Origin of the sequence: Thermococcus sp. 4557 (assembly GCF_000221185.1) — an archaeon.
Taxonomy (GTDB): domain Archaea; phylum Methanobacteriota_B; class Thermococci; order Thermococcales; family Thermococcaceae; genus Thermococcus.
Window position 1 is genome coordinate 1558880 of sequence record NC_015865.1, and the last position, 109533, is coordinate 1668412.

At 57.2% G+C, this 109533-nt stretch carries 114 protein-coding genes, 5 tRNA genes, 2 rRNA genes and 2 pseudogenes (2 of these 123 only partly in view); 54 read left to right on the top strand and 69 right to left on the bottom strand.

Translation table 11 applies throughout. The features are described 5' to 3' along the window. On the bottom strand, positions 1-1753 hold the 5' portion of the coding sequence (locus GQS_RS08210) for a S16 family serine protease (RefSeq protein ID WP_014013221.1). 185 nt of this gene lie to the left of the window's left edge; only the first 1753 of its 1938 coding nucleotides appear in the window; it begins with the start codon at positions 1751-1753; the stop codon falls past the left edge of the window. 121 nt (positions 1754-1874) lie between these two features. On the opposite strand from GQS_RS08210, the gene GQS_RS08215 reads away from it, so the two are divergent. The 3 genes and pseudogenes from GQS_RS08215 (at position 1875) to GQS_RS08225 (ending at position 4179) form a co-directional block, all read left to right on the top strand. Then, entirely contained in the window at positions 1875-2426 is a 552-nt protein-coding gene (locus GQS_RS08215; protein ID WP_014013222.1) for a universal stress protein, read from the top strand. 13 nt (positions 2427-2439) lie between these two features. Then, a pseudogene (locus GQS_RS08220) lies at positions 2440-3725 on the top strand (SLC13 family permease). A 4-nt stretch (positions 3726-3729) separates the two neighbouring features. Continuing rightward, positions 3730-4179 (top strand): universal stress protein, encoded by a 450-nt coding sequence (locus GQS_RS08225; RefSeq protein WP_014013223.1) that lies wholly within the window; start codon positions 3730-3732, stop codon positions 4177-4179. On the opposite strand, the gene GQS_RS08230 is transcribed toward GQS_RS08225, so the two are convergent. Together GQS_RS08230 and GQS_RS08235 are read right to left on the bottom strand one after the other, a co-directional pair. After that, on the bottom strand, positions 4176-4430 hold the full coding sequence (locus GQS_RS08230) for a hypothetical protein (protein ID WP_014013224.1): 255 nt from the start codon (positions 4428-4430) through the stop codon (positions 4176-4178). The genes GQS_RS08225 and GQS_RS08230 overlap by 4 nt on opposite strands. Beyond that, positions 4427-4936: a metalloregulator ArsR/SmtB family transcription factor gene (locus tag GQS_RS08235; protein WP_014013225.1), complete on the bottom strand. Its 510-nt coding sequence runs from the start codon at positions 4934-4936 to the stop codon at positions 4427-4429. The genes GQS_RS08230 and GQS_RS08235 overlap by 4 nt, the downstream gene beginning before the upstream one ends. Before the next feature lie 94 nt (positions 4937-5030). Here GQS_RS08235 and GQS_RS08240 point away from each other — a divergent pair, with 94 nt between their 5' ends. The 5 genes from GQS_RS08240 (at position 5031) to GQS_RS08260 (ending at position 11237) form a co-directional block, all read left to right on the top strand. After that, positions 5031-6392, top strand: coding sequence for a TldD/PmbA family protein (locus tag GQS_RS08240; protein ID WP_014013226.1), 1362 nt, complete (start codon positions 5031-5033; stop codon positions 6390-6392). Between the two features lie 71 nt (positions 6393-6463). Then, positions 6464-6961, top strand: coding sequence for a ferritin family protein (locus GQS_RS08245; protein ID WP_083818284.1), 498 nt, complete (start codon positions 6464-6466; stop codon positions 6959-6961). 45 nt (positions 6962-7006) lie between these two features. Next, the gene (locus GQS_RS08250) at positions 7007-8296 is read left to right on the top strand and encodes a TldD/PmbA family protein (protein WP_014013228.1); all 1290 of its coding nucleotides are present in this window, start codon (positions 7007-7009) and stop codon (positions 8294-8296) included. A 64-nt stretch (positions 8297-8360) separates the two neighbouring features. Further along, entirely contained in the window at positions 8361-9023 is a 663-nt protein-coding gene (locus tag GQS_RS08255; RefSeq protein WP_014013229.1) for a DUF257 family protein, read from the top strand. Between the two features lie 45 nt (positions 9024-9068). Then, positions 9069-11237, top strand: a complete 2169-nt coding sequence (locus tag GQS_RS08260; protein WP_014013230.1) for an alpha-amylase family glycosyl hydrolase — start codon at positions 9069-9071, stop codon at positions 11235-11237. Here GQS_RS08260 and GQS_RS08265 read toward each other — a convergent pair. The 6 genes from GQS_RS08265 to GQS_RS08290 are packed head-to-tail and all read right to left on the bottom strand — an operon-like array spanning position 11234 to position 19108. After that, entirely contained in the window at positions 11234-11812 is a 579-nt protein-coding gene (locus tag GQS_RS08265) for a PH domain-containing protein (RefSeq protein ID WP_014013231.1), read from the bottom strand. The two genes, GQS_RS08260 and GQS_RS08265, sit on opposite strands and share 4 nt — an antisense overlap. A gap of 5 nt (positions 11813-11817) precedes the next feature. Beyond that, positions 11818-12684, bottom strand: coding sequence for a hypothetical protein (locus GQS_RS08270; RefSeq protein WP_014013232.1), 867 nt, complete (start codon positions 12682-12684; stop codon positions 11818-11820). After that, positions 12681-13934: a DUF58 domain-containing protein gene (locus GQS_RS08275; protein WP_014013233.1), complete on the bottom strand. Its 1254-nt coding sequence runs from the start codon at positions 13932-13934 to the stop codon at positions 12681-12683. Before GQS_RS08275 ends, GQS_RS08270 begins: the two co-directional genes overlap by 4 nt. After that, positions 13931-14905 carry a MoxR family ATPase gene (locus GQS_RS08280; RefSeq protein ID WP_014013234.1) on the bottom strand — a complete coding sequence of 325 codons (975 nt, stop codon included), beginning with the start codon at positions 14903-14905 and terminating at the stop codon, positions 13931-13933. Before GQS_RS08280 ends, GQS_RS08275 begins: the two co-directional genes overlap by 4 nt. After that, positions 14902-15903 carry a hypothetical protein gene (locus GQS_RS08285; RefSeq protein WP_238515742.1) on the bottom strand — a complete coding sequence of 334 codons (1002 nt, stop codon included), beginning with the start codon at positions 15901-15903 and terminating at the stop codon, positions 14902-14904. Before GQS_RS08285 ends, GQS_RS08280 begins: the two co-directional genes overlap by 4 nt. Beyond that, positions 15887-19108, bottom strand: a complete 3222-nt coding sequence (locus tag GQS_RS08290) for a transglutaminase domain-containing protein (RefSeq protein ID WP_014013236.1) — start codon at positions 19106-19108, stop codon at positions 15887-15889. The genes GQS_RS08285 and GQS_RS08290 overlap by 17 nt, the downstream gene beginning before the upstream one ends. Before the next feature lie 114 nt (positions 19109-19222). On the opposite strand from GQS_RS08290, the gene GQS_RS08295 reads away from it, so the two are divergent. The 9 genes from GQS_RS08295 (at position 19223) to glmM (ending at position 25604) form a co-directional block, all read left to right on the top strand. Next, the gene (locus tag GQS_RS08295; RefSeq protein WP_014013237.1) at positions 19223-20008 is read left to right on the top strand and encodes a BtpA/SgcQ family protein; all 786 of its coding nucleotides are present in this window, start codon (positions 19223-19225) and stop codon (positions 20006-20008) included. 130 nt (positions 20009-20138) lie between these two features. After that, positions 20139-20264: a hypothetical protein gene (locus tag GQS_RS11125; RefSeq protein ID WP_014013238.1), complete on the top strand. Its 126-nt coding sequence runs from the start codon at positions 20139-20141 to the stop codon at positions 20262-20264. 5 nt (positions 20265-20269) lie between these two features. Continuing rightward, positions 20270-20797 (top strand): hypothetical protein, encoded by a 528-nt coding sequence (locus GQS_RS08300; protein ID WP_014013239.1) that lies wholly within the window; start codon positions 20270-20272, stop codon positions 20795-20797. Between the two features lie 13 nt (positions 20798-20810). Beyond that, complete coding sequence (locus tag GQS_RS08305) at positions 20811-22508, top strand: CGP-CTERM sorting domain-containing protein (RefSeq protein WP_048056557.1); 1698 nt, start codon at positions 20811-20813, stop codon at positions 22506-22508. Positions 22509-22512: 4 nt separating this feature from the next. Beyond that, positions 22513-22653, top strand: coding sequence for a hypothetical protein (locus GQS_RS11075; RefSeq protein WP_014013241.1), 141 nt, complete (start codon positions 22513-22515; stop codon positions 22651-22653). Beyond that, positions 22623-22784 (top strand): hypothetical protein, encoded by a 162-nt coding sequence (locus tag GQS_RS11080; RefSeq protein WP_238515744.1) that lies wholly within the window; start codon positions 22623-22625, stop codon positions 22782-22784. Before GQS_RS11075 ends, GQS_RS11080 begins: the two co-directional genes overlap by 31 nt. 9 nt (positions 22785-22793) lie before the next feature. Continuing rightward, positions 22794-23504, top strand: a complete 711-nt coding sequence (locus GQS_RS08315) for a hypothetical protein (protein ID WP_014013242.1) — start codon at positions 22794-22796, stop codon at positions 23502-23504. 241 nt (positions 23505-23745) lie between these two features. Then, on the top strand, positions 23746-24195 hold the full coding sequence (locus GQS_RS08320; protein ID WP_014013243.1) for a hypothetical protein: 450 nt from the start codon (positions 23746-23748) through the stop codon (positions 24193-24195). 59 nt (positions 24196-24254) lie between these two features. Next, positions 24255-25604 (top strand): phosphoglucosamine mutase, encoded by a 1350-nt coding sequence (glmM, locus tag GQS_RS08325; RefSeq protein WP_014013244.1) that lies wholly within the window; start codon positions 24255-24257, stop codon positions 25602-25604. On the opposite strand, the gene GQS_RS08330 is transcribed toward glmM, so the two are convergent. Genes GQS_RS08330 through GQS_RS08355 form a run of 6 tightly spaced genes read right to left on the bottom strand, consistent with a single transcriptional unit; the run spans position 25605 to position 28822 of the window. Next, a complete protein-coding gene (locus tag GQS_RS08330) occupies positions 25605-26171 on the bottom strand; it encodes a metal-dependent hydrolase (protein ID WP_014013245.1) in 567 nt (188 codons plus the stop codon). Positions 26172-26177: 6 nt separating this feature from the next. After that, the gene (locus tag GQS_RS08335) at positions 26178-26765 is read right to left on the bottom strand and encodes a hypothetical protein (protein WP_014013246.1); all 588 of its coding nucleotides are present in this window, start codon (positions 26763-26765) and stop codon (positions 26178-26180) included. Between the two features lie 2 nt (positions 26766-26767). Further along, positions 26768-27229, bottom strand: a complete 462-nt coding sequence (locus GQS_RS08340) for a type II toxin-antitoxin system VapC family toxin (protein ID WP_014013247.1) — start codon at positions 27227-27229, stop codon at positions 26768-26770. Next, positions 27216-27413 (bottom strand): antitoxin family protein, encoded by a 198-nt coding sequence (locus GQS_RS08345; protein WP_014013248.1) that lies wholly within the window; start codon positions 27411-27413, stop codon positions 27216-27218. Before GQS_RS08345 ends, GQS_RS08340 begins: the two co-directional genes overlap by 14 nt. Before the next feature lie 33 nt (positions 27414-27446). Next, a complete protein-coding gene (locus GQS_RS08350; protein ID WP_014013249.1) occupies positions 27447-28025 on the bottom strand; it encodes an AAA family ATPase in 579 nt (192 codons plus the stop codon). Beyond that, positions 28022-28822 carry a hypothetical protein gene (locus GQS_RS08355; RefSeq protein WP_014013250.1) on the bottom strand — a complete coding sequence of 267 codons (801 nt, stop codon included), beginning with the start codon at positions 28820-28822 and terminating at the stop codon, positions 28022-28024. The genes GQS_RS08350 and GQS_RS08355 overlap by 4 nt, the downstream gene beginning before the upstream one ends. A gap of 108 nt (positions 28823-28930) precedes the next feature. Here GQS_RS08355 and GQS_RS08360 point away from each other — a divergent pair, with 108 nt between their 5' ends. Continuing rightward, a complete protein-coding gene (locus GQS_RS08360; protein WP_369782830.1) occupies positions 28931-29527 on the top strand; it encodes a hypothetical protein in 597 nt (198 codons plus the stop codon). Between the two features lie 21 nt (positions 29528-29548). Here the strand turns inward: GQS_RS08360 and pyrI are convergent, their stop codons facing one another. Continuing rightward, the gene (gene pyrI / locus GQS_RS08365; RefSeq protein ID WP_014013252.1) at positions 29549-30004 is read right to left on the bottom strand and encodes an aspartate carbamoyltransferase regulatory subunit; all 456 of its coding nucleotides are present in this window, start codon (positions 30002-30004) and stop codon (positions 29549-29551) included. Next, positions 30005-30940 carry an aspartate carbamoyltransferase gene (gene pyrB, locus GQS_RS08370; RefSeq protein WP_014013253.1) on the bottom strand — a complete coding sequence of 312 codons (936 nt, stop codon included), beginning with the start codon at positions 30938-30940 and terminating at the stop codon, positions 30005-30007. Positions 30941-31059: 119 nt separating this feature from the next. Here pyrB and GQS_RS08375 point away from each other — a divergent pair, with 119 nt between their 5' ends. From GQS_RS08375 to GQS_RS08385, 3 genes are read left to right on the top strand one after another with little or no spacing between them, the layout of a single operon-like run. Beyond that, entirely contained in the window at positions 31060-31950 is an 891-nt protein-coding gene (locus tag GQS_RS08375; protein WP_014013254.1) for a thiamine-phosphate synthase family protein, read from the top strand. Next, positions 31947-32276: a VanZ family protein gene (locus GQS_RS08380; protein WP_048056558.1), complete on the top strand. Its 330-nt coding sequence runs from the start codon at positions 31947-31949 to the stop codon at positions 32274-32276. Before GQS_RS08375 ends, GQS_RS08380 begins: the two co-directional genes overlap by 4 nt. Next, the gene (locus GQS_RS08385) at positions 32227-32640 is read left to right on the top strand and encodes a secondary thiamine-phosphate synthase enzyme YjbQ (protein ID WP_014013255.1); all 414 of its coding nucleotides are present in this window, start codon (positions 32227-32229) and stop codon (positions 32638-32640) included. The genes GQS_RS08380 and GQS_RS08385 overlap by 50 nt, the downstream gene beginning before the upstream one ends. A 113-nt stretch (positions 32641-32753) precedes the next feature. Here the strand turns inward: GQS_RS08385 and GQS_RS08390 are convergent, their stop codons facing one another. From GQS_RS08390 to GQS_RS08405, 4 genes are all read right to left on the bottom strand, one after another. Continuing rightward, positions 32754-33122, bottom strand: coding sequence for a hypothetical protein (locus GQS_RS08390; protein WP_014013256.1), 369 nt, complete (start codon positions 33120-33122; stop codon positions 32754-32756). A 232-nt stretch (positions 33123-33354) separates the two neighbouring features. Then, the gene (locus GQS_RS08395; protein WP_014013257.1) at positions 33355-33852 is read right to left on the bottom strand and encodes a hypothetical protein; all 498 of its coding nucleotides are present in this window, start codon (positions 33850-33852) and stop codon (positions 33355-33357) included. A 78-nt stretch (positions 33853-33930) separates the two neighbouring features. Beyond that, positions 33931-34179 (bottom strand): PLDc N-terminal domain-containing protein, encoded by a 249-nt coding sequence (locus GQS_RS08400; protein ID WP_014013258.1) that lies wholly within the window; start codon positions 34177-34179, stop codon positions 33931-33933. Positions 34180-34259: 80 nt separating this feature from the next. Further along, positions 34260-35429: an aldo/keto reductase gene (locus GQS_RS08405; RefSeq protein WP_014013259.1), complete on the bottom strand. Its 1170-nt coding sequence runs from the start codon at positions 35427-35429 to the stop codon at positions 34260-34262. Between the two features lie 318 nt (positions 35430-35747). Between GQS_RS08405 and GQS_RS08410 the strand changes: the two genes are divergently transcribed. Further along, complete coding sequence (locus GQS_RS08410; RefSeq protein WP_014013260.1) at positions 35748-36365, top strand: MBL fold metallo-hydrolase; 618 nt, start codon at positions 35748-35750, stop codon at positions 36363-36365. Positions 36366-36413: 48 nt separating this feature from the next. Here the strand turns inward: GQS_RS08410 and GQS_RS08415 are convergent, their stop codons facing one another. Both GQS_RS08415 and GQS_RS08420 read right to left on the bottom strand, forming a co-directional pair. After that, positions 36414-37757 carry a cyclic 2,3-diphosphoglycerate synthase gene (locus tag GQS_RS08415; protein WP_014013261.1) on the bottom strand — a complete coding sequence of 448 codons (1344 nt, stop codon included), beginning with the start codon at positions 37755-37757 and terminating at the stop codon, positions 36414-36416. A 190-nt stretch (positions 37758-37947) separates the two neighbouring features. Further along, a complete protein-coding gene (locus tag GQS_RS08420; RefSeq protein WP_014013262.1) occupies positions 37948-38385 on the bottom strand; it encodes an aminoacyl-tRNA deacylase in 438 nt (145 codons plus the stop codon). Between the two features lie 65 nt (positions 38386-38450). On the opposite strand from GQS_RS08420, the gene GQS_RS08425 reads away from it, so the two are divergent. Beyond that, positions 38451-38906 carry an alanyl-tRNA editing protein gene (locus tag GQS_RS08425; protein ID WP_014013263.1) on the top strand — a complete coding sequence of 152 codons (456 nt, stop codon included), beginning with the start codon at positions 38451-38453 and terminating at the stop codon, positions 38904-38906. 2 nt (positions 38907-38908) lie between these two features. Here the strand turns inward: GQS_RS08425 and GQS_RS08430 are convergent, their stop codons facing one another. The 8 genes from GQS_RS08430 to GQS_RS08465 are packed head-to-tail and all read right to left on the bottom strand — an operon-like array spanning position 38909 to position 45078. Beyond that, entirely contained in the window at positions 38909-39337 is a 429-nt protein-coding gene (locus tag GQS_RS08430; protein WP_014013264.1) for a type II toxin-antitoxin system VapC family toxin, read from the bottom strand. Beyond that, positions 39322-39582: a hypothetical protein gene (locus GQS_RS08435; RefSeq protein ID WP_048056559.1), complete on the bottom strand. Its 261-nt coding sequence runs from the start codon at positions 39580-39582 to the stop codon at positions 39322-39324. Before GQS_RS08435 ends, GQS_RS08430 begins: the two co-directional genes overlap by 16 nt. A 42-nt stretch (positions 39583-39624) precedes the next feature. Beyond that, positions 39625-40413 carry an extradiol dioxygenase gene (locus tag GQS_RS08440; RefSeq protein WP_014013266.1) on the bottom strand — a complete coding sequence of 263 codons (789 nt, stop codon included), beginning with the start codon at positions 40411-40413 and terminating at the stop codon, positions 39625-39627. A gap of 4 nt (positions 40414-40417) precedes the next feature. Next, positions 40418-41548: a threonine synthase gene (gene thrC, locus GQS_RS08445; protein ID WP_014013267.1), complete on the bottom strand. Its 1131-nt coding sequence runs from the start codon at positions 41546-41548 to the stop codon at positions 40418-40420. A gap of 1 nt (position 41549) precedes the next feature. After that, on the bottom strand, positions 41550-42641 hold the full coding sequence (locus GQS_RS08450; protein WP_014013268.1) for a DUF4157 domain-containing protein: 1092 nt from the start codon (positions 42639-42641) through the stop codon (positions 41550-41552). 54 nt (positions 42642-42695) lie between these two features. Continuing rightward, on the bottom strand, positions 42696-43298 hold the full coding sequence (psmB, locus tag GQS_RS08455) for an archaeal proteasome endopeptidase complex subunit beta (RefSeq protein WP_014013269.1): 603 nt from the start codon (positions 43296-43298) through the stop codon (positions 42696-42698). Between the two features lie 35 nt (positions 43299-43333). Further along, complete coding sequence (locus GQS_RS08460; RefSeq protein ID WP_048056659.1) at positions 43334-44062, bottom strand: ABC transporter ATP-binding protein; 729 nt, start codon at positions 44060-44062, stop codon at positions 43334-43336. A gap of 2 nt (positions 44063-44064) precedes the next feature. After that, entirely contained in the window at positions 44065-45078 is a 1014-nt protein-coding gene (locus GQS_RS08465) for an iron ABC transporter permease (RefSeq protein ID WP_014013271.1), read from the bottom strand. Positions 45079-45171: 93 nt separating this feature from the next. Here GQS_RS08465 and GQS_RS08470 point away from each other — a divergent pair, with 93 nt between their 5' ends. From GQS_RS08470 to endA, 3 genes are all read left to right on the top strand, one after another. Beyond that, positions 45172-47118, top strand: a complete 1947-nt coding sequence (locus GQS_RS08470) for a hypothetical protein (RefSeq protein WP_083818285.1) — start codon at positions 45172-45174, stop codon at positions 47116-47118. 125 nt (positions 47119-47243) lie between these two features. Further along, positions 47244-47747, top strand: coding sequence for a ribosomal protein S18-alanine N-acetyltransferase (gene rimI, locus GQS_RS08475; RefSeq protein WP_014013273.1), 504 nt, complete (start codon positions 47244-47246; stop codon positions 47745-47747). After that, a complete protein-coding gene (endA, locus tag GQS_RS08480; protein ID WP_014013274.1) occupies positions 47744-48259 on the top strand; it encodes a tRNA-intron lyase in 516 nt (171 codons plus the stop codon). The genes rimI and endA overlap by 4 nt, the downstream gene beginning before the upstream one ends. A 6-nt stretch (positions 48260-48265) precedes the next feature. Here endA and GQS_RS10775 read toward each other — a convergent pair whose 3' ends face one another. Continuing rightward, on the bottom strand, positions 48266-49063 hold the full coding sequence (locus GQS_RS10775) for a DUF835 domain-containing protein (RefSeq protein WP_014013275.1): 798 nt from the start codon (positions 49061-49063) through the stop codon (positions 48266-48268). A 114-nt stretch (positions 49064-49177) separates the two neighbouring features. Continuing rightward, positions 49178-50365: a glycine C-acetyltransferase gene (locus tag GQS_RS08490; RefSeq protein ID WP_014013276.1), complete on the bottom strand. Its 1188-nt coding sequence runs from the start codon at positions 50363-50365 to the stop codon at positions 49178-49180. Between the two features lie 153 nt (positions 50366-50518). Here GQS_RS08490 and GQS_RS08495 point away from each other — a divergent pair, with 153 nt between their 5' ends. After that, a complete protein-coding gene (locus GQS_RS08495; RefSeq protein WP_014013277.1) occupies positions 50519-53119 on the top strand; it encodes a replication factor C small subunit in 2601 nt (866 codons plus the stop codon). A gap of 5 nt (positions 53120-53124) precedes the next feature. Next, complete coding sequence (locus tag GQS_RS08500; protein WP_014013278.1) at positions 53125-54621, top strand: replication factor C large subunit; 1497 nt, start codon at positions 53125-53127, stop codon at positions 54619-54621. A 10-nt stretch (positions 54622-54631) separates the two neighbouring features. Here GQS_RS08500 and GQS_RS10910 read toward each other — a convergent pair. The 5 genes and pseudogenes from GQS_RS10910 to moaA all read right to left on the bottom strand — a co-directional run bounded on the left by GQS_RS10910 (position 54632) and on the right by moaA (position 58148). Then, positions 54632-54966: pseudogene (locus GQS_RS10910) on the bottom strand (DUF86 domain-containing protein). Then, a complete protein-coding gene (locus GQS_RS08510; protein WP_193386146.1) occupies positions 54941-55264 on the bottom strand; it encodes a nucleotidyltransferase family protein in 324 nt (107 codons plus the stop codon). Before GQS_RS08510 ends, GQS_RS10910 begins: the two are co-directional and overlap by 26 nt. 34 nt (positions 55265-55298) lie before the next feature. Continuing rightward, the gene (locus GQS_RS08515; RefSeq protein ID WP_014013281.1) at positions 55299-56309 is read right to left on the bottom strand and encodes a class I SAM-dependent methyltransferase family protein; all 1011 of its coding nucleotides are present in this window, start codon (positions 56307-56309) and stop codon (positions 55299-55301) included. Continuing rightward, the gene (locus tag GQS_RS08520) at positions 56275-57195 is read right to left on the bottom strand and encodes a DUF835 domain-containing protein (protein WP_238515747.1); all 921 of its coding nucleotides are present in this window, start codon (positions 57193-57195) and stop codon (positions 56275-56277) included. Before GQS_RS08520 ends, GQS_RS08515 begins: the two co-directional genes overlap by 35 nt. 29 nt (positions 57196-57224) lie before the next feature. Then, positions 57225-58148 (bottom strand): GTP 3',8-cyclase MoaA, encoded by a 924-nt coding sequence (moaA, locus tag GQS_RS08525; protein ID WP_193386152.1) that lies wholly within the window; start codon positions 58146-58148, stop codon positions 57225-57227. Positions 58149-58286: 138 nt separating this feature from the next. Here moaA and GQS_RS08530 point away from each other — a divergent pair, with 138 nt between their 5' ends. Then, positions 58287-59030: a hypothetical protein gene (locus GQS_RS08530; protein WP_014013284.1), complete on the top strand. Its 744-nt coding sequence runs from the start codon at positions 58287-58289 to the stop codon at positions 59028-59030. Beyond that, a complete protein-coding gene (locus GQS_RS08535) occupies positions 58996-60411 on the top strand; it encodes a ribonuclease E/G (protein ID WP_014013285.1) in 1416 nt (471 codons plus the stop codon). Before GQS_RS08530 ends, GQS_RS08535 begins: the two co-directional genes overlap by 35 nt. Here GQS_RS08535 and GQS_RS08540 read toward each other — a convergent pair. The 4 genes from GQS_RS08540 to GQS_RS08555 form a co-directional block, all read right to left on the bottom strand. Next, positions 60408-60794, bottom strand: a complete 387-nt coding sequence (locus tag GQS_RS08540) for a PIN domain-containing protein (protein WP_014013286.1) — start codon at positions 60792-60794, stop codon at positions 60408-60410. The genes GQS_RS08535 and GQS_RS08540 overlap by 4 nt on opposite strands. Then, complete coding sequence (locus GQS_RS08545; RefSeq protein ID WP_014013287.1) at positions 60791-61015, bottom strand: AbrB/MazE/SpoVT family DNA-binding domain-containing protein; 225 nt, start codon at positions 61013-61015, stop codon at positions 60791-60793. The genes GQS_RS08540 and GQS_RS08545 overlap by 4 nt, the downstream gene beginning before the upstream one ends. 314 nt (positions 61016-61329) lie before the next feature. Next, on the bottom strand, positions 61330-62004 hold the full coding sequence (radB, locus tag GQS_RS08550; protein WP_014013288.1) for a DNA repair and recombination protein RadB: 675 nt from the start codon (positions 62002-62004) through the stop codon (positions 61330-61332). 11 nt (positions 62005-62015) lie between these two features. Next, positions 62016-62651 carry an MBL fold metallo-hydrolase gene (locus tag GQS_RS08555; RefSeq protein ID WP_014013289.1) on the bottom strand — a complete coding sequence of 212 codons (636 nt, stop codon included), beginning with the start codon at positions 62649-62651 and terminating at the stop codon, positions 62016-62018. A 196-nt stretch (positions 62652-62847) separates the two neighbouring features. Between GQS_RS08555 and GQS_RS08560 the strand changes: the two genes are divergently transcribed. The 7 genes from GQS_RS08560 to GQS_RS08590 all read left to right on the top strand — a co-directional run bounded on the left by GQS_RS08560 (position 62848) and on the right by GQS_RS08590 (position 71095). Beyond that, positions 62848-63552, top strand: coding sequence for a DUF1614 domain-containing protein (locus GQS_RS08560; protein ID WP_014013290.1), 705 nt, complete (start codon positions 62848-62850; stop codon positions 63550-63552). Positions 63553-63608: 56 nt separating this feature from the next. Then, entirely contained in the window at positions 63609-64448 is an 840-nt protein-coding gene (locus GQS_RS08565) for a ribose-phosphate diphosphokinase (RefSeq protein ID WP_014013291.1), read from the top strand. Positions 64449-65116: 668 nt separating this feature from the next. Next, positions 65117-66602, top strand: a 16S ribosomal RNA gene (locus GQS_RS08570). A gap of 53 nt (positions 66603-66655) precedes the next feature. Further along, positions 66656-66732: transfer RNA gene (locus tag GQS_RS08575), tRNA-Ala, on the top strand. Between the two features lie 120 nt (positions 66733-66852). Then, positions 66853-69882, top strand: a 23S ribosomal RNA gene (locus GQS_RS08580). Together the 16S and 23S rRNA genes with 1 tRNA gene alongside form the textbook arrangement of a ribosomal RNA operon. A 165-nt stretch (positions 69883-70047) precedes the next feature. After that, positions 70048-70524, top strand: a complete 477-nt coding sequence (locus GQS_RS08585) for a magnesium-dependent phosphatase-1 (RefSeq protein ID WP_014013292.1) — start codon at positions 70048-70050, stop codon at positions 70522-70524. Between the two features lie 4 nt (positions 70525-70528). Then, positions 70529-71095 (top strand): DUF366 family protein, encoded by a 567-nt coding sequence (locus GQS_RS08590; RefSeq protein WP_014013293.1) that lies wholly within the window; start codon positions 70529-70531, stop codon positions 71093-71095. On the opposite strand, the gene GQS_RS08595 is transcribed toward GQS_RS08590, so the two are convergent. Both GQS_RS08595 and GQS_RS08600 read right to left on the bottom strand, forming a co-directional pair. Next, on the bottom strand, positions 71089-71700 hold the full coding sequence (locus GQS_RS08595) for a membrane protein (protein ID WP_014013294.1): 612 nt from the start codon (positions 71698-71700) through the stop codon (positions 71089-71091). The genes GQS_RS08590 and GQS_RS08595 overlap by 7 nt on opposite strands. 33 nt (positions 71701-71733) lie before the next feature. Beyond that, on the bottom strand, positions 71734-72618 hold the full coding sequence (locus GQS_RS08600) for a hypothetical protein (protein WP_048056560.1): 885 nt from the start codon (positions 72616-72618) through the stop codon (positions 71734-71736). Between the two features lie 131 nt (positions 72619-72749). On the opposite strand from GQS_RS08600, the gene lysS reads away from it, so the two are divergent. Together lysS and GQS_RS08610 are read left to right on the top strand one after the other, a co-directional pair. Beyond that, complete coding sequence (gene lysS / locus GQS_RS08605; RefSeq protein WP_014013296.1) at positions 72750-74330, top strand: lysine--tRNA ligase; 1581 nt, start codon at positions 72750-72752, stop codon at positions 74328-74330. A gap of 120 nt (positions 74331-74450) precedes the next feature. Then, entirely contained in the window at positions 74451-75035 is a 585-nt protein-coding gene (locus tag GQS_RS08610; RefSeq protein ID WP_014013297.1) for an indolepyruvate oxidoreductase subunit beta, read from the top strand. Positions 75036-75044: 9 nt separating this feature from the next. On the opposite strand, the gene GQS_RS08615 is transcribed toward GQS_RS08610, so the two are convergent. Further along, complete coding sequence (locus GQS_RS08615; protein ID WP_014013298.1) at positions 75045-76211, bottom strand: MFS transporter; 1167 nt, start codon at positions 76209-76211, stop codon at positions 75045-75047. An 88-nt stretch (positions 76212-76299) separates the two neighbouring features. Between GQS_RS08615 and GQS_RS08620 the strand changes: the two genes are divergently transcribed. From GQS_RS08620 to GQS_RS08635, 4 genes are all read left to right on the top strand, one after another. Next, on the top strand, positions 76300-77214 hold the full coding sequence (locus GQS_RS08620) for a phosphate uptake regulator PhoU (protein WP_014013299.1): 915 nt from the start codon (positions 76300-76302) through the stop codon (positions 77212-77214). A 66-nt stretch (positions 77215-77280) separates the two neighbouring features. Then, positions 77281-78201 carry an isoaspartyl peptidase/L-asparaginase family protein gene (locus GQS_RS08625; RefSeq protein ID WP_014013300.1) on the top strand — a complete coding sequence of 307 codons (921 nt, stop codon included), beginning with the start codon at positions 77281-77283 and terminating at the stop codon, positions 78199-78201. A gap of 3 nt (positions 78202-78204) precedes the next feature. Next, a complete protein-coding gene (locus tag GQS_RS08630) occupies positions 78205-79380 on the top strand; it encodes an MFS transporter (RefSeq protein ID WP_048056561.1) in 1176 nt (391 codons plus the stop codon). After that, positions 79377-80324: a radical SAM protein gene (locus tag GQS_RS08635; RefSeq protein WP_014013302.1), complete on the top strand. Its 948-nt coding sequence runs from the start codon at positions 79377-79379 to the stop codon at positions 80322-80324. Before GQS_RS08630 ends, GQS_RS08635 begins: the two co-directional genes overlap by 4 nt. Here GQS_RS08635 and GQS_RS08640 read toward each other — a convergent pair. The 3 genes from GQS_RS08640 to GQS_RS08650 are packed head-to-tail and all read right to left on the bottom strand — an operon-like array spanning position 80314 to position 82328. Next, complete coding sequence (locus GQS_RS08640; RefSeq protein ID WP_014013303.1) at positions 80314-80805, bottom strand: hypothetical protein; 492 nt, start codon at positions 80803-80805, stop codon at positions 80314-80316. The genes GQS_RS08635 and GQS_RS08640 overlap by 11 nt on opposite strands. Continuing rightward, entirely contained in the window at positions 80805-81734 is a 930-nt protein-coding gene (locus GQS_RS08645) for a serine/threonine-protein kinase RIO2 (protein ID WP_014013304.1), read from the bottom strand. Before GQS_RS08645 ends, GQS_RS08640 begins: the two co-directional genes overlap by 1 nt. A gap of 42 nt (positions 81735-81776) precedes the next feature. After that, complete coding sequence (locus GQS_RS08650) at positions 81777-82328, bottom strand: hypothetical protein (protein WP_014013305.1); 552 nt, start codon at positions 82326-82328, stop codon at positions 81777-81779. Between the two features lie 84 nt (positions 82329-82412). Between GQS_RS08650 and GQS_RS08655 the strand changes: the two genes are divergently transcribed. Further along, positions 82413-83546, top strand: a complete 1134-nt coding sequence (locus tag GQS_RS08655) for an MFS transporter (RefSeq protein ID WP_014013306.1) — start codon at positions 82413-82415, stop codon at positions 83544-83546. On the opposite strand, the gene GQS_RS08660 is transcribed toward GQS_RS08655, so the two are convergent. Beyond that, positions 83533-84729, bottom strand: coding sequence for a proteasome-activating nucleotidase (locus GQS_RS08660; protein ID WP_014013307.1), 1197 nt, complete (start codon positions 84727-84729; stop codon positions 83533-83535). The genes GQS_RS08655 and GQS_RS08660 overlap by 14 nt on opposite strands. 216 nt (positions 84730-84945) lie before the next feature. Between GQS_RS08660 and cas6 the strand changes: the two genes are divergently transcribed. Beyond that, positions 84946-85695 carry a CRISPR-associated endoribonuclease Cas6 gene (gene cas6 / locus GQS_RS08665; RefSeq protein WP_014013308.1) on the top strand — a complete coding sequence of 250 codons (750 nt, stop codon included), beginning with the start codon at positions 84946-84948 and terminating at the stop codon, positions 85693-85695. On the opposite strand, the gene GQS_RS08670 is transcribed toward cas6, so the two are convergent. Beyond that, positions 85652-86560 carry a glycosyltransferase 4 family protein gene (locus GQS_RS08670; protein WP_014013309.1) on the bottom strand — a complete coding sequence of 303 codons (909 nt, stop codon included), beginning with the start codon at positions 86558-86560 and terminating at the stop codon, positions 85652-85654. The genes cas6 and GQS_RS08670 overlap by 44 nt on opposite strands. Positions 86561-86616: 56 nt before the next feature. On the opposite strand from GQS_RS08670, the gene GQS_RS08675 reads away from it, so the two are divergent. Both GQS_RS08675 and GQS_RS08680 read left to right on the top strand, forming a co-directional pair. After that, positions 86617-87939 (top strand): glycosyltransferase, encoded by a 1323-nt coding sequence (locus tag GQS_RS08675; protein ID WP_014013310.1) that lies wholly within the window; start codon positions 86617-86619, stop codon positions 87937-87939. A gap of 5 nt (positions 87940-87944) precedes the next feature. Next, positions 87945-88313, top strand: coding sequence for a DUF2304 domain-containing protein (locus GQS_RS08680; RefSeq protein ID WP_014013311.1), 369 nt, complete (start codon positions 87945-87947; stop codon positions 88311-88313). On the opposite strand, the gene GQS_RS08685 is transcribed toward GQS_RS08680, so the two are convergent. The 3 genes from GQS_RS08685 to GQS_RS08695 are packed head-to-tail and all read right to left on the bottom strand — an operon-like array spanning position 88306 to position 89999. After that, positions 88306-88839 (bottom strand): cytidine/deoxycytidylate deaminase family protein, encoded by a 534-nt coding sequence (locus tag GQS_RS08685; protein WP_014013312.1) that lies wholly within the window; start codon positions 88837-88839, stop codon positions 88306-88308. The two genes, GQS_RS08680 and GQS_RS08685, sit on opposite strands and share 8 nt — an antisense overlap. A gap of 6 nt (positions 88840-88845) precedes the next feature. Beyond that, entirely contained in the window at positions 88846-89628 is a 783-nt protein-coding gene (locus GQS_RS08690) for a M48 family metallopeptidase (protein ID WP_014013313.1), read from the bottom strand. Between the two features lie 5 nt (positions 89629-89633). Beyond that, positions 89634-89999, bottom strand: coding sequence for a BlaI/MecI/CopY family transcriptional regulator (locus tag GQS_RS08695; protein WP_014013314.1), 366 nt, complete (start codon positions 89997-89999; stop codon positions 89634-89636). A gap of 138 nt (positions 90000-90137) precedes the next feature. On the opposite strand from GQS_RS08695, the gene GQS_RS08700 reads away from it, so the two are divergent. Next, positions 90138-90215 (top strand) — tRNA-Arg (locus tag GQS_RS08700). A gap of 583 nt (positions 90216-90798) precedes the next feature. On the opposite strand, the gene GQS_RS08705 is transcribed toward GQS_RS08700, so the two are convergent. Both GQS_RS08705 and dph5 read right to left on the bottom strand, forming a co-directional pair. Further along, positions 90799-90876: transfer RNA gene (locus GQS_RS08705), tRNA-Val, on the bottom strand. Positions 90877-90918: 42 nt separating this feature from the next. Continuing rightward, positions 90919-91713 carry a diphthine synthase gene (dph5, locus tag GQS_RS08710; protein ID WP_014013315.1) on the bottom strand — a complete coding sequence of 265 codons (795 nt, stop codon included), beginning with the start codon at positions 91711-91713 and terminating at the stop codon, positions 90919-90921. A gap of 103 nt (positions 91714-91816) precedes the next feature. Between dph5 and GQS_RS08715 the strand changes: the two genes are divergently transcribed. Beyond that, positions 91817-92548 (top strand): helix-turn-helix domain-containing protein, encoded by a 732-nt coding sequence (locus tag GQS_RS08715; RefSeq protein WP_014013316.1) that lies wholly within the window; start codon positions 91817-91819, stop codon positions 92546-92548. 2 nt (positions 92549-92550) lie between these two features. Here GQS_RS08715 and GQS_RS08720 read toward each other — a convergent pair whose 3' ends face one another. Next, positions 92551-93336: a 4-phosphopantoate--beta-alanine ligase gene (locus GQS_RS08720; protein WP_014013317.1), complete on the bottom strand. Its 786-nt coding sequence runs from the start codon at positions 93334-93336 to the stop codon at positions 92551-92553. Positions 93337-93540: 204 nt separating this feature from the next. On the opposite strand from GQS_RS08720, the gene GQS_RS08725 reads away from it, so the two are divergent. Both GQS_RS08725 and gltA read left to right on the top strand, forming a co-directional pair. Next, entirely contained in the window at positions 93541-94383 is an 843-nt protein-coding gene (locus GQS_RS08725) for a sulfide/dihydroorotate dehydrogenase-like FAD/NAD-binding protein (protein WP_014013318.1), read from the top strand. Continuing rightward, positions 94384-95820 carry an NADPH-dependent glutamate synthase gene (gltA, locus tag GQS_RS08730; protein WP_014013319.1) on the top strand — a complete coding sequence of 479 codons (1437 nt, stop codon included), beginning with the start codon at positions 94384-94386 and terminating at the stop codon, positions 95818-95820. Between the two features lie 11 nt (positions 95821-95831). Here the strand turns inward: gltA and GQS_RS08735 are convergent, their stop codons facing one another. Further along, the gene (locus tag GQS_RS08735; RefSeq protein ID WP_014013320.1) at positions 95832-96296 is read right to left on the bottom strand and encodes a hypothetical protein; all 465 of its coding nucleotides are present in this window, start codon (positions 96294-96296) and stop codon (positions 95832-95834) included. 284 nt (positions 96297-96580) lie between these two features. Continuing rightward, positions 96581-97531 (bottom strand): hypothetical protein, encoded by a 951-nt coding sequence (locus GQS_RS08740; protein WP_014013321.1) that lies wholly within the window; start codon positions 97529-97531, stop codon positions 96581-96583. A 62-nt stretch (positions 97532-97593) separates the two neighbouring features. Here GQS_RS08740 and GQS_RS08745 point away from each other — a divergent pair, with 62 nt between their 5' ends. Continuing rightward, entirely contained in the window at positions 97594-98493 is a 900-nt protein-coding gene (locus tag GQS_RS08745; protein WP_014013322.1) for an MBL fold metallo-hydrolase, read from the top strand. Here the strand turns inward: GQS_RS08745 and GQS_RS08750 are convergent. Continuing rightward, positions 98485-99282 carry an SDR family NAD(P)-dependent oxidoreductase gene (locus GQS_RS08750; protein ID WP_048056562.1) on the bottom strand — a complete coding sequence of 266 codons (798 nt, stop codon included), beginning with the start codon at positions 99280-99282 and terminating at the stop codon, positions 98485-98487. The genes GQS_RS08745 and GQS_RS08750 overlap by 9 nt on opposite strands. An 86-nt stretch (positions 99283-99368) precedes the next feature. Between GQS_RS08750 and GQS_RS08755 the strand changes: the two genes are divergently transcribed. Further along, entirely contained in the window at positions 99369-100541 is a 1173-nt protein-coding gene (locus GQS_RS08755) for a nicotinate phosphoribosyltransferase (RefSeq protein ID WP_014013324.1), read from the top strand. An 86-nt stretch (positions 100542-100627) separates the two neighbouring features. On the opposite strand, the gene GQS_RS08760 is transcribed toward GQS_RS08755, so the two are convergent. From GQS_RS08760 to GQS_RS08770, 3 genes are all read right to left on the bottom strand, one after another. After that, a complete protein-coding gene (locus GQS_RS08760; protein WP_014013325.1) occupies positions 100628-100831 on the bottom strand; it encodes a ferredoxin in 204 nt (67 codons plus the stop codon). Positions 100832-100963: 132 nt separating this feature from the next. Continuing rightward, the gene (locus tag GQS_RS08765; protein WP_014013326.1) at positions 100964-101494 is read right to left on the bottom strand and encodes a metal-sulfur cluster assembly factor; all 531 of its coding nucleotides are present in this window, start codon (positions 101492-101494) and stop codon (positions 100964-100966) included. 63 nt (positions 101495-101557) lie between these two features. Then, positions 101558-102298 carry a hypothetical protein gene (locus tag GQS_RS08770; RefSeq protein ID WP_014013327.1) on the bottom strand — a complete coding sequence of 247 codons (741 nt, stop codon included), beginning with the start codon at positions 102296-102298 and terminating at the stop codon, positions 101558-101560. Positions 102299-102406: 108 nt separating this feature from the next. Between GQS_RS08770 and bpsA the strand changes: the two genes are divergently transcribed. Further along, positions 102407-103462, top strand: a complete 1056-nt coding sequence (bpsA, locus tag GQS_RS08775) for a N(4)-bis(aminopropyl)spermidine synthase (RefSeq protein WP_014013328.1) — start codon at positions 102407-102409, stop codon at positions 103460-103462. Between the two features lie 18 nt (positions 103463-103480). Here bpsA and GQS_RS08780 read toward each other — a convergent pair whose 3' ends face one another. From GQS_RS08780 to GQS_RS08810, 7 genes are all read right to left on the bottom strand, one after another. Continuing rightward, a complete protein-coding gene (locus GQS_RS08780) occupies positions 103481-105250 on the bottom strand; it encodes an LPXTG cell wall anchor domain-containing protein (protein ID WP_014013329.1) in 1770 nt (589 codons plus the stop codon). Positions 105251-105291: 41 nt separating this feature from the next. Then, complete coding sequence (locus tag GQS_RS08785) at positions 105292-107271, bottom strand: S8 family serine peptidase (protein ID WP_014013330.1); 1980 nt, start codon at positions 107269-107271, stop codon at positions 105292-105294. Positions 107272-107656: 385 nt separating this feature from the next. Beyond that, a tRNA-Gly gene (locus GQS_RS08790) sits at positions 107657-107734 on the bottom strand. Positions 107735-107747: 13 nt separating this feature from the next. Next, a tRNA-Phe gene (locus GQS_RS08795) sits at positions 107748-107824 on the bottom strand. An 89-nt stretch (positions 107825-107913) separates the two neighbouring features. Beyond that, positions 107914-108162: a DUF4405 domain-containing protein gene (locus GQS_RS08800; RefSeq protein ID WP_014013331.1), complete on the bottom strand. Its 249-nt coding sequence runs from the start codon at positions 108160-108162 to the stop codon at positions 107914-107916. Positions 108163-108239: 77 nt separating this feature from the next. After that, the gene (queC, locus tag GQS_RS08805) at positions 108240-108959 is read right to left on the bottom strand and encodes a 7-cyano-7-deazaguanine synthase QueC (protein ID WP_014013332.1); all 720 of its coding nucleotides are present in this window, start codon (positions 108957-108959) and stop codon (positions 108240-108242) included. A gap of 155 nt (positions 108960-109114) precedes the next feature. Next, a protein-coding gene (locus tag GQS_RS08810; protein WP_014013333.1) for a dihydroorotate dehydrogenase crosses the window boundary here: on the bottom strand, positions 109115-109533 show its end. It continues 487 nt past the right edge of the window; 419 of the gene's 906 nt are visible here — the last part of the coding sequence; its start codon lies beyond the right edge, outside the window; its stop codon occupies positions 109115-109117.

The following is a 109533-nucleotide window of genomic DNA, read 5'->3' on the forward strand; positions in this document are numbered from 1 at the left end:
GAGTCTGCTGGGATGGCGCGCTGAGGAAGAGGCCGGCGGTTTCCCTGGCGTACTGGTAGAATATCATCGCGGTCTGCATGTCGTCGATGCTTCCGTTCTCCTCGGCGCTCTTCTCGTAGCTCTCCGCGAACTCGTAGTAGGCCATCGCGAGGACGGGCGTGACACCCTGGCTCTGGGCCACCCCGATGGCCGTCTTAGCGTCGTCCTTCATGGCCTTCATTTTGTCCATCAGCACGCTCCTGTTGTCTATACCCAGCGTGTCGAGGAAGACCTGCGCCCTCACGCGCGCCTCCATCGCCGTGAACAGCGCCGCCGAGTACTTGCCGTCCTCGTAGTACTGTTCCGCCTGCTGAATGCTCCCGCTGAGGTCGCCCCCAACGGTGCCGTACATGGACTCGATGTAGGTAACGATGAGGCTGGACTCGTCTATGTAGTCCCTCGCCGTGGCCTTGACGACCTCCCTGCTTATCTCGTCGTTTCCGGCGAACCTCTCCCCGAGGTGCGCCCAGAACTCCGCGGTTTTGGCCCTCTCGTAGGCGTATGCCGCATCCCCCACGGCGTCCCAGTAGTCCCCGCTGTAGTAGTACTTCCACGCTTCCTCAAGCAGTCCCTTGGCCTCTTCCACCCTCTCCTCCGCGGCCGCCACGGCCTGGAGCATCGTGATGCCCTTTATGGTTGTTCCGGAGACTGTGCTTTCAGACGCGTTTATCTGGTTGCCTGTGGTCTTGAGGAGCCTCTGAACGTCGTCCTGGGATTTCACGTCCAGGTACCAGTCAACGTGCCGTATTATTATCCTTGCCTGGAAGTCCTTGCTGAGTGCGGTGTAGTACATGCCATCGTCGATCGCTTCCTTGGACTGACTGAGAACCGCGCTGGCCTGGTTCAGGGCCTCCATCAGCGTGGTGTACGTCGCGTAGCCCACGTCGCTGTCCTTGAGCTTCTGGAGGGTTTCCCTGTAGTATGCGGTGGTGTTGTCGTAGTCGCTCAGCGCGTCGTCTTTGAGGAATGACGTATCGACGCTGACGTAGGAGGGGGTCTCGGGCCTCGGTATCCTGCGCCCTGTGAAGTAGTAAACGGCGTCGTATATGTCCTTTATCTCGATAACAGTCAGACCCCAGCGCTCTTTTGCGTAATCCACCACGTCCACCTTCTTCGTCTGGGTGTTTATCTCCACTAGGCCTCCTATCTCCCTCTTCTGGGTTTCCTGTACGTACTGAACCCGCTGTCCCTCTGGGATGAGGAACACGGTGGCCCCGACGTCGTGGGCGGCGGACGCCTTCTCCAGTATCCCGCCGACCGGTCCGATGGTGCCGTCCGGGTTTATCATTCCCGTCATCATGACCTTTGGATTAACATTCCATCCCTCGATGGCCGCGATTATTCCGACGGTCATGGTTCCGCCGGCCGATGGGCCGCCGATGATTGGAGAATCGGCTTTTATCTGAATGAAGACGTCGTACTTGTTCATATCCACGCCGAGAACCTTGCCCGCTATCTGGGCGGCAAGCCTTGCGCTGGCCTGCATATCTACCTCCGCCAGGGGCCAGGTTTCCACGTAGACGTGTCCCGTTCCAGGCGCGACTGTTATCACGAAGTCCGTGGCCACTCCAATGAGCTCTCCGTTGGAAGTCTTTGAGACCGCCGGTGCCTTCAGAACAACCGTGTGTCCCTCTTCTGGACACTGGGCCGCTGCAAATCCTGCGAACGGCAGAATCAGCAGGACTATGAGAATTACGGTTACTGTTCGCTTCATACTCTCACCCCGCACTCACTTCTGCGAGTTTTAATAAAGGGTTTGTGGTTCATTCTTTTAATTAGAAGCCTGTAACAAAATCCTTATATATCCACCAACAACTGTCAGACGGGGGAGGAGAATGGACATATTCAGCCGGCTCATCCAGAGGAAGTTCCAAAACATCGCTGCCGACCGGTACGAGGAGATAACCCGGAGGTACCGGGAGTTTTTGCTCCTTCCTGAGGAGTTCGTGCTTCCAGAGGTTCGTTCGATTTTGATCCCCATCGACAGGTTCTCCGGCGAGATACCGGAGGGGCTCTACGACACGCTGAGCGCCTACAGCGGTGCGTCCGTGACGCTCGTTTACATCTCGGAGAAACGTACCCTGGCTCTCATTGAGCAGACCCTTGGCAAGGAGGAGGCCGAAAAGCTTAGAAATGCCAAAATGGAATTTGCCAGATCCCTGGTGCTCAAAATAGCCCCAAGACTCGAGGAGCTGGGCCTTAGGATAGAGAGGAGACAGTTCATCGGGAGCAAGAGTGACGACGTCATAAGACTTATGGAGAACGAGAACTTCGACCTCCTCGTGGTGTCCAGGAGCTACGGCTCGGAGGTCACCAAGACGTCCCCCGTGAGCCCCGTCGTTCTGAAGATAGTCCAGCATCTTGAGAGCCCGGTTATAATCTACTAGTTGGGTGGTGACCATGGAGCAGACGATCATGACAGGAATAGCCGTCGCAGTGTTCCTGATAACCTACGCCATGATAATCAGCGAGAGGGTTCACAGAACCGTTGCGGCCCTCTTCGGTGCGGCCGTCGTGCTGTTCTTGGGCATAGTGCCGTGGGAGGCGCTCCCCGAGCACCTCGATCTCGACACACTGTTGCTCCTAATCGGCATGATGATAATAGTAAACACCGCCAAGGAGAGCGGCCTCTTTGAATTTATAGCAATAAAGACCGCTAAGTTTGCCAAGGGGAGCCCCATGAAGGTTCTCCTGCTGTTCGCCGTCGTTACCGCCCTCATAAGCTCGGTTCTCGACAACGTTACAACTGTTCTGCTTCTGACGCCGATGCTTCTCTACATAACCCGTCTCATGGACATCAACCCCGTTCCGTTTCTCCTGTCGGAGGTTTTCGCCTCCAATATCGGTGGGGCTGCCACCCTCATCGGCGACCCGCCCAACATAATGATAGGCTCCGCGGCCGGGCTGAGCTTCAACGAGTTCCTCATCAACATGGGTCCGATAGCGCTCGTGGATCTGTTCGTCTCCCTTGGGATAATCTACCTTGTTTACAGGAACTCTATGAAGATCAGCGACGCCAAGAGGGATAGGATACTCTCGACCATCGGCGAGCTCGATGAGAATGAGGCCATAAGGGACTACTCCCTCTTCAAGAAGTCCGTGGCGGTCATAATCGGGGTCGTCATGCTCTTCTTCATCCACGACAGGCTCGGGATTGAGCCGGCCGTCGTTGCCCTCACCGGTGCCTCCGTTCTCCTCCTGTGGAGCAGATGGATCCCGAGGAGATACTCGAAAAGGTCGAGTGGACGGCGATATTCTTCTTCATGGGCCTTTTCATACTGGTGGGGGCACTCGTGGAGACGGGCATCATCGATCAGGTTGCCCGCTGGATACTGGGGTACATCGGCAACACAGGTGAGGCGCTGATTATAATAACCTGGTTCTCAGCAATCTCATCCGCGATAGTGGACAACATTCCCCTCACCGCGGCAATGATACCTCTCATAAAGGCGATGGGGAGTTCGATGAACATTTATCCGCTCTGGTGGGCCCTCTCCCTCGGAGCCTGCCTCGGCGGCAACGGAACCGCCATCGGTGCGAGCGCCAACGTTGTTGTTCTCGGTATCGCCGGCAGGGAGGGTGTTCGGATAACGTTTATGGACTTCCTCAAGGTTGGACTCGTTATAATGTTCGTCACCGTTGCCATAGGACTGGGGCTGATCTGGATAAGGTACATAGGGGTGTGATGTTATGCGGATACTCGTCCTCGTTGATGGTTCGAAGTGGAGCCAGAAGGCGGCGCTTCACGCCATCGCCATAGCCAAGAAGAAGAGGGGGAAGGTCATACTCTTCTCTGTCCTGGACAGGAGGGAGGCCAGGGCCATGGCCTTCAACCTTGGGATGTTCAGCGAGAACCTCTCGGAGGTTGAGAGGTTTGAGGCGGAGATATGGGAGGACATGAAGAGGAGCATCAAGAACCTGATGACGAACCTTCTGGAGTTTTGTCAGGAGGAGGGCGTGAACTGCTCCTTCAGGGTAGTTGAGGGTCCCGCCAAGGAGAAGATCCTCGAGGAGGCCAACTCCGGTAATTACAGTTTGGTCGTCATGGGTGCCTACGGCAGGAGCGGAAAAACGAGAATAGGGAGCCTTCTCGAGGAGGTCGTCGGTCTGATAAACCCCCCTGTCATGGTGGTTCGCTAGCGCCTCCAGAGCGAGAGCACCAGCAGGGTCAGAACGACAACCTCCAGGGCGCCCACCACCAGCTCCACGTCCCGCTCTATCCACGCCGCCAGTTTGGCGGTCTCTATCGTCTTTTTGATCGCGAGCAGGAGGAAGGCTATCATCAGGTACATTGCAGGGCGCAGATGGCTCTTCCTGTACGCGATGAAAGAGATTCCAGCCAGCGTCAGCGCAAGGATCAGCGCCACGATAGTGAGTAGGGTTTCCATCATTCTCCATCACCCACGCTCGTCAGCAGGTCTATCAGGTTGTCGGCCAGCTTCTCCCACAGGCTCGGCCGGTACTCCTTTATCAGCCTTGCTATCAGCTCGGGATCGTAGGAGAGGGTGTATATGACGCTCCTGCTTTCCTTCTCCGCGGTCACGACGCCGAGCTTTATCAGTTCGTTCATGTGGTAGCTCACCGTCGGCTGGCTGAGTCCGAGGCTCCTCGCCATCTCCTTCTGATTCTTCGGCCCCTCCATGAGGAGCAGCAGAATCCTCCTCCTGGTCTCAGTGGATATGGCTATGAGCAGCCTCTGCGCCTTCTCCTCAAAGCCCTTCGGGAACAGGTAGCGCCTCTTGCCCGTTTTCCTTGAGAACACCCTGCCTTCCTTCTCGAGTTTTCGGAGATGGTACTGCAGGTCGCCTATGCCTAACTCGAGCTCCCTTGCCAGCTCCCGGAATGTTATCCCCGGCTTGTCCGTGATGGTTTCGAGTATCTCGTTACGCCTCTCCATACCCAACACTTAAACACTGTGGTTCATCCATCTATACCCGTCCTTTATGACAACCCATATAAAGGAACTCCCTTTTATGTCCAGCGGTGTGCGTATGGAGGAGCTTGTGAGAAAGGCCGAGGAACTGGCGGGACGTTACGGTATATCATATTATGAGATTAGGATAACCCGTGTCACGGCCGCCCATCTCGGCATGCAGAACGGCCAGCTTGAGGAGCTTTCCCTCAACACCGAGATGGGAATAGGCGTCAGGGCGTTCAACGGTGCCTGGGGGTTCTCCAGCGCGAACGATATGAGGAGGGCGGAGGACGCTATAAAAACGGCGATGAAAATTGCGAGGCTCTCAAAGGGGAAATCGGAGATCTACCTGGGTGACCCCATGAAGGACAGGGCGGTTATCGGTGTCAAAAAGCCCTTCACCGAAGTTGACATCGGGGACAAGCTCGCCCTGGTGAAGGAGATCGATTCCCTTCTGAAAGGCGATAAAGTCTCGAGCAGGCGCGTCCACTACGGGGACGGTCTCAAGGAGACCTTCTACTTCAACTCCCTGGGAAGCGAAATAGAGACCGTGACCCCGCGCCTCCGCATCGCCCTTTCGGTCACCGCCAGGGAGAACGGCGAGATGCAGGCCTACTGGAAGAGCTTTGGAGGAACCGCTGGCTGGGAGCTTGTGGAGGGCATAGACTTCCCCCATTGGGCGGAGGTGATTAAGGAAAAAGCCGTCTCCCTACTCCACGCTCGCTCGCCACCATCGGGCGAGTTCGATGTGATAATGGACCCGGAGCTTACGGGGGTTTTCATCCACGAGGCCCTCGGCCACGCCGCCGAGGCGGACGCGGTCAAGAACGGCGACAGCATACTCGCGGGCAGGCTGGGGGAGAGGATAGCCGTTGAGGGTCTCACCGTCGTTGACGACCCGACGCTGCCCGGCAGGTTCGGCTCCTACGTGTACGACGACGAGGGGGTTAAGGCGAGGCGCGTCGAGATAATCCGGGACGGGGTGCTGGTGAACTACCTCAACGACCGTGAGACGAGCGCGCTTCTCGGCCTCGAGCCGAACGGCCACGCCCGTGCCCAGGGCTACAACTACCAGCCCCTCGTGAGGATGAGCAACACCTACGTTGAGCCCGGCGACTGGAGCTTTGAAGAGATGGTTGAGGAGGTCAAGAACGGCCTCTATATGGTCGGCGACAAGGGCGGCGAGGTTGATACGGCCGGAGGCACCTTCACCTTCGGCGCGAGGGAGGGCTACGTGATTGAGAACGGCGAGGTAAAGGAGATGGTCCGCGACGTGGCCCTGTCCGGAAGCATACTCGACGTCCTGAGAAACATCCACGCCATCGGGAACGACCTGAAGGTCGATTTTCCTGGCTACTGCGGCAAGGGGCAGTGGGTTCCGGTTGACGACGGCGGCCCGCACGTGCTCACGAGGGCGCTGGTGGGCGGGCTTCGCTGAGGGATGGTTTCTGTCTTGGATTCGTGAGATTTGAAAGCAAAGCGTATATACATCAACCTTTAATTTTATATATGGTGGTGAAAATGGTGATAGACGTTGATATTATTCAAGACGTGGAGATCCTGCTGAAGAACCTGAACGGGTACGAACTCCTCAGCTACGCGATATGCAACGAGAAGTGCGGGGCCGAGACCTACGAGTGGCTGGCCAAGCGCGTTGAGGGGATGCTTGCCGACGAGTTCCTTCAGCTGGCTGGGGAGAAGAGGAAGCACGCGGCCCAGATGTCCGAGCTGTTCGAGAGGCTCTACCCCGGTATGAAGCCCCTGGAGTTCAATGCCCCGCCTCTGGACACCCTGCCGGTGTGCACTGAGATGATGAGGGTGGGAGACGTTGAAAACGCCCTGGCGCTGGCCCTGATTTCCGAGGCGATGGGCAGGGACATCTACAGAAAGCTCCAGAGGATGGCGGGTGATGAGGAGGTTGCGACGCTCTTCGGGGAGCTGGCCGCGATAAAGGAAAATGCCTACGAGCGGCTCCTCAAGCTGTACAACGAGGTCATTGGGGAGTAGCAGAATGCCTTTTAAATTCCCCCTCGAACTCTCCCCGGTGAACCGATGATAGACGAACTTATTGGAATCCTCGAGCGCGAGAACGTGGAGTGGGAGCTCTACTGGGAGAGGGGCAGGGGAGGCTCCTTCAGGATAGAGCGCGAGAGACTTGAGCGCTCCCAGAGAAAGTTCCATTCGGGGATAGGCCTCCGCATCGGTTACAGGGGTAAACTCGGCTTCTCCTACATCACCGGGCTCGCCCACGACCGCGAAACGCTTGAAAGCTTTGTGAAAAGAACGATAAAGCTCGCGAAGATAAGCGAGGTGCCCTTTGCTGGGTTCCCCTCCGGGGAAAAGCCGCGCCCCGTCGGTGGACTCTACGACAGGCTCATCGACGAGATTCCCTTTGAAGACGCCTATGCCCTCGCGGGCGACTTTGCATCCAGTATGGCGGAGCTCAAGGGTGAGGGGGTTACCCTCTCCGGCTCGCTGGCTTTCGGCGTCAACACCTACGGCGTTGCAAACTCGAACGGTGTTTTCCTCGAGGAGCGCTCCACGGGAATGAGCGTTTCCGCATACGCGGTTAAAGAGGGTGGGAGAACAGGAACCGGCTCGTACTATCAGTCGTACCGCTCGCTTCAGCCCTTTGAGGAGCTTGAGCGGGCTATAACCCTCGCCGTAGAGGAGGCGGAGCTGAGCGGAGCCGCCGGAAAGCTCGGGGGATACTCCGGCGAGCTGGTTCTCGAGCCGGAGGCATTTGGGGCGATCCTGGGCATTCTGCTAGAGAACCTCTACGGCGACAGCGTTTACTTTGGCAGAAGCAGGTTTTCGCGGCCCGGTGAGCATGCCGCCTCTGAGGAACTTACCGTCATCGACGACCCATCGATCGAGGGCCTCCCAGGAAGCTACTCCTTCGACGGTGAGGGGACTCCCTCCAGAAGGACGGTTCTCGTTGAGGATGGCGTTCTGAAGTCCTTCCTTCTTGACCACACGTACGCCTCGTTTCTGAGCATGGAGAGCACGGGCAACGCGGTTCGGGACTTCAGAACAATGCCTCACATAGGGACGAGCAACCTGCTGGTCGAGCCGGGGAAGGAGAGCCTCCGCGACTTCGAGGGGATCGCGGTTAAAAAAGTCTTCGGCGAGCACACCGCCAACCCCGTCAGCGGCGACTTCTCGCTGACCGTTGAGCTGGGATACGTCGTGAGGAACGGGGAGCTTCGGCCCTTCAGGGACAACATGCTCGTTGGAAACGCCTTCGAGGTTCTGCGGTCGATCCTCGCAGTTGGGCGTGAAACTGTTCGCAGGGGTTCCTTCGTCTCCCCGAGGGTGCTGACGGTGGCTAGAATAGTGTGAAACAGCGGCCGCCGCGGTAACCTTTTATACTTTGCCATTGTAAAATGTATCCGGTGATGTTACAATGGGTGCTCACGCTGTGGACTCGGTTCTCTTTGGGCTCAGACCCGGTGAGACAGTCCTGATTGAGTACAGTGCGATTTCCTCCCCCGAGCTTCTCCTCTACCTCATCTGTCGCAGGTGCAGGGCCAGGGGGGCACCTATCATAATCGACGACATCTCCGATGCCTTCGTGGAGAGTCTCGTTCGCCTGGACCTCATGGGGCTGGAGCTTGAGGACCTCAAGAATGCCCCTGTCATAAAGATAGGGGGCAGCAGAGATATCGGAAGCGTCTTTGGAAGGGTGGAGGTCGATAAGTACTCCCTCGATTTCAGGTACTACGATGAGATATACGAGAAGATAGTCCCGGAGGATGTTGTCTTCAATCCTGTTCTGGGAATCCACAAGCTCTTTATCGCCCTTGATCGGCACGAGAGTATACGGCTGCTCCGCAACATCTCGACCTTCGTCGGGAAGAAGAGCCGCGTGGCGCTGTACCTCCTCAACGCGGATATGATGGAGAGGTATTTCCCGGAGCTGCTAGCTTTCTTCGAGGAAACCGCCAGCACGGTGCTCCGGTGGGATTTCGAGGGCGGCAAATACAGGCTCCGTGTTATCAAAGCCTCGAACAGCTCTATAGTTGGTTCCACGGTTTCCCTGAGCTTCAGGGATATATCAAGACCATAGTGTGAAGATTTTTAAACCTCCTTCCTTATCACTTTTGGTGATATAATGAGGGCAGCCTTAGCTGTGATTCTGATGATGCTTCTGATACTGCCCCCCGCCGGGGCCTATGCGGTGCCCGAGCGGGACGTCATCTACCAGGTGATGGTTGACCGCTTCTACGATGGGAACCAGAGCAACAACGAGCCCTTCTACGACCCGACCCACACCAGCTACCGCCTCTACTGGGGCGGCGACCTGGAAGGCCTCACCGAGAAGCTCGACTACATCCAGAGCCTCGGCGTATCAACGATATGGGTCTCCCCTCTCAACGACAACATCAACAGGATGGCGGCCGGAAGTGCACCGTACCACGGCTACTGGACGCGCGATTATAAACGCATAGATGAGCACTTTGGAACCTGGGAGGACTTCAAGAGGCTCGTGCAGGAGGCCCGAAGGAGGGGCATCTGTATAATCGTCGATTACGTTCCCAACCACTCCAACCCGGCGACGGACGGTGAGTTTGGAGCGCTCTACGACAACGGCACCTTTGTAACCGACTACTACCGGGACACCAAGAACGCGACGGTGAACCCGTACACGGGCATCAGGGAGAACGTCTACCACCACAACGGCAACATATTCACGTGGGAGGGAATTCCCCTCAAGTACGCCAACCTCTTCGGCCTGGCCGACTTCAACCAGCTCAACCCCTGGGTCGATTCATACCTCACGGAGGGCGCGCTCCTCTTCGCCGACTCAGGGGCCTGCGGCTTCAGGATCGACGCCGTTAAACACATGGAACTCGGCTGGCTTGAGAGCCTCTACCTGCGCCTCTACTCCAGAGCCCCCCTCTTCATCTACGGGGAGTACTACTCCCTCTCGCCGGAAAGGAGCGACGACCTCTACGAGCTCTACCGCTACTCCAACGTCTCGCCGGTTCTCAACATACCTATAAGGGAGGACATAGTGAGGACCTTCGGCTTCGTGGGAAGCCTCGAAACCCTCTCCAGAACGCTTGAGGGTTACTACTCTCTCTTTGTCTATCCTAACAAGCAGCTGAACTTCCTCGACAGCCACGACCTCGTCCGCTTCCTCAACGCGGCAAAGCGGGACGACGCGGTGGAGCGCTTCCACATGGCTCTGGCACTGACGATGACCCTGCCAGGGATTCCGGTGATATACTACGGCGACGAGAGCTACCTCGTGAGCAGGGACGGGAAGGGCGACCCGTACAACCGGCCGATGATGGCCTTCAACAACACCACCGAGGCGGCGGGGATAATCAGAACCCTGGCGGAGCTGAGAAAGACCAACGATGCCCTGGCCTTTGGAGACTTCAGGACCCTCTATGCCAACTACTCCGTATGGGCCTTTGAGAGAACCTTTGGAAGCCATAAGCTTCTAGTTGTCATGAACAAGGGCTCGCCCGTCAGTCTGACCCTCAACCTCAACTGGCCCGACGGAACTTACCGCGATGCCCTGGCCGGCGCTCAGATGAGCGTTTCGAATGGAAAGGCATTCCTGGAACTCCTGCACAACAGCTTCTACGTCTTCCACATCGAAGGGGAGCAGAAAGAACCCCTCATAGGCTCGGTGACCCCTTACATCGCCCAGCCCGGCCAGAGAATCCTTATAGGTGGAGCCGGCTTCGGCTCCTCAGGAAGGGTCATCATCGGCGGCGTCGATGCGAGGGTTCTCTCGTGGAATTCGACCGAGATACTCGTCGAGGTTCCCGAGGTGAAGACTGAGAATGCCTGGCTCGACGTCGTGGTCGAAACCGGGGGAAAGGCCAGCGAACCGGCAAAGCTGCGCTACTATTCGGGGAACGACCTTCCAGCGCTTATAGCCATCAACGCCACAAACCTCACCGGGAGGCTCTGGATTAAGGGTAGCCTCCCGGAGCTCGCTGAACCGAGGCCCCTGTTTAAATCCTCGACGGGCTACTACTTCACCGTTGCCCCTCTCCCCAACGGAACGGCCTTCTCTGTGGAGCTCTACACTGGTTCACCATGGGGGGAGCTTGAACCGCTCAACGTGACCCTCTACGGCTTCGTGAACTCCACGGTTGTGGTTCTGAGGGATGAGCCTCCCATCGTTGAAACCGAAACGGCTCCAGCGATGCCAACGACGACGATAGTCCACAGGCCAATTGGAGAGAATCCCCTCCCCTACGTCCTCGCCGCCCTCCTTCTGCTCGGGGCGGCCCTGATAATCTGGAAGAAAAGGGGTTAAATCTGTTCGAGAAGCTTCTTTCTCTTTTCTTCGTACTCTTCGGCGCTTATAACGCCCATGTCGTAGAGCTCCTTGAGCTTCTTCAGTTTCTCCATAGGGTCTTCCTTCTTCTCCACCGCCGGCTGGTGCTGGACGGTGGCCCCGGCCGGGGCAAAGCGGGTCACGAGCTCCTCCGGCTTCTTCAGAACCCACGTCTCGTGGGTCAGGCCCTTCTTGACCTCTATCGTCACGGGCTCGACGGCTATCGCGTTCAGAGCATCCTTTATGGCGTTTATCGTCTTCCTCGCCTGCTCCTTGTTCATCCAGCCGAGCTTGAGCCTTATGTTCTCCTCACCCTTTATGAGGAACTCGGAGGATATGACGCCCAGCTCAACGGTGACCTCCTCAAGCTTCTGATACGGTATGGCCTTTATCTCGTACCTCCCCAGGATTTTCTCGTCGAGGTAGATTATCCTCCTGTTCGTGATGATGAGCCACTTCGGCTTCTCCACACTTATCTTCTTGCGGACTGTGAACAGAACATCCTCGTTCGGTTCAAGGTGCCTCAAAACGGACTTTGGAAGGTTGTTACCCATTACTCTCACCTCCTTATTCTTCGTCCTCGGTGTATATTAACCTTCTCTTTTTCCACCCGGTAGAGCAGGAAGAGGGTCCCCTGGTCGACGCTTTCAATAAGGGGGCTCAGGACTTCTTCCCTTTCTCCCGTTCTGAGGAGGACCCTCCTTGGTCTCTCCCCCGTTTCGGCCTCCAGTCTCACGGTCTCCCACTCGAAGCCCATGGAGCGGCTCACCGGCAGGGTCAGCGTCCTTTTTGAGGTCTGGATAACCACGCTCCCGTTGAACGGGGGGGTTTCCACTGCAACGACCACCCTCCTGTGGTCCCCGCTTTCGATGGAGGAGTATGCGACGACCAGCCCCACCGTGAGGAGAATCAGCGGCAGCAGAGAGCCGGCCGCCGAGATTCCCAGGCGGCCGCCCAGCCAGAAGACCGCCAGGGAGAGAACGAACGCAGCCAGCAGGAAGAGAAGGCCGTAGAGCAGTGTCTTCTTCCCAACTTCCCCCCCGCCCAGCTCATTAAGAACGCCCTCCCACTCCTCGGCGGTCTCCACGTAGTCCGCGGTGATTCCCAGGGCGACGAGGGCGAATATCGGGAGCACCGATGAGAAGTACGGGCTGGCCAGTATTGCCTCCCCCAGGTTCCGGTAGGCTTCGGGAAATGCCACGGGCAGGAACTGCGACGCCCCGATAGCGTACGGGGCCGCGTAGAGGGTCATCGAGAGGGAGACGGCCCTGCTGGCAGAGCCGCTGGATAGAAAGACCCCCAGCAGGATAGCCGCGAGCGCGGCGGGAAGTGCGTAGCCGCTCACCCCGGCGACGCTGGAATACGCCAGCGCGGTCAGGGCCGCCGCGGGAAGAACAACCGCGAATTTTGCGAGGGTGAGGCTCATCTTATCTCCCCCAGAAGCCTGGTTACTATCCTGCCGGTTTCCTCCTCGCCGGGCAGCCAGCGGACGACGTAGGCTCCGGTTTTCTCCAGGTCCTCCATTATCGCCCTCTTCTCCATCTCCATCAGCGTCCCTGTCCCCGGGTCGAGGGTCGGATAGACCGAGATGTCTATCACCATGGGCCTCGTCCTGCCCCGCCCCATGGCCCTCACGGTGAGCAGTCCCCTCCTCGTCTCGGCCCACGTTCCCTCCAGGATGTTGGAGACGTAGACCACAAGGGGGGTGTACTGGATGAGTATCCTCCTCAGCCTCTCCACCGCGTCGTCGAGCCTTTCCTCCCCGGTTTGGACCCTCTCAAAGCTCATCATGGCTCTAACGATTTCGTGGAGCTGTCTGGGCCCTGTGGCAGGTGGAATGAACTTTCCCGCTCCCAGCAGATAGAGCCCCACGTGGTAATCCTTTCTCAGGAAGCGGTGGGCCATGGAGGCCACGAGGTTCATGGCGTGCTCGTAGGGGCTCTCGCTCTCCTTTCCTATCTTCATCGCCTCCCGGGCGTCCACAATGAAGAGCACGGTCTTCTTTCCTTCCCTCTCGAACTCGTTGACGAGCACCTCCCCCATCCTCGCCGTTGCCTTCCAGTTTATGAGCTTCATTGGATCCCCCGTCTGGTAGCTCCTTATCTCCTTGAAATCCGTTGAGATGGGCCCCCTTATGGAGTAGCTCGTCTCCGGAACGCTTATCCTGGCCTTTCTCCGGGTTTCAATCACCGATACCTCTCTCAGCACCCTGGGAACGGCCCTTATCCTCAGCTCCTCCCCGTAGAGCCCCCAGAGATAGCGGGTCCCAAGGGGACTCCTTGTGGTCACCTCGCTCCTGGGCAGGGTGTAAACGCCCCTGAGGACGGGCTTTATCCTGTACGTGTATTCAACCCGCAGTAGCCTGGGCCCCTTGAAGAACACCCCGACGCTGCTGCCCCCCGTCAGCGCCACGCTCCCAGGCAGGGGGTCCCTGACGACCACTATGCCCATGCCGCGTTCGACCGTGACGTGCACCCTGACCTCGACCTCCTCGCCGAGCCGCACCTCCCTCCGGGATATCCTTCTCACCACTGTTATGCCCTTCGGCGGTTCGATCAGCGTTCCCAGGGCCAGGATTGATAGGGGCACCGTGGCCAGGCCTATCATCCCCGGGGAGAGAAAAAGCGTCCCCAGGAGGAGTGCCCACAGGAGGTAGCCCGTCAGGTTCTTCCTCATCTTCCTTCCACCCCTTTGGGAACGGGGGTCTTTTCCAGGGCTTCCATTATGACGTCCTCGCCCCTGATGCCCTCGAAGGAGTACTCCGCCCTGATGACGACCCTGTGGGCCAGGGCATCGATGGCGAAGGCCTTGACGTCGTCCGGGAGAACGTAGTCCCTGCCCTCCAGAAGGGCGTTTGCCTTTGCCACCTTCATCAACGCGATTCCGCCCCTGGGGCTCGGGCCGGCCTCCACCCGGGAATCCGCCCGGGCGTTCCTCACGAGCTCCGAGATGTACCTCACGATGTCCCTGCTGGTGAAAATTCTCTCCTCCACGAGGTCCTGGATTCTTACGAACGTCTCCCTGTCGATCATAGGTTCCATGTCGGCGGTTGGGTCGTCCTTTCTCCAGCTCAAACGCGCTTCGAGGATCGCCATCTCATCTTCCAGGCTCTTGGGATAGCCCACGCGCAGCCTGAGGAGGAACCTGTCGAGCTGGGCCTCGGGGAGGGGGTATGTTCCCTCGAACTCTATCGGGTTCTGTGTTGCGATGACGAAGAACGGCCGCTCCAGGGGGAAGGTCTCACCCTCTATGGTCACCTGCCGCTCCTCCATCGCCTCGAGCAGAGCGGACTGGGTCTTTGGTGGAGCGCGGTTGATTTCGTCCGCCAGAAGGACGTGGGTGAAGATCGGTCCCTTTATGAGCTCGAACGTTCCAAGGTTCTGGCGCCACACCTTCGTTCCCAGTATGTCCGCGGGAAGCAGGTCCGGGGTGAACTGAACGCGGGTGTATTTCAGGCCCAGGACCCTCCCAAAGGCTTTGGCCAGGAGTGTCTTCCCCAGGCCGGGGTAGTCCTCAAAGAGGACGTTCCCGTTGACGAGAGCCGCCGCCAGGGTCTTCCTTATGACTTCCTCGTTGCCGATGTAGACGGTTGAAATTCTCTCCACAATCTCTTCAAGCTTCTTGGAGGCTTCCTCAATCTCGGTCATGGCTTCCACCCCATCAGGTCCCTCAATCCTTCAAAAACTTCCTCCACAATCCTCTTTCTCCTCTCGAGCTCGGCCCTCTCATAGCGCCGCCTTATCCAGAGCGGCATGAGGGGGGAGACCTTTTTTCCCTCGTAGTCCGCCACCTTCGAGATGAGCGCTCCGAACTCCTCCCTGTCCCCGAAGAGCCTCGCACCGTAATAGGTCACGAACGCCACCAGCGGTCCCCTCCTGCCGCGCACGACGAAATCTTCAACTGCTTTTCTAGCCTCCATCATCTCGGGACCCAGCCTCTCCAGCGTTTTTGCCTCGTGCCTCCGCCACTGCTCGAGGAGGTAGCGCTCCGGGTCATGCCCCGCCACGTGGGAGTACACCATCGATCCGGCCAGAAAGACCCCCAGGACGAGCACCAGCCACTCCCCGTAGAAGACCAGCTCCGGATGGCTCTCGCTGAGTTCCCCTCTGACGGAAACGTAAAGGCCCAAAACGCCGCCGAGGGTACCTATTCCAAGCAGGTTCCTCTCGATGACCTCCACCCAGGGGTACCTCTCGACGAGTTCTGAGGCGGCGTAGCCGAGCAGGAACGCGGCCCCGGCGTAGCTGAAGACGCTTCCGTAGGCCATCAGCTGGGGCGTTCTGGACAGACCGTAGAGTGCCAGGAAGACCCCAACCCCCCTAACGACCCTGGCCCGCTCCTCCAGATTCGGCGCGGTTAGTGCGACCCCAGCGCCGAATGAAATCAGGGCCAGCGGGATGCGCCACTCCGGGATCGGGATGAGAAGGGCCGCGGCCGAGAGGCCGAGCGGCACGAGAAGCCCGGCGAGGAGCTCCCTTCCCAGTCCCTTCGCCACCTCACGCGCCGCCATGAACAGCGCTAAAATTACCGCGGGCCCCTTGATGGCGCTGAGGGGCTCCGCCCATGGTGAAAGGGCGTAGATGAGGGCAACCGCCCCGAAGTAAATGCCTATCCTTCCCCAGTTGAGCTTAAACAATGCAGCCACCTCCAACCAGCTCGAGGAGCGAGCGGTAAAATCTGATGAACTCCCCCCGCGACACCTCGACCGTGCTGTACTTGGCCCTCTCGAAGACCTCCGTCAGGGTATCCAGGGGCTCCCAGGGGTACATCATGTCCGTCAGCGCCGCGGCTATCTCCCTGGGGGTCATTCCCTCGACGTTCAGGCCGGCCCCTCTGGCCCACGGCAGGAAGCACCTCTCGTAGTAATCGACCACGGCGTCGTCGTAGCGGGGCACTATCCTCACGGTCGCACGTTCGATGAGCTCCCCGCAGCGTGCCTCTATGGTGTGTTCCCCACCTTTCATGGTCAGGGTAAAGTCCCTGCCCCGTCCTACAAGCTTTCCATCAACGTAAAGCTCCGCCTTTCCCTCGCACTCGATGCTCAGCTCCACCGTTTCCCCCTCCCGGAATACGGGAATACCGTTGTTGAAGATAATCTTCAGAACCTTCTCCGCCCTCTTTTTCTCGGGTTCTCTTCTCACGAGACGGTATCTGACTATCAGTGCGCCGATAACCAGAGCTATGGCGATGTAGGTCCATGGGATTCCCCGTTTTCTGGATATCACTACGTGGAACCTCCCGCTCGCGGGCAGGTAGTAGGATGAGCCGTCAAAATCAACGACCACAGTTGCGTTGGTTTCCTTCTCCGGCACGGGAACCTCGAGCGTGGCTATTCCAGAGCCGTTGGTCATTACCCGCATCGCGAAGCCGTCCACGCTGACGTTGAGGTAAACCCCGCTCACCGGATTGTCGGAGGAATCAACGACCCTGAACCTCAGCGCCGCGGTTTTTTCGCCCTCCACCCTCGGCGTCAGGAGCTCTATTTCCACCGGTGAAAGAACCACCACCGTCGTTCTCCCAAGGGTTCTGGTACCGTGGCGGAATTCCACTGACCTTTCCCCCACCGTCTGGAAGGGTTCGATCGTCAGCTCAAAGCTTCCGTTGGTCACGTCTATCGGATAGGTCTTCCCCGGAAACACGTAGGCCTGCAGGGCCGCATCCTCAATTCCAGCGACCTTTCCGCCGATTCTGATGGGCTCCCCGATTTCTCCGGTTATCCTCTCCGGAACCTTCAGCTCAACCGTCGCCACCGTGACGTTCATGGCGGACGGGGAGTAATCTGGACTTCCTGGATACCTCACGGTCAGCACGTGACTCTCAATCGTGGGGAGCTGGAGAACCAGGGAGAACCTGCCGTCCGTGAGGGTGGGGGTCTCCCCGAGGGGCCTTCCATCGAGGTAGTATTCGATGCTGGCATTGGCTATTGGCCCCCCCGCCCCGCTGAGGAGGCTGCCGATGACCGTGACGTTGCCGGGCCTGGCCAGTATCAGCCCTGGCATCGAGAATCTGGCCAGTCCCCTGACTTCGACCGTGAACGTGGCCCCGGAGGGGAGGTAAGGATATCCGAGGGGAGTGAGGTAGTATACGAAGACCTGCTTCGTCCCTGGGGAGAGGTACGCCGGGATTTTAACGGGGAGCGCGAAGGTTCCGTTGGATGCGTTTGCGTAGCCTATCAGGACGTCCCTTTCCCCGTCGTTTATGAACGCAGCCACACTTCCCCGGCGCGGCCGTTCGCCCGTGGCGCTGCCCTCCACGGTTCCGTTTATAACGAAAGAATCCCCCGCGGTCACCGCTCCGGGTACCTCAGCTTTGATTTCGGTTCGCTCCACTACGAAAACCGGGAGGTGGATTTTGTATTCGTCCGCTCCCCGCGTGACGGTGAGGTTCTCGATGTGCCAGCCGTTGGGGTAGTCGTCGGGTGGGATTAGCCTGACGTACATCCGGGTCTCGTTCCGCAGGGTTTCGATGGAGAACCAGGAATCCACCAGCGGGGATTCCGTTTTGAGGCCCACCTCCCCGGTGCCGGGCACGGTGAGCTCAACGGTAAGCGCATCGTTCTTGCGCAGGTACGCCGTGACCGGGTCGGGAAGGGCGCTCACGTTTCCCGGGACAGTCACAGGGACGATCCTGGTCAGCGAGTTTCCTTCCCTATCCGTTGCCCTGACCATGACCGGATAGTAGCCTGGCTCCTCAAAGGGGCCCACCGTCAGGTTGTATATCCCCGGCTCCCCGATGAGCGCTATCCTCCCGATGGCTGGAACGTCCACGGCAACGCTCGCGTTTGCCCCGCTCGCGACCCGCTCGAACTTTATCGTAACCGTTCCTGATGAACCGGGCTCCAGGGGCATCAGAACCCCGGGTGCCTCCAGTTCGAAGGGCAGGTACACGTTCTGATCCGTGGGGTGCAGGGGGTCGAAGACCAGCCAGCCCGCATCCTTGAAGTAAACCTCCGCCCAGAAGTGCCTGTTCTTTTCGGTCACGACCTGGGTCTGGGGGACTGCATCGATGTAAACCCCCTCGACGAGCCTCGCGGGAAGGCCGTTCAGCCTGGCCAGAACCACGAAGGCGGAGGCGAAGTCGTAGGAACTCCCTGCCTTTGATTCAAACAGAAACCACGTCAGCCTGTCAGCCCCCTCGGGGGGAGTCACGTTTTCCACGTGCCTGTAGTTGCTGGCCAGGTACCTGACTATACTGAGCGCTTTCCAGTAGTCAGAGCGTGCTCCCATCGTTATGCTCTCCGCCAGGGTCACCAGCCTGGTGTCGTTGGGGGCCGAGAGATACACCGTCTGATTTCCCGCGGTGAGGTTGACCAGGTAGGGCATATCAAAGGTGTAACCCACCGCGGAGAATGAGTAGGCTGTCACGTTCAGGGAGGTTCTGAAGAGGTTGTACTCGGGAATAGCCTCTGCCCCGGCACCGTCAACGCGGGTCGTGTAGAGGGGGGTGAAGAGGTTCCCGCTGAGGGGAAGAAACGAGACAACGGTTACCCTGTCCCTCTCGGTGTGGTGGGGGACTTTTATCTCCGGGGGGGCGATGACGTTGCCCGGAATCACTGTGGCGTTTCCCGTCGTCCACCTCCCGTCGGTGTAGTCGGTGTACACGTTGAGTCGGAGGTAGTGGGTGTGGGCCGCGCCCGTTACGAGGAGAACGAAGTGATGCGAAGCCGGAGCCTCGACCGGCGGCCCGGTTTCGTTGGTCTCGTTCCCGGGCGGAAGCTTTGGGGAGAGTATCTCCTCGATGCTCTTGGTTCCGGGCGGGGCTTCGATGAGGGCTGGTCCAAGCACGACGGAGACAAGGAGGAGGGAGAGCAGTGTTAGCGTGAGAAAGGCGATGTATTTCCGCCTCACCATGATGTTCCTTACTTCAACCGCGGGTTATATAAGGCTTTGCATTAATGTATTATGTTGGACATCCCTGCCCAAAACCCTTAACTATCGGCGGGTCGTCCTTGGATTGGTGGTGTTATGGAGTTCGAAAGGAAGCCCCTCATAGGCATGGTTCACCTGAAACCCCTCCCCGGTTCCTACCTCTACGGCAGGAACCTTGACGAGGTTATCCAGGCTGCCCTACGGGACGCGAGGACGCTGGAAAAAGCGGGTTTTGATGCTATAATGGTCGAGAACTTCGGCGACGTTCCCTTCCCGAAGTACGTGGACAAGACGACCGTCGCGGCCTTCACGGCGGTCGCCAAGGCAATCCGCGACGAGGTTGACCTTCCCCTCGGGATAAACGTCCTCCGCAACGATGGAATTGCCGCCTATTCCATTGCCTACGCGGTGAAGGCGGACTTCATAAGGGTGAACGTGCTGAGCGGTGTGGCTTACACAGACCAGGGCATCATAGAGGGCATCGCCCACGAGCTTGCTAGGCTCAGAAAGCTCCTCCCGAGCAAAATAAAGGTCTTCGCGGATGTACACGTCAAGCACGCGGTTCACTTCTTCGACTTCGAGGACGCGATAAGGGACACCGTCGAGCGCGGCCTTGCCGATGCAATCGTCGTCAGTGGGAGAGCAACAGGAAAGCCCGTCGATGTGGAAAAGCTAGCCCTCGCAAAGAGAATCTCCCCTGTGCCGGTGGTGGTGGGTTCGGGCACCTCCTACGACAACCTCCCGGAGCTCTGGGAGTATGCCGATGCCTTCATAGTGGGCACGTGGATCAAGCGGGAAGGAAGGGTCGAGAACGAAGTTTCTCCGGAGCGGGCAAGGAAACTGGCCGATTTGGCGAAGGATCTTCGGTCTGAGAATCACTAGTTTGACTTTACTTTCACTCGAATTTTCTTTTCCGAAAGTCTTATTATCCAGGAATGCGTAATTTGTTACAAAGCCAGACCCTGTCCCGCTTTTCTTTTCCGCGAGATGGGTTTTGCCCGGAAGTGAGCGCATGCCCTCCGAACCCCTCACGGGCTTCAACGTTCTCGGCCCGCTCCTCGGGCTTCTCCTTCTCATTGGGACAGCCCTGCTTCTCTTCCTGCTCGTGAAGTGGCTTTGGGGACTTGTTCGGAGGTGAACGTGGTGCTTAAGGTAATGGCCATGGTCTTGGGCGTTATGCATCTACTGGCCTTTCCAGTTTCCGCTCCCCAGTTTCCGGATCGACTGCCATCTGTGACCAAAGAGAAGGCGGAATCATTCGGCCTGATATGCTTCTGGAGCGGTGAGGTGGAGGAAACCCACTCCTGCCAGTACAAGTTCAATGCGGGATCGAACTGCGCCGACCTCGGGGAAGTTTACGAGAAGAGATACTTCGACGGTACCGGATTCATTTCGATCAAGCACACCTACGCGGCCCTGGTGGATGACCACTACTACGCTTACGGCGAGGTCGGGTACCTCAAGGAAACGAACGTCTGTGACCTCGAGGGACTCGCCCCGGTTCTGCTCGACATGTGTCTGGAGGGTATACCCAACAGCACAGTGAGGGTTTCGGTGAACTCCTTGACCACCGCCCCGGAAAACTCGAATGTTTTCTCTGAAGACTCTGGGGAGCTCTCGCCCGAGGAGTTCGCGAAGGGGATAAGAGTTGTTGAAATAAGAAAATCGTGAGGAGATGTGAAAAATGAAAAAATTCCCCATCTTTGTTGCCTTTCTCCTTGTTGTGGGCCTCTTTTTGCCCCTTGCTAGCTCTTCCAGCGCCTGGGAGGTCATCTACAACGTTCAGCGGGATAAGATGGAGCTCGACGGTGTTTACAACCCCGTATCCTTCATTCCAGGAACCTCCGGGGATTACTACCTTCTCGGAAGCCACGGGGCGGGGCTGGCCGTTCTGGTGCACCTCTCGCCGATGGGTGAAGTGCTCTGGATGAAGAACTTCAGCCTCAGCCAGAAACTCCCCCTAAACCTTCCCTCCGGGCAGTTCCAAGTCATACAGGACATCGGCGTGGGGAGGGACGGTATCTACGTCGTTTTGATGACGAACGGCGTCCTCAACGTTTCGGCCCCGAGTGACTGGGTGCGGGGAGACCCGCTGTTCACGCTGGTCAAGTTCGACTTCTCGGGGAACCCGGTCTGGGCCAGGGCCTTCAAGAACTCCAACGGTGGCTATGGGGGCATCAGGCTTCAACCTACTGACGACGGGGCCATCGTGCTGGCTCCGGTTTACGCGCACATGCACCACAAGGATCCGGACGACCCCTACGATACTGACCACATAGCCCCCCGCCTCGACGTTGGGGCGATAAAGTTCGACTCCTCCGGGAACCTCGAGTGGGTCCACATCTACGGAAGGGAAGGCATCCACGAATACGTTTGGGCCGTGGGTTCCGACGGAAGTGAAGTCGTGATAGCCTTCTCCTCCGACGGAGGCCCGGACCTCGGGTTCATAGGCATAGACCCCGAGACGGGAAACCTGAGATGGGTCAGGGAGTACAAGCAGGCCATCGATGGCGGCGAGCTCTGGAAGATGGGCGGATTCAACAGCCTCTCCGGTGGAAGGCCCATGCTCTACAGTGTTCCCGACGGGTGGATCTATACCAACGGCCTCCCAGGGAAGTATGACGGGGGGGCCTCGGTCTGGATGAAGCTCGATAAAAAGGGGAACATCCTCTGGAGTGGCTTCTGGAACACTACTCTCTACAAGGGACAATCTCCTGCGAGCTTTGCCCTCGCAGACGATGGTAACTACGTTCTCTTCGACCCGCTCGTCAAGATGTCCCCCTCCGGTGAGATCCTCAGGGTCTACTACGACGTTCAGCCCCACGGCCACTACATAGCCCGCGCTGGGGACGGCTTCGCCATCTTCCTCGTCCCGGACAGGCTCCTGAAACTCGGCCCGAACATGGAGTTCGCCGGCTGCGATGTCCACCATGTTGAGGAGGGAGGAGAGCTGACCCCTTGGGTTCCCAACTTCGTGGAGCTGGGGAAGGATGATGTAAAGTTCGTGAAGGCGCCCTTCTACTCGGAGGGTGAGTTTGGGGAGGCTTTCGAGTTCGACGACCTCCCGACCGGGGAATGGTACAGGATCGGAAAGCCCAGTGTCTGGGTTTACGACCATCCAAGCGAGTACTTCCACGTTAAGGACGTCTGCAACCAGACTGGCTCGTCCGAGGCTACCGGGACCTCGACAGGCCCCGCCACGTCCTCCAACTCACCAACTGCCACGTCTGAAAGCCCCGGCTTTACGAGCTCAGGATCATCCGGCGGCTCCAGCGGCGGGGAAACGGGCACGGACGATGGGTTTTCGGTTGACGTGACCTGCGGGCCCGGGATAATTGCCCTGCTCGTGCTGCTGGTAGTTGCAATAACCAGAAGGAGGTGATGATGTGGGGCTACTCAAGAAGCTCATCGTAGGCCTCGTCCTGCTCGTGCTCATCGGTGCCATAGCGGTCTACGGCATCCAGTACTACTACTCAACGCCTACGACCGGGTTCTTGTGGGGGGAGACGAGAGCGGCAACGTCCTGACCGAGTCCGAGACGGACAGTTTAATCTACGGCTCCAGCGTGCCGTTCCAGGTGAGGGTGGACTACAAGGCCCCCGTCGGGGTTGATTCGTACGAGGTTAAAATCGAGATTTACAGACTCGTGGAAAAGTGAGGTGGAAAAATGAAAAAACTCGTCTTTGCCCTGTTTGCGGTGGCCCTCTTGGCCATCGCGGCCGGCTGTGAAAACCCGGACACGAACGTGAAAACGGAGAAGACCCTCACGATAAACGAGGTAACGGTGCACTACTCCGGCGACGTATCCCTCTCGCAGGCCAAAGCGGTCCTGAGCTTCGTGGGGGACAACTTTCAGATAAACGGGGAAACGGACGTTTACGTCTCTAAGAGCGGGGATTCCTACACGGTCAAGGTGACGACCCCCTACGCCAGTGCAAGCGACATCGACGGGAGAACGGCTTTCTACGTGAAGGTAATGGCGTCGAAAATGTCGCAGGACGTTTTTAACGGGGCAAAACTTACGCTGAAACTCCTGAACGGCGATGAAAAGGAGGTCTTCTCGGCGGAGAGCAAGTACGCCTACATCGAGTCGAACGGCATAACCGTCTGGTACTCCGGCGTTAGTGTAGATGATGCCCAGAAGGTTCTCGACTATGCGGTTTCCTTCGCCGGAAGCGGTCCGTGGGACATCTTCATCGACGGGAGCAATCCCTACAGGATAAGCGCCATGAGCTCCTTCGAGAGCGCCGACGAGATTGGAGACGCCGAAAACGCCTACAGGGGGATGGCGTCGGAACTGTCTCAAGAACTTGGTGGAAACGTGGTCATCTACGTGCTGAACCCCGAGGGGGAAGAGATAGCGTCCTTCAACAGCTGAAACCTGGGAGATCGAGAAGCTCTCTTAGGGCTCCTCTCCTTCTATTTTCATTTCCATACTGCTGAATTCCAGGATTATTGCGCTCCATCCTTTCCTCTTCCGTCTCCTGCCACGGTAGCCGAAGTAGACGCCTCCCTTGTAGTTATATACGCCCGTTGGGCGGTGGGTATATAAGTGATGGCGCCTTAGGTGATTTAGGAGGACGGTTCTTTCGCCCTTTCTGAGTCTGGAGATGGTTCCTATGGAGAATGTACTTTACATCGTGCCCAACGTGTCTTACAAGAAGGGTTTTCTGAGCTCGGCGGCGGTCAACCTCGTGATAACGAATGAGAGAGTCATAGCGGCCCACATCACGAAGGAAACGATAGCAAAGGGAAAGGAGGAGGCCAGCGGCATCACCGGCTACCTGGCTGGCGTCGCCTCCGGCTACAGCGAGAGGTACTACGAGATGGAGCCGAGCGAGATACTGGAGGAGTCGGAGGAGAACTTCGTCATCCCGATGGCTGACATCAGGGAGGTCAAGCTCAAAACCGGGGACTACGATGGCGGAAAGATGGACGAGCTGGAGATAAAGGGGCGCAAAAACATCAAGTTCAAGGCCAACCCCGGGTCAATGAGCGTGAAGAAGATCAAGGAGGCCTTCAAAGCGGCCGGCATCAAGGTGAAGGGTGGCGGCTTCTTCAACATCTGAGCGGAAAAATTATATTTCCCGCGTCCGAACACCTCCCATAATTCTCACGGGTGGTGCTCATGGGAAAGTACTTTGGAACCAGCGGCATCAGGGAGGTCGTCAACGATAAGCTGACGCCGGAGCTGGCTTTAAAGGTCGGAAGGGCCCTGGGGACCTGCCTCGGCGGCGGAACCGTCGTAGTCGGTATGGACACGAGGACGAGCGGCGAGATGCTCAAGAGCGCTTTCGTCAGCGGTTTACTATCAACCGGCGTTGACGTTGTCGACATAGGTCTGGCCCCGACTCCCCTGACCGGCTTCGCCATCAAGCTCTACGGTGCCGACGCGGGCGTTACGATTACAGCGAGCCACAATCCGCCTGAGTACAACGGTATAAAGGTCTGGCAGGCCAACGGAATGGCCTACACCCCCGACATGGAGAACAGGCTTGAGGCTATTCTGGAGTCCGGGAACTTCAAGAAGGCTCCCTGGAACGAGATTGGAAGCCTCAGAAAGGCCGACCCGCGGGAGGATTACATAAGGAAAGCCCTCGAGATGGTTCACCTGGACGGTTCCTACACCGTCGTCGTTGATTCCGGCAACGGGGCCGGCTCGATTCTGAGCCCCTACCTCCAGAGGGAGATGGGCAACCGCGTGATAAGCCTCAACTCCCACCCCAGCGGTTTCTTTGTCAGGGAGCTTGAGCCGAACGCGAAGAGTCTGTCCGCGCTGGCAAAGACTGTGAAGGTCATGAAGGCCGACGTCGGCATAGCCCACGATGGCGACGCCGACAGGATTGGGGTCGTGGACGACCAGGGGAACTTCGTCGAGTACGAGGTCATGCTCTCACTCATAGCCGGCTACATGCTCAGGAAGTTCGGGAAGGGGAAGATAGTCACGACGGTAGATGCCGGTTTCGCCCTGGACGACTACGTCAAACCCCTCGGCGGTGAGGTGATAAGGACGCGCGTTGGGGACGTTGCAGTCGCAGACGAGCTGGCCAAGCACGGCGGCGTCTTCGGAGGTGAGCCGAGCGGGACGTGGATAATGCCCGAGTGGAACCTCACCCCCGACGGCATCTTTGCCGGGGCGCTCGTCCTTGAAATGATTGACAAACTCGGCCCGCTGAGCGAGCTGGTAAAGGAAGTTCCGCGCTACGTAACCTTGAGGGCGAAGATACCCTGCCCCAACGAGAAGAAGGGGAAGGCGATGGAAATAATAGCTAAGGAAGCCCTGAAGGCTTTCGACTACAAGCGGCTGATAGACATCGACGGTGTTAGAATAGAGAACGACGACTGGTGGATTCTCTTCCGCCCGAGCGGGACGGAGCCGATAATGCGCATAACCCTGGAGGCCCACACCGAGGAGAGGGCTAAGGAGCTCATGGAGAAGGCGGAGAGGCTGGTGAGGGGGGCGATAGCCAGGGCCTGATCACTTCAGCCTCTTCAGCTTCTTCCCTATTATCGCGAAGGTCGCCATCAGGGCTATCAGCATGACCCATCCGAGGTTCTTGCTCGTTTCCTCCGGCATGACGATGTAGGCGAACAGCATCACCGTGGTGAAGGTCACCAGTATCAGAACCAGTCCCTCTCCCCTCGTTCCGGTTTTTATCTTCCCCCTCGGGTGGAAGTTTGAGAAATGGCTCCATTTGATGCCCGAAACCGTCAGCGTGTCCGCGAAGAGGTGCGAGATGTAGCCTATGAAGAAAGCTATCGCGGGCCAGTAGCTGTTGGTTATCCAGTACGCCAGCCCGCCGACGAGGGCGGTTATCAGTATTCCGGCCTCTATCGTGTGGGTAGCGCCCCTGTGCTCGACGAAGCGGGGCATGACCGTTCCGCCGGGCAGTTTGGTCGAGATATACGACTTGGGGTGGTCTATGTCGGGCATCAGGGCGCCGAGGGCGGCCATACCGATGTCCAGAAAGCTCATCGGGGCTCCAAAGAGAACCGCTATCAGGCAGAAGAGAACCCCGAAAACCACGTGCGTGTACCACATCATGTTGCATCATCTGGCTCCTGATTCAGCAAGAACCGATTTAACCCTTTCCCTGCTCCCCTCTATGTCCCCCTTGTCGAACTCGATGTACGTTCCCTCCGGAAACCTTGCCATGAGTATCTCGAAGAGTATCCCTGGCATCGCCACGAGCTTAAAGCCCTTTTCTTTTACAAGCTCCTTTGAGTGCTTGAGCCGCTCCTCCTTGCTCAGGTAGAAGAACTCCTGCATAGCAGAGTAGGGATAGCTCTCCGGGTCGCTTGAGCTCGTGTGGAAGACCCCGCAGGTCGGGGAGCCCTTAACGCCGACGAAGACGACCCTCTCGGGCCTTTCCTCGGTCAGAACCCTTCCTATGAAGTCGGCTATTACCTTCGCCCTCTCGCGCATGCCGAGCCTCTCAAAAACCTCCCTGCTCGCCGGTGCCCTCGGCCAGCCAATCAGCTCGTATTCGGGGCACGGATAAGCCAGAACCTGCCAGTCCTCGTCGAGCTCTCCAATCAGCTCGCGGAGCCTCTTGGCCGTTTCGTACTCCTTCTCCTTCGGCCCGCGGTAGACGTAGAACGGACTCAACAGGCAGGGGGCGACGATGAGGAGCTTCATGGTCATCCCTCAAAGGTTTTCAGGAATGGAACCCTCTCGAAGTCAGAATCAAACGTCAGGATCAGCTCGATTCCATGCTCCTTGCACGTTGCGGCGATGAGAGAATCGTTTGGTAAGAGTTCGTAGTCCTTTCCAATTTGAGACGCGAGTTTTATCGTGTTTTCGCTTAGGGGGATGATTTTCAAAAACCCTGCCTCGCTGAGTTCCTCCAGGGCTGTCTTGACCCTTTCATACACGAAAGTGTAGTCTTTCAAATGCTTTTTGAGGTCGTAGGCCCCTTTAAGGCCGTCCTGAATGGCGAGTGTAAACATGACCTTGTAAACTGTCTCTGAGAACACTACCGGGTTCGTGACCAGGGTATGTCCCTCATCTATGGCCTTCTTGACGAGTTCCTTCGCCCTCTGATCCCCGAGGTGCAGACCAACGAAAACCGATGAATCCACAAAGACCTCAGAGCGACTCATAATACGCCTCCTTTAGGCGCTTGTAGTCAATTTTTTCAACCTTCCTGATGACCATGGAGTCGAGGAGTTCGTCTATGCCTCTCTCGATAATCTTTATCTTCACCCTCTCATGCTCGCGCAGGTGGGGCCTTTTCAGGGGCTTTAGGATGCCGTTCTCGTACACGGCCTCTATAATCTCCTCCATGCTTCCACCCAATATTCCTTGGTGTAACTCCCTTTAAACATTCCCCGTGATCTCCTCAATTATCCTCTCGACTTTCCCCCTCAGCTCCTCGAGCGTTCCCTCGTTGGTTATCACGTAGTCGGCCAGGCCCTTCAGCTCGCTCGTGCGGTATAAGCGCTCCTCGGCGTCGTCCATGGCCTTGAAGTCGGCAAAGCTCCTTATGCCCTTGTCCTTGCTCGCCTTCCTCCTCATGAGGCGCTCGAACCTTACCTCCGGGCTCGCCTCGACGTAGATGACCTTCCCGCCGAGCCTCTTCACGGCGTTGATTTCGCCCTCCGAGCGGACGCCATCGATGACGACCTTCTTGCAGTGCCTCTTCTTGTCGACTGCGAGCCTTATGAGTATGTCCTCGCCGTAGGTCTCCTTGAGGTACTTCCCGAACTCTATCAGCCTGTCCCGCGTCGGCTCGGCCTTCTCAGGCAGCTCTGGAATCCACGAGTAGTCCGAGACGTTGTGGGTGAGCAGGTCTATCAGCGGGTCGCTGCAGGAAACCCTGCAGAATCCCCTCTCCTCGAAGAACTTTGCAACCGTCGTCTTTCCGGCGGCTATCTTTCCAACGACACCGACTATCATCTTCTCCACATCCTCCAGATTAGATTCGCCCCGTCGGTCGATTCCATAAGCCCCTCGTAGGTTAAGTCTGTAATGAACCGAATTAAGGCTTTTTTGTCGTACACCACGGGCCTCTCAAAGCCGAAGAGGTACTTCAGCTCGAAGAAGCCTATGTGCAGCAGTCGGAAGGGGTTGAGGAGGGCGGTTTCCCTCTCGAATCTCAGACCGAAGGGAAAGTCCGCCAGAACGAGCTTCGCCCCACGATCCTCCGCGAGGGCGACCAATTTTTCCGCGTCCGGGAAGAACAGTTCCTCCGGCTCTCCGTCTATCGGCTCGTACTTCAGCCTCGGAAAGGCGTACCTGATTCCAACGGCATCGTGGGGCAGGTTCAGCCCCTCGGCAAAGCCGAGCAGAGCTTTCGCGTTGAAGCTCATGAAGACGAGCGTTTTGACGTCCCCTCTGACGTCCGGCCACTTTCTTGGGGGAAACCTCTTCTCCGCCTCGATTATCGGGAGGAGGAACTCAAGCTCCGTCCTCTTGACGAGTTTTTCGGCCTCCTCGAGCTTCCTCCGCTTTATCTCCAGATCGAGGTTGGAGTAAACCGTGACCTGCCTCACGCCGAGCCTTTCGCGGAGCTTCCCGATTACGAAGCTGTTGCCGATGACGACGCTCTTGTCGGTTCTGTCGTGGGCGATTATGAAGAGCTTGTCACCCTCGGGGTCGTAGCGAACCTCGTCTATCCTGAACGGGCTCTCCGGAAAACCGTTCTCGCGCCTTATCTCCCCCACCAGCTCCGATATCTCCCCAACCGTGAACATGGCTCTTCCCTCTTACCTCAAGGGGCGGGCTTTTAAGGTTCTCGGCGGGAAATTTGTTCCAAAATACGAACAAAAATTTATAAAATGTGGAACAAACTCCCTCCGGTGATGAGGGTGAGGATGAGTTCGAGGGAGATAGCTCTAATCGGCATGATGCTGGGACTCTCGCTGCTCTTTGACGTGATGCCTATAGAGATGCCCACCGTGTGGGGGATGAAGATAGACCTCGTGGCGGTTCCGATAGTGATGGTCTACCTCCTCACTGGGTTCACCGGGGGATTAACCGCGGTTCTGCTGCTCTTTGCTGGCCTCAGCGTGGTATCCTCGGCCAGCTGGCTCGGGGCCATGATGAAGTCCCTCGCCACCCTCTCGGTCATTGTGGGCTTTGAAGCGGCCAGGAGACTCACGCGCTTTGACCTTGGCGATGGGACAAGGCAGAGGCTCCTTCTGTTTGCGGTGGTTGCCTACCTCGCTGGAATCGCGATAAGGATACCCCTCATGCTGGCCCTCAACTACTACGTTGCCCTTGAGATATGGCTCGGCCTTCCAAGGGAGCAGGTGATCCAGGCTGTCGAGAGCTGGACAGGGGTTCCTTTCTGGGTCGCCATTGGGCTCCCGAACGCCATTCAGAGCGCCATCGACGTGTTCATCGGCCTGCTAGCCACGGTCCCGGTGCTCAGAAGGGTTCCCCACCTGCTGGAATAAGGATGAAAATTGGAAAGAGGGCTAGAGGTTGCCCAGTATCTCCTCTTCTTCCATCGTCCTCTCGCAGTAGTGGCAGCGCACCTTGAGGGGCTCCCTTGAGACGACGTAGAATTTGGAGACTGTGTACTCGTGGTTGCTGACGCAGTTCGGATTGGCACAGCGGAGGATTCCGGTTATCTCATCGGGAATCTCGACCTTGAACTTCTCGGCCACCCTGTAGTCCCTCACTATGTTGACGGTAGCGGTTGGGGCGATGAGGGCTATCTTGTTGACCTCCTCCTCGCTCAGGAACTTGCCCTCTATCTTGACGATGTCCTTCCTTCCGAGCTTCCCGCTGTGGACGTTCGAGGCGAGAAGGAGAACGCCGCCGTTCGGCCTGTTGAGGCGGAGTATCTCGATGACCTTCAGCCCCTTTCCGGCCGGGATGTGGTCTATGACGGTTCCCTCTCTAATGGCGGTAACCTTGAGCTCGGCCATTCAAACTCCCTCCAGAACGCCAAGTGTGAGCCCTAAGAGGGCCATTCTCACGGGAACTCCGGAGAAGACCTGCCTGAAGTAGAGTGCGCGCTCCGTCCTATCGACCTCCGGGTGTATCTCGTCGACCCTCGGGAGCGGGTGCATTATCCTGAGGCTTTCCTTCGCCTTCTTCAGAACCGCGCAGTTCACCTGGTAGCTGCCCTTGACCTTGAGGTACTCCTGCTCGTCCGGGAAGCGCTCGCGCTGGATTCTGGTGACGTAGAGAACGTCCAGCTCCGGGATCGTTCCCTCCAGGTCAGTCGTCTCGTGGATTCTAACCCCCTTCTCGCGGAGCTCCTCTATGATGTGCTTTGGCATCCGCAGGAGCTCCGGCGAAATCAGGTAGAGTTCGACGTTGTAGAAGGCCAGAGCCTCCGCCAGGCTGTGAACGGTTCTCCCGTACTTGAGGTCGCCGAGCAGGCCTATGGTAAGGCCGTCTATCCTCCCGAAGGCGCGCTTTATCGTGTAGAGGTCGAGGAGCGTCTGTGTTGGGTGCTGGTTGCTGCCGTCGCCGGCGTTGATGACCGGTATCTCCGCCACCTCCGCGGCGAGCCTAGCGGCCCCCTCCATCGAATGGCGTATCACTATAACGTCGCTGTACTGCTCGACCGTCTTTATAGTGTCTGCCAGACTCTCGCCCTTCTTGACGCTAGTACTGGCGGCGGAGGAGAAGCCGATGACCGAGCCGCCGAGGCGGTGCATGGCGCTCTCAAAGCTCAAGCGGGTTCTCGTTGATGGCTCGAAGAAGAGCGTCGCGAGTATCTTTCCCTTTGCATAGTCGAGTGCACCCTTCTCGTTGAGCTCCGTTTCGAGTCTTTCGGCAACGTTCAAAACAAACTCAATATCCTCCTTCGAGAAGTCCCTAACGCTTATCACGTCTCGTCCTTTCCAGTCCATAAAAGCCCTTCCGATGTAAAAATCGATGGGTTTTTAAACGTTTTTTGACATAAAATTGTCGACGGTAACCCTTTAAAGCCGGGTTCAAAATTTCCATAACCTGGTTTTAGGGTGGTAGCATGAGGACGCCCAGCGTGTACGTAGCCGAGGAGCTGATACCTTTTCTGAGGGCCAAGATAGCGGAGAGGCTTTACCGCGAGGGCATGAGGCAGTCCCAGATAGCCGAGTACCTCGGCATAACGCAGGCGATGGTCAGCAAATATCTGGCCGGGAAGTATAAGGTGCCCCCCGCGGAGGTGGCCGAGAGGCTCGAAGACATGGCCAACGACGTGTCTTCCTTCATACTCTTTGGAGGGAGCAGGGAGGATGCCGTGCTTCTTGTGGCGAGACGTGTGTTCGAGCTCTTTCAAAACGGTTTCCTGTGCAGGTTCTACGCTGAATACGCAGGGGTGAGCGAGGAGGCGTGCCGTTCGCTGTTCTCCGTGGGCCCCAGCCGGGGCGAGATTCTTGAGGTTCTGAACATGGCCCTCAACGAACTTCTCAGGGATGAAAAGTTCCCCGCCCTCATCCCGGAGGTCAGGAGCAACTTCGCCTACTCCCTTCCGTCCCCGCGGAGCGTCGAAGACGTTGCAGCGATTCCGGGAAGGATAACCGCCGCCAAGGGCAAAGCCTTCGCCCTCCCGCCCGAGTTCGGGGCGAGCGGTTTTACCGCGGGCATACTCGTTAAGCTGGCCGAGGTCAGGCCCGAGATACGGAGCGTTCTCAACATCAGGTACGGGCCGGACATAGAATCCGCCCTGACTGCGGCGGGGTTCAAGGTTGGGAGGGTTAAAACCGGTGGGCTGAGCGAAGAGGAGGCCGTGAGGGCTATAGCCGACGTCTTCAGGCGCGACTCTTACGACGCGGTCGTTGACGTGGGCGGCCTTGGGGTCGAACCGCTGGTCTATATATTCGGCGAGACGCCCTTCGACGTCGTTGAGAAGCTCAAGAGGCTGGTGGGGAACCTTTGAGGCGAAGGCTTCTCCTCCTCTACGTGCTCCTCCTTCTGTTTCTGAACCTGACCCCGAGGGTTCCGTCGTCGCCCGTGGCCAACGGGGATAAACTGGCCCATTTGGTGGAATTTGCCGCTCTGGGCTTTCTTGGATGGTGCTTGTGGCCCTACCTGCTGCCCCTGCCGTTCCTCCTGGAGTTTCTCCAGCTCTTCGTCCCCGGGAGAACGTTCTCCTTCGCCGACATGGCCGCAAACCTAATAGGCTTCACCCTCGGACTCATCGCGGGGTGGTGGTATGAAGGTCGTAACGAAGGAGCTCCGCTTCTCAACAAAAGGCGAGATTGACCTCATCGACATAACCCGTGAGGTCGAGAGAATCGTTGATGAGTCTGGAATCGAGAACGGATATGTTCTGGTCTTCGTTCCCGGAGCGACGGGTGCGATAGTCACGATAGAGCACGAGTCCGGCCTTCTGGAGGACTTCAAGCGAGCGCTGAAGGAGCTTGTTCCCAAAGGCAAAGGTTACCTCCACGACAGGATAGACGACAACGCCCACAGCCACCTACGGGCAACTCTCCTCGGGGCGAGCGAATGCTTCCCCGTCGTTGACGGCAGGCTCGTGCGCGGAACCTGGCAGCAGATTTTCTTCGTCGAGCTCGACGTGAGGCCGAGGCACAGGCGCGTTATAGTGCAGGTTATGGGGGAGTGAGAACTCCCTGTTCTCACACCTTTATAAAAGCTGAGAAGTGCGAGTTCTCAGAGTTTATAAACTCCTCGTAGGGAGTCATTAAAGGAGAAATATCGGGAGGAGTGGGAGCGACCTCAGGTTTCCTTTGCCTTTTTCATGCCGATTTCGACGCCCTTGGCGATGGCTTCTTGGAGGAGCTGTTGAGTTTTAAAAAACCGGTACCTTCTATACGCGAGAATTCCAATAACCAATGCAGTAAACGCGGCAAAGCCGTCTATAATTGCCAGATAAGGACTTTCAGAAAGATAATACGCCAGCGGATTAAACAGAAAACCGAGAGCCCAGATGGTCAAGGAGCTCTTGTACATTTCTTCCGAGTCTTTTAAGGATTCTCCTAAAATACTGCCCTTTTTTCGTTGGACATCCCAAATGCCAAGAAATACCATAAACGCATAAACCAGGCCAGAGAAATAACCGACCACAGCGGCGGCTGTATCGTACATTTCCCTCCTCCCTCCGGGTATTTATAGATTTCCCTCCTCCCGGAGGGTATAATACTGTGGGGACGTAGTTGTGTCACAACTTCCCAGAAACGCCGTGAAAAGGGGGTAATAACCCGCCCAAGTTCATCGGCTCCGCCTTCGGCGGCACTCCCCGGGCAGGATAAGTTGGACGTTATCCCTAAAAGGCTTCCGGTGGTTGTCAGCGGCGGGTGTGGACGGGTATCCGCTCTGGTTACCTCACTCTCTTCAGCCTTGTACTCGCGAACACGAGCAGCTCATCGTTTACGTAGACGCTGCCGGTCATCACGGCTTCTTTATCGCTCAGGAAGTAGTAGTGAGTGGTGTTGCGCCTGCGTTCGATGGTTCCGTCCTTTCCAACTGCCTCGTAGAGTTCCACTATGTATATCTGATCTTCGGTAACGATACCCTCAAAGGAATGATTTCTGATTTCCTCGGCAGTGTTCGGGTCTTCGGCCTCTTCCCCCACCCATAACAGCCGGCTCCCATCGAGTCTCATTCGTGCAATCCCTACGTAATCGCTCTTTGTTCCGTCTGGTCTCACAAAGAAGTTCCTCTGGATTATGGTGCCCCCTGGAGTGGCTTCAACCTCGATTATCATCTTCCCGCGCTGTGTGATTCCTCCCATCTGGTTAACGTAGTTTGAAAACTCCCCTTCCCAGACACCATTGTTTTTCAAAAAAGCGTCCGTTTTGCTGACGGTTTCGTTCATTACGGCCCCTCCCTCATTCAGTGGTTCCATCTCATTTCCGGTCTATAAAGGATTTTCTGCATTGCATTTGGTCCCTGATCAGTAGACGGGCGGCTCCTCGCGGTTCTCCTCGTATTTGCCATTTCTCTTGACGAGCAGGTAGTACACCAGCGCTCCCAGTATCGTGAAGAGGAACGCCAGGACTATCCAGATGACCTTTTCAACGTCCGGCATTCTCTTCTGCTTTGTGAGGACGTCGTAGATGACCCACACAAGGGCGAGCAGCTGGAGGCTCATCAGGAGGATACCTAGTAGGTATAATGCGCCGAAGAATACCATTTCGCCCATGCAATCACCCTCATAAAAACGAGGAGAATAAATAAAAGGTTTCCTTTGGTTCAGAAAGATATGAAAATTTGAAAAAGAGGTCAAAGAGCATCTAGTGGGATTACTTTTCGCAGCTGGGCTTGGATGTCCTTTAGTTTTTCGCTAACATCTTCTTTATCCAACTCCTTCCTCAAACTGTAGAGTTCATAGAAAATTGGTAGTATCTCCTTCTCCTCGATAATGCCAAGAGAAACTGCAGTTTCAATAACATATATCAAATCAACGAAATCTCTTTGAGGTTCTTGGAGGGGTTCGATGAGAATTTGTTTTATGGATTCTTTCTGCTTCTGCCTTAGCCACTCATCTTCTCTCTTAAAAAACTCCTCCAGCTCTCTCAAATCCTCTTTGGGGATCTCCCATCCACTCGCCTCAACGTTCTCTTCTAAATGCTTTACTGTTGAAGGTCCGGTTAGGGCACATATTACCCCCTCATGGGCAAGAACCCAAGCAATGGCAACTTGTACTAGGGTCTTACCGTATTTTTCTCCCAACTCGGCAAACTTTTTGGCTATTCTCAAGCCGTGTTGAAAGCGTTCCCTCTGGAAAAGTGGGTCTAAATAGCGTATATCCTCAGGTTCAAACTGTTGGTTTTCTTTAAACTTCCCTGCGAGCAAGCCTCTTCCCGTTGTGCTGAAAGCAATGATTCCCAAATTGTATTTCCTGTAAAGTGGTAAAAGTTTTTCATACGATTCTCTTGCAACTGCACTAAACTCTGCAAGAACTGAGAAAGGCTTTCCAAGCCTGCAGTATTCCTCCGTAACATCTAAAGGCAAGTGCCCAACACCATAATGTCTAATTTTTCCCTCTTCAATAAGATCTTCCAGCGCTTCAATGGTTTCCTCTATTGGCGTAGTTGGGTCATGGAAGTGAACTTGGTAGAGGTCGATATAATCGGTCTGGAGTCTCTTGAGGCTCTCCTCACAGGCTTTTTTGATGTAGTCTTTGGAGAGGTTTGGCTTTATGCCGCTCCTAACCCCCACTTTCGTAGCTATATAAATGTCTTCACGGAAGGGTTTTACAATCTCTCCCAAAATTTCCTCAGCGTTCCCATAGGCTTCCGCAGTGTCAAAGAAGTTAATCCCAAGTTCATAGGCACGGTGAATCATTCTCTTGAACTCTTCAAGATTTTTTACTCCATAAACCCCGCTTAAAGAGTACGTACCAATCCCTATCTCGGAAATTCTCAAACCCCTATGCTTTCGATATTCCATAAATTTGCCCCCCTACCATTCGGAGTTATTTCAAGCTCTGCAAAAATGTGTTTTTATCGCTTAGATTATATTGCGCTGCATTATGCTATTGTTTCTACCTATTTTGCAAAAGGTATATAAGGGTTTGTCAAAATCACAGCTAACTCTTTGAAAATAATCATGACTCTGGGGAAGGTTTTGATATGGAGATTATAATACTTGGTTCAGGAGTGACAACGGTGTTCCAAAACCCCTGTGCACCTGTGAGAACTGCTCGAGGGCCAGAAAGTCCCCCTCATACCGGCGAACACGTTTTTCGGCGTATATCCTGAGATTAACGTGCTGATAGACCCCTCGCCCGATCTGCACTACCACCCGGAGCGCTTGAACAAAAAGATAGAGCACATTTTCATCACCCACGCCCACTTTGACCACATAGGTGGACTTCCTGAACTTCAGATTTTTAAACACATTAAGCTTTACGGGCATCCTAAAAGCCTCGAGGTAGCGAAATACCTGCAAAAGCTTTTTGTCGGGGAGAGCAGGTGGCACTGGGAGTATCTTCCACTGGAATTCAACAGGTGGTACGACTTTGGCTTTAAGGTTTACCACTTTAGAGTCGCCCATCAGCCGATAGAAGCTGAGGGGGGATTTATACTCCAAATCGAGAGCACCAAGATAGTTATCACCGGTGATACCGGCCCGGAGGTACTTAAGGATGAAAGAACTCTGGAAGAAATGAGGGGTGTTGATCTGCTCATTGCGGACATGACGCACAGGCATTCAATTTCGGGAGTTCATCTTGGGGTTGATGATGCGGTGAGGCTGGCACAGCAGGTAAACGCAAAGAAGACAGTTTTTGCCCACATCAGCCACACGAACTACGCCCACGAAGAGCTTAAAGAAAGGGTAAGGCCATATATGGTGGCTAGGGACTTCATGCACGTGCACGTTTAGAGAAATTGTGCATTAAAGTAAACGAAAGAGAGCAAGAAAGAGAGAAGCTCACTCCTTCTTGACGTGCTTCTCGACGAACTCCTTGAGGACGTCCCTGAGCTTCGGCTCGCCGATCTCCTCGAGCTCGTACCTGACCCTGACGGCCGGCTTGTTGAGCTTCATGACGCGGCGGAGGTCGATGGGGGTACCCATGATGACGACGTCGGCGTCGGCCCTGTTGATGGTCTCCTCGAGCTCCCTAATCTGCTTCTCGCCGTAGCCCATGGCCGGCAGGATGACGTCGAGGTGGCTGTACTTCTTGTAGGTGTCGATGATCGAGCCGACGGCGTAGGGCCTCGGGTCGATTATTTCCTTGGCTCCGTACTTCTTGGCGGCGATGTAACCGGCACCGTACTTCATGCCGCCGTGGGTGAGGGTCGGGCCGTCCTCGACGACGAGAACGCGCTTGCCCTTGATGAGCTCCGGCTGGTCGACGTAGAGCGGTGAGGCACCGTCGATGACGACCGCGTTCGGGTTGATCTTCTCGATGCTCTCGCGGACGGTCTGTATGTCGTCCCTGTTGGCGGTGTCAATCTTGTTGATGATTATGACATCGGCGGCGCGGAAGTTGGTCTCACCGGGGTGGTACTTGAGCTCGTGGCCCGGCCTGTGCGGGTCGGTGACGACTATCCAGAGGTCCGGAACGTAGAACGGGAAGTCGTTGTTTCCGCCGTCCCAGAGGATGATGTCGGCCTCCTTCTCGGCCTCGCGGAGGATCTTCTCGTAGTCAACGCCGGCATAAACCACCATGCCCCTGTCGATGTAGGGCTCGTACTCCTCGCGCTCCTCGATGGTGCACTCGTGCTTGTCGAGGTCCTCGTAGCTGGCGAAGCGCTGGACGATCTGCTTCCTGAGGTCGCCGTAGGGCATCGGGTGCCTGATGGCGACGACCTTGTAGCCCATCTCCTGGAGGATCTGGGCGACCTTCCTGCTGGTCTGACTCTTTCCACAGCCGGTTCTGACGGCGGTAACAGCTATGACCGGCTTGGTGGATTTGAGCATGGTGCTCTTCGGGCCGAGGAGCCAGAAGTCGGCACCAGCTGAGTGGGCCCTGCTGGCGAGGTGCATGACGTGCTCGTGCGGAACGTCGGAGTAGGCGAAGACGACGACGTCGATGTCGTGCTCCTTGATTATCTTCTCCATGTCATCCTCGCTCCAGATCGGAATCCCGTTCGGGTAGAGCTCACCGGCGAGCTCGGGCGGGTAGACCCTGCCCTCGATGTCCGGAATCTGAGTGGCGGTGAAGGCAACGACCTCGTAGTCGGGGTTGTCGCGGAAGAACACGTTGAAGTTGTGGAAGTCCCTTCCGGCGGCGCCCAAAATGAGAACCCTCTTCCTCTTCTTCTCGGCCATTTTTGACCACCTCAAAAGTTTTTAATCAGGCACTGGTGTATCGTTTTTGGCATTTATAACGGTTTTTGTTTAATGGTGCAAGCTCCTGGCGGGGATTATTCGGTGCGGCCATCAGTGAACTGAAAAACATTCAAGCACGGCTGAATAATCTCCGTTTGAATTTACCTGTGGGGTTGATAACCTGGCCCGGTTATTCCCTAACGTCCATTACCTCCGCCCGCTGGTACTCGATGATCCTTTCCGGCCTTATCCTGATGAGCCTGTCGACGGCCCCTCCCCCGCCGATGACGTGCTCGTTCTCCAGAACCCGCGGGTCGATTATCGTCCTGAGCGGCACGCCGACGGGAGGAACGCCTCCGACATCGTAGCCAGTGAGCTCCTTGACTTCCTTTGCTTTGGCGAACCTGCACTTTCCGAACCTTTTCTCCAGCTTCGGTAGGCTGACCCTCGACTCGCCGTCGACTATGACGAGAAGAGGCTCACTCTCGCTTATGATGACAAGCGACTTTATAACCTGCTTTCTGGCAACGCCCGCCTCCCTCGTGGCCTGCTCGACGGTCTTGACGGGCCTTCCGATTTCGAGAATCTCGGCCCCCAGTTCCTTCGCGATTTCCTCGATTCTTTCCATGCCAACACCCAAGCCGAGTACCGCGCAATCGTTAATAAGTCCTCCGAGAATATGGAACGATGCCTATGTCGTCGGTTGAGGTTAGAACCCACACTGCACTGCACGTGGTTAAAGGAGCTGTCGTCAAGGTTCTGGGCGAAAACGCCAAGTGGACGGCGAGCGTTTACGTGGACGGAAACCACGGAAGGCTGGCCGTCAAGTTCGACAGGAAGCCAACGCCCGAGGAGGTTGCCGAGATAGAGCGCCTCGCCAACGAGAAGGTAAAAGAGAACGCCCCGGTTCGCGTTTACGAGCTGCCCAGGGACGAGGCCGAGAAGCGCTTCGGAGAGGACATGTACGACCTCTTCCCGATTCCACCTGAGGTAAGGACCCTCAGGGTCGTCGTCATCGAGGGCTGGAACGTCAACGCCTGCAACAAGGAGCACACCGCAACGACGGGAGAAATCGGGGAGGTAAAAATCAGAAAGGTCCGCTTTAGGAGGAGCAAGGAGCTGCTTGAGATAAGCTTTGACGTCATGTAATCTCAGGGAACCATAACGAAGCCGTGAACCGCGAAGTCGCTGTCGAAGGTAAAGGCTTTTCTAATTCCAAGCCTCTCCATTATCGCGAAGGCCAGGCTGTCGAAGAGGTCTATCCCCCGCTGGTCGCGGTACTTGAAGAAAAGCTCCCAGGCCCTCTCCCAGTCCGCTTCGGTTTCCTTCTCGGTGAATATGAATCTGCTCGCCGTGTAGAGCCGGTACTGCTCCTCGGCTACGTCTTTCCCAACGTGCTTTGCGACACCGTTCAGGAACTCCATCAATGTAGGCCTGCCGATTACGAAGACCGAACCTTCGCTGACGGCGTCTCTAAAGAAGCTCAAGGCTCTCTCGTGCTCCGGGTCGTCCCTGATGAGGAGGGCTATCATGGCGCTCGTGTCCATGTAAAACAGCTCAGGTTTCAATGGCTTCGCCATTCAACCACTCCCCAGTCCTCATCGTGGCTGGTCTTCTTGCCCTTGAGCTCAACCACGCCGAAGGCCTTCCAGATAGGGTCTTTTTCCACTTCCTCTGCCGTTATCTCGGCGTTCTTCATAAGATACTCCTCTATGGCCTCTTGAAGTATCTCCTTTATGGGCTTCCCCTCCCTGAGCGACAGGGCCTTGAGCATGGAGTAAAGGCTCTCATCAATCTCGGTCTGCACATGTTTTGTAGATGACATGAAACCACCATAAACATGAAGAGAAGAGGAACATTTAAACCTTCACGTCCTCAGCCACAGCGCCCCGGCCATTCCGAAGTAGGTCGGGCAGGCGTAGGCGGTTTCCCTCACCTCCATTGGGACCCTTTTCAGAAGCCCGTGGAGGACGATGAGCTGCCAGTAGCTGTCCACCAGGGCCTTTCTCACGAGCTCTTCGGGGATTTCCATGAGCCTTTCCAGCCTGTTTTCCGAGAGGATCTCCATGACGAGCCTGTCGTACTCCTCGCTCTCCTTCACCTTTCCGTACGGTCCCTTCTCGCTGTGTCCATGTCCGTGGTCGGCGCTGGCTATGAAGGCCACCCTCTTCTCGCTCCCCTCTACGACCTCCGCGATAATCTCGCCGAAGCGAACGAGGGCTTCTCTGGACACGTTTCTGGCCGGGGTCAGGAGAACGAGCGGCTTCTTTTCGAGGAACTGCAGGGGTATGAGCTCTCCCCAGCTCAGCGGCCAGCGCGAGTAGTCCCCGCTCAGCGCTGCGAAGTTCATGTCCACCACGGGCAGGCCGGCCCTCTTCGCCGCCTCGTAGATTTTCCTCGCGAGGTCTCTCTCGGTCTCCCATTCTCCGGGAAGCTCTTTGCCCTCGAAGCCGAGCCACGAGACGAGATGCTCGGCCATGACCACGCCGAGGTGGTCGCTCATCCGGACGTTGTGCGGGCTTATGAGGATGTAGACATCAGCTCCTTTGAACTCCTCGCCGATCTTCCTGAGAACCTCTGTGAGTCTTCTCGTCTCATCGTCCTCCGGCTCCAGGACGGGGTTCCCGTGGGGCATAACCGCGGCTCCAATCAGCATGGTATCACCTCAAACAGCTTTCCAGCATCCCGAGCGGGCACTCCTCTATTTTTCCAGTTGGCGCGTCCTTCAGCGTTCTCAAGCCCGAGCCGGTGAGGATGGAGACGACTTTGGCACCGCTTGGAAGGTCGAGCCTCTCCAGCGCCGCTATGCCTGTCGCACTCGCCGGTTGGACGAAGAGGCCTTCGCCGGCGAGCTTCCTCTGAGCTTCGAGTATCTCACCGTCGGAAACGGATACACAGCTCCAGCCGAAGTCCCGCATGAGCCTTAGAACCGCGTTCCCGCTCGGCGGATACGGGTTGGCTATGGCCTTAGCTATGGTCTTGGGATTTTCAAAGCGCTTGATCTTCTCCCTGCCCTCCTTAAAAGCCCTGCATATCGGCGAACAGCCCTCCGCCTGAACCGCTATGAGGGTGGGGAGGTCATCGATGAGCCCGCTCTCGTGGAGCTCGATGAAGCCTTTGGCTATTCCCCGGAAGAGCCCGCCCGAGCTGGTTGGAATTAGAACGTAGTCCGGGCTTATCTCCTCGGCTATCTCGAAGGCTATGCCCTTGTAGCCCTCGATTCTGAAGGGGTTGTCCGAGTTCATGAAGTAGACCCCGAGCCTTTCTCCCAACTTCAGGCTCTCGAAGTAGAGTCTCCCGTAGTCGCCGTGAACCCTGATGACCTCGCTGCCGTAAACCGAAACGGCCTTCAGCTTCTCGTCGCTCGCGCTCTCGGAGACGAGGATTTTGGCCTCTAATCCAAAGCGGGAAGCGTAGGCCGAAACGCTCGCCGCCATATTTCCTGTGGAGACGGTTCCAACGGTTTTGTAGCCGGCCTTTAGGGCGTAGCTCATCGCCAGAAAAGTGCCCCTGTCCTTGAAGCTCCACGTCGGGTTTACTGTCTCGTTCTTGAGGTAGAGCTTCACTCCAAGCTCTTCGCCGAGCCTCGACTTCACAAGGGGCGTGTCTCCCTCGCCGAGGGAGAACTCCAGAGCAGGCTCCACCGGCCAGAAGTCCCAGAACCGCTCCCAGACGCTCTTTCCTATGTACGGCTCGCCCGTGAACCTTTCAAACTCGACCGGCTCGCCGCATTCACACCTCTGAACCGGTTCGTCGTAGGTCTTTCCACAGATGGGGCAGACCAGCTTCACATCAGTCCCTCCTTTCGGCGATCAGGAGAACGGAGTTCCCTTCAATCCTTATCGTGTAGTTCGCGTAAGTGTTGCCCTCCGCGAGCCTGGAGAGAGTTTCCCCAAAGGTCTTCGCGGCGTTCTCGCTTGAGAAGACGACCTTCCACTGGAGGATGTAGCCCGTCGCGTTCTGGGTTAGGAGGAGCCTGTCCCCGCGCCACGCACTCGAAACGTTCCAGGCGGTCTCGTTGTCTAGCTTCGCAACGTCCCTGAGGAGGAGGTAGACGTAGTACTCGCCGAGCCTGTCCTCCTTGAGAATCCGTGAGTTCGGCGGTGCGCCCAGGGTGACGTTGAGGGGGGTAACGTTTTCGAGGTACAGCTCCGGGTGCATGACCTGCTGCGCCGAGACCGGATAGCGGAGGTACGCCTCGTTAACGAGACTCCAGCCGCCTTTCTCGTAGAGGTACCTCACGAATCTGTCGCCGAAGACGTAGGGGAAGATGTGAAGGTCCGTGAGTGGATTGCCGCTCAGCGAGCGTATCTTATGAATCGGTATCCCGTTCCTCTCGCAGTAGAGGTCGGCGACGAGGTCTGCGTCGCCCTCGATGAGGGACTGAACAGCTATGGTGCCGTCGTAGGTGTCGGCGCCGTACTTCGCGTCGAACCACTGCTTCTGGAGCACGTGAACGCTCTCGTGGGCTATCGTCCTCCTGGCTGTGTCCTGGTCGGACATGAAGTTCTCCTGGATGATGTAGATAGTATTCCCCACCGTCGCGGCTATCCATCCCGCGCTCCGCTCCGTTTCTTTTTTGATGTACTGATAATTCGGGGGGAGGAGAAGGGTCATCTTGTAGGTCAGCTCTTCTATTTTCATCCTCTCGATGTCCGCTTTGCCGGGCTTCCATTTGGCCAGGGCCTCGCTCTTCGTGAGAACCACTATCTTCGGCCTCTCCTTGAATGTGAGGTTCCTTATCTCCTGAACCTGGTCGAGTATCCCGTTTACCTCTCCGAGAACCGCGCTTGGGCTGACGGTTAGCCTTTCAGCTGCGTAGAGCGACGATACGAGCAGGATTATCAGCCCGAGAACCGCCAGCTTTTCTGGGAGATTCCGCATGTTACCAACTCGAAAAGAGAATTAAAAAGGGCTTTGGTGCGACCGTTGAACGGTTCACTCCTTGAACTCAACGAACTCCTCCTTCATGCCGTCCTTCGTTATGACAACGACCTGAACCTTCCTGTCGCCGGTGTAAACGTCCCTCTTTCCGGCGGTTCTGACGGCCCTGACCGCGAGCTCCTTCGCCTCTTCGACGCTCATGTCCTTCTTGAAGCCATCCTCAAGGACGGCTATGGCGAAGGGGCTTCCCGAGCCGGTTGCGGTGTAGTCGTCGAAGACGAGGCCTCCCATCGCGTCGAGGTTGGCCAGGGTTGGCTCGTCAACGTAGCCGCCGATGATTATCTGGACGAGGTATGGGAACCACTTGTTCTCGTTGAGTATGTTGCTGAGCAGGTTCGCCATCGCCCTCGTGGTCATCGGCCTGTTCCAGGTGAACTGGTAGTAGCGCGCCTCGGCCTCGAGCATCCTCGCCAGGGCCTGGACGTCGCCGACGCTTCCCGCGGTGGTTATCGCTATCCTGTCTGTGATAGGGACTATCTTCCTGATGTTGAGGGTCTCGACCATGTGGTCGAGTGAAGCCTGCGTATCAGCGGCCAGAACAACGCCGTCTCTGGCCTTTATTCCCACGGTGGTGGTACCGGTCTTCTTAGTTTCCATTCTCTCACCCCTGACCCATCTTCTCACCCGACGTTTTAAACCTTTGCGAGTTCCGGCAGAACGACCCTGTGACCATCGACCTCAGCTATCCTCGCCTTCACCCCGTAGACTTCCTCAAGAACCTCAGGTTCCAGTTCTCCGGGGGCTCCCTCCCAGTATTTGCCGCCTTGGTGGAGCAGAATCAGCCTGTCCGCGTAGCGAAGGGCCAGGTTGAGGTCGTGGAGGACCGCCACAATTATCTTCTCCTCCTTGAGGCCCTTCAGCAGCTCCATCACCATGAGGGCGTGGTTTATATCCAGGTGGCTCGTCGGCTCGTCCAGGAGTATTGCCTCGCTCCCCTGCGCAAGCGCCCTGGCCACGAGGGCCAGCTGGTACTCGCCGCCGCTCAGGTTCGTAACCGGCTCCTTCCTGCGCTCCCAGAGCCCGACGCGCTTTAAAGCCGCCTCAACGTTGCCCCTTGTTGCATAGGCGCCCATCTCAACGAACTCCTCGATGGTGAAGGCGAACTCGGGGAAGGAGCTCTGCGGGACGTAGGTTATGAGCCTTGCCCTCTCCGGCGGCCTCATTAAGAGAAGGTCCCTTCCGTCGAGCCTCACACTCCCCCTCGGTCTCAGAATCCCGACCATGGCCTTCAGCAGGGTGCTCTTTCCGGCACCGTTCGGCCCGATTATCGCGAGGAGCTCACCCTTCTCCGCCGTGAACTCGACGCCCTTCAGGACCTCCCTCTCGCCGTAGGCGAAGGAAACCCTAACCTCCAGCCTCATCTTCATGAGTACAGCTCACCCCTCTTGTGCTTCATCAGGAGGTAGAGGAAGAAGGGCGCCCCCATCAGGGCGGTTATTATGCCCACCGGCAGTTCAGTCGGCTTTGCGACGGTTCTGGCGAGCAGGTCTGCAAAGACGAGGAGAACGCCCCCGAAGAGGGCGCTCGCGGGGGTCAGGCTTCTGTGGTTCGGGCCGAGGAGGAGGCGCATTATGTGAGGACTGACGAGGCCGATGAAGCCGATTATTCCCGCGGTCGAGACTGCGAAGGCCGTTAGAACCGCTATTGCTCCGATGAAGAGCTTTCTGTAGAGGTGCAGGTCGAGGCCAAGCGCTATGCTCTCCTCGCCCAGGAGGATGAGGTTCAGCTCGCGCCACTTCCATATCAGGAAGCCCGTCCCCAGGGCGGAGACGACGAACATCTCGCCAACGTCGCCCCAGCCGGCGCCGTTGAACGTTCCCATGAGCCACATCCATGTGACGTGGGCCCTCTCCCCCTGGCTTATGATGAGGTACCACGTTACCGCGTTCGCCAGAAAGCCGTACGCTATTCCCGCCAGGAGGAGGGTGTCGACCGGGACGTGGCCATCGACCCGTGAGACGGAGTAAACTATGAAGACCGAGAGCAGGGCGGAGGCGAGGGCGAGGGAGCCCATGTGGGAGGGGGCGTAGATGGCACCCAGCGCGGCCCCGATTCCGGCGCCGGCGCTAACACCGATGATGTAGGGGTCCGCCAGCGGGTTTCTGAAGAGGGCCTGACTGGCAACGCCGGCTGAGGCGAGGGAGAGCCCGACGAGATAAGCCAGGAGAACCCTCGGGAGGCGGAGCTCCCATATTATAACGAAGTACCTCGGCTTTTCGCCCAGGTTGGTCTGGGTGAAGTGGGAGAGCGTCGATTTTATTCCATAGGCTATGCTGGCGGTAACGTCGAACGGGCTTATGCCCACGGAGCCCACGTAGACCCCAAGGAACAGCACGGTTGTTGAGAGCAGTGCCAGCGCGGGGAGCCATCTCCTCATGGGGTCGGATTATTTGTCCAGGCGTTTAAAGCTTTTGGGTGCGGTGCTCGAAAGGAAAAGATAAATAGTTCGGGGTTGTAGTGTGTAGGGGTGATGGGTACGAATAAAACCGCCGCGCTTTTTACGACGCTGTTATTGCTTGTCCTGGTTTTGCCGGTCGCGTCCCCGACCGTGATAGTGACCGCTCCTCAGCCCCCAATAGTGATAGTGGGCAACCCCCCGGAGGGTTCAACGGTTGCGCCGTACACGGAGTACACCATCTATTTCCTCGTCGCCGACGACTACGGTGTCACAACGGGCCTGGGCAAGATTGAGGCGTACTACCGAATAAACGGAGGGGAGTGGACTGAGGCCTACCTGAGAACGACGGCTGAGAACACCATTACTGCGGCCCTCAGAGCCAGGTTCTATGGGGAGACCCAGAATTTCTACGTGTTCTACCGCAGGTTCACCATACCCGGGGCGGCTCCGGGAAGCAGGGTGGAGTTCAAAATAAAGGTCACCGACGTTGAGAACCACGTCTCATTTAGCCCCGTCTACACGTACTACGTCGTCAATCCAGAGGGCCCGAGGGTTCTTATAGTTGATCCCTCAGTTGAAGCCCTGGCATTCGAGCGTTCCTTTGACTGGGTCACCGCGCAGGTAAACGCATCCCGGGCATTCTATCACTACAATCTTTCGGATTTTGAGGCCGTCCTCGGACCCCTCAACAGGGGTGCGGGACAGTTCCTTGGGGAGCACCACTGGGAGTTCCTCGCGAAGGACTACAACATCAGCATCGTCTCCCCCGACGAGCTCCCCGAAGCCCTCGAGAGGTTCCAGCCGCAGGTCGTTGTACTATCAAACCTGTGGGTGCCGGACTGGGGCCTGGACAGCGGGGAGATGAACGCCCTTGAGGACTACCTCCGGTCAACCCATGCCGGTCTGATAGTCACCGCCGGAACCCTGCTGGACTCCACGAATCCCCAGCACATAGGCTCACCCGGAAATGTCAGCGTTGCCTCGATGCTCCGCATGGAGCCGCTCCAGCTTGCCGTGGCTGTCAGGGACGCACTCAACATGAGCGACGTCCCTGTGATGACGATGAACGTGAACACGGGCTACCCCATGATGCTCATGAAGCAGGGGCCCTTCGACGGCGGGCAGGTTAGTTTGAACGTCTCCACCGTCGTCGGCTGGCAGTGCCTTCTGCCCGAGACCCAGCTCGGTATTTCAAAGAGGAGCCTTGTGAAGTTCGCTAACGAGAACGGGCTGAGGCTCCGCCAGGCGGAGGGTGCTGTGGAAGGGCTGACCGGACAGAAATTCAACTTCTCGGCAGCGGCTTCCCTTCTCCTTCCGGAGGTTCTCACGAAGGTTTCGGTCTCGGACAGCGGGGTGGCGTTTGAGCACAACGGAACAGTGATGGAGCTGAGCTTTGAGAGGAAGTTCCTTGAAAGGCTGAGGCTCCTCCGTGCCGTTGGGGGGAGATACCCTGTCCTCCTGGCGCGCACCTCTGACTACAGCGGGGCCATACTGGCCAGCGATGGGGACTACCGGGCCGCATACGTCTCGTTCGAGCTTGAAGCCGGTGGTAAAGATGAGTTCAATGTCCTGAAGGAGCTCATCGACTGGAGCATCTCCTATGCCGAGCCTGAGAAGCCGGAGGTAGTGGTACTTGCCAACGATATCGACTGGAGCATAAAAGGTAAACTCCTCGCCTCTCAGCTCGAGGCGCTGGGCTTTCCTGTGAAACGGGTCACTGCTGATGAGTTCGACTCCCACAAGGACGCCGGGGTGGTGGTGATACTCGGAGGCCCGGATGCCTACGACGGTGTTGGGGCCTACGTGCGGCAGGTTCTGAGCGCGGAGGAGCAGAACGCGGTTCGGACTGGGAAGGCAGGAATGTTCATAAGGACGGGCGTTTGGAGTAGCGGACAGGTTGTCATCGTCCTCGCCGGGGATGACAGGTGGGGAACGGGAGACAAGATAACGGCCTACATGGAGGGGGTCGATTTCGACTACGCGGAGATGCTCACTGGGGTTGTTGCCTCAATTTCGTGAGTTCCCTGTTTTTGTTTATTATCTCCTTTTCTTGAAAGCTCACCCTTCGAAACGGAACGCTGGAAGGTTTTGGGGGCACCGATAGCTCCCTCAATCCTTAAAAGCTCTGGTGCGTAGAATATCATATGAGCGTCTCCATCCGTCAGTTTGGGGGAAGGATCCCACTGGCCATGGTGGCCATAAGGCCCGCCAGGCTCTTTGATATCCCCGACGTCATGAGAATAGAGCGCGAGTCCTTCAGGGAGGACTACCCGAGGGGCGTTTTCCTTGTTTTCCTGGAGAACAACCCGGACACCTTTTTGGTCGCCGAGTACAACGGAAGGGTCATCGGCTACGTCATGGGATACCTCAGACCGGACCTTGAGGGCCACATCATGAGCATAGCCGTCGATCCTGCGTACCGGGGCAACGGCATAGGCTCCGCCCTTCTCACCGAGGTCATCGAAAGGCTCATAAACAGGGGAGCCCGCTACATAGGCCTGGAGGTTCGCGTCAGCAACGAAAAGGCCATAAAGCTCTACGAGCGCTTTGGCTTCAGGCGCATCAAGCGCATAATCGGCTACTACGCCGACGGGGAGGATGCCTACTACATGCTGATGCCGGCCGACGAGTGGGGTGGAAGGAATTGAAGGAACCGATAATCTTTCAGCTCAGCGGGGACAGGGTCTTCAGCGAGAGGGAGAAGGCGATAAACCAGTTCTACAACAAGCGCTACTTTGGCGAGGTCGTGAACGGAAAGCTCTTCCTCTCGCTCATAGAGGCGGCCTACCTGATGGAGAAGGGCAAGATACGGGTCTTCGACGGCGAAAGGGAGCTTTCCTTCCAGGATTTGGTCGAACTCGGCAGGAAGAGGGACGACCAGTTCGACATAAAGCTCCTCGTCTACACCGACCTGCGCGACAGGGGCTACACCGTCAAGTCCGCCCTCAAGTTCGGCTCCCACTTCCGCGTTTACAGGCGCGGAATGGACGAGCATTCCCAGTGGCTGATATGGGTAGTCCCAGAGAACCTCCGCTTTTCCCCGAACGACATCACCGCCCGCGTTCGCGTCGCCCACGGCGTCAGGAAGAACATGGTCATGGCCGTCGTTGATGAGGACAACGACGTGGTGTACTATAAGATTGAGTGGGTGAAGTTTTGAGCCAGGCTACCTTTTTCCCGCCTTCAGCATCGGGAACTCCCTGAGAAGGAGCGCGGTGTCTTTTTCCGAGAACACGTCTTCCCCGATCGTTGCTATTATGACGGCGTTTTTAATGGTGGCGTAGTCCTTGAGCGTCGTCAGGAATTTAAAGAGCGCCGGAAACCCGATCTCCACGGACAGGTACTCCAGGCCCTCAATGAGGACAAGCTTTGGCCTGTCGTCCTGCGACATGAAGTCCACTAGTATCTGGGTGAGGTATTCCAGCCGCCTGGGGTTCACGGTGTTTTCTCCCCTCACCTTCGTGAGCCAGAGGACGGGTATTCTTTCCACCCCAAACCTCTCCCGTGCCATGTCCTCGGGATACCTGGAGACTATAAGTCCCGCCCTTCTTGTGAGGAGCTTTTTAACCACCTCGGGGTGCGGCGATGTGCAGATGTAGAGCCCGGGAGGTATATGCTCCATCTCCCCCTCTTCGAACTCAACAACCCTGCTCACCTCGTGTTTCCTGCCCATTCCCCTGACCAGCTCCGCCCATCCAACCGTGAAGGTCATCAGGCCCGCAACCACAAAGCCGTTTCCCAGCCCTCTGATCAGTGCATCGTCAGCATACCACTCGGCTTTTATTATGAGGAACGCCAGCGTGCCCATGCTCAGAAGAGCGAAGCTCGCCGTGACTGCATCGTATGTCACCCTTCTCTCGGGGTGCATGCTGAGGAAGACCGCCCTGTACCTGAGACTCGTCAGGAAGAGTGTGAGGGTTATGAGAACGAGCACCCCGCAGACCACGGGCTCGTAGCTGGTCACGGCACCCACCCAGCATCGAAACTATGTGCTTGAAATTAATATACTCACCGGTGCTGATGGCACGGGGTCTTGAGAAAATGGGTTTTAAATATGAATCAAAAAGAGTAAAAAGGTTCACTTCAGGAACCCAGTCTTCTTTCCGAGGTCCTCGAAGGCATCCAGCACGTACTGGAGGTCCTCCTTGCTGTGGGCCGCAGAGGGCTCGAGCCTTATGCGAGCAGTTCCGAGCGGGACGGTCGGGTAGACTATCGCCTGCGCGAAAATGTTGTACTCGTCGTAGAGCCTCCTTGAGAACTCCTGGGCGGTCTTCTCGTCGTAGAGCATGACCGGGGTTATCGGGTGCTTGGTGTTGCCGAGGTCGTAGCCGAGGTCCCTCAACCCGTTCTGGAGGAAGTGGGTGTTGTCCCAGAGCTTCCTGACGAGCTCGTCGCTCTTTTGGAGTATCTCGACGGAAGCTATAGCCGCGGCGACGTCGGGTGGGTTCGGGGCGCTTGAGAAGAGGAACGGCCTTCCGCGCTGGCGGAGGTAGTCGATGGCCTCCTCCGGTCCAGCCACGTAGCCGCCGATGACACCGAAGGCCTTGCTCAGCGTACCCATCTCGAAGTCAACGCGGTCGTGGAGCTTGAAGTGGTCAACTATACCCCTTCCGCTGTCTCCGAGGACACCCTCACCGTGGGCGTCGTCTATGTAGAGCATGGCATCGTACTGTTCAGCTAACTCGGCCATCTCCGGCAGCGGGGCGAGGTCACCGTCCATCGAGAAGACACCGTCGCTGACGATGATTTTCTTCTCCTTGTCCTTGTTCTCCTCGAGGCGCTTCTTGAGGTCCTCCATGTCGAGGTGCTTGTAGATGACCTTCGGGGCGCCGCTGAGGCGCATTCCGTCTATGATGCTCGCGTGGTTGAGCTCCTCGCTGATGAACACGCCGTTGTCTTTCTTGGTGAGCAGAGCACTTAGAGCGCCGAGGTTGGCGTTGTAGCCGCTCTGGAAGAGTATGGCGGCCTCTCTCTTCTTGAACTTGGCGAGCTTCTCCTCGAGCTCCACGTGAAGCTCCATGGTACCGGCGATGGTCCTAACCGCTCCGGCACCGACGCCGTAGTCGAGGATGGCCCTTATCGCGGCCTCCTTTATCTTGGGGTGTGCGGCCAGGCCGAGGTAGTTGTTCGAACACATGTTGAGAACGCGCTTTCCGTCAACGACGACCCAGGGGCCCTGGGAGCTCTCGAGCTTTCTTATAGTTACATACAAGCCCTTGTCCTTGAGCTCTTTGAGCTCTTCCTTAATCCAGTCCAGCTTTGCCATGAGAACCACCGGTCGTTTTTTGGTCATCGAGGTATAAAAGTTTTGCAGTGCCCCCTTTGGTGCAGCCGCTGAACAGGGCCCTCAGATGGGGGCACCACTCACCGGTAACCTTAATATCCCCAAGTGCCGTTTAGATTTGGGTAGGTGATAACCATGCCGGATGAAGTTCAGGAAGTTAGGATTCTTGAAAAGCCCTGGGTTGAGAAATACAGGCCCGCGAGGCTCGATGACATCGTCGGTCAGGCTCACATAGTCAAAAGGCTCAAGCACTACGCCAAAACCGGTTCGATGCCGCACCTTCTATTCGCCGGTCCGCCCGGCGTTGGGAAGTGCCTCACGGGAGACGCTAAGGTCATAATCAACGGCGAGCTGACCACCATAGGTGAACTCGTCGAGAAGCTGAGCAACGGCAGGTTCGGGCCAACCCCTGTTGGTGGCCTTAGGGTCCTCGGAGTTGATGAGGACGGAAAACTCAGGGAGTTGCCCGTTGAGTACGTTTACAAGGACAGAACCGATGAGCTCATCAGGATAAGGACGAAGCTTGGAAGGGAGCTCAAAGTCACTTCTTATCACCCGCTCCTCGTGAACAGAAGGGACGGGAGAATAGAGTGGGTCAAGGCCGAGGAGCTCAGACCCGGGGACAGGCTCGCGGTTCCACGCTTTCTCCCTGCAATTCTTGAAGAAGACCCCTTGGCCGAGTGGCTCGGCTACTTCATCGGCGACGGCCACGCCGACGCTCAGAACAACGTCATAACCTTCACTAACACTGACGAGAAGCTCAGAAAGCGCTTCATGGAGCTCACCGAAAGGCTCTTCCCAGACGCGAGAATTAAGGAGAGGATCCACAAGAACCGTGCCCCTGACGTTTACGTGAACTCAAAGGCCGCGAAGGAGCTCGTTGAGAGCCTTGGCCTCGCAGGCAGGAAGGCTGATAGGGTTTACATACCTAAGCAGGGATGGAAGGGTCTGCGCTCCTTCCTCAGGGCTTACTTCGACTGCGACGCGGGCGTTGAGCACAATGGCATAATCCTCTCAACAGCGAGCAAGGAGATGGCCGAGCAGGTCTCTTACGCGTTGGCGGGGCTTGGGGTGGTCGCCAAAGTGAGAGGCAAGGCCATCAAAGGGCGTACCTACTACTACGTTGTTATCTCAGGCTCCGAGAACATATCGCGCTTCCTCAGGGAGGTCGGCTTCTCGGTCGAGGAGAAGAGGAGGAAGGCTGAGGCGCTCGTGAAGAGGCCCAACCCCAACATAGGCTCGCTCTACGCAGACCGGGAGCTGATTTCCTACGTTAGAGACAGGCTCAAGTTGAACTTCTACGATGACAAGGTCCGGTGGAGCCCAGAGAAGGCCAAGAGGATAGCATGGGAGCTGATGAAGGAAATCTACCACCGCCTGGATGAGCTCGAAAAGCTTGAGAAGGCCCTGTCGAGGAGCGTTCTCATAGACTGGAACGAAGTCGCGAAGAGAAGGAAGGAAATCGCCGAGACCACTGGAATAAGGGCTGACCGGATTCTTGAGTACATCAGGGGCAAGAGAAGGCCGAGCTTGAGAAACTACCTCAAGATTGCAGGTGCCCTTGGAATCCAGCTGGAGGAAACGATAGAAGCCATGAGACTCTTTGCGAGGAAGTACTCAAGCTACGCCGAGATTGGAAGGCTCGTCGGAACTTGGAACTCAAGCGTTAGAATAGTTCTTGAGAGCAACACGGAGAAGATAGCGGCTCTCGAGGAGATTAGAAAGGCCGAGCTGAAGCTTTTAAGGGAGATACTCAACGACGAAAAGCTCAAGAGGGGTGTCGCTTATCTGGTATTCCTCGCCCAGAACGAGCTCCTCTGGGACGAGATAGTTGAGGTCGAGAAGCTTAAGGGCGACTTCGTAATCTACGACCTCCATGTGCCCGGTTACCACAACTTCATAGGTGGCAACCTTCCGACGGTTCTCCACAACACAACGGCCGCTCTGGCCCTTGCGAGGGAGTTATTTGGCGAAAACTGGCGTCATAACTTCTTAGAGCTGAACGCGTCGGATGAGCGCGGCATAAACGTCATCCGCGAGAAGGTCAAGGAGTTTGCAAGGACGAAGCCGATAGGCGGGGCGAGCTTCAAGATAATCTTCCTCGACGAGGCCGACGCCCTGACCCAGGACGCCCAGCAGGCCCTGAGGAGAACGATGGAGATGTTCTCCAACAACGTTCGTTTTATCCTCTCCTGCAACTACAGCAGTAAGATAATTGAGCCGATACAGTCGAGGTGTGCAATTTTCCGCTTCAGGCCCCTCAACGACGAGGACATAGCAAAGCGCATAAAATACATCGCCGAGCAGGAGGGGCTTGAGCTCACCGAGGAGGGCCTTCAGGCGATTCTCTACGTTGCCGAAGGCGACCTGAGGAGGGCCATCAACGTCCTCCAGGCGGCGGCCGCTCTGGACAAGAAGATAACCGACGAGAACGTCTTCCTCGTTGCGAGCAGAGCTCGTCCCGAAGACGTTCGCGAGATGATGACCTTAGCGTTGGAGGGCAACTTCCTGAAGGCGAGGGACAAGTTGAGGGACATACTCCTCAAGCAGGGCCTCAGCGGTGAGGACGTGCTGATTCAGATGCACAAAGAAGTGTTTAACCTGCCGATTCCCGAGGACAGGAAAGTTGCACTGGCGGACAAGATAGGGGAGTACAACTTCCGCCTCGTTGAGGGCGCCAACGAGATGATACAGCTCGAGGCTCTCCTGGCGCAGTTCACCATAATGGGCAAGTGATGGCCATGCCGAGGGAAGTGCCCTGGGTCGAGAAGTACAGGCCGAGGCGGCTGGATGAGATAGTCGGCCAGACCAAGGCCATAGATCAGGTCAAGGCCTGGATAGGGGCGTGGCTGGAGGGGAAGCCCCCAAAGAAGAAGGCCCTCATCCTCGCGGGACCGCCCGGAACCGGTAAGACGACCACCGTCTATGCCCTGGCCAGGGAGTACGGTTTCGAGGTCATAGAGCTTAACGCGAGCGACGAGAGGACGTACGAGAAGATAGAGCGCTACGTTCAGGCCGCCTACACCATGGACATCCTCGGAAAGAGGCGGAAGCTCATATTCCTAGATGAGGCAGACAACATCGAGCCGACGGGGGCGAGGGAGATAGCGAAGCTCATCGACAGGGCGAGGAACCCCATCATAATGAGCGCCAACCACTACTGGGAGGTTCCCAGGGAGATACGGAGCAGGTCGCAGATAGTGGAGTACAAGCGCCTGACCCAGCGCGACATCATCAAAGCCCTCGCCAGGATACTCCACCACGAGGGCAAGAGGGTTCCAAAGGAACTGCTCTACGACATTGCCAAGCACGCGGGCGGCGACCTTCGTGCCGCAGTGAACGATCTGCAGACCGTCGTCACGGGCGGGGTCGAGGACGCGGCCCAGGTTCTAGCCTACCGCGACACCGAGAAGAGCGTTTTCCAGGCACTGGCGCAGATTTTTGCCACGGACAACGCGAAGAAAGCCAGGATGGCAACGCTCGGCGTTGACATGTTCCCCCACGAACTCCTCCAGTGGATAGACGAGAACCTTCCCTACGTCTACTACAAGCCCGAGGACATAGCGAGGGCCTATGAGGCTCTCAGCAGGGCGGACATATACCTCGGCAGGGCGCAGAGAACCGGAAACTACGGCCTCTGGAAGTACGCCACGGACATGATGACGGCGGGGGTTGCCGTTGCGGGCGTCAAAAAGAAGGGCTTCGTGAGGATTTACCCGCCCAAGACCATAAAGCTCCTCACGGAGAGCAAGGCTGAGAGGGGACTGAGGGATTCGGTGCTCAAGAAGATAATGAGCGAGATGCATATGGCGAAGCTGGAGGCCTTGGAGACACTCAACGTCCTGAAGGCGATATTCGAGTACAATCCGGACATGGCGGCGCACTTCGTCGTCTACCTCGACCTTGACCTCAAGGAGGTCGAGTTCATAGTCGGGGACAAGGAGAAGGCCAGGACCATATGGGGCAAGAGCATGAACATCGAGAAGAGGCTCAAGGAGCGCGGTGAGCTGGAGGAGCACGTGAGGGTTGCCGCTGAGAAGGAACCCGAGGAAGAGGCTGAGCCCGCGGAAGAGGAAGAAGTCGAGGAAGAGGCCGAGGAAGAGATAAGCGAGGAGGAGCTTGAGAAGGCCGAGGAAGAGATGGAGAGCGTGGAAGAGCCGGAGGAGTCCGGGAAGATAGACAAGCCCAAGAAGAAGGGCAAGCAGGCGACGCTGTTCGACTTCCTGGGGAAGAAGTGATGTTTGTTCGTCAAATCTCTTCAGCGAGTTTCTCCATCTTTTCTTTAAGTTCAGGAAGCTTGTTCTGAACGATGTCCCAGATTAGTTCGACATCGATTCCAAAGTACTGGTGGATTAGTATGTTTCTCAGTCCGATTATCTTGCGCCATTCTATCTCTGGATGCCTCTCCCGGATTTCTTCTGGGTAGCCCGACAGGCTTCACCGATTATTTCGAGGTTCCTTACAACAGCGTCAATAACCATTCCCTTCGCCCTGAACTCTTCTAAACTCAATTCCTCTGTGTATTCCTCGATCCGGGATATCGCTTCGAGGATATCTTCAACGTACAGCCTGTAGTCCCTCAACGCTCACCGCCTCGCTCCATATGTACTTCCGGACCCTCGGCTTGAGGGCCTCGACCGTTATCAGATCAACCTCGACTCCGAGGAGGTCTTCGAGGAAGAACTTGAGCTCCATGTAGTTGTCGAAGGTTTTTCTCCCTGGTTCAAACTCCACCAGAATATCCAGATCGCTGTCTTCCCTTGCTTCTCCCCGCACATAAGAACCGAAGAGCCAGAGGTGCCTAACCCCGAACTTCCGGAGTTCTTGGGCATGGAGGTGCAGAATGCTGAGTATCTGTTCCAGTTCCATACAACTCTCCATCAAATCAAGATAATGCGATTGAAGTTATAAGGATTCACCCAATCTCCACATCCGCACAGACCTTGAAAACGTGCGGCTTGAAGTCGCTCACCTTCTTTACGCGGACCCCGCACTCCCTTCCAAGCATGGCGCACGCGTCCATTATCCTGGTTCTGAACGCCCCGATTTCGGCCTCGTGGACGAAGTCGTAGTAGTGCAGCCATTTCTCTGCCCTGTCCAGAGTTAGGGCCAGGGCATCAACGCCCCTCGGCGTGGGGCTTATCACCCTGTCGTGGGTCGGAAGTTCGGGGAGAACCTCGAAAACGTCGCCGTGAATGAACTCTATCTCTCCCTTCAGCCTCTCCCGGTTCAGCTCGATGTTCTCAAGGCCGAGCTCGTAGGCCTCCCTGTTCAGCTCCACCGCGGTGATTTTGACCCTCTTATAGCGCGCTATGACGAGCGCATACGGCAGAACGCCGGCGAATGGGATCAGAATCCTTTCTCCGTCTTGGACAAGCTGGGCCAGGCGGTAGCGCTCGCCCTTCATCCGCGGGTTGAAGAATGCCTTCGAGAGATCCACTTTTATCTGCACTCCGTTTTCTCTGTGGACGGTTTCCAGCCGTTTCTCCCCCCAGATTATCGAGTATTCCCTTATCCTGAAGGCACCTTCGTGGAAGCCCTTCTGGGCCACGACCCTGATGAAGGGGTGGACCTTTCTGAGACCCCATACGATATCGTCCACCCTGTGGGAAAGCTCCCTCGGAACCTGGATTACCGCTATGTCCCCGACGATGTCGTAGCGCCTCAGGTGCTTCAGCTCCTCCTCGCTCAGCCTCCCGGCGAGGACGCTCTCGAGGTTCTTGTAAAGCTGCCTCTCGGGCCGGAGGGGAAGTTCGAGGGGCAGGACTTCGTAGCCGAGTGAGCGAAGAAGGGGGTCTTCGATGACCGGGAGGAGAACGAACTCCCCCTCCCGCTTTGGACGCCTCTTCCCGTCGTAGAGGCCCAGCTTCTTCAGCTTCCTCTTGACTGGTTCAGCCTCGGTTTTTGTCACCCTTATCGCTGGCATTCTCGGATCCCCCGGGCATAACCTTTTCTTCCACGTCTCCCGAGTCGTTCTCGAGGAGCCTTTCGAGGTCTTCTTTCCTTACTGTTCCGAAAAATGCTTTCTCTGAGAGGGTATCCTCTATCTCTCCGAAATCCGGCCTCCTGAATTCCCTTGCAAGGATGTTGAACTTCGTGGGTCCCAGAGCCTCGGGGGAGGCCAGCACAACCACGTACGCCCCGGTTGTGAGGGCATAGTCCCTGAGTGTGAATAGGAACTTCGCTATGGTGCTGAACTCGGAGTAGAACGTCATGTATTCGATTCCATCCACATAGACAACTCCCCCGGGGTTCTCGCGCATGAACCTCACGGCCTCCTCCCTGAGGATGTACAGGCTGCTGGGACTGACTGCCTGGGGATGCTGGACGTTGCTGAGCCACAGGAACGTCTCCGGACTGAAGCCGAACTTCGAAACCCACTCCTCGTAGGGGCGTCTGCTGATGGCCATCACCGGAGCGCCCTTCAGGTGGAACGTCTTCATCATGAGCTTCGCTTCGTTCTCACTCTCCACAAGAAAGACGCTGGATTCCTTTATTCCAACTCCCTTGGGCGAGATGACACCGGGAGTCTTCCTGAGGAGCTCCCTCATTGAGAGGATCGAAATGACGATGAATGCCGTTAGCGCGACGATATCTGGAGCCCTTGGCGGTGCGCTTTCAGTGGCTGCCGCGACCATGAGTGCGATGCCCGCGAGTGCGAAGAGGCCGAATGTGACCGACAGCTCCATGGAGTATTCCCTTTTGTGGAGCTCCCCGTAACGGTGGAGAAGTCTAATCCTGATGAGAAGGTACCCGGACACACCCGCCAGCAGGAGTCCTTCCACAAAGGTCACAGCGTCGATTTCAGTCACCACTTATTCTAGGGTGTTGGGGTATTAAACTATTTCCAGTACGGCTCCCTCATGAGGACGACCTGCCGGAATATCTCCACGAGCTCCCCGTCGCTTGCGCCGTTCCTGAGGGCCGTCGCGAAGTCGATGAGGTCATTCTTTCTCAGCAGGCACGTCTTGAACTTCCCGTCCGACGTGACGCGGAGCCTCGTGCAGTTGGCGCAGAACACCGTGTTGTGCATCGCCCTGACCACCTCGACCTCCGCGACGCCGTGGTCGGTGGGGACGAAGTACTTCTTCCTTCTGTGCATCCTCCTCTCGAGGGTCTCCACGGCCATTTCCTCCAGCCGCTCCTCCACGGGCCTGAGCGGGTAGAAGTACTTCCTGAAGAACCTGGTCTCCGTCATCTCCCTCGGGGCCTCGAGCTCGATGAGCTGGAGTATCGTCCCGGTCTTCGCGGCGAACTCCACCATGTCCCATATCTCGCCGTCGTTCAGTCCCCTCATAACCGTCATGTTGAGCTTCACCGGGCTGAGGTACTTCACCGCCTCCCCTATGCCCTCGAGAACGGTGTCGAGCATATCGACGCCGGTGATTCTGCGGTAAACGTCTGGCTTCAGACTGTGGAGGGATACGTTGACGCGGTTGAGGCCCGCTTCGGCGAGCGGCTTCGCCAGCTCCTTCAGCCTGCTACCGTTCGTGGTCATGGAGAGATCGACCACGTACGGCCTTATGCGCCTCACTATCTCGAGTATATCTTTCCTGACGGTGGGCTCTCCCCCGGTAAGTTTGACCTTTCTTATTCCAAGGCGCGACGCCACCCTGACGAGCCTCTCTATCTCCGAGGGGGTCAGCTCAAGGCTCGCGTTGAAGTGCTGTCCCTCGCGGTGGCAGAAGAAGCAGCGGAAGTTGCAGTCCTGGGTGAGGGATATCCTGAGGTTGGTCGCGGGTCTGCCGAAGCGGTCGTAGAGCACCATCTGAAGCACCGCTTGGATTAGCCTTTCGGCTTAAAAAAAGATTTTGGGTAAGCACTTTCGTTTAACGCACCCGAAGGGCTTCATCGAAAACTACAAGTAGGGGGAAGGGGCAAGTTATGGCCAGGGGGTTTTCCCATGAACGTTGAGGAGATTAAGTCCCGGCTTTCCCGTCTGGAATCGCTTCATTCCGCTTTTGAGAACAAATTCCCTGCCATCTACGGCGAGAAGGACAGGGAGGCTCTTCTGGAGACCGTTAAGGCCCTTCACACCGTATCCCGGGAGAAGCTTGAGGTGGCCGCGGGCCTCTACCGTGAGATGAGCGGGGTCGGGGGCTATGCGGAGGCGCAGGCCAAGGAGCTCTACCGCAACGAGCACCAGATGAAGTTCCGGCTCGAGGAGCTTCTCTCCCTCCTCTCGAGGGACGACTACGATTCCCGCGTGAAGCTGGAGACCGCGATGGAGAGGCTCGTTCAGTTTCACAGGGTCTACGACTACGCCGTTAGAAAGGCCCTCGGCGAGCTGACCTCGGAGGTCGAAGGAATGGCGCTCCTTACCGGAGGCGAAAAGGAAAAAAAGGTACCCACGGGTATAATGGAGGAGCTCAGGAAGGTCAAGATGCTCGAGGCGGAACTCGGTACCCTTAAAAGGTTCCTCCTCAGGCTCTATACTCATCCCGGTGACGTTCACAAGGTTGAAGCCGCTTTGAGAGACTGGCACTCCAGGGGACTGCTCTGGGTTGAGGCGAGAAACGTTGAGAAGCTGAGCGGTGTCGCTGACGCCGGCGAGATACTCGAGGGTCTCACGCTCATAGGAGTGGTGGAAAAGAAGATGAGGGGTGGTGAAGGTGTCTACAGACACAGGAGTTACAGTCCGGGTTAGGGGCATATACAGCACTGCCCTCACCAAACTGTTCCTCGACAGGGGATTCGGGATTTCACAGCCGAGCAACAGGATCGTCGAGCGCTTCAACCTCGAGAAGACCTACGACGAGTTCGATGTTGACGTCTATGACAAGAAGGACCACCACGGGGTCATCCTCGTCGGGACGAAGGTTGAGGAGGTTAGGGAGGTTCTCGAGGACGAATTTATAGACGTCTTCTTCCGGAAGCTCCCCTACCAGCTGTACGGCATCTACAAGGGAATAGTCGTTCAGAGGGACGAGAGATACGTCTACGTGGACATTGGGAGCGCCATCGGTACGATACCGGTTAAGGACCTCCCCCGTGCCAAGGAGGGCGACGAACTCCTCGTCCAGGTCAAAAAGCACAACCTGCTCCCCCAGCTGAGCGTCACCCTGACGATCCCCGGTGACTACGCGGTTCTGATTCCGAAGCCCGTTGGTGCCCAGAGGCACGTCAAGATATCCCGGAAGATAAGGGACCAGAGCGAGCGCGAGAGGCTCCGCATCCTGGGTCTGAGCGTCGATTTGGGGGAGTGGGGGATACTCTGGAGAACCGCCGCCGCATACAAGGACTGGAACCTTCTCCGCGATGAGATAGTGGCGCTCTCGAAGCTGGCCGACACCCTCGCGAGGGCGGACTCCTACGCGGCCCCGTCCCTCCTGATCGAGGGGCGCAGTATTTACGAGGTCGAGTTCGGTGGAGGGGCGAAGAAGAAGCTCGACGAGATACGGAACAAGGTGGTTCCGACGGTTGAGGGCCACCACCAGCTGAAGGCCCACGACCTTGAACTCGGGTTCGCGGTGGAGATAGCGGAGGGAATACTGGCCAAGATACCTGGCCAGAGGGAGAAGGTCAGGCAGGGCTTCTGGGAGTCGATCGTTGCCAACAAGGGGCCGAGGAGGGGCTGGCTCTTCAGCCTCGAGCACAACAAACCCGACGGCCAGAGGATAAAGATAGGGCCCGGTGAAGTTCAGGAGGTCTCCCTGAACCCGCTCAGGGTCACCTTCAAGCGCCACCTCAAGCCCGGGAAGTTCTACGACGGTCTCGACCTGCCGATAGAGTTCGGTGACTACGTCATCACGGAGATAGAGGAAGGAAAGTGGTGGTTTGTGCACCGCTATTACGACCGCGACGGCAACCTGAAGGGTGAGTACTACAACATAAACACGCCGGTGGAGATGTACCCTGACAGGGCCCGCTACATCGACCTTGAGGTGGACATCGTCAGGTGGCCCGACGGCAAGAAGGAGATAATCGACAAGGAGAAGCTGGCGGAGCACTACGAGGAAGGCACGATAAGTGAGAAGCTCTACAAAGCGGTTCTCAGAATAGTGCAGGAGGTTTACGAGAGGATTTAAGGTAAGGTTTGGATGCCTAACTTTTCTGCCTCTTTTTTCAGTCTCTTATCGTATGTGGCCAGCCTTTTAAAGTCCTCCGCTGTGGCAAGGATTACCATATCGTTAAAGCGTTTCGGGTTCCGGGTTAGTTCCAGCGCGCGTTTCGTGTACTTCCCGCCGTCGCAGATTACTTTCGTCCTCTGACTGTTTAGGATTGATGAAATCACCTTCCCTATTTCCTCACCGCTATAGCCTTCCTCCCTGAAGAACCAGTAGAGTTCGTAAAGAACTATGCTGGGGACAGTCCATCTCTCCAGCCCGGCCAGCAGTTTTCTTGCTTCTCCGTTGAACTCGGAATCCCTTAGGACCGCATAGATGAAGACGTTGGTGTCTATCACCGTCATTTCCCTTCACCCTGACCCCTTCTTATGGCTTTTTCGATGTCCTCTACTGTCAACCCCTTTCCTCCCGGGAGGAGGGGAAGCTCAAGTTCGCTTTTTTTGAGCACTACCTTCCCATCCTCGACCTCAACCATCAGAACGTCCCCTACCTTAATCCCCAGCTTTTTCCTAACATCGCTTGGTATAGTAATTTGATAGTTTCTAGTTACTTTTGTAAGCCCCATAGTCTCACCAAATATAGTTGGGAGTTGGCGATAAAAAGTTTTCCAAAAACCTTTGGCAACGAGCACTTTCTATCTCTGATGATAAAATGAAGTTGGGGTTTTGAGTACTCCAAGAGCCTCAAAAAGGTTCATCTGGCGGGCGCGAATGTCGAGTATTCTTATCCCCCGGCTTTTCATGAGTTCCTCAGGAGTCTGTTCTCAGAGGAGTACAACGTCAAAATAATCCATGAACCGGGCAGAGGGACCTTTGGTGCCCCTGACTTCAAGATATTTGCTGATTGAATCGGTAATGCCCTTTAGGAGTAACATTTCAATTATTCCTCGCCGCTCAGGGCTTCTTCGATTCCCTTCTCCGTTATCCTGAAGTGGACCATGCCCCCTTCAGGCCTGAAGCGGTGCCTCTCCAGAACGGCGACCCGAAGGCCGGGGACGTTTAGTTTATCCAGCCGGAGGATATCTTTCGTCCGGTAGTTGAGCGTGTGCTCGGCAACTGGCTTCATCCTCTCCGCCCGGCTGTCGAAGTGAACCTGGTTGATGATTATTACCGGTATGTCCTTCTTCCTCGCTATCCAGAGGAGCACCTGGAGCTGCTTGCCAAGCTCCGCGCTCAGGCCCCTTCGGTTCTCCTCGACGCGGTAGTGGGCAGTTATCGAGTCAACGACGACGAGGGAGAACGTCCCATCGATGATCTTCTTCAGGCCCCCGATGGAGCGCCGCTGCTCCTTGAAATCCGAGGGAGTGAAGAGAATGAAGCGCTGAAGGGCCTCCTCTGGGTCCAGCCCCCTCGCTGTCGCCATCTGGCTCAGCCTCTCCGGGGAGAAGCCGCCCTCAGTGTCGATGTATGCAACCTTTCCGCCGCTGAGAAGGCCTATCTGAACCGCCAGCGTCGTCTTCCCCGTGGCGAAGCCCCCGTAAATCTGGGTCAGGACGCCGGGGGCGATGCCCCCGCCCAGAAGCTCGTCAAGTGATTTGACCCCCGTTGAGAGCATCCGCTTCACCGCTAAAGGGTGAGCTCTTCGTAGAGTTCGAGGGGCCTGACGAGGGTCCAGATGCGCTTCTTCTGGAGCTCATCCCTGAGCTTCTCGGGGCTTCCGGTTCCGTAGACGCCGTAGTGCATGGGTATGACGAGGCGCGGGCGCACATCCTCGACAATCTGGGCCGCCTCGCGCTCGTTGGCCGTTGAGCGGCCGCTTATCGGCACCAGGAGAACGTCCACCCTTCCGCGGAGTCTCTGGAGGACCGGTGTGGAGTACGTGTCGCCCGTGTGGAAGAGGGCCTTGTCCCCCTCTATCAGGTAGCCCAAGGGGTACTGGCTCGAGGGGTGCTCCATGTAGAAGGCGGTCACCTTAACGCCGTTCTCGAGCTCGATGGTCTGGCCGTCCTCGATCTCCCTGACCTTCGTCACGCCGTCGCTGATGGCGGTCATGTAAACCGGCTTGGGCCCTATCACGGTAGCGTCGCGGAGTCGCGAGAGGAGCTCCACCTTGCCGTAGTGGTCCACGTGTTCGTGCGTTATCAGTATGTAGTCAACCTCGCCTATCCTGTCATCGTCCACCTCGGGATACGGGTCGATGAGGAGTCTCACACCGTTGGTCTCGACCCAAAAGCACGCGTGTCCATACCAGATAATCTTCATCGGCTCTACCTCCTCAACTGGTTTGGGTAAGGTGGACTTAAAGTTTTCCCCGTCGTCCGTTTTTCGGGGTTCCTCCTGTATCCTCCGATTTCCGGAAAGCCGGCGCAGGTTTTATATACTCCGTTTCAGCCCTTTCATTGGTGGTTGCGGAAATTTCGAGCCCCTGAAGGGTGGCGGTCCATCACGGTGGTGCAGGATGAACAGACGTCGCCTCATAATCCCGCCCGTTTCACTCCCCGTGCTCCTGGTTATAGGTGCTCTTTTCGTCATCGTCTTCGCCTTCTTCTCAGGGGTCGTTATGGCCGCGTTCGAGAAGCTGGGAATTCCCCCGGACGTCGCATATGCGCTCTTCATCTTTGCACTCGTGGGAAGCTTCCTGAACATACCAATCGCGGAAGAAACGTCCTACGAGCCGGTCGTGAGGGTGAGGGAGGTTCGGTTCTTTGGAATAGCCTACCCGGTTCCGTTCTTTGACTGGGAGGAGAGGCGCATAATCATCGCCATAAACGTTGGAGGGGCCATCGTTCCCATAAGCGTGGCCGTCTACGAGATATTCAGGATGGTGTACTTCGGCAGGTGGGCCCTCCTGTTCAACACATTTATGGCGGTTCTCATAGCCTCCCTCTTCAGCCATGCCGTTGCCAGACCTGTCAGGGGCCTTGGAATAGCCATGCCCCTCTTCCTGCCACCCTTGATGGCCATGTTTCTCGGCTGGCTCCTCGGCGGGAGCAATCCGAACGCCGTTGCCTACATCAGCGGGACCCTCGGCGTCCTGATAGGTGCCGACCTGATGAACTGGAACAGGATCAAGAACCTCGGCGCACCGATGGTCAGCATAGGGGGAGCCGGTACCTTCGACGGCATCTTCCTCGCGGGCATAATTGCCGTCCTCCTGGTATGACGGTGGGTTTTTAAGGGAGGTATTGAACATCCCAGTGGCAAACAGGGGTGATGCTCATGTTCGTGATTGGAAGCGGTGCCAGGCATCTGGAGGACGAGATGAAGGCCCTCGGCGGCAGGGTTCTTGAGGTCGAGATAAAGCGGTTCCCCGACGGGGAGAAATACGTCAGGGTCCTTGGCTCCTCGGAGGAAGTTACCCTCGTTCAGTCCACGTTCAGGCCGCAGGACGAGCACCTGGTCGAGATGATTCTCCTCGCCGATGCCCTGCGCGAGAGAGGGGTCCAGAGGCTAAGGGCGGTCGTTCCGTACTTTGCCTACTCGAGACAGGACAGGGTCACGAAGGAAGGGGAGCCGGTGAGCGTGAGGGCGGTTATGAGAACCCTCGCCGTTTACTACGACGAACTCTACATCTTTGACCTCCACAACCCCGAGACCCTCAAGTTCTTCCCGGGTGAGGCGGTCAACCTCTCCCCCGCGGGGGTCATCGCCGACTACTTTGGGGAGAAGCTCGGTGAGGGCGTTGTTCTCGCCCCGGATAAGGGTGCTCTGATGCGGGCGAAGGCCGTTGCCGAGAGGCTTGGCCTTGAGTACAGCCACTTCCACAAGGTCCGCATTTCTCCGACCGAGGTTCAGATGAAGCCGGTCGACGTGGACGTTAAGGGGAAGAACGTTCTCATAGTCGATGACATCATAAGTACCGGAGGGACAATGATCAGGGCGGCGAACCTGCTCAGGGAGATGGGGGCAGAGAAGGTCTTCGTTGCGGCCACTCACGGTGTCTTCGCCGAGGGGGCTATAGAGAGGGTTAGCAAAGCCGTTGACGAGCTGGCGGTCACCAACACGATACCCACACCTGTCTCGAAGATAAGCGTTGTGCCCGAGATACTGAAGCTGTGAGGCGGGGCGATGGTCAGGGCATCTTCCCTCGCCGCCCTCTTAACATTTCTGACGTTTTTTGGAACTGGACTTCTCACGGTGGTTCCTTCCTTGTGGTTGGCGGCTTGGGTTCGTGATTCCTTCATGAATGGCTTTCGATAGTTGTGTTGTCCTGTAATTCCACCGTGGCTACGTTGGGTGGGTAGCTGAGGGGGGTCTTGGATTTGGCCATGGTGATGGGCTCAACATGGGTGCCATAGTTTTGGTGGTCTTGGGTTCCCTGCTTCTCGTCTTTTTCCTCCCTTGACCCTGCAAAAATTTTTTGCCGTTTTTATGTCTAAAATTGTGCATTTTGTCGGCGCTTTTTGACAGCTTCTTTTCTAAAAATATGCCCTGGGAGAGGTTTTGCAAAAATTTTGTATCGGTGGGGTTCACCCCTATTGGATGGAGCGCCCGAACAGGGCGCGACAAAACCCGAGCGCCAAGACGGCGGCGTCGGGGGGACAGGGTGCAAAGCACCCACGATGAACCCCGCCCTCCAGCTCGGGTCACAGCAATGTGCGCTCCCGAGGAAACGCCGAAAGGCGGACCCCTCGGGGGTAAGGCAGGCCCAACACCTCGACCAAACCCCGGACGGATATTTGGTACTTCCCCTCGAGGGAAGTCCCACCGGCCGTACTCCTTGCTCAATTCCGGTTGATCCTGCCGGAGGCCACTGCTATGGGGGTCCGACTAAGCCATGCGAGTCATGGGGCGCCTTGCGCGCACCGGCGGACGGCTCAGTAACACGTCGGTAACCTACCCTCGGGAGGGGGATAACCCCGGGAAACTGGGGCTAATCCCCCATAGGCCTGAGGTACTGGAAGGTCCTCAGGCCGAAAGGGGCTTTGCCCGCCCGAGGATGGGCCGGCGGCCGATTAGGTAGTTGGTGGGGTAACGGCCCACCAAGCCGAAGATCGGTACGGGCCATGAGAGTGGGAGCCCGGAGATGGACACTGAGACACGGGTCCAGGCCCTACGGGGCGCAGCAGGCGCGAAACCTCCGCAATGCGGGCAACCGCGACGGGGGGACCCCCAGTGCCGTGGCATCGCCACGGCTTTTCCGGAGTGTAAAGAGCTCCGGGAATAAGGGCTGGGCAAGGCCGGTGGCAGCCGCCGCGGTAATACCGGCGGCCCGAGTGGTGGCCGCTATTATTGGGCCTAAAGCGTCCGTAGCCGGGCCCGTAAGTCCCTGGCGAAATCCCACGGCTCAACCGTGGGGCTTGCTGGGGATACTGCGGGCCTTGGGACCGGGAGAGGCGGAGGGTACTCCTGGGGTAGGGGTGAAATCCTATAATCCCAGGAGGACCGCCAGTGGCGAAGGCGCTCCGCTGGAACGGGTCCGACGGTGAGGGACGAAGGCCAGGGGAGCGAACCGGATTAGATACCCGGGTAGTCCTGGCTGTAAAGGATGCGGGCTAGGTGTCGGGCGAGCTTCGAGCTCGCCCGGTGCCGAAGGGAAGCCGTTAAGCCCGCCGCCTGGGGAGTACGGCCGCAAGGCTGAAACTTAAAGGAATTGGCGGGGGAGCACTACAAGGGGTGGAGCGTGCGGTTTAATTGGATTCAACGCCGGGAACCTCACCGGGGGCGACGGCAGGATGAAGGCCAGGCTGAAGGTCTTGCCGGACACGCCGAGAGGAGGTGCATGGCCGCCGTCAGCTCGTACCGTGAGGCGTCCACTTAAGTGTGGTAACGAGCGAGACCCGCGCCCCCAGTTGCCAGTCCTCCCCGCTGGGGAGGAGGCACTCTGGGGGGACCGCCGGCGATAAGCCGGAGGAAGGAGCGGGCGACGGTAGGTCAGTATGCCCCGAAACCCCCGGGCTACACGCGCGCTACAATGAGCGGGACAATGGGATCCGACCCCGAAAGGGGAAGGTAATCCCCTAAACCCGCTCCCAGTTCGGATCGCGGGCTGCAACTCGCCCGCGTGAAGCTGGAATCCCTAGTACCCGCGTGTCATCATCGCGCGGCGAATACGTCCCTGCTCCTTGCACACACCGCCCGTCACTCCACCCGAGCGGGGTCTGGATGAGGCCTGGTCTCCCTTCGGGGAGGCCGGGTCGAGTCTGGGCTCCGTGAGGGGGGAGAAGTCGTAACAAGGTAGCCGTAGGGGAACCTACGGCTCGATCACCTCCTATCGCCGGAAAATCCGTCCGGGGGGTTTAAGAGGTGTTGGGCCTGCCATCCGTGGGCCGGTAGCTCAGCCTGGGAGAGCGTCGGCTTTGCAAGCCGAAGGCCCCGGGTTCGAATCCCGGCCGGTCCACCACGAAGAGATGCACATCCCGAGCCTGGCTCGGGGTGGAAGGGTCCGAGATCCCGAACAGGGATCACGATGAGGACCGTGCACAGGCCGATTGACCCAAAAAATGCCCAGCCCCCTGAGTAGGGGGCAGAAAACTTAAGCCGTCTGGTGGATGGCTCGGCTCGGGGCGCCGACGAAGGGCGTGGCAAGCTGCGATAAGCCCCGGCGAGGCGCAGGCAGCCGTCGAACCGGGGATGCCCGAATGGGACCTCCCGCGGCTCTTGCCGCACTCCCAGTCGGGAGGGGGAACGCGGGGAATTGAAACATCTTAGTACCCGCAGGAAAAGAAAGCAAAAGCGATGCCGTTAGTAGGGGCGACCGAAAGCGGCACAGGGCAAACTGAACCCTTCGGGGAAACCCGGAGGGGATGTGGTGTAGTAGGGCCCCCGAAAGACCCTCCCGGGTGAAGCCGAAGTCCACTGGAACGTGGCGCCGTAGAGGGTGAAAGCCCCGTAGGCGCAAGCCCGGTGGGTCTTGGGGTGTCCCTGAGTACCGTCGGTCGGATATCCGGCGGGAAGCTGGGAGGCATCGGCTCCCAACCCTAAATACGTCCCGAGACCGATAGCGAACTAGTACCGTGAGGGAAAGCTGAAAAGCACCCCTGGCAGGGGGTGAAAAGAGCCTGAAACCAGGCGGCGATAGGTGGGTGCGGCCTAGAAGGGCTGACCCTCCCCGAAGGAAACACGGGTGACCGTGGAGTACGAGGGGAGGCGACCAGGGTCGCACCGTCCGTCTTGGATCACGGGGCAGGGAGTTCATCCGAGCGGCGAGGTTAAGGGGGTCAACCCCGAAGCCGCAGGGAAACCGACAGGTCCGCAGCCCGTAAGGGTGAGGGACGGGGTGTGAAAGCGCCCGGAGTCGCTCGGATGAGACCCGAAGCCGGTCGATCTAGCCCGGGGCAGGGTGAAGTCCCTCAACAGAGGGATGGAGGCCCGCTAGGGATGCTGACGTGCAATTCGCTCCCGTGACCTCGGGCTAGGGGTGAAAGGCCAATCGAGGCCGGCGATAGCTGGTTCCCGCCGAATTATCCCTCAGGATAGCCCGGCCGGAGGTAGGTGGTGGGGTAGAGCACTGATTGGGGGTTTAGGGGGAGAAATCCCCCGGCTCCCTGTCAAACTCCGAACCCACTGCCGCCGTAGATGGCCGGAGTAGGGTGGCGGTGTAAGCCGTCAACCGAGAGGGGAACAACCCAGACCGGGGTTAAGGCCCCTAAATGCCGGCTAAGTGTTACTCCAAAGGGTGTCCCTGGCCTTAGACAGCGGGGAGGTAGGCTTAGAAGCAGCCATCCTTTAAAGAGTGCGTAACAGCTCACCCGTCGAGGTCAGGGGCCCCGAAAATGGACGGGGCTAAAGCCGGCTGCCGAGACCCCGGCGCACGGACCGATTGGTCCGTGATCGGGTAGGCGGGCGTGCCGGTGGGGTGGAAGCTGGGCCGTAAGGTCCAGTGGACCCGTCGGTATTGTGGATCCTGCCGGGAGTAGCAGCATAGCCGGGTGAGAATCCCGGCCGCCGAAGGGGCCAGGGTTCCACGGCAATGTTCGTCAGCCGTGGGTTAGTCGGTCCTAAGCGGGTCCGTAACTCGGCGCCCGCGAAAGGGAAACGGGTTTATATTCCCGTACCGCGGTGGTAGGCGCGGCAACGCAAGCCCAGAGGGTGACGCCTCGGGGTAGGCGGACCGGTCCACAAGGCCGGCTAAGCGTATAAGTCCGGGGAGTGCCGTAATGGCGAGAACCGGATGAAAGCGCGAATGGCCTCCCGTAAGGGGGGTTCCGCTGATCCCTGGGGCCCGTGAAAAGCCCTCTGGGAACGATCCACCGCGACCGTACCGAGAACCGACACCGGTGCCCCTGGGTGAGAAGCCTAAGGCGTGTCGGGGGAAACCCAGCCGAGGGAACTCGGCAAATTGGCCCCGTAACTTCGGGATAAGGGGTGCCTGCGGGTGCGTAACCCGCAGGTCGCAGTGACTAGGAGGACCCGACTGTTTAGTAAAAACACAGGTCCCAGCTAGCCCGAAAGGGTTTGTACTGGGGCCGACGCCTGCCCAGTGCCGGTATGTGAAGCCCGGGTTCAACCGGGTGAAGCACCGGTAAACGGCGGGGGTAACTATAACCCTCTTAAGGTAGCGAAATTCCTTGTCGGTTAAATGCCGACCTGCATGAATGGCGTAACGAGGTCCTCACTGTCCCCGGCTGGGGCCCGGCGAAACCACTGCCAGGCGCATATGCCTGGGACCTCCGGTGGGAAGCGAAGACCCCATGGAGCTTTACTGCAGCCTGCCGTTGCCATACGGCGGGGGGTGCGCAGCGTAGGCGGGAGGCGTCGAAGCCCGTCCTCCGGGGCGGGTGGAGCCGTCCATGAGACACCGCCCACCCTCTGCCGTATGGCTAACCCGCGGACGCGGGGACAGCGGTAGGTGGGCAGTTTGGCTGGGGCGGCACACCCTCGAAAAGGTATCGAGGGTGCCCTAAGGTCGGCTCAGGCGGGTCAGGAATCCGCCGTAGAGTGCAAGGGCAAAAGCCGGCCTGACTGGACCCGTAACAGAGGCGGGTCCAGCCGCGAAAGCGTGGCCTAGCGAACCCCTGAGCCTCCCCGGTGGGGGCCAGGGATGACAGAAAAGCTACCCTGGGGATAACAGAGTCGTCTCGGGCGAGAGCCCATATCGACCCCGAGGCTTGCTACCTCGCTGTCGGCTCTTCCCATCCTGGTCCTGCAGCAGGGGCCAAGGGTGGGGGTGTTCACCCATTAAAGGGGAACGTGAGCTGGGTTTAGACCGTCGTGAGACAGGTCGGATGCTATCTACCGGAGGTGCTGGGTGCCTGAGGGGAAGGCTCCCCCAGTACGAGAGGAACAGGGAGCCGCGGCCTCTGGTCTACCGGTTGTCCTACAGGGCACAGCCGGGCAGCTACGCCGCGTCCGATAAGGCCTGAAAGCATCTAAGGCCGAAGCGGTCCCCGAAAATAGGCACCCACTCCCAGGCGCAGGGGGTCGGGCGACCGGTCCTTTGCCTGGGACGAGGGCTCGGGAAGAAGACCCGTTTGATGGGGCGGGGATGTAAGCGGGAAGGGAAACCGACCCGTTCAGTCTGCCGCTCCCAACAGCCCGAGGTTTCTGCCTCTGAAAGGGGGGCTGGGCATTTGATAGGTCAATCGGCCTGTGCACGGTCCTCGAGCCCTTAAATCTCGTTTCTGTCTGATTGATTGTATTGCAATATTGAACTTCCAGTCATGATGCTTTTCCGCAACCGTTAAAACCCTCCAGCGGAGCATTTCTCGGTGGTGAAATGAAGCTGTTAGTCCTTGATCTTGACGGTACCCTTTGGGACCATGAGGATGCATCCCGGCTTACGCCGCCATACGATTTCCACGGTGATTATCTGGTTGATTCTACAGGAGAGGGACTCCATCTCTTCCCGGGGGTCAGAGAGTTCCTTGAATGGGCGAGTGGTAGGTTCGTTCTGAGTATAGCGAGCTGGAACGTTGAGGAGAGGGTCAGGCCGATCCTCAAGGGATTTGGTCTCTGGGACTACTTCATTTTTCCGAAAATTGAGAACCACCCTGACAAGGCGGACATGATAGCGAGAACACTCCGGGAGCTGGAGCTCTCTGGATACGATGTTGATATGGTCATCTACGTGGACGACAGGGATATACACGTCGAAGATGTTAAAACCGCCGTCTCTGCTATTCGGTTCATCCACATGTGGAGAGATGCCAAAAGTTTTGAGGAGTTGAGGGGACTTTTGGAAAGGATGGGGTGATAATATGGAACTGCTAATAGTGAAGGACAGGCGTATTGACTACGACGGCTCGGCCATTGGTAGCCACTGGGCCTACAGGAACTTTGGAATCCTCGGGAACTCGCTCGTGGTTTTCAGAGGGAAGTGCGACGTCAAAGTGGAAGAGATGATCGACATCGAGGATCTCCGCGCGAGCAAGGAAATCAAGAGCGATGACATGGTTCACTACATAATCGAGGTCTTTGACCTCGTAAACACGCTCTTCGCCTCAACGCTCCAGAAGCTGTTCATAGCCAAGCTCTGCGAGGTTTTGGGAGAATATGGCGTGAAAACCCATAGGAAGGGCGACGACATATACGTGAACGGCAAGAAGCTCAGCATCTCGATAGCCACCGTTTCGCCGGTCAGCGTCAAGATTCACATTGGAATAAACGTGGAAGCAAGGGGAATCCCAGAAGGTGTTGATGCCATCGGCCTCAGAGAACTCGGCATTACCGACGTTGAGGACTTCATGGAGAGAACCGGAAAGGCCCTCGTGGAGGAGTTCAAAAAGGTGAAGAAGGACAGCCTGAAGGTCAGGTGGGCTCAGTAGAGGAGAAAGAGAAGACTCCCCACCAGAGGAACCGCCAGGTTATCGTCGAGCCAGCCCTGGTACTCGGCCAGAGTCAGGATGACCGCCCATCCTATTTTTCCCATCGCACCCGCATCAAGCAGCAGAAACGCTATCGCCAGCGCTGTAGCAAGGTAGCCGAGGCTTCCAGTCCAGTGCTTTCTCAGCTTGACGTTGAAGCCGTGCCGCCTGAAGTAGTAGTGCCGTATTATTCCCGTAATTCCATCGCTTATTGCCATCGCGAGCAACAGGGCGGTCGCGTATTCGAGTGGGAGTATGAGTGGAATCACGGATGCCGAGAACGCGAAGAAGACCTCACCGTAGTTGTGCTCTATCTGATACCACGAGAACTCCCTCTTTTTGATATGCGGCCACAGTTGGAAGACACCAAAGATAAAGGCCGAGACGCCGAAGACATCTGCTGGAATTTTTCCGTAGTAGAACATCAGAACCGCCGGGACTATGCTGAAGTGGATTATCTTCCTGTTCACCCAGGCGTACTCCTCTCCGAGTTTTTTGGTTACACCGATAGCCAGCAGTATGAAAGCAGCAGCCACACCCGCATAGATTAGCCAGCCAGGGAGCATTTATTCCACCAAAAAAGAAGAGGGGGTTGGGGGTTAATATGAGTTGCCCCCGAAGGCCCTTCCGACGGCCTCCAGAGCCGTGATGAAATCACCTGCGTGGACGACGATGTACCAGTCATCCGTCCTCGCGAGCTCTCCCCGGGATTTTCCGACCAGCTCGCCGTAGAGCCCATGGATTTTAACCCTTGGCTCAGTCGTCGAGAGCTTGAGCGTTATCTCGACCGGCCTCCCGTTCTCCCAGACAATACCAACCTTGAGGCCCGCTTTGGTTTCATTCCTCTTTCTCAGACCGAACCTGAGGTAGCGGAGCCTTTCCTCTGGAACCCCGTTCTCTTTGGCCTTCTCCCTTAAGTACTCCTCTGCCAGAGTCAGTCCGTGGAGCCCGAGGGCGTAGCCAAAAACCGGAATCCCGAGGTCTTTTCTGCTTCTTCCCTTGTAGGCGTAGACCTCTATCCTTCCGCCGGAGCCCCTGGAGGCGGTGTAGAATCCGTTTTCGTTATCGTTCCTGAACTCGCCCAGGAAATCCACCAGTTCATCGTACGCCGAAAAGGGGAGCGAAAAGCTCGCCCACGTTCCCCACACCCTGGGAGGGACGGAGACGAAGCCCATCTCCTCGAGGTGGTACTCGGTCGGTTTTGGCCTGAGCACCAGAAAGCCCCTTTCCGTGAGCTCCATATCGAGGAACGTTCTTTCGCCGGGCAGCATGGCAAATTTGCCGTCGCTTTCAAAGTCCCCTGCCTTCAGCAGGCGGCTCCTCCTGATGCGCCTCTCCTCCCGCGAGCCCACCACCACGGGAATCGGTGTTTTTCTCCCGCTCTCTTTGTCGTAGGGTACCCTGAAACCGGCCTTGAGCAGCTCCTCCTGAATCTCCAGCGACGCCGGGAAAAACACCTGCATCCTCCGCATCTCTAACTCCATGGGGATGCCTCCGTATTACTTTTATCCGTGGTTTTACCATAAGAACTTATAAAATTTTCCCTCTTGGAGTTGTTCCCCGTGCCAAGCTTAAGCTTAAAAGCCCCTCCGCAGACCTAAGCGCGGTGGTGAGAATGGTTCATTGGGCAGACTACATGGCTGAAAAGATTATCCGGGAACGCGGCGATAGGGATGAATACGTTGTGGAGAGCGGAATAACGCCGAGCGGTTACGTTCACATAGGGAACTTTAGGGAGTTCTTCACGGCCTACATAGTGGGCCACGCCCTCAGGGACAGGGGGAAGAAGGTCAGGCACATCCACATGTGGGACGACTACGACCGCTTTAGGAAGGTGCCGAGGAACGTGCCGCCCGAGTGGAAGGAGCACCTCACGAGGCCGGTTCGTGAGGTTCCGGACCCGTGGGGCTGCCACAACAGCTACGCGGAGCACTTCATGGCCATATTCGAAGAGGAAGTGTCGAAGCTCGGCATAGAGGTGGACTTCCTCCACGCGAGCGAGCTGTACAGGTCCGGCGAGTACGCCGAGGAGATAAAGCTCGCCCTGGCCAAGCGCGATGAGATAAAGGCCATACTCGACAAATACCGCGAGAGGGCCAAGCAGCCGCCCCTTGAGGAGGGCTGGCAGCCGGTCATGGTTTACTGTCCAGAATGCAGGAAGGAGGCGGAGTTCGTTTCGTGGGACGGCGAGTGGAAGGTCTCCTACAAGTGCCCCCACTGCGGCAGGGAGGGCGAGACGGACATAAGGGAGGGCAACGTCAAGCTCCGCTGGCGCGTTGACTGGCCGATGCGCTGGGCTCACTTCAAGGTGGACTTCGAGCCGGCCGGAAAGGACCACCTGGCAGCCGGCGGCTCGTACGACACCGGCAGGGAGATAGTTGAGAAAATCTTCGGCTGGCCCTCACCCATAGACCTCATGTACGAGTTCGTCGGAATCAAGGGGCAGAAGGGCAAGATGTCCGGCAGCAAGGGCAACGTTATACTCCTCAGCGACCTCTACGAGGTGCTCGAGCCGGGAATAATCCGCTTTATATATGCGAAGGCGAGGCCGAACAAGGAGCTCAAGATAGACCTCGGCCTGGGCCTGCTCAACCTCTACGACGAGTTCGACAAGGTGGAGCGCATATACTTCGGCCTTGAGCGGGCCAAGAACCCGGAGGAGGAAGAGGAGCTGAAGAGGACGTATGAGCTCTCGATGCCGAAGGTTCCCGACAGGCTGACCGCGCAGGCGCCCTTCAGGTTCCTGGTCACGCTCGTCCAGATGCCGCACCTCGACGAGGAGGGCATAATCCGCGTTCTCCAGGAGCAGGGTCACGTTCCGGGGGAGCTCGGCGAAGATGACGTCGAGCGCATAAGGCTCCGCATACGCTTGGCTAGGAACTGGGTTGAGAAGTACGCCCCCGACAACGTGAAGTTCAGCATCCTTGAAAGGCCCCCGGGGATCGAGCTTAGGCCTGAAATCCGGGATGCCATGCTCGAGGTCGCGGGGTGGCTTGAGGCCCACGGGGGCTTCACCGTTGACGAACTCAACAACGCCATCTACGACGCCGCCAAGAAGCGCGAGATCCCGAGCAAGGAGTGGTTCAAGGCGCTCTACAACGTCTTCATCGGCAAGGACCGCGGTCCAAGGCTCGCGAGCTTCCTGGCTTCCCTGGACAGGGACTTCGTCATCAGGCGCCTCCGCCTGGAGGGCTGATTTAGTTCTTCAACTTTTTCTGCCCTTTCCCTGTGGTATTTTCGAGTCTCACTCCAGCCGGCCGAATTTTCTTGACAACAGGTTTTTATCCGCTCCCTCCAATGCATTTCGGTGGTGTCGATGGAGTTCAACCTCATAATCACCGGAGTCGGCGGCCAGGGTGGATTGACTCTTTCGAGGATCGTTGGGAACGCCGCCATGCACGAGGGCTACAACGTCAGAATAGGTGAAACCCTTGGAATGAGCCAGCGCTACGGCAGCGTTCTGAGCTACCTCCGTTTTGGCGAGGAGGTCTACTCACCCCTAATCGAGGAAGGGGAAGCAAACCTCATGCTCGCCCTTGAACCCGCCGAGGCGCTGAGGAACGCCCGCTTTCTGGGAAAGGACAGTCACGCGGTGGTCAACGCCTACCCGATCCACACGGCAACGACCCTCGTCGGAAAGGAGAAGTATCCGGGGCTGGACGAAATAGAGGCCGCCCTGGGAAGAATCTGCCCCGTGTACATGATGGACTTCCAGCGCGAGGCCGATAGGATAAACCCCAGGACCCTCGGCGTCCTGATGCTCGGCTACGCCTACGGAAAGGGCCTCGTACCCCTCAAGAAGGACTCCCTGCTTGAGGGAATAAGGCTCACCCTCCGGGAGAAGCTCTGGGAGATCAACTTCAGGGCCCTTGAGCGGGGAATCGAGCTCGCGAAGGCTTGACTTTTCTTTTCACTTGTTGTGCTTTATGAAGAAGGCGTAGAATATCGCCGTTGCTATGACGTACAGCAGAGCAGTCGCGTAGAACGGATAGCTCAGGGACATGCCGAAGAGCAGGCCGCCGACGTAGTTCCCTCCTCCGCGCATAAAGGTTGAGAAGGCCCTCCTTATTCCCGCCGCGGTGGCCTTCTCCTCGGTCGAGAAGAAGCCCATCATGAAGGAGTCGTTTATGGGCCAGACTATGTTCATGAGGATGGAGCGGACGACGTAGAGCAGTGCCGCCAGCAGAAACGTCTCTATCGAGGGGAATATCGCGAAGAGAAAGGCCGCTATGCTCTGGAAGGAAGTTATCACCTTCACCGGCCCTATCCTGTGAACCAGCTTTGGAAGGCCGAAGGAGCCGAGGCCCATCGCCAGCTGCTGGAAGAAGAATATCCCACTTATGGCTGCGAGCGTCTGTCCGAACTGGAGCTTGAAGTAGAGGCTCATGTAGGGTATCGTTATTCCTGCTCCAAAGCCTATCAGCGCGCTCGGGAGGGAGAACTTGAGTATCTTGACGACCAGCTCGCGGTTCCAGTTTATCCTCGGGTTCTTCACGGGAACGTCCCGTATCATCAACAACGCCGGAATCACGAGGGCAAACTGGAGGAGTGCCAGCGAGATGACCAGCCTGTATGCTATTCCCTCCGTCAGTCCGAGCCCCACGAAGAAGCCGGGCGCGAAGCCCGCTATGAGGACTCCCAGGGCGTTGAATATAGTTCCGAGGCCGAAGCTTATAGAGAACGCATGATGGCGCCTCTCCTCGCCGACCTCCTCGCTGAGTAGCGCCGTAAAGTTCGGCTGTCTCATCCCCATGTTCGCGCCGACCAGGAAGAAGCCGAGGGCGAGGACGTAGTCGTTTATCGCGGCCACTTGGAGGAGCCTCCCGGCCAGTCCGAGAAGTGCCGAGATGATGAGGGTTCTCCGGTAACCAAGCCGAAGGGAAACCTGGCCGGCTATCAGGAAGAATAGTCCCCCGGTGAACGTCTGTATCGAGAAGAACGTTCCCATCGCCGTCATATCGTAGCCTAAAACCGTCAGGTAGAACGGCATAATGAATATTGAGAACTGGAGGAACAGCTGACCCGCCGCGTTGGCCGCTATGAGTATCTTCGCGTCCCTGCCGTAGTCCTGGAACATGTGCTAACGTTAATCTTAGCGTTTATAAGCATATCGAACCGAAGCCTTTTATACGCCGCCGCTCGTCTATATATTGGCGGTGATATCTATGGAGTTCAGAAAAATCCAATTTACCGGCAGGAGTTCATACATAATATCCCTCCCCAAGAAGTGGGTCAGGGAGCACGGCCTCAGCCAGGGAGACGTCGTTCCGCTCTCCGTAAACCCCGACGGGAGCATAACAATATTCCCCAAGGAGCCGAAGGAGATAAGCGAGAGAAAGGTCCTTACGATATCCCGTGAGTATTCCCCCGACATGGCGGTCAGACTCGTTATCTCCGCCTACATCCAGGGCTACGACGTTCTTGAGATTCACCTGGCCGAGGAGATGCCGATATACAAGGTGAAGATGCGCAAGGTTCTCCAGAGCCTTCCCGGGGTCGAGATAATCCTCGACGAGCCCCAGAGGATGGTGGCCAAGAGTCTCCTCGACGAGGAGGAGATCAACCTGGCCGAGCTCCTCAACAGGATTCGCTCGCTCATAATGTCCATGCTCGGTGACCTTGAGCTTCTCATTCAGAACCCCGGCGAGGAGGAGATACTCAGGGACATCAACGACCTCGAGAACGAGCTGGACAGGTTCTACTTCCTCATAATCCGCGCGGTCAACAGGATCCTCACCAAGCGCGGCGTCACCGAGGAGAGCGGCATAATCCGGAGGACCTTTGACCTGCTCGGCATACTCTTCATAGTCAGGAACATCGAGCGCATCGGAGACCACATAACGCGCATCGCCGAGAACCCAGGCGAGGTGAACGTTCCGTATCTCAAGGAGAAGTTCGGCCAGATGATGGCCCAGATCGAGGAGCGCGACCTCACGAAGATCGACAGGCTGATGCTCGAGCTGAAGGGAGAGATACGCTCCATCGACTACCGCCAGTCGATAGCCCTCGAGAGCTACCGCAGAATCCTCGAGTACCTTGAGAACATCGGCGAGACGATAATCAACATGGCCCTGAGCTGAAGTTCCTATCTTTTCGTTTCCACAATTCTTTTAACCATTCGAGGACTTTTTATTACGGTGGTTCTCATGGTCGCGATAATAGTTCACGGCGGTGCCGGCACTATACGGAAGGAGGAGCGCATTCCAAAGGTCATCGAGGGCGTTATGGAGGCTGTTCTGGCCGGCTGGCGCGAACTCAAGAGGGGCTCTGCTTTGGATGCGGTCGAGGAGGCAGTCAAAGCCCTCGAGGACAACCCGCTCTTCAACGCGGGAACCGGGAGCGTCCTCACCCTCGACGGCAGGGTCGAGATGGACGCGGCGATAATGCGCGGAAGAACCCTTGAAGCCGGCGCCGTTGCCGGAATCTGGGGCGTCAAGAACCCCATAAGCGTCGCGAGGAAGGTGATGGAGAAGACCGACCACGTGCTCCTCAACGGCGAGGGTGCGGTTAAGTTCGCCAGGCTCATGGGCTTCGAGGAGTACAACCCGGTGACCGACGAGAGGCTGAAGCAGTGGGAGGAGCTGAGGAAAAAGCTGCTCGAAACCGGTGAGACGAAGCACTGGAAGAAGCTCAACGAGCTGATAAAGGAGTATCCCGAAGTCCTTAGGAGCACGGTCGGAGCGGTTGCCTTCGACGGCGAGGAGGTAGTTGCGGGAACCTCAACCGGTGGGGTGTTCCTCAAGATGTTCGGCAGGGTTGGCGACACCCCGATAATCGGTGGCGGAACCTACGCCAACGAAGTTGCGGGTGCCTCCTGCACAGGTCTCGGTGAGGTGGCGATAAAGCTCGCCCTGGCCAAGAGCGCCACCGACTTCGTCCGCCTAGGAATGGACGCCCAGGCAGCCAGCGAGGCCGCGATAAGCCTCGCCACGAAGTACTTCGGCGCCGATACGATGGGCATAATAATGGTTGATGCCAAGGGCAACGTGGGCTTCGCGAAGAATACGAAGCACATGAGCCACGCCTTCATGAGGGAGGGAATGGACGAACCCGTAGCGGGGGTTTGAGCCATCGACAGAGCGCTCCGGGACATCTGGCTCCTCAACTTCTCGACCTTCTTTTTCTTCCTGGGAATAAGCGTAGTCAACCCCATAATATCGCCCTTCGCGATAACCCTCAACGCCACGCCTTTTCTCGTTGGCCTGGTCGCGGGGGTTGCCTCCGTCGTCTCCCTGTTCTCAAAGCCCATCGGCGGCCTCATAGGGGATAGAGGTTATCGGTTCCAGGCCATGATGGCCGGCAACGCCCTTGGAATGCTGGCCGGGCTCCTCTACGTAACTTCCGCGTTCCTTGGAAACCTGTGGATATTCGCCTTCGCCAGGGCGATCCACGGCTTCTCCATGGGGATATTCTTTCCCTCGAGCCTCTCCACCGCAGTTGACCTCGCACCGGAGGGGCGCGTCGGCGAGACTCTGGGCTGGAGGGGCATGATGTTCTCCCTCGGCAACATAATCGGCCCTGCCCTCGGAGGCTATCTCTCCGACATCCTCGGCTTCGTCGGGGCATTCTCCTTCACAGTGGCGTTCTCCCTCGTTGGCCTCGCCCTCGTAGTCCCGGTCTGGCTCGATGGCAGAAAGGCCGTTGCCAGAAGGGAGGAGAGGCACGAGGACGTCAGCTACTCCGAGCTCCTCAGGAGCTATTTCGTTGCCGCGTCGCTGGCCCTGTTCTTCTTCTCCTTCTCCTACGCCGGTGTCATAACGTACCTCCCCGCGCTCTACAAGGTGCTGGGGATGCCCCAGAGCCTGTTCGGCTTCTACATGATGGTCATCGGGATATCGAGCTTCGTAATGAGGCTCGTGGGCGGCAGGAGCGCCGACAGGATGGGTCCGATTCCGGTCATACGTGCCGGCATGCTCTTCGTTATCCTCGGCTACATAGTGCTGATCCTTTACAGCCTACCTCCCTACTCATACGTCAGCGCACTCCTCATCGGCGCGGGCTTCGGCCTCTCCGTTCCCGCGATGCAGCTCATGGCCCTTGGAAACCTTCCCGCGAGGATACGGACGATGGGTTCGAGCGTCTACACGATGTTCTTCGACCTCGGGATGCTTGGGGGCCAGGTAACCCTCGGCTACGTCGCCGGCATCAGGGGTTACGCCGGGGTCTTTCCGCTGCTCCCGTTCATAGCGGCCGCATCGCTTATAATAGTCCACGCGCCCCTCATACTCGGAGGTAGGAAAAAATGAAGATTAGGGTCTCCTACGGAACAGCCATAGCCATGGGACTCGTAAGGGCCAGGATGCTCGCTAGGCCAACCGCCGCGTACCTCATGACGTACCACGACGGCCGCTGCCGCAACAACTGCGCCTTCTGTCCCCAGGCGAGGGGGAGCAGAGCAGACCTGAAGAAGCTCTCCAGGATAACCTGGCCTGCCTTCGACGTGGAGGACGTTGTTGAGGCCCTCCCTGCGGGCCGCTTCGCGAGGATATGCCTTCAGACGGTTGACTATCCCGGCCTGGTCTCCGACGTCATCGAACTCCTCGACCTTTTCCATCCGCTGGGCCTTCCAATCTCGGTCTCGATAACCCCCGTGGATAGGGAAACCCTCGAGGAGTTCAAATCGAGGGGGGTTGACTACATCGGTGTCGGCCTCGACGTGGCCAGCGAGAGGCTCTACCCTGGGATAAAGGACTCCCTCTACTCGTGGGACGAGATGTGGCGTTTCACGAGAGACGTTATCGATGTCTTCGGCGATGGAAAGGCCATCATCCACCTTATAATCGGGCTCGGAGAGACCGACAGGGAAGCCGTCGAGACCATCTGGAGGGCGTACTCGATGGGTGTCTGGGTTTCCCTCTTCGCCTTCACACCCATAAGGGGAACCCGCCTTGAGAACGCGAGGCCCCCGAGCCTCGCGAGGTACAGGAGAATCCAGGTGGCGCATTACCTCATAAAGGAGGGGCTTGTCACACCGGAGGATTTCGAGTTCGATGAGAGCGACTCCCTCATTGGCTTTGGAATCGACAGGGAAAAGCTTGCCGAACTCATTCCACCCGAGGTTTTCGCCACCCACGGCTGCCCCGGCTGCAACAGGCCGTACTACAATGAAAGACCCAAAAAAGAACCCTACAACTTCCCCGAAAGTCCCGAGAGGGACTACGTGATGCGCGTCCTTGACTCTATCCTCTGAGGAGCTCGATTATCTCGTTGAACTCCTCCAGCGAGAACCGCTCCTCGACCTTTTCTCCCCTCGCTATCCTCACGAGAGTTTGAACGAAGCGGTGGAGCTCCTCGTCGTCCTTCACCAGGCCCAGCGTAACGTCCATGTCCTCCGCTATCTCACCGAGCCGGTTCTCCTCCTTCATTATGAACAGGACGTCCCCGAGCCTCTTTATCCCGAGCCGGTAGAGGTCTTCGTTGGGCGCGCGGCCTATTCCGCGCACCGCGCACTTCACGGCTCCCCTGTAGTTGTCCTCCTGAAGGAAAATCTCCGCGAGTCTGAAGCAGGCCTCGAAGTAGAACTCCGGCTCCTCGTCCCTCGCCAGCTCCATTATCTCGTCCAGCTTCCTCTTGGCCCTCCCGAGGTCCTTGGCGTTCTCCGCCTCTATGGCCTCCCGGAAGAGCCTCATAATCCTCTCGCGCCGGTTCAGCGGTTCGTATGCTATCACCATCATCCCTCACCCCTGCTCTCGAGCCAGGCCTTCTCAAATTCCGGCCAGACGTCCTCAAACCTCTTCTCCACACGCCACCGTCTCCGGAATGCGTTCAGCACCACCCGCAGGTCCCTCTTCAGAAGTTCATAGCTCTCCGGGTGGGCGGTGGTTATGTGCTGGGCCCAGTCGATTATGAGTATCTCGCCCTCGTCGTGGGTCAGAACCACGTTGAACTCGCTCATGTCAGAGTGGACGATGCCGAAGCGGACTATCTTGAGGTACTCCTCTAGGACCCGGTCGAGTATCTCTTTCGCCTCTTCCCGCGTCAGGTCCGTGTCGCGAAGCTCCGCCAGCTCTGTTCCTTCTATGAACTCCATGACGACCACGTGCCTGTTCCATGCTACCGGCCTCGGCACCCGGGCTATCGGGCTCAGCAGGGTCAGCGCCTCGTACTCCTTCTTCGCGATGAGCCTTGAGATGTAGAGCCAGCTCGTGTGGCGCTTATCCTGGAAGACGTGGCCGTGGTAGCCTGCCCTCCGCGATGCGGTTCTTCCACCGATGCGGTTGAACTTGACGGCGACCTTTTCACCCGAAGGGGTCATTCCGATGTAAACGTCGGCGTCCTTTCCCACGCCCACATGGGCGGGGTTTATCGCCTCGATAACGCCCTTCTTTGCCAGCGCCCTTATGGCGAGGACGTCGTAGCCGTGTATAGTGAGCTGGTATCCTATGTAGCCTATGTCGCTCCTCCTGGCCACGAGCCCCCAGTCGTCAAGCTTCCCTAGCCTGAACGAGGCGGTCTCGATGTCCGTTCTCGTGAAGCGCGCGATGTCCTCCAGCGGCACCCAGCGGTGGTGCCGCATGTTCAGCTCTACCCCTCTGAGTATCCTGAAGTCGAGGTCCCGCAGGTTGGGATAGGCCTCCAGTGCCAGCAGCTTGCTCACCATCTTTCTTCCCTAAAGTCGGTTCCCGGCTGGCATTTATAAACGTTAGTTGCTCTGGGAGCAGAAGTTGTAGATGAAATGTACTCTTCCGGAGTATCTTTGTAGTCCATCTCTTAGATGAAGTTCTACACTGGCTTCAACTGGGTGGGTGAAATCACAAATTGGTGCAATTGAATATTCAAGTGTAATCGTTCCTTCTCCTAGAATGCCTAAGTCGTTGAGTTCCACCACGTTGATTGTGAGGTGGTCTTCGAACTGCTTTTCCATCCTAATGTTTTTCCATGGACCTCCCTTTGGGAAGAGGAAATATACCGTTCCATCTCCGGGACTTTTGACGATCACTTTAATAGAAGTTATCGCTGTATCTTCCGAATGGGAGATCGAGATAAGAACATGCCCGTTCATCTCTGCTATGGTGCTGACGTGAGCGATATCGTCTTCATTATAATAGAGCAATTTGGTTGTCCGATTGCCGAACTCTACCAGTTCACTTGAGTTTCCTTTAGTGGTCAGTTCTCTTGGAGCTATCAGATACAGAATCCCAATTATGACCACTGCAATGATCCCAATAGTTAGGAAGAGTTCCTTCTTTGTCATAACTACCCATAAATTACTACCTATAATTGTTCTTAAGCTTTTGGACAGACAGTTTTTTAAACGTTCAGCCGTCTATCGAAGAGCATGAGGAAGAAGCTCCTTGCCCTCGTGAGCCTCGGCTGGATATTCAACTACGCCCACAGGATGGCGATCCCTCCCCTCATCCCCATGATAAAGGCCGAGCTGGGAATAAACAACGCCGAGGCCGGGCTTCTGATGACCGCCCTTCTCCTGCCCTACGCCCTTGTCCAGGTCCCTGCCGGCTACTTCGGCGACAGAATCGGCAGAAAACGTCTCCTCACCCTCAGCATAATCGGCTACTCGCTCTCTTCGGCCCTCATAATCTTTGCCCGGGGTTACTGGGACCTCCTAGCTATCCGGGCTGTCTATGGAATCTTCTCCGGCCTGTACTACGCCCCCGCAACTGCCCTGATAAGCGAGGTCTATTGTGAGAGGAAGGGCTCCGCGCTGGGTGTCTTCATGGTCGGCCCGCCCGTCGGCAGCGGGATAGCGCCTCTGATAGTTGTCCCCATAGCGGTGAACCTCGAGTGGCGCTACGCCTTTCTGGTGCTCTCCGCGCTGAGCACGATGATCGGAATCGCACTGGTCCTTGCCGTCAGAGGCGAGGTGTCCAGACCCTCCAGGGTTACGTTCTCCATCCCGCGGAACGTTTTCCTCCTCAGTGCGGCGAACTTCATAGTCCTAGCCGCCTTCTTTGGTCTCCTCACGTTCCTCGTGTCCTTCCTGGTGAACTCGGGGGTCTCCCTTGAAACTGCGTCCCTGCTGTTCTCCCTTCTCTCGGTTATCGGAATCGCTGGCTCTCTCGTTGGAGGCGGACTGTACGACAGGATTGGAGGGCGCAGCGTGGCGGTGGTCTTCGGCCTCAACGCCCTCCTCACGCTCCTCCTGGCCGTGACGGCGTCTCCCTGGGTTATCATTCCTCTGGGCATCATATTTTACTCGGTCGGCTCCATAGTCACCGCCTACACCTCTGAAAAGGCCACCGGGGAGAACCTCGGTTCTGTCATGGGCTTCGTCAACATGGTGGGCTTCTTTGGGGCCACGGTGGGGCCTTATCTCGTCGGTCTCCTGATAGATCACTTCGGCTACGAGAAGGCTTTCCTGTCGATACCAGCTATGTACATGCTGGCGTGGACGGTCATAAAGCTGGAGGAGGGTATGGAAGGAAGAAAAGGGGGGCGGCTCAGCCGTACATGACTTCGTGCATCGCTATCTGCTGGGCGAGCCTCTGCTCCGCGCCGAAGACCTTCTCGATGGCCTTCATGAAGTCCTCCTGTGTGACGTACTCGCGCCTCGCCCTTATGGCGAACATTCCTGCCTCGGTCGCTATGGCCTTGAGGTCCGCACCGCTGGCTCCCTCCGTCATCTCCGCGATTACGCGCAGGTCGACGTCCTTGAGGTTCATCTTCCTCGTGTGCACCTTGATTATCTCCAGCCTGCCGCGGAAGTCCGGGAGCGGGACCTCTATGAGTCTGTCGAACCTGCCGGGTCTCAGCAGAGCTGGATCGAGGATGTCCGGCCTGTTTGTGGCGGCGATTATCTTGACGTTGCCCCTCGGGTCGAAGCCGTCCATCTCCGCCAGGAGCTGCATGAGGGTTCTGTTGACTTCTCTCTCGCCGCCCGTGGTTTCGTCCATTCTCTTCGCCCCTATTGCATCTATCTCGTCTATGAAGATTATGGTCGGGGCCTTCTCCTTGGCGAGCTCAAACAGCTCGTGGACGAGTCTGGCGCCCTCCCCTATAAACTTCCTCACGAGTTCGCTGCCAACGACGCGGATGAAGGTCGCGTTGGCCTCGTGGGCCAGGGCCTTGGCCATGAGGGTCTTTCCGCAGCCGGGCGGACCGTAGAGGAGAACCCCCTTCGGCGGCTCGATTCCGACCTTCTCGAAGAGCTCCGGGTGCCTGAGCGGAAGCTCTATCGCCTCCCTGAGCTCCTGAAGCTGTTTCTCCAGGCCGCCGATGTCCTTGTAACTGACGGTCGGTCTCTCGATGACCTCGAATCCGAGGACGCTCGGGTCCTTCTCGCTGGGAAGGAGCTCCACGACGGCCATCGTCCTCTGGTCTAGGGCCACCCTGGAACCCGGCTTGAGGTTCTCGCGCTCGATCCATGGCGCTATCCTGACGACAAAGCGCGGTCCGTTGAAGTTCTGGACTATCGCCCTGTCCTCGTCGAGCAGTTCGAGAAGCGTCCCCGCGAAGGCAGGGGGCTGTCTGAGCCTGGACATCTCCATTCTCAGGCGGGAAAGCTCTCTCTCCAGCCTCTCCTTGTCGGCTTCCAGGGTTCTCACCTGGAGCTCAAGCTGCCTTATGCGTCTCTTCAGATATATGACGTAATCATCGTACTCGTCCGTTGGTTTGATATCGACGTTTTCAACGCTCATAACCTTTCACCTCTCACAATTAAGGTTTCTGTAGAAGGGTCTTTTTAACTCTATCCTTCCTCAGAAGGTTGGCGGGACGATTTATATACTTTTGGTACCAAACGTGCGGATTCTCCAAACATCTCTTTGAAGTAATCTCCCGTTGGTTTAATCTGCGAAATTCTTATTAACTTTAAACGCGAAGTATAGAAAGGTTATATCAAGGGGTGGGTTGTAATGAGGGTGGAGATAAAGTTCAGGCCCGCAGAGGAGGGCACGATTCTGCCGTTTAACTACAATTATGACGTTTACACTCAGTTAGTGGCCAAAATGGCCATAGTCTCCCCTGAAATAGCCAGGGAAGCTGAAGTGAGCCATGTTGACTACTTCACGTTCTCCCGCATAATGGTGCGGAAGCGCGAGCTCATCCCTGACAGGGGCATTAGGGTTCTCTCGGACGACGTCTCGCTCTACATCTCGTCCTCCTCGAACGAGCTGATAAAGGCGGTCGTCGAGGGCTTCATAGACAGCCCCGTTCTGCAGATAGGGGACGCTACCTTCATCGCCGATGACATAAAGGTTCTCAAGGAACCCAGGATAAAGGAAAGCGCCCTGTTCTCGACGCTGAGCCCGATAATGGTCAGGACGGTTAAGCTGAGCGGCAACAGGATGAAGATATGGGACCTCTACCCCAACGAGGAGAGCTTCTTCGACAAGCTCCGCAAGGTAATGCTCATGCGCTATTCCGCCATAATGGGGGAGATGCCCGAGGAGAGGGACTTCTCAATAGACGTCGTCAAGTTCAAGCCCGTCAGGATACTCGTTAAGGATACATACTACCGCGGCTCGCTCATGATATTCCGCTACACCGGCTCCTCCGAGATTGCCCGCTTCGGCTATGAGAACGGTTTTGGGGAAAAAACAAGGTACGGCTTCGGAATGGTCAAAGTGATAGATGAAGAGCAAGAACCAGAAGCCCGAGAATGAACTCTATCCCCCAGACTATCGCGACGAGCCTCGGTTCGTTCACCCTTACCGTTCTCATTATCGTTCCCAGGAAGCTGGGGTACGGCGGTGCCCTCAGCGTCCCGTCGGGCAGTACTTCCGTTCTTCCGCGTTTTCTGACCCCGAACCTGACCCCAACGGCCTTTATCACGAAGTCCAGAAAGTGCGGGACGAGGAGTATCGCCGCGTAAAGTTCGACCTTTCCGAGTATTCCGACGAGCCCAATCAGCGCGCCCATGCTCAGCGTTCCCGTATCGCCGGGAAAGACCCTCGCGGGGTAGCGGTTCCACCACAGGAACCCCAGGGCGGCGCCGAGTCCTGCCAGCGCCAGACCCCTTGCCGGTCCGTCGGTTACCGCGGCCAGAAACCCCAGGGCCACGGCGGAGGTTCCAATCTCAAGGCCGTTGAAGCCGGCCAGCAGGTTCACCAGGTTTGCCGAGCCCGTAACGAAAAGCAGTGCGAAGACCGGGTAGAGGATTCCAAGATCGATGGTGTGGCCGAGGATGTCTATCCGCGAAGATACCCCGAAGAACGCAGTCGGAACCGCGACCAGGAGGGAGAGGACCACCTTGTGGGACTGTTTGAGCGCCGTCAGGTCGTCCACGATTCCAACTACTCCGAAGAGCAGGAATACAAGGAGGGCCCGGGCGGTTTCGGGATCGAGGGACGGTGCCAGCGCCAGGGGGATGGCAGCGAGGAGCGCCAGTCCGCCCATCTCGGCAACCTCTGGCCGGTCGAGCTTGTGTATGTCCCTTCCGATGATGCCCGCTCGCTTCAATCTCCCCGCGAGGTAAGGGGTGAGGATGAGCGTCAGGGTTAAACCTATAAGCGGAGCAGCCTCTATCATATTCAGGCACCCCTTGCTTGTAGGAACGCCCAAAAATAAACCCTTCGGTGGACGGCATGGACGTGAGGCTCGTAGTCTTCGACCTCGATGGAACGCTCGTTGGTGCTCCAAAACCCTTCACTCAACTCAAGGAGGAGCTGAAATCCCGGCTCCTGGCGGAAGGAATACCCGGGGAGACCCTCGAGGATCTCACTCCGATGTACGAGAACCTTCATAGGATAGCGGGGGAAACGGGCAGGGACTTCGGGGAGCTGTATTCTCATATGGTGGAGCTTGAAACCGAGCGCATATCGGAGAGCTTTCTCTTTGAGGGAGTCAGAGAAACCCTGGAGTTTCTCAGGGAGAGGGACATCCGGATGGCGGTGATGACCCGCAGCTCCAGGAAGGCGGCCCTCAGGGCCCTTGAGATGCACGGCATAGCGGGATATTTCAGCGTGGTGTCCACGCGGGACGATGTCCCCCCTGCGGAGCTTAAACCGAACGCCGGTCAGCTGAAACGGATAATCGAGGCCCTCGGCGTTGAGCCGACCAGAACCCTCGTAGTCGGTGACCACGGCTACGATATCCTGCCGGCGAAGGAGCTTGGGACGCTCTCGGTCATGATAACTTCCCACGAGTCCGGAAGGATGAGCTTCTCCGTCGATGTGGAGCCTGACTTTGAGGTTCCAACGATGAAGGGGTTCAGAAGTCTGGTTGAGGCCCTTCTGGACACGTATATCGTCGTCCCCGCCTACAACGAGGAGCGCATGGTTGGCACCGTTCTGGAGGACCTGCTGCGCTACTTCAGGCGCGACGAGATAATCGTTGTCAACGACGGCTCCCGCGACAGGACGGAGGAGATAGCCCGCTCAAAGGGCGTTCATGTTCTCACGCACCTGGTCAACAGGGGGCTCGGCGGTGCCCTCGGCACGGGCATCGCCTACGCGCTCAGGAAAAACGCCCGGCTGATCCTCACCTTCGATGCCGACGGTCAGCACCTCGTGAGCGACGCCCTGCGCGTCATGAAGCCCGTCGCGGAGGGTAAAGCGGACTTCGCGGTCGGCTCCCGCCTTAAGGGTGACACCAGCCAGATGCCGTTTATCAAGCGCTTCGGCAACTTCGTCCTTGACGCGATAACGGCGGTTTTTGCCGGGAAGTACGTCAGCGACAGCCAGAGCGGACTCAGGTGTTTCAGCCGCGACTGCGCGGCCAGGATAAGGATAACCTGCGACAGGTACGCCGTTTCGAGTGAAATCATCATTGAGGCAGCCAAAGGCGGGTGCAGAATAGTTGAGGTTCCTATAAAGGCGGTTTACACAGAGTACTCGATGAAAAAGGGCACCAACATATTTGAGGGCGTTAAAATCGCGCTCAATCTGCTGTTCGATAAGCTGAGGTGATGGATATGTATGCGGTCCAGTACATAGCTATAGCGGTCGTCCTCATCCTGATGGTGTACGTCCTGGGCAGGTATGGCCGCAGGGAGTTCGAGTGGGGCGACTTTCTCTTCTGGGAGGCCATACTTATCGGTCTTCTGGTGGTCTCTATATTCCCGGTTCAGATAGCCAACGAGATCAGAAAGCTCCTCGGCCTTGGGAGGGGCCTCGACGCCCTGTTCGTCATAGGAATCGGTCTCTCCTACATACTCGTCTTCAAGGTTTACCTCGCCGTGGACAAGACCGAGCGCGAGATAACCGAGCTGACGAGGAAGGTCGCCATAGAGCTTGAAGAGTTGAACAGAAGGTTGGAGGAGATTGAGAAAAAGCTCAAATGAACTCCCCAAAGAGTTCCTCCAGGAACACTTTAACGCGCTCCTTTGGCAGTTTGAACTGCCGTATCTTCACTATTCCCTTCCTCTGGGCCTCTCTCAGCAGAATCTCCGTTGCCTCGTTGGGGTACATCTCCTCGTAGACTATCTCCTTTATTCCGGCGTTTATAACCAGCTTGAAGCAGATGTCGCAGGGGAAGTGGGTGACGTAGAGCGTCGCTCCCTCGAGGCTTATGCCCTTCCTGGCCGCCATGGCTATTACGTTCTGCTCCGCGTGAACGGCCCTGTGGCAGTGCCCATCGACTATCAGGCAGCCGGCGTCGATGCAGTGGTCCATTCCGCGCGGGGCCCCGTTGTAGCCAGTTGCGAGGATGTAGCCGTCCTTGACGGCGACGGCCCCAACGCGGAGCCTCGGGCAGGTGGCACGGAGGGACACGAGCTTCGCTATAAGCATGAAGTACTCATCCTTGGTAGGCCGGATTCGCTTTATCCTGTCCGCCTTCTCCCTGTCCAGGAAGATTTCAACCGGCATGGTTCATCACTGCATGCGCTTATTGAACATGTTGTTTCCGTCAATCTCGATGATTATCCGGAATATCCTCTCATCGTAGCTGGGGTGGGTCTCGATTATTTGAACCTTCTGCTTCCTCTCGATTGACGGCTCGATGCTCGGGAGCACGCTTGATTTGATGCCGACGCGGAGGTCCTCGTAGTACTTCAGCTCCTCCAGGGCGCGCTTGAGGTTCATCGGTGTGTCGAGGAGCCTCAGGGCGGTCTCGTCCGCCTGGAACTCCCGCTCTTTGTGGAAGTTCGCGCGGGTCACCTCATAGAGGCCAAGGAGCGTCAGTGAGGCGGCGCTGATAACGGCGCTTCTTGTTAGGAGCATCAGGATCGCGGTGAACATCACCATAAGGTACCTTCCGTAGGCAAGAACCGGGAAGGTCCTTGTATCGCCGTTCTTTATGTGCCCCAGCTCGTGTGCGGCCACCGCCAGTATCTCCTCCTGATCGAGGACTTCGAACAGGCCGAGGGAGAGCACTATCGTGTTCTTGAATGAGTACGCGTTGGGGATATACTCGTCCAGTATGTATACCCTCGGCATCGGCAGGCCCGCCTTCCTGGCCATCTCTGCGATGCCGTCGTAGAGCCATGGCATCTCGCTCCGCTGTAAGGGAACGTACTCTCCCTTGATGTCGTGGGTTGAGACCCAGGCGTAGAGCGCCAGCACGGTCCCGAAGGCCACCAGCGATATTTCAAGGCCCAGCTCGGCCAGTGCTATCACTGCCAGAAGGACCTCAAGGGCCATTATGATGAACAGCATTGTCATCACTTCTTGATCTTGGACAGGTAAGCGTAGGTCGCCTCCTTGAAGTTCGTCATAAGGGCATCCAGTATGCTCTGGACGACCTTTTCCTCAAACTCCTCTCTAGTGGAGGTTATGGTGTAAACGTACCTCATTCCACCCCGTCCCTTCTCAACGCTCCTCTTGAGCAGCCCTCTCTCGCAGAGGCGGTTCATGAGTATGCTTATGGTAGAACGCCTTATGTCTGGGTGATTCTCCTTCATGTACTCGTAGACCTGGCCGGCCGTTGCCACCTTGACCTTCCACATGTGCTCCATTATCTCCGCCTCGAGCGGCGGGAGAACTGCCTTCATCCCCTCCTCGGTAAGCTTGAACTCGTGCGGCTCCATGTTACCACCATCCTTCTCTAATGTATGATAGGGTGTCGGGGCTAAAAAGTTTTTGTGCACTTGGGTATTAATGTGTACAGCGTTCCATTTTGAGAAGAATTAGATTTTTAAATCCCCGCCGGGAATAACTATGGGCATGGGCCGGTGGCTTAGCATGGATAGAGCGTCGGCCTCCGGAGCCGAAGGTCGCGGGTTCAAATCCCGCCCGGCCCGCCAGTAATACAAACTTTTGCCCTGCAAAAGTTTGATCAAAAGTGGGTGATTCTTTTTCAACATTGATTCCCTGAGAATGGGTTTTGGGTTTAAAGTCTGCTTTTGAAACTTGGATTAGCCCCATGGCTTTTTCTCGTGAGGGTTCGACTTCAACCCGCGCTCCTCCGGAGCGCTAAAAAAGCCGAACCTATCAAGGGTTACCTTTTTTGGAATGAATCCAGCCAAAATTGCAGATTTCAACTGAAAACCCCCCGTTGCCTAGCGAATTCTAAGTAAGGAATCACGAACTTTGATGAAACTTTTCGTCAGAAAAGCAAACTTTGCTCTGCAAAGTTTGACCAAAATGTTCCCTTTTTGTCAAGTTGGCTGGAGCCTAGAGCGTGTACTTTAAAATTTGCCCGTGAAGAGGGTTTAACTTTAAAACAGGCTGTTGAACAGGTTTCATTTTTATTCTGGCGTTCGAGGGACGCCTTGTGGGGAGTGAAACCTTGTGAGACTAGCAACTGAAGAGTAAACCTTGGGAAAATAAGCACTTTAGAATTGCACGCGCTCTTTCCGTCAACGCTTTCGTTAGAAAGGGTTGATGTGGTGGGCCCGCGGGGGTTCGAACCCCGGACCTCCGCCGTGTGAGGGCGGCGTCATAACCAGGCTAGACCACGGGCCCGTCCCCGGAATAATGGGTGGGGGGAGAAATATAAAGCTTTCGCTAGATTCCGTCGAGTATCTCTTTAGGGGCCCCAGCGAAGGCCACCAGGTACTCGGCCTCGACTATGTGGAGCCTGCCCGGAACGACCATCACGTGGGGCTGCCTTCCGAAGTCCTCCCCGACCATGTCCCGAACGTAGCCGGCCCTGAGCGTCGGGTTCAGAGAACCGGCCCTTGCGAGGATGACGACCAGGGTATCGGGGGTGAAGACGTTTTCCTTCTTCATCTCCTCCACCCGAAGCAGTATCTCCATCGCCTCGTTGGCCGTCATGTATCGGTTCTGGTCGGCCTTTATGTCGAGGAATAGCATCGTGTGAAGGCCTCTCTCCACGTTCTCCTTTATCACGTCGTAGTGGCTCGTCGGGAACCAGTTCTTCTCAGGATAGGCAACGGTTGCGCTCTTGCCAAACTTGTATATCTGCAGTCCGGTTATCGCTATCGCCGAGTAGATGCTCGGGGCGTGGATGACGTAGCTCTCGATTCCGAGCTCCTTGGCCCTTATCCTGAGGTCGGAGTGCGTCGTCGCCACCATCGGATCGCCGGCGGTCAGAAAAGCCACGTCCTTCTCCTTGGCTTCACTCAGCACGATGCGCTCGAAGTGGAGCTCAACCTCCTCCCTGCTGAGCCTCCGGATGGGCTTTCCGATGAGCTCCTCGACTTTGTCCAGTGTTGTTCCTGCCAGAAGGGACGTGTAGAACTCGGCAAAGACTAGGTCGCATTTTCTGGCGGTTTCAAGACCTTTGAGCGTGATGTCCTTCTCGTCGTAAAGGCCAAGCCCTATGAAGTATATCGCCATGAGCCTCACCGGGGAGCGTAGGGCGGGGAGTTTTTAAGCTTGCGGGAGAGAATGTTAGGCAATTGCCGAAAAGCTTATAACGATTGACGAACACTTTACCAACATGCTTGAAAAGGAGAAAGAAGCCCTGGCAAAGAGGATAGCGGGGGAAATAACCCTCTCCTCCGACCCCGGTAAAACCATGCGCAAATGGCGTGAGATATTCGGAATCAGCCAGACGGAGCTCGCCGAATACCTCGGTGTTTCTTCTTCGGTCATAAGCGACTACGAGGGCGGCAGGAGAAAGAGCCCCGGCGCGTCCACGATACGGAAGTTCGTCGAGGCCCTCCTTGAGATAGACGAGAAGCGCGGTGGAAACGTGATCCGCGCATTCAGCAAGACCCTCGGCAGCGAGCTTCCCACGAGCGCCATACTCGACATCAGGGAGTTCGCCCTCCCGATAACCATAAAGGACCTCGTTGGGGCCGTCAGGGGAGATGTCGTCGCCAACATGCACCTCCTCGACAGGCGCATATACGGCTACACCGTCGTCGACAGCATAAAGGCGATCCTCGAGATGAGCAGCGAGGAGTTCCTCAAGCTCTACGGCTGGACGACCGAGAGGGCGCTGATATTCACCAAGGTAACAACCGGCAGAAGCCCGATGATAGCGGTCCGCGTTCAGGGGCTCAAACCGGCCGTTGTCGTTCTCCACGGGGTCAAGAAGCTCGATGAGCTCGCCGTAAAGCTCGCCGAGCGTGAGAGGGTTCCGCTGGTGATATCGAACGTTGGAAGTGAGGCAGAGCTCATTGCCGGCCTTAGAAGGCTGGTAGAAAAGACAGATAAGGAGTTCTGAGCTCACTCCAGTGTCTTCTTCCTCCAGACCCCCCCTTCGGCCAGCCTGGTCAGCCTGCGCTCCATGTGCATGAGCACGTCGCTCAGCGTTTTTTCGTTGCTGTACTCCTCCAGAATCGCGAGGAGCTCTCCGCGGCTGTAGTCCTTCATCTCCCTCGCCAGCTCCGTCATCCTGGGATACGCGCGGACTATGTTGTCGACGATTGTTATGTCGGCCATCCTAGCGGAGCGTGAAAGCGGGTTGAGGTCAACGGTGATCACGAACTTGCCCATCCTGACGAGGGCCTCCGTTCTGTCGCCGTCCTCCAGCGGGACAACGACTACATCGGCCTTCCAGATTCCCTCCTCGTCAACCTTTCCCCTCTCATGCTCCAGGCCCGGAATGCGCTTCGTGGGATTTATCCCCAGGAGCTCCACATCGGGGTCGTGCTTCCTCAGCTCCTCCGCTATCGCCCTAACGCGCTCTTCCGTGCGGTAGAATAGGTTTATCTCGAGCTTGGCGTTCAGCGCTTTTGCCAGCTCTATCGTCTCCTTTGGAACGAGTGCCGCGACGTTGCCGTTGACCGAGATGACCGGGTGCTTCGCCAGGATCAGCTTGGCGACGGCGGCTTTTATCGCCCTCTCGGCCGGCTCTATCGTCCTCTCCCCGATGAGGTAGTCGAAGGCCTCACCGCGGCCGTGGGCTATCAGCCCGGCCTTGGCCGTCATTCCCTTCTCCATTCCCTCGATGATCTTTTCCCTGTAGTACAGGCTCCAGTAGCGCGGGTGGCTCTTCGGTATCTCCACCATCTCAATCACCGGTTACAGTTACGTGCTCATGCTAAAAAGGCTTCCCAAAGCGAAAGACCCCCACTGCCGGCTTAAAAGAAGGACGCTCCGGCCTTGTTTTGGGCGAAAAGGAGTTTTAAACCTTTGGTTTAAAAAACTGTTATAAACCTAAAGTTTAAAACCAAAGGTGAACAAAACTGTTCATATGTACGGGAGGTTTCATCCATGTACCGAATTACCGCGAAAGAAGAACTGGATGTTAGGGATTTCTTTATGGAGGTCGAGGCGCCGCACGTGGCAAGGGCCTGGAAGCCGGGTCAGTTCGTTGTTTTGCTGATACACAAGAAGGGCGAGAGAATTCCAATGTCCATCTACTACGCCAACAGGGAGACCGGAAGGATAGGAATGTTCATCAGGAGGCACGGAAAGACCACCTTTGACCTCTGGGACAACTTCGACGTTGGCGATTCCCTCTACGCGGTCGCGGGCCCGCTTGGAAAGCCCATCGAGGTCAAACACTACGGAAACGTCGTCTTTGTCTCCGACGCCGTCTGTGGACAGGCCGAGAACTACGCCACTCTCAAGGCGATGAAGGAGGTTGGAAACTACACGATCTCCATCCAGACCTTCGAGGACAGGGCCCACTCCTACCCCGAGAAGTTCCTGGCAAAGCCCGCCGCCGACGAGTACTACCTCACCACGGAGGACGGCTCGCGCGGAATCAAGGGACACTACCTCGACGTTCTGAAGGAGCTCATCGAGAAGGACAAGGTCGACATAGTCTTCGGCGGAGGAAGGCTGGGCTCGCTCAAGAAGCTCGCCGAGCTGACCAGGGAGTACGGAATCCCCACCATAGTCACTGTCAGGCAGATAATGGTGGACGGAACCGGCATGTGCGGCTCCTGCAGGATACTCTACGACGGCGAGATAAAGTTCGCCTGCCGCGATGGGCCGATGTTCGACGCCCACAAGGTGGACTGGGACGACGTCATAAGGCGTGACAGCAGGTTCGTTCGCGAGCAGGAGATAGCCAAAAAGCACTACCTCGAGTCCAGGGGGGTGGTCTGAATGGCGAAGCCAAAGCTCATCAAGGAGCGCGTTCCCACACCCGAGAGGCCCGTTGAGGAGCGCGTTAAGAGCTTCGTTGAGGTCAACCTCGGTTACGACTTCGCCTCCGCGCTGAAAGAGGCGGAGCGCTGCATACAGTGTCCGCCGGAGTACGCCCCGTGTATCAAGGGCTGTCCCGTTCACATCAACATCCCGGGATTCCTGAAGGCCCTCCGCGAGAACGCTGACAACCCGGACGAGGCCGTCAAGAACGCCCTGCGCGTTATCTGGAACGACAACACCCTGCCCGCTGTTACGGGCCGTGTTTGCCCCCAGGAGGACCAGTGTGAGGCCCCGTGCGTCATGGGCAAAGTGGGGGACCCGATAAACATCGGAAAGCTCGAGCGCTTCGTGGCCGACTACGCGCGCGAGAGGGGAATCGACCAAGAGCTTCTCAAGGAGTTCATAGCCGAGACCGACGGGAATGGCAGGGTTGCCGTCGTCGGCGCCGGACCCGCTGGCCTAACCTGCGCCCTCGAGCTGGCGAAGATGGGCTACAAGGTCACCATCTTCGAGGCCCTTCACGAGGCAGGTGGAGTGCTCATGTACGGCATCCCCGAGTTCAGGCTGCCGAAGGACATACTCAAAACCGAGCTGGAGAAGCTCGAGAAGCTCGGCGTTGAGGTGAAGACCAACTACATCGTCGGCAAGACCGTCACCGTCGAGGAGCTCCTTCAGGAGTACGATGCGGTCTTCATAGGAACGGGCGCCGGAACGCCCAAGCTGCTCAACATACCGGGAATCCTGCTCGACAGGATTTACAGCGCCAACGAGTTCCTGACGAGGGTCAACCTCATGAAGGCCTATCTGTTCCCCGAGTACGACACGCCGATAGCCGTTGGGAAGAAGGTTATCGTAATCGGTGCCGGAAACACCGCCATGGACGCGGCGCGCTCCGCGCTCAGGCTCGGCGCCGAGGTTACGATCGCCTACCGCCGCGGAAGGGAGGATATGACGGCCAGGCTGGAGGAAATAGGCCACGCCGAGGAAGAAGGCGTCAAGTTCGAGTTCTTCCTCAACCCGGTCGAGTTCATCGGCGACGAGAACGGTAAGGTCAGGGCGGTTAAGTTCGAGAAGATGCGCCCGCTCGAGGAGAGGGACAAGCGCGGAAAGAGGAAGATAGTCGGAACCGGCGAGTACGTGACCCTCGAAGCCGACACCGTCATCATAGCCATCGGCCTTGAGCCGAACAAGATACTCCTCGAGGAGAGCGGCTTTAAGGCCAACCCGGACGGAACGCTGATCGTCGACGAGAACCTGATGACCAGTATCCCGGGAGTCTTCGCCGGTGGCGACGCGATAAGGGGAGAGGCGACGGTTATTCTGGCTATGGGAGACGGAAAAAAGGCCGCGAAGGCGATAGACGAGTACATAAAGGACAAAAAGACCAACGCGTGATTCCTTTCTTTTTACCACTGCCTTTTTCTATCCCCCACGAAGAACTTCATGAAGCCGGAGAAGTCCTCACCGCGGAATGCCGCGTAGAGGCTCTGGGTTTCCTCCGGCGTCAGCCACTCGATGTGCTCCGGAATGCCCTCCTCGAGGAGGTAGAGTATCTCGTCGTCCTTTCTTGCCACGTCCAGGGTGTAGATCTTCTTTCCGTGCTTCCTGGCTATCTCGATCTCCCTGACGACCAGGGAAGTGAACTTGCCGACTATGGCTATCGCCACAAATATCTCGGCCTCTGGTATCAGGTGGTCGGTGGTTCTGAGGCCGTAGTCGGAGGGGATTACAAAGTTGTTGGAGCCGAGCTTTTCCTCGAGTATCTCAAGGATGGCCTTCTCGGTGTGGGTGTGGTAGAGTATCGTGGGCTCGCTCAGGTAGACGAGCGGGCCGTAAGTTTCCTTCTTCTTTTTCTTGAAGAATCCAAGCATGGGACCACCTCAGGTGGGGATAATGTCATCATCTTGGCATCAGGAGGGATGACACTCTTCATCGGTTCGCAACCTAAATTTACCCCGTTTAGGCCTTTTTTCGGTCAAAGGGGCATTTTCGGCGGAGTGGGCGTCATCGGTCAAAGGGGCCATATTACCCCCACTTCCCTAGAGGTGGTGGAAAAAAGAGGGTTAATAAGCTTTTGTCTAAATGTCACCAACTCCCGACCCCGCCCTGAGGGACGAGGCTTTCAAAAGAAAAAATGTCAAACGCCGAATGGGCACTATTGCCCCTCCCCTGCACAGAGGCGGCCCTCCTGCATGCATCGAATTTCATCGCCGGTGGTGTACCTCAAACTCGGAAGCTCGAAGAGATATTCAAAGGGGGAGCCGAAGTAGCCGTGCAGGGAATAAAAGTGGTCCATCTCTCCAAAGCTCTCGAACCTCCGTATCCTCGCCACGCATTCCTCCGGGGGAACGTCCCCACGCAGGGGGCAGTATCCGTCCAGCCGCACGGACTCCGACGTCCCATCCCCTGAGGTTTTCAGACCAATCGGCGGGAACCAGTCGTAGAGCTCCCATTTGCCCTCATCGGGGTAGTATACAGTCAGGAAGGCGTGTCCGGGAACCATCGTGAGGAAGTACCTCGCCCTTATCCCGTGCTCACGGTTTATCCTGGAGATTACGGCGTACGCCACGACGTGCCAGTCATCGCAGTCCCCGCAGTGGGTCACAACGTACCTCGGGTCCTTCGTGGGGCCTCCTGCGCAGTATTTTGCCTTTTCCACCATCACCTCGTAGGCCGTCCCCCTGAGATAGAGAACGTACTGATCAGAGGGAACGTGCTTCTCATCCACCCTCCCCTTGGCCTCGGCTATTACGGAGGTCACGAAATTCTGAACGGGGGTAGAGTTCAGTATCCCGGGGAGGTCCTCCCTCGGAAAGGCGGTGTAACTCCAGTACGGGTAAACGTACGAGGTGTTCTGAACCTTGGCCAGGTGATAGTCGTAGGTATGCTCCAGAAGGCTCTCAGAAACGCTCTTGTCCACCGTACCGGCCATCCCGAGGTAAACGCCGAGGACATCGTAAACGGCCTCGATAAGATTCGTCGCAAAATCGTCCCAAGGTTCCCCCACCACCGGAATCTCCCTTAACCGTCCCGTGTTGTGGCCAACGAGACTTGTCATGAGGAAGAGCACGATCAGGGGAACCGCCGCTGCACGGTACACTCCCATGGCGAATTCCGGTTACCCCAAAGGGATTTTAAGGTTTTTGCCGATGAAAAGACGGTGGTGACATGCGAATCGTCCCTCTCGCCTCCGAGAGCCTCGGTGTGAGGAGCCTGGCAGTCTTCGTTGAAGCATCCGGGATAAAAGTCCTCATAGACCCCGGCGTTGCCCTCGGGCCTAAGCGCTACGGCCTTTCCCCTGCGAAGGTCGAGATAGAGACGCTCCATAGAATGCGCCGCAAGCTTCAGGGCTACGCCCGAAGGGCGGACGTGGTCACCATCTCCCACTACCACTACGACCACCACACGCCTTTCTTTGAGGGCCTCTACGAGAGCTCCAGCGAGGAATGCGCCAGAGAAATCTACTCCGGAAAGCTCCTCCTCATAAAGCACCCGAGGGAGAACATCAACTTCAGCCAGAGGAAGCGTGCCTGGGCCTTCATGAAGAACGTCGAGCCGATAGCGGAGAGGATAGAGTTCGCGGACGGGGGGAGCTTCGACCTCGGCGGCGTTACGCTGGAGTTCTCCCCTGCAGTTCCTCACGGGAGTGATGGCTCGAAGCTCGGCTTCGTGGTCATGGTCATGATCGACGACGGCTTCCGCTTAATCCACGCCAGCGACATCCAGCTCCTCAACAGGAAGGCCGTTGAGTGGATAGTGGAGAAGAATCCGGACCTGCTCATCACGGGCGGGCCGCCGACCTACCTCGGGAGGCGCGCCGAGGGCAGCTGGGAAACGGGCATCAAGAACCTCAACGAGATAATCCGCGAAACCGGTGCCGAGATAGTACTCGACCACCACATCATCAGGGACAAACGTTATCCGGAGTTCTTCGGTGAGCTGGAGGAAACCCCAAAGACGTTCGCTGGTTATCTGAAGGTTGAAGACAGGCCCCTTGAGGCCTACAGGCGGGAGCTTCACAAAAGGGAACGCGGAGAAAGCGTCGAGCTGCCCTTCAGGTTAGGTTGAGAGGAACCCACCATCAACTGGAATTACAGCCCCGTTGACGTAGCTCGCCAGGTCGCTCGCCAGGAAGAGCATGACCCTCGCAACTTCGTCGGGCTCTCCAAAGCGGCCCATCGGGAGGCGCGCGTTGAAGTTGAACGAGATGCCTATCTTCTCCATGTCAAACTTCATTATCGCCTCCTTTTTCAGCTTTCTGACGCCCTCTGTCTCTATGCCCCCCGGGACCACCACGTTGGCCCGGATTTTCTTGCCGTAGTCCCTCGCTATCGCCCTGGTGAGGGCAACCACGCCAAGCTTGGCCGCGTCGTAGTGGGCCAGTCCCTTTGCAAAGGGTAGAAACGCCTCTATGGAGCTCACGTTGATTATGACTCCTCCCCTGTCCTTCCTCGCCCGGACGAAGTGCTGGCACATCCAGAAGACGGAGTCGAGGTTTATCGCCATGACCCTCTTGTAGAACCCCTCATCGACCTCAGTGAAGTCCTTGAACCAGTAGACGCCGGCGTTGTTCACGAGGATATCCGGCTCCCTGCCCTTCAGGGCCTCCCAGAGCGCGTCCACCTCGATCTTCTTCGAGAGGTCAAGGCGGTGAATGCCAACCTCAACGCCGAACTCCTCGGCGAGCGCCTTGGTCTCCTTCAGCCCGAACTCGTCTATATCCACGAGCTCCAAGTCTGCCCCGGCCTCGGCGAAGCGAAGCGCCGTCGCGCGGCCTATTCCCGATGCCGCGCCGGTTATCATGGCCCGCCTCCCCCTCAGGGAAATAAGTTCGGAGAGCGGTTTCGTTCCCGTCATAGTTCATAGTTTGACGTTATTCCCAATAAGGTTTGTCATTGGAAATCCTTAAATCCGATGGCGAGAACTCCTATCCGGTGAGAAAAATGAGGGATTTCTACATCGCCCACGAGGACGATATCAAAGCGGGAAAGACCACTGACGTTTACTTCATCAGGACGAAGAAGATACTCGTCGAGAAGGGCATCCACCGGAAAGTTTTCGCCGACGTGACAACGACTTCCCTTCCGAAGGGCTGGAAGTGGGGGGTTCTGGCGGGAATTGAGGAGGTTGCAAAGCTCCTTGAGGGGCTCCCCGTGAACGTCTACGCAATGCCGGAGGGAACGATATTCCACCCCTACGAGCCCGTCCTTCAGATAGAGGGCTACTACAAGGAGTTTGGAATCTACGAGACAGCTTTGCTGGGAATGCTCAGCCAGGCGACGGGAATAGCCACCGCCGCACTCAGAACGAAGATAGCGGCGGACTTCAAGCCCGTCTACTCCTTCGGCATAAGGCACATGCACCCGGCAATAGCGCCGATGATTGATCGCTCGGCCTTCATAGGCGGCTGCGACGGTGTCAGCGGCGTTCTGGGTGCGGAGATGATGGGGGAGAAGCCCGTCGGCACGATGCCCCACGCACTCATCCTCGTTGTCGGCGACCAAGTGAAGGCCTGGAAGTACTTCGACGAGGTCGTTGAGCCTGAGGTTCCGAGAACCGCTTTGGTGGATACGCTCTGCGACGAGAAGTTCGAAGCGTTGATGGCGGCTGAAGCGCTTGGCGAGAGACTTGCCGCGGTCAGGCTTGACACCCCGAGCTCGCGGAGGGGCAACTTCAGGAGGATAATCGAGGAGGTCCGCTGGGAGCTCGACCTCAGGGGTTACAAGCACGTCAAAATCCTCGCCAGCGGCGGTCTCGACGAGGAGAGCATAAGGGAGATTGTGGACGTTGCAGACGCCTTCGGCGTCGGTGGCTCCATAGCTTCGGCGAAGCCCGTTGACTTCTCGCTCGACATAGTTGAGATAGAGGGGAAGCCTATAACCAAGCGCGGCAAGCTCAGCGGAAGGAAGCAGATATACAGGTGTGAGAACGGCCACTACCACCGCGTTCCAGCGGGCAAAAAGCTCGAGCGCTGCCCTGTCTGCGGGGCGAAGGTTGAACCGCTTCTCAAACCGCTCATCGAGAACGGTGAGATAGTGGCGGAGCTGCCGAAGGCGAGGGAGATAAGGGAGTACGTCCTTGAGCAGGCAGAGAAATTCAACCTGAGCCTGGAGTGACTTCCTTTTCTTTCAAATCTTCCGGAATTTTCCTTCCAGAGAACTCCCAGAAAAGCTGTGTTCAATGAAGGGAAAAAGAAGAGGCTTCAGGCCTCCTCGACGTAAATGCAGCTGACCGGGCAGGCCTCAGCGGCCTCAACGGCGCAGTTGTAGAGGTTCTCGTCCTCGATAACCTCGACGATGACAACGCTCTTGCCCTCATCGTTCATCTCGAAGATGTCCGGGCAGAGGCTGGCACAGATGGCATCTCCGATACAAACGTCCTGGTCAACCCTAACCTTCCAAGCCATGGGAACATCACCGGACTTAGATGAACCCAGGCGAATATAAACTTTTCGTCGGCGGAACGGACGCTGAGGGACGAAAATACGTAGAAAAAGGGAGCAAGCCGCCCGTTGATGAACAAAAATTGACAGAATGGGTCAGTAGAGTCCAAGCCTCTTCTTGTACTCCGGGCTGATTCTGTCGGGCGTCCAGGGCGGGTCGAAGGTTAGCTCGATTTCGGCGTCCTTAACGCCGGGGATTTCGAGAACCTTGTCCTCAACCGCGCGAAGAATCCACATCGTGAGCGGACAGCCCGGGGTCGTCATCGTCATTTTCACGTACACGGTTTTATCCGGCCTGACATTTACCTCGTATATGAGGCCGAGGTTGACGACATCGATGCCGATTTCGGGGTCTATGACCTCCTTGAGCTTCTCAAGAACGAGCTCCTCGCTCAGCTCGGCGTTCTCTTCGGCCTTCATCTCCCTCTCGCGGTTTATCGTTATAGTGCCCACTCCTTCAAGCTTTCCGAGCTCCGCGTTGAGCCTTATCAGCACGTCGTCGATGTTAGGGGTGTCCTTCGCGAGGGTAACGGCTACGTCCCCCTTCTCGTTCACCTCAACGGATTTTACGAACTTCTCGTCAACGATCGCTTTAACGACGTTCTCAACTTCCTCTTTCGTAACCATTATTCACCACCTGGGTGAAGTTCAGGATGACAGATTTAAACCTTTTGGGTCAGAAATGAGTAACTACCTGGACAGCACGTCCAGTATCAGCGCCTCGGCCATCTCGGGGCTTATCGATCTGGCGCGGAGCTCGCGGAGAATCCTTTGAATGGCGAAGCGCTTTACGCTCGGCGCCTTTCTGAAGGTCTCCCAGAGGAGGGGACAGCCGAATTTGAGGTCGTATCTGCCCCCGATGATTTCGATTATCTCTGCCTTGTCCAGGGCTAAGAACGCGGGAAGGTTCAGGGTGACGATTTCCCTGGTTTCATAGATCGAGATGAGGCCGGAGCTGAGCAGATCGCCGCTGGCGAGGATTTTTATCCCGTTTTCCTTCGCGTACCCCTCCACGGCGGCCATCACCATCGAGTGGCACTTGCCGCAGACCGGCGCACCCTTCTCCATCTGGGCCGTGATTACCTCAAGGTATCCGGGAACCTCGACGAAGACAGCCCCCAGCCTCTCGGCCCTCTCGACGACCGCCTCACTCATCTGGGGAAGCCTGACCGTTACAGGTACTGCCTCAAAGCCCGCCCAGCGGAGTATTTTGAGCGCGGCAGTGCTGTCGGAACCGGCGGAGAAGGCGAGGGCTATTTTTACGCCTATGGGGGAGCGGTCGAATTCCTCTCCGGTTAAGCGGTACTCGATGAGAGCCCTAAGGCGGGAATAAACCCTCTCCCCGATTTTCCCTCTAACCCTCTCAAGGGCCTCCAGGTTGTACTCGAGGCGGTAGCGCTTGATGAAGTCGTCTCCCACTGGCTTTATCATCGAAGGCCACTAAACGCCCCACTTATTAAACTTGCCGCTGGGAAAACCTTAAAAGAGGCCCACCCTAACCCCGTTCACGAACAAAAAATGCTTCTGGAGGTGCTTGCGATGATGGAGATAGTTGAGAAGGTTAGGGAGAAGACGAGCATCCCCGTTTACGAGAGAACCATCGAGAACGTTCTGAGCGCCATCCAGGCGAGTGGAGACGTCTGGAGAATCGTTGACCTCAGCGAGGAGCCGCTCCCGCTCGTCGTTGCCGTTGTCACCGCACTCCACGAGCTCGGCTACGTTGCCTTCGACGGCCCGAGCGTCGTCCTCACCCAGAGCGGCAGGAAGCTGGTGGAGAAGTATGGAATCGGCGCCAGGAAGGACTACACCTGCTCCCACTGCGAGGGCAAGACGGTTGAACTGAACGCCTTCAGTGACCTCCTCGAGCAGTTCAAGGAGATAGTCAAGGACAGGCCGCAGCCCAAGCACGACTTCGACCAGGCCTACGTTACCCCCGAGACGACCGTCGCCAGGATAGCCCTCATGCACACGCGCGGGGACCTTGAGAACAAGGAGGTCTTCGTTCTCGGAGACGACGACCTGACCAGCATAGCCCTCATGCTCAGCGGCCTTCCGAAGCGCATTGCTGTCCTCGACATTGACGAGCGCCTCGTGAAGTTCATCGAGAAAACCGCCGACGAGCTCGGCTACGAGAACATCGAGATGTTCACCTTCGACCTCCGCGAGCCGCTCCCGGACTACGCGCTCCACAAGTTCGATACCTTCATCACCGACCCGCCCGAGACCGTCGAGGCCATAAGGGCCTTCGTTGGAAGGGGCATAGCGACCCTCAAGGGTCCTGGCTGCGCCGGCTACTTCGGCATAACGAGGCGCGAGAGCTCGCTCGACAAGTGGAGGGAAATTCAGAGGGTTCTCCTCAACGAGTTCGGGGTCGTCATCACCGACATCATCAGGAACTTCAACGAGTACGTCAACTGGGGCTATGAGGAAGAGACCCGCGCCTGGAAGCTCCTGCCGGTCAAGGTCAAGCCGTCATACAACTGGTACAAGAGCTACATGTTCAGGATTCAGACCCTCGAGGGCTCGAAGGGCTTCGAGGAGAGGATTACCGTCGGCGACGAGCTCTACAACGACGAAGAGGCCTCGACCACCTGAAAACGAAAAACAGGGGAGTCACTTCCTCCCCCCTCTTCTCCCCCTTCTGACGACGACCACCGCCAGGGCTATGAGGGCCACGCCGGCCGCTATGTAGAAGTAGGCCGTTCTCTCGTCCCCGGTAGCAGGCTCGACTGCCCGGAAGCCGTTGACCTCCTCGGCGGAGATGACGAGGGGGTTCTTCGACGGGTAGATTACCACGTAGCCGTCCAGGCCCGTCAGCTCGGCCCTGCCGGTGGAGTTGCCCGCGTAGGAGCCGTCTCTCACGAGGAGGAAGGTGGCGTTGGCCAGGCTGACCGCGTTCTCTCCGACTTCCGGCGAGGGGATTTCGGCGTAGAGCAGGCTCCTGAGGAAGGAAACGCCTTTCTCGTAAAGCTCTGTGTCGGTAAGTCCAGCCTCATGGAGAGCCCAGACTGCCTTTGCCGTCGAGGTTATTCCCGCTATCGAACCCTGGGTGTAGGGGAAGGCCCCGTTCTCGTACTGCCTCTCCGCGAGGACGTTCAGGGTCTTGTTGAGCTCCCGCTCCATTCCGAAGCTGCGGAAGACCAGCAGAGCGTAGGCAAAGTAGTAGGTCGGGGTGTTGTAGTAGACCGGGTTTCCCGTCTTCGGGTCTTTGGTGGAGAGCATCCACGTGAGGTTCTTCGAGAGGTAGTCGAGGGATTTGGAGTAGTCGTAGCTCATGTTGAGGGTCCTGAAGACCCAGACGACGTATTCCGTGTTGTAGAAGTCCTTCCAGACGCCGTTCTCAGAGGTGGAGAGGAGGTAGCTGACTTCGGCGGAATAGTCCTCCCCCATAAGGGCCTTAACCCTCGCGAGCTCGGCCACCTGCCAGGGGAGGAGGGCCGAGAGGTTGGAGGGCAGTTCGGGGGTTATGTTGCAGAGGAGGTAGTAGTCCGCGAGGATAACCCGCTCCCAGTCGTCCGTTGGATGAACCTTCGAGAGGTAGGGGCAGGCTGTCGGGCGGAGGTTCTCGAAGCCCCCTATCTTGGAAACGCTCAGGAGGTCGAGGACGCGGTAGTGGAGCGTTCCCCAAAATCCGAAGTGCTCCCTCTGGAGGAGTTCCTCGCGGTACTTCCCGTTGAGGGTCGCGTAGAGGGCCATCGCGAGGGCGACGGTGCTCTTAAAGTTCCCATCGAGCTCAACCCCCTCCCCCAGATAGGCCAGCGCGAAGGCCCTGTACGCTTCCAGCTCGCCGGAAACCTCCATCTTCTCAAGCTCCTCCCTCTTCCCGAGGGCCATGTAGCCGAATATCCTCTCGGTGTCGGTTTTGGGTTCGGTTCCCATCAGCCAGCCGGTTGCCCTGTCTACGGCTTCCCCCACCTGCTTTTCAAAGCCGGTGAGGTTCTCGTTGATATAGCCGTTAAGAAATTCCCTGAGCGCGATTAGCGCCAGCGCCGTGTCGGTGTAGTCCCCCCATGAACCGTCGGGGTTCTGCGTGTATATGAGCCAGTATGCCGCACTGTTCAGGGTTGAGTTGTACCTTCCCCTGGCGACCCGCTCTCCCCTCATCAGGGCCATCATTGCCATCGCGGTGTACTTTGCTTCGTGTTCCTCGCCCTGGGCAAACCCCCACGAGTCGAAGGGCGTCTTCAGCATCATCAACCATTCGCAGCCTTCCAGAACACGTGCGTAGTCCCCGTTCTCGTAGAACGCCAGAACAGAGAATGCCGTGTCGGGGACTGTGGGTTCATAAACGTAGGGCATGATTTCAGCGCTTCCAGCCTCCGCCCCGGACGCGGTTGATACGATCAGCATGAGAAGGACTCCCACCGCAAGAATGCCTCTCATTTCACCACCCCGTAAATAGGATAAAAAGAAGTTAAAAAGCTTCAGCCGTAGTAGACCTTTCCGTAGAGGGTGTACGAGGCCCAGCCGTAGGTGTTGTAGGCGTAGACGAGGAACGTCCAGTCGCCCGGAGCGGGGTTGCTGTACTCGACGTGCTCGTTGCTGTTGTAGCTCTCGGAGCGGTCAACGAGGTTGCCGTTCGGGTCGTAGAGGTAGAGGTCAAGGTCGTGGGCGCCCGTGTCGAAGACGAGGTCGCCGGTTATCTTGGTGGCACCGCTGTTGACGGTCATCTTGAAGCTGTCGCTCCTGTCGTAGTAGTCGTGGACGTAGCCGGTGAAGGTCTGCTCATCAACGGTGGGCTGGGTTCCTCCGCCCCCACCGCCGCTGGATTCGCTGAGGGAGCCGTCGCTGACGACGTCAACCTGGTAGTTGGCGCTTCCGGAGTAGCTGACGACCTTGAGCGTCCAGGTGCCGGAGGTCGGGTTGTAGTAGCCGACCTTTTCGAAGCCGTAGTAGGCGGTGTATGAGTAGTCGACCTGGTTGCCGTTGGGGTCGTAGAGGTAGAGGTCGATATCGCTTCCGCTGTTGTCCCAGTAGAGGGTCGCGGTAACGAAGGTCGCGCCGCTGATGTCGAAGGTGTGGGTGGCGCTTCCCTTGTTGGCAACGGAGCCGGTGAAGACGAGCTTGGCATAGCTGTCGTAGTTGGAGGCCTTGTACGCGTTGACCCTACCGGCACCGTAGGCGATGTCCGCTATCTCGTCCGGCTTTACTATGTCCGCCGTCTCGATGAGGGCGGTTTTAACGTGGTCTGGGGTCCAGCTCGGGTGAGCCTGAAGGAGGAGCGCCGAGATTCCAGCAACGTGGGGTGTGGCCATTGAGGTTCCCGGGGCGGCGACGTAGTAGTCTCCCACGGTAACGTCTGTGAGCTGGGTTCCGCTGGCGCGGGCGGCTATGATCCAGTTGCCCGGCGCCACGACCTCCGGCTTGAGTCTGCCGTCGGCCGTCGGGCCCCTGCTGGAGAAGTCGGTTATGACGTCGTACTTATCGACGGCGCCGACGGTTATGACCTTGCTCGCTGCCGCGGGGGAGCCAACGGTGTACTTGTCCGGGCCGCTGTTTCCGGCGGCAACGCAGACCACTATTCCGGCGTCCCAGGCGTTGTTAACCGCCTGACTGAGGGAATCGGTTCCATCGGAGCTCTGGCTTGAACCGAGGGAGAGGTTGATGACCTTTATCCCGTACTTGTCCTTGTTCTGAACGGCCCAGTCAACACCGGCTATGATATCGGAAATGCTTCCGGAACCCTCTGCGTTGAGGACCTTCACCCCAACGAGCTTTGCTCCGGGTGCCATTCCCTTGTACTTGCCGTTGCTTGCCGCACCCGTTCCCGCGGCGATACTGGAAACGTGCGTCCCGTGACCGTTGTCATCGTAGGGGCTCGAACGGCCGTTCACGTAGTCCTTCCAGCCGACCACCTTGCCCTGGAGGTCGGGATGCGAGGCGTCTATACCGGTGTCGATTACCGCGATGGTTATTCCCGAGCCGTCGTAACCAAGGTTCCAGAGGTTTGTGGCCATGACCTGCGCCGCGGACTCATCAAGGCCCTCCGTCTCAACGCTGACCTGGACCTTGTAGTCCTCCTGGATGAACCGTATTCCGGATATTCTCCCTTTCTCGAAGAAACCAGTATCGATCATTCCTGCAATTAGAAGAAGGTCCCTGACCTTCATTTTGACAGCAACCGCCGGGATAATCCTGTACGAATACTTAACCTCGGCCCCCATGGCCTTCAGCAGCCTAAGTGCCCTGTCCCTATCTGAGGGGCTGTTGAACATTATTACCGTGCTGACCTCCTGGTTCCAGTTCATTTTCTGAACTTTCTTGAACAGTCCGGGGGTCAGTAAACCGTAGTTCTTCTGCTGAACCTGCACAGGGGTCGCGGGCTTTGCCGGGGCCGCGGCTATCATTCCGGCCATCATACCAATAAGGAATACTGCAACCACAATGGCCTTCCACCCATTCATCTGTGGACACCTCTTTTCTACGATGTGTTCAATTGGTCATCCGGGTATTATACCCTTCATCAGAGCACTGATTTTAGCATTAGCATATAAATCTTTCGATTTTAAAAAGTATTATTTCGTTGTTGGCAGCTTTGTCGGTACTTTTAGTTTTTATATGTAAAACCATGATACACCGGAATGTAAGTTGAACCTGGCAGAATCTGACGATCAATGCGGAAAAGAGGGAGCCGATGATACAGCACGCACAGAGTTCCGTAAAATCGCCAATGGGTTGAAAATTTTACAAATAGTTATGTGGTATCGACCAGTAAACGGGCGCCTGTGCCTGGTACAGAATACGCGCTGCGGGCAATTCTTGAAGTTTGAAATCCCTAGAAACGGATTGTGGTGCGGTGGCCGGGATTTGAACCCGGGTCACCGGCTTGGAAGGCCGGTGTCCTAGACCAGGCTAGACTACCACCGCGCTGCTGAGAAAGTGGTGGGGCGAGGGGGATTTGAACCCCCGACACCCGGATCTTCAGTCCGGCGCTCTCCCAGGCTGAGCTACCGCCCCACGCTCAAAGATAAGAGCTTGGAGGGGATTTATAAATCTTGCGGTGGGATGACGACGCTACCCCTCATTGGGAGATTCAGTTTTAGGGCTTACTTTCTGAAAAGAACTTTCAACTCCCTTTTATACATGCCCCAGTTCAGCCCGAGGTGGACTATTATCAGCACGTTCATCAGCGGCCCTAAGACGTTTCTGATTCTAAAGAGCTGATTCTTGTTCATGCCAAGGAATGGATGGCCGGTTCTGGTGGTGTAGAGTACTCCTACCGTGACGAACAGAACGCCAAGGAATACTACCAGCAGAACCGTGGAGAGAATGGCCCGTACCTTTACGATGTTCATTTTTTCTACCTCCCTTACCCTTTAGGGGTATACGTCACTTCCATAAAAATGTTTGGAAAGAAACAAAAGAACACTGTTCAAACCTCCGGCTCAACCGCGTAAACGGTCCTGTCCTCACCGATGGCCTCGATCAGACCGCGGTGGCGCCTCACACAGCTCTCGCACTCGCCACAGTGTATCGGCTTCCCGTCCTCCGTGAAGCCCCTCGGCATGTAGCAGGAGTTGGAGTACTCGTACTTCGCGTTCAGCTCCTTCAAAAGCCGCGCTATGCCCTTCTTGTCGAGGTCTATGAGCGGAGCAACAACCTTAACCTCGGCCATAGTCCCGTATTTTAGAGCCTCGTTCATCTTCTCAACGAACTCGGGCGTGTTGTCCGGGAAGGTCGCTCCCTCCTCCGCGTTGAAGCCGACTACTATGTCCCCGCCCCCGAGGGCGTCGAGGAGCGAAGCCGCGACGCTTATAAGGACGAGGTTTCTCGCCGGAACCCAGACGCTTTTGGCTGTCTCCTGAGCGACACTCATGTCCTCAAGCTCCTCGGCGGTAACCCTCGGCGTCTCCCCGCCGACGAGCGTCGTTCCGCGGAGCTTTGAGAACTCCTCAAGGAAGTCAAGGCGGACTATCTTCAGCGGAACGCCCAGCTCCTTCGAGAAGAACTCGGCAACTTTGTTCGTGACTCTCTCCTCGTTGCTTCCGTAGTTCACGGTGAGCATGATGACCTCGTCGTAGTTTCTCTTCGCCCAGTAGAGGCAGGCCGTCGAGTCAAGCCCACCCGAGAACAACACCAGGGCGCGCTTCATTTTTCTCACCCAGCTCAAATCCAAGTTTGATGGCTTAAAGTTTTCTGGAAGTTCGATGTCACTTGTAGCCTCATTGAGAGCTTCTTCTGTGGCTTTTTCTATTTCTTCGGGACTCAAATCTCTGCCCAATGAGAATGTTTTCCACTTCTTCATGTTTACTCCTCCAGCGCTAGGCCGACTATATCCTTCACGCTCGAAAAGCCCTCATCCTCGAGGTATCTAGCTATTCCCTTGTTTATCTCCTGGAACACCTTCCACCCGCGGAGCGAGACGGCAGTACCAACCTGAAGGGCCGAGGCTCCGGCCAGGAGGAACTCCACAGCATCCTGCCAGGTGGTTATGCCGCCGATTCCAATAACCGGGATTTCAAGCGTTCTCGCGAGGTCGTACACAGCTCTTAACGCCACGGGCTTCACCCCAGGCCCCGAATAGCCGCCGACACGGTTGCTGAGGATGGGCCTCCTCGCGTATACGTCAATCGCCACAGCCTTCAGCGTGTTTATCGCCGAAACCGCATCCGCCCCAGCTTTTTCCGCCGCTACACCGAGCTTCGTTATGTCGTCTATGTTCGGGG

What these genes read in the sequence shown, in the direction of transcription:
- GQS_RS08345 (WP_014013248.1), bottom strand. Translation starts at nt 27,413, where the DNA reads ATGGAGGAGATTATAGAGGCCGTGTACGAGAACGGCATCCTAAAGCCC.
- GQS_RS08660 (WP_014013307.1), bottom strand. Translation starts at nt 84,729, where the DNA reads ATGAGCGTTGAAAACGTCGATATCAAACCAACGGACGAGTACGATGAT.
- GQS_RS08240 (WP_014013226.1), top strand. Translation starts at nt 5,031, where the DNA reads ATGGAGGAGCTTGTGAGAAAGGCCGAGGAACTGGCGGGACGTTACGGT.
- GQS_RS08780 (WP_014013329.1), bottom strand. Translation starts at nt 105,250, where the DNA reads ATGAGAGGCATTCTTGCGGTGGGAGTCCTTCTCATGCTGATCGTATCA.
- GQS_RS08635 (WP_014013302.1), top strand. Translation starts at nt 79,377, where the DNA reads ATGAAGATTAGGGTCTCCTACGGAACAGCCATAGCCATGGGACTCGTA.
- GQS_RS08595 (WP_014013294.1), bottom strand. Translation starts at nt 71,700, where the DNA reads ATGCTCCCTGGCTGGCTAATCTATGCGGGTGTGGCTGCTGCTTTCATA.
- GQS_RS08530 (WP_014013284.1), top strand. Translation starts at nt 58,287, where the DNA reads ATGAACGTTGAGGAGATTAAGTCCCGGCTTTCCCGTCTGGAATCGCTT.
- GQS_RS08390 (WP_014013256.1), bottom strand. Translation starts at nt 33,122, where the DNA reads ATGTACGATACAGCCGCCGCTGTGGTCGGTTATTTCTCTGGCCTGGTT.
- GQS_RS08565 (WP_014013291.1), top strand. Translation starts at nt 63,609, where the DNA reads ATGTTCGTGATTGGAAGCGGTGCCAGGCATCTGGAGGACGAGATGAAG.
- GQS_RS08585 (WP_014013292.1), top strand. Translation starts at nt 70,048, where the DNA reads ATGAAGCTGTTAGTCCTTGATCTTGACGGTACCCTTTGGGACCATGAG.
- GQS_RS08430 (WP_014013264.1), bottom strand. Translation starts at nt 39,337, where the DNA reads ATGGCGAAGCCATTGAAACCTGAGCTGTTTTACATGGACACGAGCGCC.
- GQS_RS08405 (WP_014013259.1), bottom strand. Translation starts at nt 35,429, where the DNA reads ATGGAATATCGAAAGCATAGGGGTTTGAGAATTTCCGAGATAGGGATT.
- GQS_RS08650 (WP_014013305.1), bottom strand. Translation starts at nt 82,328, where the DNA reads ATGACAAAGAAGGAACTCTTCCTAACTATTGGGATCATTGCAGTGGTC.
- GQS_RS08305 (WP_048056557.1), top strand. Translation starts at nt 20,811, where the DNA reads ATGAAAAAATTCCCCATCTTTGTTGCCTTTCTCCTTGTTGTGGGCCTC.
- GQS_RS08395 (WP_014013257.1), bottom strand. Translation starts at nt 33,852, where the DNA reads ATGAACGAAACCGTCAGCAAAACGGACGCTTTTTTGAAAAACAATGGT.
- radB (WP_014013288.1), bottom strand. Translation starts at nt 62,004, where the DNA reads ATGCTCTCAACGGGGGTCAAATCACTTGACGAGCTTCTGGGCGGGGGC.
- GQS_RS08680 (WP_014013311.1), top strand. Translation starts at nt 87,945, where the DNA reads ATGTATGCGGTCCAGTACATAGCTATAGCGGTCGTCCTCATCCTGATG.
- lysS (WP_014013296.1), top strand. Translation starts at nt 72,750, where the DNA reads ATGGTTCATTGGGCAGACTACATGGCTGAAAAGATTATCCGGGAACGC.
- GQS_RS08320 (WP_014013243.1), top strand. Translation starts at nt 23,746, where the DNA reads ATGGAGAATGTACTTTACATCGTGCCCAACGTGTCTTACAAGAAGGGT.
- GQS_RS08610 (WP_014013297.1), top strand. Translation starts at nt 74,451, where the DNA reads ATGGAGTTCAACCTCATAATCACCGGAGTCGGCGGCCAGGGTGGATTG.
- GQS_RS08785 (WP_014013330.1), bottom strand. Translation starts at nt 107,271, where the DNA reads ATGAATGGGTGGAAGGCCATTGTGGTTGCAGTATTCCTTATTGGTATG.
- GQS_RS08625 (WP_014013300.1), top strand. Translation starts at nt 77,281, where the DNA reads ATGGTCGCGATAATAGTTCACGGCGGTGCCGGCACTATACGGAAGGAG.
- GQS_RS08640 (WP_014013303.1), bottom strand. Translation starts at nt 80,805, where the DNA reads ATGGTGATAGCATACGAACCGCTGAACCGGCGCGAGAGGATTATGAGG.
- GQS_RS08315 (WP_014013242.1), top strand. Translation starts at nt 22,794, where the DNA reads ATGAAAAAACTCGTCTTTGCCCTGTTTGCGGTGGCCCTCTTGGCCATC.
- GQS_RS08260 (WP_014013230.1), top strand. Translation starts at nt 9,069, where the DNA reads ATGAGGGCAGCCTTAGCTGTGATTCTGATGATGCTTCTGATACTGCCC.
- GQS_RS08590 (WP_014013293.1), top strand. Translation starts at nt 70,529, where the DNA reads ATGGAACTGCTAATAGTGAAGGACAGGCGTATTGACTACGACGGCTCG.
- GQS_RS08500 (WP_014013278.1), top strand. Translation starts at nt 53,125, where the DNA reads ATGCCGAGGGAAGTGCCCTGGGTCGAGAAGTACAGGCCGAGGCGGCTG.
- psmB (WP_014013269.1), bottom strand. Translation starts at nt 43,298, where the DNA reads ATGGAAACTAAGAAGACCGGTACCACCACCGTGGGAATAAAGGCCAGA.
- GQS_RS08330 (WP_014013245.1), bottom strand. Translation starts at nt 26,171, where the DNA reads ATGATGTGGTACACGCACGTGGTTTTCGGGGTTCTCTTCTGCCTGATA.
- GQS_RS08695 (WP_014013314.1), bottom strand. Translation starts at nt 89,999, where the DNA reads ATGGAGCCGCACGAGTTCAAGCTTACCGAGGAGGGGATGAAGGCAGTT.
- GQS_RS08735 (WP_014013320.1), bottom strand. Translation starts at nt 96,296, where the DNA reads ATGCTTGGATTCTTCAAGAAAAAGAAGAAGGAAACTTACGGCCCGCTC.
- GQS_RS08360 (WP_369782830.1), top strand. Translation starts at nt 28,931, where the DNA reads ATGAGGGTGAGGATGAGTTCGAGGGAGATAGCTCTAATCGGCATGATG.
- GQS_RS08270 (WP_014013232.1), bottom strand. Translation starts at nt 12,684, where the DNA reads ATGAGCCTCACCCTCGCAAAATTCGCGGTTGTTCTTCCCGCGGCGGCC.
- GQS_RS08490 (WP_014013276.1), bottom strand. Translation starts at nt 50,365, where the DNA reads ATGGCAAAGCTGGACTGGATTAAGGAAGAGCTCAAAGAGCTCAAGGAC.
- GQS_RS08465 (WP_014013271.1), bottom strand. Translation starts at nt 45,078, where the DNA reads ATGAGGAGATGGCTCCCCGCGCTGGCACTGCTCTCAACAACCGTGCTG.
- GQS_RS08720 (WP_014013317.1), bottom strand. Translation starts at nt 93,336, where the DNA reads ATGGTGGAGATACCGAAGAGCCACCCGCGCTACTGGAGCCTGTACTAC.
- GQS_RS08750 (WP_048056562.1), bottom strand. Translation starts at nt 99,282, where the DNA reads ATGACGGGAACGAAACCGCTCTCCGAACTTATTTCCCTGAGGGGGAGG.
- GQS_RS08450 (WP_014013268.1), bottom strand. Translation starts at nt 42,641, where the DNA reads ATGCGGAATCTCCCAGAAAAGCTGGCGGTTCTCGGGCTGATAATCCTG.
- GQS_RS08770 (WP_014013327.1), bottom strand. Translation starts at nt 102,298, where the DNA reads ATGATAAAGCCAGTGGGAGACGACTTCATCAAGCGCTACCGCCTCGAG.
- GQS_RS08230 (WP_014013224.1), bottom strand. Translation starts at nt 4,430, where the DNA reads ATGATGGAAACCCTACTCACTATCGTGGCGCTGATCCTTGCGCTGACG.
- GQS_RS08740 (WP_014013321.1), bottom strand. Translation starts at nt 97,531, where the DNA reads ATGGGAGTGTACCGTGCAGCGGCGGTTCCCCTGATCGTGCTCTTCCTC.
- GQS_RS08515 (WP_014013281.1), bottom strand. Translation starts at nt 56,309, where the DNA reads ATGCCAGCGATAAGGGTGACAAAAACCGAGGCTGAACCAGTCAAGAGG.
- GQS_RS08715 (WP_014013316.1), top strand. Translation starts at nt 91,817, where the DNA reads ATGCTTGAAAAGGAGAAAGAAGCCCTGGCAAAGAGGATAGCGGGGGAA.
- GQS_RS08290 (WP_014013236.1), bottom strand. Translation starts at nt 19,108, where the DNA reads ATGGTGAGGCGGAAATACATCGCCTTTCTCACGCTAACACTGCTCTCC.
- GQS_RS08415 (WP_014013261.1), bottom strand. Translation starts at nt 37,757, where the DNA reads ATGGCCGAGAAGAAGAGGAAGAGGGTTCTCATTTTGGGCGCCGCCGGA.
- pyrI (WP_014013252.1), bottom strand. Translation starts at nt 30,004, where the DNA reads ATGGCCGAGCTCAAGGTTACCGCCATTAGAGAGGGAACCGTCATAGAC.
- GQS_RS08420 (WP_014013262.1), bottom strand. Translation starts at nt 38,385, where the DNA reads ATGGAAAGAATCGAGGAAATCGCGAAGGAACTGGGGGCCGAGATTCTC.
- GQS_RS08225 (WP_014013223.1), top strand. Translation starts at nt 3,730, where the DNA reads ATGCGGATACTCGTCCTCGTTGATGGTTCGAAGTGGAGCCAGAAGGCG.
- GQS_RS08655 (WP_014013306.1), top strand. Translation starts at nt 82,413, where the DNA reads ATGAGGAAGAAGCTCCTTGCCCTCGTGAGCCTCGGCTGGATATTCAAC.
- GQS_RS08690 (WP_014013313.1), bottom strand. Translation starts at nt 89,628, where the DNA reads ATGCTGTTCATCATAATGGCCCTTGAGGTCCTTCTGGCAGTGATAGCA.
- GQS_RS08440 (WP_014013266.1), bottom strand. Translation starts at nt 40,413, where the DNA reads ATGCTGATTGGAGCCGCGGTTATGCCCCACGGGAACCCCGTCCTGGAG.
- GQS_RS08615 (WP_014013298.1), bottom strand. Translation starts at nt 76,211, where the DNA reads ATGTTCCAGGACTACGGCAGGGACGCGAAGATACTCATAGCGGCCAAC.
- GQS_RS08235 (WP_014013225.1), bottom strand. Translation starts at nt 4,936, where the DNA reads ATGGAGAGGCGTAACGAGATACTCGAAACCATCACGGACAAGCCGGGG.
- GQS_RS08275 (WP_014013233.1), bottom strand. Translation starts at nt 13,934, where the DNA reads ATGAGGAAGAACCTGACGGGCTACCTCCTGTGGGCACTCCTCCTGGGG.
- bpsA (WP_014013328.1), top strand. Translation starts at nt 102,407, where the DNA reads ATGATGGAGATAGTTGAGAAGGTTAGGGAGAAGACGAGCATCCCCGTT.
- GQS_RS08265 (WP_014013231.1), bottom strand. Translation starts at nt 11,812, where the DNA reads ATGGGTAACAACCTTCCAAAGTCCGTTTTGAGGCACCTTGAACCGAAC.
- GQS_RS08400 (WP_014013258.1), bottom strand. Translation starts at nt 34,179, where the DNA reads ATGGGCGAAATGGTATTCTTCGGCGCATTATACCTACTAGGTATCCTC.
- GQS_RS08460 (WP_048056659.1), bottom strand. Translation starts at nt 44,062, where the DNA reads ATGAGGCTGGAGGTTAGGGTTTCCTTCGCCTACGGCGAGAGGGAGGTC.
- GQS_RS08245 (WP_083818284.1), top strand. Translation starts at nt 6,464, where the DNA reads ATGGTGGTGAAAATGGTGATAGACGTTGATATTATTCAAGACGTGGAG.
- GQS_RS08765 (WP_014013326.1), bottom strand. Translation starts at nt 101,494, where the DNA reads ATGGTTACGAAAGAGGAAGTTGAGAACGTCGTTAAAGCGATCGTTGAC.
- queC (WP_014013332.1), bottom strand. Translation starts at nt 108,959, where the DNA reads ATGAAGCGCGCCCTGGTGTTGTTCTCGGGTGGGCTTGACTCGACGGCC.
- GQS_RS08755 (WP_014013324.1), top strand. Translation starts at nt 99,369, where the DNA reads ATGAGGGATTTCTACATCGCCCACGAGGACGATATCAAAGCGGGAAAG.
- GQS_RS08250 (WP_014013228.1), top strand. Translation starts at nt 7,007, where the DNA reads ATGATAGACGAACTTATTGGAATCCTCGAGCGCGAGAACGTGGAGTGG.
- GQS_RS11125 (WP_014013238.1), top strand. Translation starts at nt 20,139, where the DNA reads ATGCCCTCCGAACCCCTCACGGGCTTCAACGTTCTCGGCCCGCTCCTC.
- GQS_RS08555 (WP_014013289.1), bottom strand. Translation starts at nt 62,651, where the DNA reads ATGAAGATTATCTGGTATGGACACGCGTGCTTTTGGGTCGAGACCAAC.
- GQS_RS08385 (WP_014013255.1), top strand. Translation starts at nt 32,227, where the DNA reads ATGAAGGTCGTAACGAAGGAGCTCCGCTTCTCAACAAAAGGCGAGATT.
- GQS_RS08645 (WP_014013304.1), bottom strand. Translation starts at nt 81,734, where the DNA reads ATGGTGAGCAAGCTGCTGGCACTGGAGGCCTATCCCAACCTGCGGGAC.
- GQS_RS08675 (WP_014013310.1), top strand. Translation starts at nt 86,617, where the DNA reads ATGGACGTGAGGCTCGTAGTCTTCGACCTCGATGGAACGCTCGTTGGT.
- GQS_RS08600 (WP_048056560.1), bottom strand. Translation starts at nt 72,618, where the DNA reads ATGGAGTTAGAGATGCGGAGGATGCAGGTGTTTTTCCCGGCGTCGCTG.
- dph5 (WP_014013315.1), bottom strand. Translation starts at nt 91,713, where the DNA reads ATGGCGATATACTTCATAGGGCTTGGCCTTTACGACGAGAAGGACATC.
- GQS_RS08375 (WP_014013254.1), top strand. Translation starts at nt 31,060, where the DNA reads ATGAGGACGCCCAGCGTGTACGTAGCCGAGGAGCTGATACCTTTTCTG.
- GQS_RS08745 (WP_014013322.1), top strand. Translation starts at nt 97,594, where the DNA reads ATGCGAATCGTCCCTCTCGCCTCCGAGAGCCTCGGTGTGAGGAGCCTG.
- GQS_RS08215 (WP_014013222.1), top strand. Translation starts at nt 1,875, where the DNA reads ATGGACATATTCAGCCGGCTCATCCAGAGGAAGTTCCAAAACATCGCT.
- GQS_RS08470 (WP_083818285.1), top strand. Translation starts at nt 45,172, where the DNA reads ATGGGTACGAATAAAACCGCCGCGCTTTTTACGACGCTGTTATTGCTT.
- GQS_RS08425 (WP_014013263.1), top strand. Translation starts at nt 38,451, where the DNA reads ATGTCGTCGGTTGAGGTTAGAACCCACACTGCACTGCACGTGGTTAAA.
- GQS_RS08355 (WP_014013250.1), bottom strand. Translation starts at nt 28,822, where the DNA reads ATGTTCACGGTTGGGGAGATATCGGAGCTGGTGGGGGAGATAAGGCGC.
- cas6 (WP_014013308.1), top strand. Translation starts at nt 84,946, where the DNA reads ATGAGGGTGGAGATAAAGTTCAGGCCCGCAGAGGAGGGCACGATTCTG.
- GQS_RS08760 (WP_014013325.1), bottom strand. Translation starts at nt 100,831, where the DNA reads ATGGCTTGGAAGGTTAGGGTTGACCAGGACGTTTGTATCGGAGATGCC.
- GQS_RS08540 (WP_014013286.1), bottom strand. Translation starts at nt 60,794, where the DNA reads ATGACGGTGATAGACACCAACGTCTTCATCTATGCGGTCCTAAGGGAT.
- GQS_RS08685 (WP_014013312.1), bottom strand. Translation starts at nt 88,839, where the DNA reads ATGCCGGTTGAAATCTTCCTGGACAGGGAGAAGGCGGACAGGATAAAG.
- glmM (WP_014013244.1), top strand. Translation starts at nt 24,255, where the DNA reads ATGGGAAAGTACTTTGGAACCAGCGGCATCAGGGAGGTCGTCAACGAT.
- gltA (WP_014013319.1), top strand. Translation starts at nt 94,384, where the DNA reads ATGGCGAAGCCAAAGCTCATCAAGGAGCGCGTTCCCACACCCGAGAGG.
- GQS_RS08670 (WP_014013309.1), bottom strand. Translation starts at nt 86,560, where the DNA reads ATGATAGAGGCTGCTCCGCTTATAGGTTTAACCCTGACGCTCATCCTC.
- pyrB (WP_014013253.1), bottom strand. Translation starts at nt 30,940, where the DNA reads ATGGACTGGAAAGGACGAGACGTGATAAGCGTTAGGGACTTCTCGAAG.
- GQS_RS08800 (WP_014013331.1), bottom strand. Translation starts at nt 108,162, where the DNA reads ATGAACATCGTAAAGGTACGGGCCATTCTCTCCACGGTTCTGCTGGTA.
- GQS_RS08560 (WP_014013290.1), top strand. Translation starts at nt 62,848, where the DNA reads ATGAACAGACGTCGCCTCATAATCCCGCCCGTTTCACTCCCCGTGCTC.
- GQS_RS08495 (WP_014013277.1), top strand. Translation starts at nt 50,519, where the DNA reads ATGCCGGATGAAGTTCAGGAAGTTAGGATTCTTGAAAAGCCCTGGGTT.
- GQS_RS08335 (WP_014013246.1), bottom strand. Translation starts at nt 26,765, where the DNA reads ATGAAGCTCCTCATCGTCGCCCCCTGCCTGTTGAGTCCGTTCTACGTC.
- GQS_RS08295 (WP_014013237.1), top strand. Translation starts at nt 19,223, where the DNA reads ATGGAGTTCGAAAGGAAGCCCCTCATAGGCATGGTTCACCTGAAACCC.
- rimI (WP_014013273.1), top strand. Translation starts at nt 47,244, where the DNA reads ATGAGCGTCTCCATCCGTCAGTTTGGGGGAAGGATCCCACTGGCCATG.
- GQS_RS08280 (WP_014013234.1), bottom strand. Translation starts at nt 14,905, where the DNA reads ATGACCGAGATTGAGGAAGCCTCCAAGAAGCTTGAAGAGATTGTGGAG.
- GQS_RS08255 (WP_014013229.1), top strand. Translation starts at nt 8,361, where the DNA reads ATGGGTGCTCACGCTGTGGACTCGGTTCTCTTTGGGCTCAGACCCGGT.
- GQS_RS08340 (WP_014013247.1), bottom strand. Translation starts at nt 27,229, where the DNA reads ATGAGTCGCTCTGAGGTCTTTGTGGATTCATCGGTTTTCGTTGGTCTG.
- GQS_RS08435 (WP_048056559.1), bottom strand. Translation starts at nt 39,582, where the DNA reads ATGTCATCTACAAAACATGTGCAGACCGAGATTGATGAGAGCCTTTAC.
- GQS_RS08350 (WP_014013249.1), bottom strand. Translation starts at nt 28,025, where the DNA reads ATGATAGTCGGTGTCGTTGGAAAGATAGCCGCCGGAAAGACGACGGTT.
- GQS_RS08620 (WP_014013299.1), top strand. Translation starts at nt 76,300, where the DNA reads ATGGAGTTCAGAAAAATCCAATTTACCGGCAGGAGTTCATACATAATA.
- GQS_RS08545 (WP_014013287.1), bottom strand. Translation starts at nt 61,015, where the DNA reads ATGGGGCTTACAAAAGTAACTAGAAACTATCAAATTACTATACCAAGC.
- GQS_RS08725 (WP_014013318.1), top strand. Translation starts at nt 93,541, where the DNA reads ATGTACCGAATTACCGCGAAAGAAGAACTGGATGTTAGGGATTTCTTT.
- GQS_RS08510 (WP_193386146.1), bottom strand. Translation starts at nt 55,264, where the DNA reads ATGGAGAGTTGTATGGAACTGGAACAGATACTCAGCATTCTGCACCTC.